Origin of the sequence: Myroides odoratus (genome assembly GCF_001549985.1) — a bacterium.
Lineage (GTDB): Bacteria > Bacteroidota > Bacteroidia > Flavobacteriales > Flavobacteriaceae > Flavobacterium > Flavobacterium odoratum_A.
Genome location: NZ_LROZ01000008.1, coordinates 1 through 115,343 on the forward strand (window position 1 = coordinate 1; position 115,343 = coordinate 115,343).

Annotated in this window: 90 protein-coding genes and 2 tRNA genes; 34 read left to right on the forward strand and 58 right to left on the reverse strand. The window is 36.7% G+C overall.

What is annotated here, in order from left to right; all coding sequences use genetic code 11:
• Positions 1-1,070: 1,070 nt before the first annotated feature.
• The 13 genes from AWV75_RS10005 to AWV75_RS10065 form a co-directional block, all read right to left on the reverse strand.
• A complete protein-coding gene (locus AWV75_RS10005; RefSeq protein ID WP_060874230.1) occupies positions 1,071-2,243 on the reverse strand; it encodes a porin in 1,173 nt (390 codons plus the stop codon).
• 28 nt (positions 2,244-2,271) lie between these two features.
• Positions 2,272-3,624 carry an anaerobic C4-dicarboxylate transporter family protein gene (locus AWV75_RS10010; RefSeq protein WP_060874231.1) on the reverse strand — a complete coding sequence of 451 codons (1,353 nt, stop codon included), beginning with the start codon at positions 3,622-3,624 and terminating at the stop codon, positions 2,272-2,274.
• A gap of 118 nt (positions 3,625-3,742) precedes the next feature.
• On the reverse strand, positions 3,743-4,813 hold the full coding sequence (locus AWV75_RS10015; protein ID WP_060874232.1) for a type II asparaginase: 1,071 nt from the start codon (positions 4,811-4,813) through the stop codon (positions 3,743-3,745).
• Between the two features lie 17 nt (positions 4,814-4,830).
• Positions 4,831-6,240: an aspartate ammonia-lyase gene (aspA, locus tag AWV75_RS10020; protein ID WP_060874233.1), complete on the reverse strand. Its 1,410-nt coding sequence runs from the start codon at positions 6,238-6,240 to the stop codon at positions 4,831-4,833.
• A 498-nt stretch (positions 6,241-6,738) separates the two neighbouring features.
• Complete coding sequence (gene dnaG / locus AWV75_RS10025; RefSeq protein WP_060874234.1) at positions 6,739-8,715, reverse strand: DNA primase; 1,977 nt, start codon at positions 8,713-8,715, stop codon at positions 6,739-6,741.
• Positions 8,716-8,791: 76 nt separating this feature from the next.
• Complete coding sequence (locus tag AWV75_RS10030; protein ID WP_060874235.1) at positions 8,792-9,991, reverse strand: hypothetical protein; 1,200 nt, start codon at positions 9,989-9,991, stop codon at positions 8,792-8,794.
• A gap of 12 nt (positions 9,992-10,003) precedes the next feature.
• Entirely contained in the window at positions 10,004-11,158 is a 1,155-nt protein-coding gene (locus AWV75_RS10035) for a hypothetical protein (RefSeq protein WP_060874236.1), read from the reverse strand.
• Positions 11,148-11,768 (reverse strand): hypothetical protein, encoded by a 621-nt coding sequence (locus AWV75_RS10040; protein WP_060874237.1) that lies wholly within the window; start codon positions 11,766-11,768, stop codon positions 11,148-11,150. The genes AWV75_RS10035 and AWV75_RS10040 overlap by 11 nt, the downstream gene beginning before the upstream one ends.
• A complete protein-coding gene (locus tag AWV75_RS10045; protein ID WP_060874238.1) occupies positions 11,750-12,322 on the reverse strand; it encodes an RNA polymerase sigma factor in 573 nt (190 codons plus the stop codon). The genes AWV75_RS10040 and AWV75_RS10045 overlap by 19 nt, the downstream gene beginning before the upstream one ends.
• Positions 12,323-12,833: 511 nt before the next feature.
• Positions 12,834-13,811 (reverse strand): polyprenyl synthetase family protein, encoded by a 978-nt coding sequence (locus AWV75_RS10050; RefSeq protein ID WP_060874239.1) that lies wholly within the window; start codon positions 13,809-13,811, stop codon positions 12,834-12,836.
• Positions 13,812-13,906: 95 nt separating this feature from the next.
• Positions 13,907-14,947 carry a 23S rRNA (adenine(2503)-C(2))-methyltransferase RlmN gene (rlmN, locus tag AWV75_RS10055; RefSeq protein WP_060874240.1) on the reverse strand — a complete coding sequence of 347 codons (1,041 nt, stop codon included), beginning with the start codon at positions 14,945-14,947 and terminating at the stop codon, positions 13,907-13,909.
• 97 nt (positions 14,948-15,044) lie between these two features.
• On the reverse strand, positions 15,045-15,785 hold the full coding sequence (locus AWV75_RS10060) for an SDR family NAD(P)-dependent oxidoreductase (protein WP_082711065.1): 741 nt from the start codon (positions 15,783-15,785) through the stop codon (positions 15,045-15,047).
• 148 nt (positions 15,786-15,933) lie between these two features.
• Positions 15,934-17,535, reverse strand: coding sequence for a fumarate hydratase (locus AWV75_RS10065; protein ID WP_060874241.1), 1,602 nt, complete (start codon positions 17,533-17,535; stop codon positions 15,934-15,936).
• 270 nt (positions 17,536-17,805) lie between these two features.
• On the opposite strand from AWV75_RS10065, the gene AWV75_RS10070 reads away from it, so the two are divergent.
• The gene (locus AWV75_RS10070) at positions 17,806-18,654 is read left to right on the forward strand and encodes an alpha/beta hydrolase (protein ID WP_060874339.1); all 849 of its coding nucleotides are present in this window, start codon (positions 17,806-17,808) and stop codon (positions 18,652-18,654) included.
• A 93-nt stretch (positions 18,655-18,747) separates the two neighbouring features.
• Here the strand turns inward: AWV75_RS10070 and AWV75_RS10075 are convergent, their stop codons facing one another.
• The 8 genes from AWV75_RS10075 to hemA form a co-directional block, all read right to left on the reverse strand.
• Positions 18,748-19,161 (reverse strand): c-type cytochrome, encoded by a 414-nt coding sequence (locus tag AWV75_RS10075; RefSeq protein WP_060874242.1) that lies wholly within the window; start codon positions 19,159-19,161, stop codon positions 18,748-18,750.
• Positions 19,162-19,329: 168 nt separating this feature from the next.
• Positions 19,330-20,322, reverse strand: coding sequence for a porphobilinogen synthase (hemB, locus tag AWV75_RS10080; protein ID WP_060874243.1), 993 nt, complete (start codon positions 20,320-20,322; stop codon positions 19,330-19,332).
• A 131-nt stretch (positions 20,323-20,453) separates the two neighbouring features.
• Complete coding sequence (gene hemF / locus AWV75_RS10085) at positions 20,454-21,359, reverse strand: oxygen-dependent coproporphyrinogen oxidase (RefSeq protein ID WP_060874244.1); 906 nt, start codon at positions 21,357-21,359, stop codon at positions 20,454-20,456.
• 38 nt (positions 21,360-21,397) lie between these two features.
• The gene (locus AWV75_RS10090) at positions 21,398-21,757 is read right to left on the reverse strand and encodes a hypothetical protein (RefSeq protein ID WP_060874245.1); all 360 of its coding nucleotides are present in this window, start codon (positions 21,755-21,757) and stop codon (positions 21,398-21,400) included.
• 61 nt (positions 21,758-21,818) lie between these two features.
• Positions 21,819-22,847, reverse strand: a complete 1,029-nt coding sequence (gene hemE / locus AWV75_RS10095) for a uroporphyrinogen decarboxylase (protein WP_060874246.1) — start codon at positions 22,845-22,847, stop codon at positions 21,819-21,821.
• 36 nt (positions 22,848-22,883) lie between these two features.
• The gene (locus AWV75_RS10100; protein ID WP_060874247.1) at positions 22,884-23,540 is read right to left on the reverse strand and encodes a uroporphyrinogen-III synthase; all 657 of its coding nucleotides are present in this window, start codon (positions 23,538-23,540) and stop codon (positions 22,884-22,886) included.
• Positions 23,541-23,543: 3 nt separating this feature from the next.
• Positions 23,544-24,476, reverse strand: a complete 933-nt coding sequence (hemC, locus tag AWV75_RS10105; RefSeq protein ID WP_060874248.1) for a hydroxymethylbilane synthase — start codon at positions 24,474-24,476, stop codon at positions 23,544-23,546.
• Positions 24,469-25,728: a glutamyl-tRNA reductase gene (gene hemA / locus AWV75_RS10110; RefSeq protein WP_060874249.1), complete on the reverse strand. Its 1,260-nt coding sequence runs from the start codon at positions 25,726-25,728 to the stop codon at positions 24,469-24,471. The genes hemC and hemA overlap by 8 nt, the downstream gene beginning before the upstream one ends.
• A 227-nt stretch (positions 25,729-25,955) precedes the next feature.
• On the opposite strand from hemA, the gene AWV75_RS10115 reads away from it, so the two are divergent.
• Genes AWV75_RS10115 through AWV75_RS10135 form a run of 5 tightly spaced genes read left to right on the forward strand, consistent with a single transcriptional unit; the run spans position 25,956 to position 30,664 of the window.
• Entirely contained in the window at positions 25,956-26,831 is an 876-nt protein-coding gene (locus tag AWV75_RS10115) for an AraC family transcriptional regulator (protein ID WP_060874250.1), read from the forward strand.
• Positions 26,831-27,850 (forward strand): ferrochelatase, encoded by a 1,020-nt coding sequence (hemH, locus tag AWV75_RS10120; RefSeq protein WP_060874251.1) that lies wholly within the window; start codon positions 26,831-26,833, stop codon positions 27,848-27,850. The genes AWV75_RS10115 and hemH overlap by 1 nt, the downstream gene beginning before the upstream one ends.
• A gap of 8 nt (positions 27,851-27,858) precedes the next feature.
• Positions 27,859-28,404, forward strand: coding sequence for a CopD family protein (locus tag AWV75_RS10125; RefSeq protein WP_060874252.1), 546 nt, complete (start codon positions 27,859-27,861; stop codon positions 28,402-28,404).
• Complete coding sequence (locus tag AWV75_RS10130) at positions 28,401-29,870, forward strand: sensor histidine kinase (protein WP_060874253.1); 1,470 nt, start codon at positions 28,401-28,403, stop codon at positions 29,868-29,870. The genes AWV75_RS10125 and AWV75_RS10130 overlap by 4 nt, the downstream gene beginning before the upstream one ends.
• 14 nt (positions 29,871-29,884) lie before the next feature.
• A complete protein-coding gene (locus tag AWV75_RS10135; protein WP_060874254.1) occupies positions 29,885-30,664 on the forward strand; it encodes an enoyl-CoA hydratase/isomerase family protein in 780 nt (259 codons plus the stop codon).
• A gap of 86 nt (positions 30,665-30,750) precedes the next feature.
• Here the strand turns inward: AWV75_RS10135 and AWV75_RS10140 are convergent.
• Positions 30,751-30,821, reverse strand: a tRNA-Gln gene (locus AWV75_RS10140).
• A gap of 432 nt (positions 30,822-31,253) precedes the next feature.
• Positions 31,254-31,324, reverse strand: a tRNA-Gln gene (locus AWV75_RS10145).
• A gap of 177 nt (positions 31,325-31,501) precedes the next feature.
• On the opposite strand from AWV75_RS10145, the gene AWV75_RS10150 reads away from it, so the two are divergent.
• From AWV75_RS10150 to AWV75_RS10195, 10 genes are all read left to right on the forward strand, one after another.
• The gene (locus AWV75_RS10150) at positions 31,502-34,741 is read left to right on the forward strand and encodes a glycosyltransferase family 117 protein (RefSeq protein WP_060874255.1); all 3,240 of its coding nucleotides are present in this window, start codon (positions 31,502-31,504) and stop codon (positions 34,739-34,741) included.
• 143 nt (positions 34,742-34,884) lie between these two features.
• A complete protein-coding gene (gene thiL, locus AWV75_RS10155; protein WP_060874256.1) occupies positions 34,885-35,928 on the forward strand; it encodes a thiamine-phosphate kinase in 1,044 nt (347 codons plus the stop codon).
• A 144-nt stretch (positions 35,929-36,072) separates the two neighbouring features.
• On the forward strand, positions 36,073-36,441 hold the full coding sequence (locus AWV75_RS10160; protein ID WP_060874257.1) for a hypothetical protein: 369 nt from the start codon (positions 36,073-36,075) through the stop codon (positions 36,439-36,441).
• Positions 36,442-36,622: 181 nt separating this feature from the next.
• Positions 36,623-37,009, forward strand: coding sequence for a hypothetical protein (locus tag AWV75_RS10165; protein WP_082711066.1), 387 nt, complete (start codon positions 36,623-36,625; stop codon positions 37,007-37,009).
• 214 nt (positions 37,010-37,223) lie between these two features.
• Complete coding sequence (locus AWV75_RS10170) at positions 37,224-41,582, forward strand: CusA/CzcA family heavy metal efflux RND transporter (protein WP_060874259.1); 4,359 nt, start codon at positions 37,224-37,226, stop codon at positions 41,580-41,582.
• Between the two features lie 4 nt (positions 41,583-41,586).
• Entirely contained in the window at positions 41,587-42,750 is a 1,164-nt protein-coding gene (locus AWV75_RS10175; RefSeq protein WP_060874260.1) for an efflux RND transporter periplasmic adaptor subunit, read from the forward strand.
• Positions 42,751-42,992: 242 nt separating this feature from the next.
• A complete protein-coding gene (locus tag AWV75_RS10180) occupies positions 42,993-43,658 on the forward strand; it encodes a CDGSH iron-sulfur domain-containing protein (RefSeq protein WP_060874261.1) in 666 nt (221 codons plus the stop codon).
• Between the two features lie 239 nt (positions 43,659-43,897).
• Positions 43,898-44,644, forward strand: coding sequence for a subclass B1 metallo-beta-lactamase MOC-1 (locus AWV75_RS10185; protein WP_060874262.1), 747 nt, complete (start codon positions 43,898-43,900; stop codon positions 44,642-44,644).
• An 86-nt stretch (positions 44,645-44,730) separates the two neighbouring features.
• A complete protein-coding gene (locus tag AWV75_RS10190; RefSeq protein WP_060874263.1) occupies positions 44,731-46,275 on the forward strand; it encodes a glycine--tRNA ligase in 1,545 nt (514 codons plus the stop codon).
• 591 nt (positions 46,276-46,866) lie between these two features.
• The gene (locus AWV75_RS10195; RefSeq protein WP_060874264.1) at positions 46,867-47,442 is read left to right on the forward strand and encodes a YceI family protein; all 576 of its coding nucleotides are present in this window, start codon (positions 46,867-46,869) and stop codon (positions 47,440-47,442) included.
• 53 nt (positions 47,443-47,495) lie between these two features.
• On the opposite strand, the gene AWV75_RS10200 is transcribed toward AWV75_RS10195, so the two are convergent.
• From AWV75_RS10200 to AWV75_RS10215, 4 genes are read right to left on the reverse strand one after another with little or no spacing between them, the layout of a single operon-like run.
• A complete protein-coding gene (locus tag AWV75_RS10200) occupies positions 47,496-48,128 on the reverse strand; it encodes an NAD(P)H-binding protein (RefSeq protein ID WP_060874265.1) in 633 nt (210 codons plus the stop codon).
• 57 nt (positions 48,129-48,185) lie between these two features.
• Complete coding sequence (aspA, locus tag AWV75_RS10205; RefSeq protein ID WP_060874266.1) at positions 48,186-49,592, reverse strand: aspartate ammonia-lyase; 1,407 nt, start codon at positions 49,590-49,592, stop codon at positions 48,186-48,188.
• Between the two features lie 59 nt (positions 49,593-49,651).
• On the reverse strand, positions 49,652-50,026 hold the full coding sequence (locus AWV75_RS10210; protein ID WP_060874267.1) for a YchJ family protein: 375 nt from the start codon (positions 50,024-50,026) through the stop codon (positions 49,652-49,654).
• A gap of 4 nt (positions 50,027-50,030) precedes the next feature.
• Entirely contained in the window at positions 50,031-50,222 is a 192-nt protein-coding gene (locus AWV75_RS10215) for a hypothetical protein (RefSeq protein WP_060874268.1), read from the reverse strand.
• Between the two features lie 108 nt (positions 50,223-50,330).
• Here AWV75_RS10215 and AWV75_RS10220 point away from each other — a divergent pair, with 108 nt between their 5' ends.
• Both AWV75_RS10220 and AWV75_RS10225 read left to right on the forward strand, forming a co-directional pair.
• Positions 50,331-51,011, forward strand: coding sequence for a ComF family protein (locus AWV75_RS10220; protein WP_060874269.1), 681 nt, complete (start codon positions 50,331-50,333; stop codon positions 51,009-51,011).
• A gap of 167 nt (positions 51,012-51,178) precedes the next feature.
• Complete coding sequence (locus AWV75_RS10225; RefSeq protein WP_231738086.1) at positions 51,179-52,750, forward strand: Ig-like domain-containing protein; 1,572 nt, start codon at positions 51,179-51,181, stop codon at positions 52,748-52,750.
• A gap of 63 nt (positions 52,751-52,813) precedes the next feature.
• Here the strand turns inward: AWV75_RS10225 and AWV75_RS10230 are convergent, their stop codons facing one another.
• Positions 52,814-54,046 (reverse strand): hypothetical protein, encoded by a 1,233-nt coding sequence (locus AWV75_RS10230; RefSeq protein ID WP_060874271.1) that lies wholly within the window; start codon positions 54,044-54,046, stop codon positions 52,814-52,816.
• 35 nt (positions 54,047-54,081) lie between these two features.
• A complete protein-coding gene (locus AWV75_RS10235; RefSeq protein WP_060874272.1) occupies positions 54,082-56,595 on the reverse strand; it encodes a DUF2339 domain-containing protein in 2,514 nt (837 codons plus the stop codon).
• A 396-nt stretch (positions 56,596-56,991) separates the two neighbouring features.
• Between AWV75_RS10235 and AWV75_RS10240 the strand changes: the two genes are divergently transcribed.
• Together AWV75_RS10240 and AWV75_RS10245 are read left to right on the forward strand one after the other, a co-directional pair.
• Positions 56,992-57,414 (forward strand): lipocalin family protein, encoded by a 423-nt coding sequence (locus AWV75_RS10240; RefSeq protein ID WP_060874273.1) that lies wholly within the window; start codon positions 56,992-56,994, stop codon positions 57,412-57,414.
• Positions 57,415-57,433: 19 nt separating this feature from the next.
• Positions 57,434-57,850, forward strand: coding sequence for a lipocalin family protein (locus tag AWV75_RS10245; RefSeq protein ID WP_060874274.1), 417 nt, complete (start codon positions 57,434-57,436; stop codon positions 57,848-57,850).
• A 91-nt stretch (positions 57,851-57,941) separates the two neighbouring features.
• On the opposite strand, the gene AWV75_RS10250 is transcribed toward AWV75_RS10245, so the two are convergent.
• The 6 genes from AWV75_RS10250 to AWV75_RS10275 all read right to left on the reverse strand — a co-directional run bounded on the left by AWV75_RS10250 (position 57,942) and on the right by AWV75_RS10275 (position 64,429).
• Positions 57,942-58,709, reverse strand: a complete 768-nt coding sequence (locus AWV75_RS10250; RefSeq protein WP_060874275.1) for a nitrilase family protein — start codon at positions 58,707-58,709, stop codon at positions 57,942-57,944.
• Positions 58,710-58,841: 132 nt separating this feature from the next.
• Positions 58,842-59,627, reverse strand: a complete 786-nt coding sequence (locus AWV75_RS10255; protein ID WP_060874276.1) for a hypothetical protein — start codon at positions 59,625-59,627, stop codon at positions 58,842-58,844.
• 127 nt (positions 59,628-59,754) lie between these two features.
• Positions 59,755-60,495: a succinate dehydrogenase/fumarate reductase iron-sulfur subunit gene (locus AWV75_RS10260; RefSeq protein ID WP_002988095.1), complete on the reverse strand. Its 741-nt coding sequence runs from the start codon at positions 60,493-60,495 to the stop codon at positions 59,755-59,757.
• A gap of 51 nt (positions 60,496-60,546) precedes the next feature.
• Complete coding sequence (locus tag AWV75_RS10265) at positions 60,547-62,547, reverse strand: fumarate reductase/succinate dehydrogenase flavoprotein subunit (protein WP_060874277.1); 2,001 nt, start codon at positions 62,545-62,547, stop codon at positions 60,547-60,549.
• 17 nt (positions 62,548-62,564) lie between these two features.
• A complete protein-coding gene (locus AWV75_RS10270) occupies positions 62,565-63,392 on the reverse strand; it encodes a succinate dehydrogenase cytochrome b subunit (RefSeq protein ID WP_060874278.1) in 828 nt (275 codons plus the stop codon).
• Between the two features lie 182 nt (positions 63,393-63,574).
• Positions 63,575-64,429, reverse strand: a complete 855-nt coding sequence (locus AWV75_RS10275; RefSeq protein WP_060874279.1) for a ChaN family lipoprotein — start codon at positions 64,427-64,429, stop codon at positions 63,575-63,577.
• A gap of 156 nt (positions 64,430-64,585) precedes the next feature.
• On the opposite strand from AWV75_RS10275, the gene AWV75_RS10280 reads away from it, so the two are divergent.
• Entirely contained in the window at positions 64,586-65,368 is a 783-nt protein-coding gene (locus AWV75_RS10280) for an alpha/beta fold hydrolase (RefSeq protein ID WP_060874280.1), read from the forward strand.
• 54 nt (positions 65,369-65,422) lie between these two features.
• Here the strand turns inward: AWV75_RS10280 and AWV75_RS10285 are convergent, their stop codons facing one another.
• The 4 genes from AWV75_RS10285 to AWV75_RS10300 all read right to left on the reverse strand — a co-directional run bounded on the left by AWV75_RS10285 (position 65,423) and on the right by AWV75_RS10300 (position 74,131).
• A complete protein-coding gene (locus AWV75_RS10285) occupies positions 65,423-68,182 on the reverse strand; it encodes a PD-(D/E)XK nuclease family protein (protein ID WP_060874281.1) in 2,760 nt (919 codons plus the stop codon).
• Between the two features lie 69 nt (positions 68,183-68,251).
• Positions 68,252-69,643, reverse strand: a complete 1,392-nt coding sequence (locus AWV75_RS10290) for a thrombospondin type 3 repeat-containing protein (protein ID WP_060874282.1) — start codon at positions 69,641-69,643, stop codon at positions 68,252-68,254.
• Positions 69,644-69,752: 109 nt separating this feature from the next.
• Positions 69,753-70,946 (reverse strand): glycine C-acetyltransferase, encoded by a 1,194-nt coding sequence (gene kbl / locus AWV75_RS10295; RefSeq protein ID WP_060874283.1) that lies wholly within the window; start codon positions 70,944-70,946, stop codon positions 69,753-69,755.
• A 32-nt stretch (positions 70,947-70,978) separates the two neighbouring features.
• Entirely contained in the window at positions 70,979-74,131 is a 3,153-nt protein-coding gene (locus tag AWV75_RS10300) for a UvrD-helicase domain-containing protein (RefSeq protein ID WP_060874284.1), read from the reverse strand.
• Positions 74,132-74,234: 103 nt separating this feature from the next.
• Between AWV75_RS10300 and AWV75_RS10305 the strand changes: the two genes are divergently transcribed.
• Both AWV75_RS10305 and AWV75_RS10310 read left to right on the forward strand, forming a co-directional pair.
• Positions 74,235-74,840, forward strand: coding sequence for a superoxide dismutase (locus tag AWV75_RS10305; protein WP_060874285.1), 606 nt, complete (start codon positions 74,235-74,237; stop codon positions 74,838-74,840).
• Positions 74,841-75,015: 175 nt separating this feature from the next.
• Positions 75,016-76,416: an SLC13 family permease gene (locus AWV75_RS10310; protein WP_060874286.1), complete on the forward strand. Its 1,401-nt coding sequence runs from the start codon at positions 75,016-75,018 to the stop codon at positions 76,414-76,416.
• Positions 76,417-76,469: 53 nt separating this feature from the next.
• Here AWV75_RS10310 and AWV75_RS10315 read toward each other — a convergent pair whose 3' ends face one another.
• From AWV75_RS10315 to purN, 4 genes are all read right to left on the reverse strand, one after another.
• Complete coding sequence (locus AWV75_RS10315) at positions 76,470-78,368, reverse strand: hypothetical protein (protein ID WP_060874287.1); 1,899 nt, start codon at positions 78,366-78,368, stop codon at positions 76,470-76,472.
• Positions 78,369-78,432: 64 nt separating this feature from the next.
• On the reverse strand, positions 78,433-79,359 hold the full coding sequence (locus tag AWV75_RS10320; RefSeq protein WP_060874288.1) for a PfkB family carbohydrate kinase: 927 nt from the start codon (positions 79,357-79,359) through the stop codon (positions 78,433-78,435).
• A gap of 641 nt (positions 79,360-80,000) precedes the next feature.
• Positions 80,001-80,477 (reverse strand): ribonuclease HI, encoded by a 477-nt coding sequence (gene rnhA / locus AWV75_RS10325; protein ID WP_060874289.1) that lies wholly within the window; start codon positions 80,475-80,477, stop codon positions 80,001-80,003.
• A 3-nt stretch (positions 80,478-80,480) separates the two neighbouring features.
• On the reverse strand, positions 80,481-81,047 hold the full coding sequence (gene purN, locus AWV75_RS10330) for a phosphoribosylglycinamide formyltransferase (RefSeq protein WP_060874290.1): 567 nt from the start codon (positions 81,045-81,047) through the stop codon (positions 80,481-80,483).
• Between the two features lie 198 nt (positions 81,048-81,245).
• On the opposite strand from purN, the gene AWV75_RS10335 reads away from it, so the two are divergent.
• The 5 genes from AWV75_RS10335 (at position 81,246) to pyk (ending at position 85,713) form a co-directional block, all read left to right on the forward strand.
• Entirely contained in the window at positions 81,246-81,482 is a 237-nt protein-coding gene (locus tag AWV75_RS10335) for an acyl carrier protein (RefSeq protein ID WP_002988156.1), read from the forward strand.
• 195 nt (positions 81,483-81,677) lie between these two features.
• On the forward strand, positions 81,678-82,931 hold the full coding sequence (fabF, locus tag AWV75_RS10340; protein ID WP_060874291.1) for a beta-ketoacyl-ACP synthase II: 1,254 nt from the start codon (positions 81,678-81,680) through the stop codon (positions 82,929-82,931).
• A gap of 13 nt (positions 82,932-82,944) precedes the next feature.
• Positions 82,945-83,691, forward strand: a complete 747-nt coding sequence (gene rnc / locus AWV75_RS10345; RefSeq protein WP_060874292.1) for a ribonuclease III — start codon at positions 82,945-82,947, stop codon at positions 83,689-83,691.
• Between the two features lie 98 nt (positions 83,692-83,789).
• On the forward strand, positions 83,790-84,278 hold the full coding sequence (locus AWV75_RS10350; protein ID WP_002988166.1) for an IPExxxVDY family protein: 489 nt from the start codon (positions 83,790-83,792) through the stop codon (positions 84,276-84,278).
• 4 nt (positions 84,279-84,282) lie between these two features.
• Positions 84,283-85,713, forward strand: a complete 1,431-nt coding sequence (gene pyk / locus AWV75_RS10355; protein WP_060874293.1) for a pyruvate kinase — start codon at positions 84,283-84,285, stop codon at positions 85,711-85,713.
• A gap of 295 nt (positions 85,714-86,008) precedes the next feature.
• On the opposite strand, the gene AWV75_RS10360 is transcribed toward pyk, so the two are convergent.
• The 9 genes from AWV75_RS10360 to dinB form a co-directional block, all read right to left on the reverse strand.
• A complete protein-coding gene (locus tag AWV75_RS10360) occupies positions 86,009-86,659 on the reverse strand; it encodes an HD domain-containing protein (protein ID WP_060874294.1) in 651 nt (216 codons plus the stop codon).
• Positions 86,660-86,664: 5 nt separating this feature from the next.
• Complete coding sequence (locus AWV75_RS10365; protein WP_060874295.1) at positions 86,665-87,663, reverse strand: acyl-ACP desaturase; 999 nt, start codon at positions 87,661-87,663, stop codon at positions 86,665-86,667.
• Positions 87,664-87,740: 77 nt separating this feature from the next.
• Positions 87,741-88,472 carry a lysophospholipid acyltransferase family protein gene (locus tag AWV75_RS10370; RefSeq protein ID WP_060874296.1) on the reverse strand — a complete coding sequence of 244 codons (732 nt, stop codon included), beginning with the start codon at positions 88,470-88,472 and terminating at the stop codon, positions 87,741-87,743.
• Between the two features lie 69 nt (positions 88,473-88,541).
• On the reverse strand, positions 88,542-88,952 hold the full coding sequence (locus AWV75_RS10375) for a BrxA/BrxB family bacilliredoxin (protein WP_002988179.1): 411 nt from the start codon (positions 88,950-88,952) through the stop codon (positions 88,542-88,544).
• Positions 88,953-89,043: 91 nt separating this feature from the next.
• Positions 89,044-90,195 (reverse strand): PepSY-associated TM helix domain-containing protein, encoded by a 1,152-nt coding sequence (locus tag AWV75_RS10380; RefSeq protein WP_060874297.1) that lies wholly within the window; start codon positions 90,193-90,195, stop codon positions 89,044-89,046.
• A gap of 98 nt (positions 90,196-90,293) precedes the next feature.
• Positions 90,294-92,732: a TonB-dependent receptor gene (locus AWV75_RS10385; RefSeq protein ID WP_060874298.1), complete on the reverse strand. Its 2,439-nt coding sequence runs from the start codon at positions 92,730-92,732 to the stop codon at positions 90,294-90,296.
• Positions 92,733-92,907: 175 nt separating this feature from the next.
• Entirely contained in the window at positions 92,908-93,267 is a 360-nt protein-coding gene (locus AWV75_RS10390) for a YraN family protein (RefSeq protein ID WP_060874299.1), read from the reverse strand.
• 9 nt (positions 93,268-93,276) lie between these two features.
• Entirely contained in the window at positions 93,277-94,179 is a 903-nt protein-coding gene (locus AWV75_RS10395; RefSeq protein ID WP_060874300.1) for a S66 peptidase family protein, read from the reverse strand.
• 18 nt (positions 94,180-94,197) lie between these two features.
• On the reverse strand, positions 94,198-95,271 hold the full coding sequence (gene dinB / locus AWV75_RS10400; RefSeq protein WP_060874301.1) for a DNA polymerase IV: 1,074 nt from the start codon (positions 95,269-95,271) through the stop codon (positions 94,198-94,200).
• A gap of 213 nt (positions 95,272-95,484) precedes the next feature.
• Here dinB and AWV75_RS10405 point away from each other — a divergent pair, with 213 nt between their 5' ends.
• Complete coding sequence (locus tag AWV75_RS10405; protein WP_060874302.1) at positions 95,485-97,344, forward strand: monovalent cation:proton antiporter-2 (CPA2) family protein; 1,860 nt, start codon at positions 95,485-95,487, stop codon at positions 97,342-97,344.
• 53 nt (positions 97,345-97,397) lie between these two features.
• On the opposite strand, the gene AWV75_RS10410 is transcribed toward AWV75_RS10405, so the two are convergent.
• Positions 97,398-99,470 carry a site-specific recombinase gene (locus tag AWV75_RS10410; protein ID WP_060874303.1) on the reverse strand — a complete coding sequence of 691 codons (2,073 nt, stop codon included), beginning with the start codon at positions 99,468-99,470 and terminating at the stop codon, positions 97,398-97,400.
• 80 nt (positions 99,471-99,550) lie between these two features.
• Between AWV75_RS10410 and AWV75_RS10415 the strand changes: the two genes are divergently transcribed.
• Positions 99,551-100,021: a CYTH domain-containing protein gene (locus AWV75_RS10415; RefSeq protein ID WP_060874304.1), complete on the forward strand. Its 471-nt coding sequence runs from the start codon at positions 99,551-99,553 to the stop codon at positions 100,019-100,021.
• A gap of 118 nt (positions 100,022-100,139) precedes the next feature.
• On the opposite strand, the gene AWV75_RS10420 is transcribed toward AWV75_RS10415, so the two are convergent.
• From AWV75_RS10420 to AWV75_RS10430, 3 genes are all read right to left on the reverse strand, one after another.
• Positions 100,140-108,314, reverse strand: coding sequence for a fibronectin type III domain-containing protein (locus tag AWV75_RS10420; protein WP_060874305.1), 8,175 nt, complete (start codon positions 108,312-108,314; stop codon positions 100,140-100,142).
• Positions 108,315-109,011: 697 nt separating this feature from the next.
• Positions 109,012-109,521, reverse strand: a complete 510-nt coding sequence (locus tag AWV75_RS10425; protein WP_060874306.1) for a septal ring lytic transglycosylase RlpA family protein — start codon at positions 109,519-109,521, stop codon at positions 109,012-109,014.
• 98 nt (positions 109,522-109,619) lie between these two features.
• The gene (locus tag AWV75_RS10430) at positions 109,620-110,045 is read right to left on the reverse strand and encodes a hypothetical protein (RefSeq protein ID WP_002988209.1); all 426 of its coding nucleotides are present in this window, start codon (positions 110,043-110,045) and stop codon (positions 109,620-109,622) included.
• 516 nt (positions 110,046-110,561) lie between these two features.
• Between AWV75_RS10430 and AWV75_RS10440 the strand changes: the two genes are divergently transcribed.
• From AWV75_RS10440 to AWV75_RS19240, 4 genes are all read left to right on the forward strand, one after another.
• Positions 110,562-111,152 (forward strand): ATP-binding cassette domain-containing protein, encoded by a 591-nt coding sequence (locus tag AWV75_RS10440; protein ID WP_060874308.1) that lies wholly within the window; start codon positions 110,562-110,564, stop codon positions 111,150-111,152.
• A 180-nt stretch (positions 111,153-111,332) separates the two neighbouring features.
• Positions 111,333-111,869 (forward strand): hypothetical protein, encoded by a 537-nt coding sequence (locus tag AWV75_RS10445; RefSeq protein ID WP_231738088.1) that lies wholly within the window; start codon positions 111,333-111,335, stop codon positions 111,867-111,869.
• 59 nt (positions 111,870-111,928) lie between these two features.
• A complete protein-coding gene (locus AWV75_RS10450; RefSeq protein ID WP_060874309.1) occupies positions 111,929-112,678 on the forward strand; it encodes a hypothetical protein in 750 nt (249 codons plus the stop codon).
• 42 nt (positions 112,679-112,720) lie between these two features.
• The gene (locus tag AWV75_RS19240; RefSeq protein ID WP_262491989.1) at positions 112,721-112,852 is read left to right on the forward strand and encodes a hypothetical protein; all 132 of its coding nucleotides are present in this window, start codon (positions 112,721-112,723) and stop codon (positions 112,850-112,852) included.
• A gap of 124 nt (positions 112,853-112,976) precedes the next feature.
• On the opposite strand, the gene AWV75_RS10455 is transcribed toward AWV75_RS19240, so the two are convergent.
• On the reverse strand, positions 112,977-114,947 hold the full coding sequence (locus AWV75_RS10455; protein WP_060874310.1) for a M56 family metallopeptidase: 1,971 nt from the start codon (positions 114,945-114,947) through the stop codon (positions 112,977-112,979).
• Between the two features lie 21 nt (positions 114,948-114,968).
• Entirely contained in the window at positions 114,969-115,334 is a 366-nt protein-coding gene (locus AWV75_RS10460; RefSeq protein WP_060874311.1) for a BlaI/MecI/CopY family transcriptional regulator, read from the reverse strand.
• Positions 115,335-115,343: the final 9 nt, after the last annotated feature.

Here is a 115,343-nt window from a genome sequence, read left to right on the forward strand (position 1 = left end):
TCTTCTACTTGTTTTTCGAAGCGAGTGCAAAAGTAAACAACTTTTTTGATTTGACAAAAAAAAATTTAGAATTTTTTTCTTCCCTTTTTCTTGTCATCACCTGTTTACCAAAGCGAGTGCAAAAGTAAAAACTTTATTTGAATTGGCAAAACTTTTTTTGAAAAATATTTTCTCTAATTTCTCTCCAACCCTCAGCTTTTACTGAAGCGGACTGCAAAGATAAGACCCTTTTTTTCGATTATCCAAATTTATTTTTAAAAATATTTCTGAACTAATCTTAAGTCTTTTTCTTGTGCTTTTCTATGAACGTCTGCTTGTTTAATGCGGATGCAAAAGTAGACACTTTTTAGCCACTTCCAAACTTTATTCATCCTTTTTTTTAAAGTATTTTCGATTTAAATCGCAACTACCTATTATAACGCCTCTTACAGCCAAAAGTTTTTTAAGCTTTTTTCAAGGAGTACGGGAACAGTTCGCGTTTTTGCGATTTTGTAAGTCGCCTTTTTGTACAATACAGCAAATAAAACAAGATTTTTCCCTAGATATAAAACAGATTGTTTAGGTTTGAACCTGGTTTTGTAGTTTAAAACGGTAGTTTTTTCTGCAATACACCAGGTAAAAAAAGATGATCATTTAAAAAAATGGTCCAATACGGCAATAAATGACACCTTGCTCCTACCTATATATAAGGAGAAAGTCAAACAACTGCGCGAAAAAGCAAAAAAAGCATTCGACAAAAAAAAAACTCCTAAATATAAGGAGAGCATCAAACAACTGCACAAAAAACAAAAAAACATCCCACAAAAAAAAACTCCTATATATAAAGAGAGAATCTAACAACTTTACAAAAAACAAAAAAGCGAAAAATCATCCCACAAAAAAACACTCCTATATATAAGGAGAGAATCTAACAACTTTACAAAAAAACAAAAAAGCGAAAAAACATCCCACAAAAAATCCCTCCTATATATAAGGAAAGAATCTAACAACTTTACAAAAAAGCAAAAAAACATACTACAAAAAAAAGCCCCCCGAAGGAAGCTTTCTCTATAAACGAAGTGCAATAATTTTTAAAAAATCAATAATGGTGCAATAAATCCAACGCTTAATCGGCCGGTATTATAATTTTCTTGGCCTAAGTGTTCTTTTGCATAGCTGGAATAATTGTAATATCTACCTACATAAGAAGCATAGAAACGAATATTCATATTTTTAAATGGCAAATATTCGACCGTTGGAATAAAACCATAGCTTGAACGAATATGACTTACTCCACTATTTTCTGCAACTAAATTTTTAGCATACGCATTACTATTCATCAAAGTCAGGGTTACATTCAATTTAGGAGTTATTAAATATTCAGCCTTGATCCAATTTTCCAAATACGAAACATCTTGTTGTGCTGTAACATCATCTCCAGGCATCATACCTGTAATAATCCCTTTACGATCGATCCCTTCATTACTGTATTTTAAATCATACATTAAGGTAAATTTCCCATCGTGGTATTTATTACCAATCGAATAATAGTTCATTCCACGATTTTTAGCTTCTTGGAAATAGCTGTAACTATATATTGTTTCAAATTTTCCATCAAAGAAGCTTCCTCTCCAATTGGTCACGATAGCCATAGGGGCTTTTGCTTTTTCGATTCCCTCAGGCATTTTTCCGCGATATACATCTTCAAAATCAGATACGCGAGAATTTAAAACCTGTAAACCGAAACTGTGGTTACTTGAAACTTGATGTGTAATTCCAACCCCAGTTAAGAAATTATCTGCATTTTCAATAATATCATTGTACTCCAAGATATCAATTGGATTTAAATCAAATTCATATCCTCCCCAGTCTGCACTCATTTTCCCAAGGTTCAATTGCGTTTTAGGCGTCAGTAAAACACCGATATATGCCATATCTGTAGCTCTACTAATATTATCCTTGCTTCCTGGATCTGTACTCTTCGTATAGCGATCTCTAAATCTGAAATATACTTTTTCGTGAATCTTCCCTTTTATTTCTAATCGAAATTGGTTGTTACTAAAGGATGATTCTTGAAACTTACCATCTTGGAACATATTATCATTAGCGAAACGCATATTAAAAATCATATCTACGTTTTTCAACAAATCGATTTTTTCTACTGGTAATAAGGGTTTCGAGATTGTATCTATACTAGTTTGTGTTTCTTGTGCAACTAAACTGACCTGCACAACTAACGCGAGAAATAATAAAATTTTTTTCATAGCTTCATTTTATTAAAGTGAGTGTTCCTTAGAGTAAAAAAGATCCGAGTAAGAAGCCCGCTGCAATAGCAACCGTAATGGCGACTAAACCGGGGATCATAAAACTATGGTTCACTACGAATTTTCCAATTTTTGTACTTCCTGTACGATCAAAGTTGATTGCGGCTAGTAACGTTGGATAACCTGGCAATACAAAATCTGCATTTACAGCAGGGAATATTGCGATTAAAGCAGGGTTAGAAACCCCTAAAGCCATTCCAAGTGGCATCATTGTTTTGGTAGTTGCCGCCTGACTAAACATCAGGGCGCCTAATACAAATACAGCAATGGCAAAAGTCCAAGGATATAATGTCACCACATCACTTAAAAAGCCTTTGATCGCTACCTCATTGTGAGACATAAAAGTAGCACTCATCCAAACCACACCAAAAACAGATACTACAGCAGTTGCCATGGAAGAGAACAAGCTCACTTTGGTTACGCTAATCGCACTTGTTTTTGTGATTAGCATCATCAACGCAGAAGCTGAAAGTGTAATCATACTAATCACACTGACCATTTGCAATTCTCCATTGGCTTTTACAACTAAACTTGCAGCGCCTGGTTCAAATTGTGGCAATAGTTGTGGAAACGCTCCTGCAATTACAATTAATAAAACTGCGATAGCAAAAATCACCACAGAGGTTTTAGCTCCTTTTTTTAATGGTTTTTTATTTCCTGAAGCATCTTCATCCGCATCTAAGCTTTTAGCAAACTCAGGATCTTTCATTTTTTCAATGAAAATAGGATCATCTTTTAATTCTTTTCCTTTGCGCAGTACCACTAAGCACGTAATTAATATTCCGATTAAACAAGCGGGAATACACACTTTCATGATATCTATTAAAGCCCCAGGATAAGCGAGAATACTTGCTCCAGCAAATGCTGCAGTTGCGGCACTCATCGGGCTTCCCGTAATAGCTAAGTGAGAAGCGATTACAGAAACACTCAACGGTCGTTCTGGTCGGATTCTCTTTTTCGTAGCTACCTCAGCAATAATAGGCAATAACGAATACAGCAAATGCGCTGTTCCTGCGAAAAGACAGAAAAAATACACTGTAAATGGTGCAATAAACACAATGTTAGATGGGTTGCTACGAATCACTCGTTCAGCTAATCGAACGAGGTAATCTAATCCACCACATGCCTGTAAAGTAGCCGCGGTAGAAACAATAGCCATAATGACTAACATTACATCGATAGGAGGGTCTCCAGGTTTCATCTGAAAAATGAAAACGAATATCAATAACCCAACCATTCCCATTACACCTAATCCAATTCCCTTCATTTGGGAACCGATTAATATCATAGCAATTAAAATTGCAAACTGAATCAATAACATAACCTTCAATTTAGAGAGATCAAGTTCATCAATAGGTACAAAAAAGGGAGCGAACAACGACTAGTGTTCTGTACGCTCCCCCCTTTCCATGATTCCCTTCTGATGTACTCAACGGGATTTAGTATGCAAAGAAAATATCTTGTAATTCTTTTTGATTGTTAGTTTTAGTCAACGCTAACATCAATAAAACACGGGCTTTTTGTGGATTTAAATCATCCGCAACTACGAATCCTAATGCTTGATCATCTACTTCATTAAATAGCGTGACTCTTCCAGCACCTGCACGAGCTGATCTACAAACTGCAATTCCACTTTTTGCTGCTCTTTCTAAAGCTTCTCCAACAGGAGCATTAAAGTTACCATTTCCCATTCCGGCATAAACGATTCCTTTTACTCCTTCTTCGATTGCTGCATTTACAGCTCTTGGACTAGCATCTGCATATCCATATACAATTTCCACTTGAGGTAATTTTTTCAAGCCCTTTACATCGAATTTTTGTTCCGGTGAACGAAGTGTTTTATAATAGTAACTCACTTTCCCGTCATAAATTAAACCAATTGGTCCAAAATTTCTAGATTTGAATGTAGCCATATTGGTCGTTACTGTTTTTGTAACATCTCTAGCGGCATATACTTCTTCGTTCATTGCTGTTACCACACCTACTTCTTTACTATTAGGAGAAGCAGCTACCATAACCGCATCTAATAAATTGCGGTTTCCATCCTGACTCATTGCTGTTGAAGGTCTCATGGCCCCAACTAAAACAACAGGCTTTGATGATTTCACTGTTAATTCTAAAAAGTAAGCTGTTTCTTCTTGTGTATCTGTTCCATGCGTAACCACAATACCATCTGCTTCATTTTTCTCAAAAATCTCATTGATACGGTTACTCAACTTCAACCAAGTATCCACATTCATATCTTGACTTCCGATTTGGGCAACCTGCTCTCCTTTAATTTTAGCAATATTGTGCATTTCTGGCACAGCATTCAACAAATCATCGATAGGCACTTTTCCCGCAGTATAAGCAGCCTTCGTAGAAGACTCCCCTGCACCGGCAATAGTTCCTCCAGTGGCTAAAATAATTACACGAGGTAATTCTTTTGTCGCTTGATTGTGTTTCTTAGGTTGTGCCTGTACTTGAAAAACAAGTAATACAACAAATAATACGTTGATGATCTTTTTCATATGAGGTTTGATTTAGTTTAGGATACAATTAATTTGGGGTGAATTAAATTTTCCAATGAATATACTTCATCCCATTTGGCTTGTGTAATCAATTTTCTTTCTTCTACTACGATTTGATGCACACTTTTTCCAGATAGCAAGGCCTCTCCTGCTACACTTGCGCATATTTCATATCCTAAAATTGGGTTTAATTGTGTTACAATTCCGATACTGTTCATTACTAGATCAGCACAATGTGCTTCATTCGCAGTAATACCAACAATACATTTATCAATTAATGTCGTTAAACTATTTCCTAAATATTCAAGAGACGTAAATAAGGCAAATCCGATAACGGGTTCCATTACGTTTAATTGGAGTTGTCCTGCTTCAGCAGCCATAGTAACCGTTAAATCTTGGCCGATTACATAGAAACACGTTTGATTAACAACTTCTGGAATAACTGGATTTACTTTACCTGGCATAATGGATGATCCTGGTTGACGAGCAGGAAGATTAATTTCATTTAATCCTGTACGAGGTCCTGAGCTCAATAAACGCAAGTCATTACATATTTTTGATATTTTAATTGCCGCACGTTTAATTGTTCCCATGATTTGTACATACGCTCCAGTATCGCTCGTAGCTTCAATTAAATCTGGTGATAATACTAAAGGCAAACCTGTTTCTTTAGCTAAATACTCCACACATAGTTCTGGATAAGCTTCTGGTGCATTTACTTTTGTTCCAATAGCTGTAGCTCCCATATTTACCTCTAAGATTAGGCGTTGAGCCTCGCGTAAACGCAATAAATCTTCTCCAACTGTAGTAGCAAATGCGTGGAATTCTTGTCCTAAAGTCATAGGAACCGCATCTTGTAATTGTGTACGTCCCATTTTAAGGACATTTTTGAATTGCTCTCCTTTGGCAGCAAATGCTTTTTCTAAGTTTGCAATTACTTGACAGAATCCATCTAATTTATAATATAAAGCCAATCGGAAGGCTGTTGGATAAGCATCATTTGTAGATTGTGAACAATTTACATGATTATTAGGGTGTACATATTGGTACTCACCTTTTTTATGACCTAAGTGTTCTAATGCGATATTAGCAATTACTTCATTGGCATTCATGTTTACCGAAGTACCCGCTCCCCCTTGAATCAAATCACTCACAAACTGGTCGTCGTATTTTCCTGCAATTACTTGATCACAAGCATAGCAAATCGCATCTGCAATTTTTGGATCTAATACACCACAATCTTTATTAGCCAATGCCGCCGCTTTTTTAACTTCGCCTAAAGCTTTGATTAACCCTTTTTCATGATTTAAGGTTATACCTGTAATGTTAAAATTCTCAACTGCGCGGAATGTTTGAACACCATAGTATTTGTCATTAGGAATATCTAATTCACCTAAAAAGTCGTGTTCTCTTCTAGTATCTTTCATATGCTTAAATTTTTTTGTTCTATATATAGCATTTGATGGTACAAATGCGTTTCATTTTATTTTACACTTCAAAAATAATGCTAGAATAAAAATTAGGATATGACAAAAACACAGGAATTATTTTATTTTTTTTACGTATATTAATGAGACTACCAACTATGTATTAATAAAATCACAAGAAAAGAGTGGTGTCCTAGGTAACAAATCGAAAAATATTCAAAAACAATCCAAAATTCATTCATCATATAATCCAAACTCTTAAAAAACATAAAAATAACTAAACAAATATATAAAAAAATAGCATTCATATCTTAATACAGCACTAAAATCTTAAAAAAGAAAAAAACGCGAATTTTGAAATAAAATGGAATTTATTATTCATTTTTTTATTTACCTCTGAAGAGATTCAAACGTCATATATCTTTTTTTACCCCTAGCGGTTCAGCAATAGTAAAAAATAGCGCCAAAAAAACCTCATTAAAAAATGAGGTTTATCTTTTATAATCGAAATCGAGTAGTTACTTGTCCTAATCTTTTAGAAAACGTATTCATTAACGTAGAATAATCGATGATAATACCGAGTATTTCAAAAGCGCGATCTTGTTCTACGCCTCCTAATTTACTCTTGTATTTTTCAATGATAGAATTCACTAAGTGCATGCGAAGAGTCAAGATGGTTTCTGTCGTATATTGAGCAATTCCATCTTTCTTTTGCTTGACAAAAATATTTTGACTTTCCCAATTGTGAAGATTTTCTTTTTCTTCTTCCATGAGAATTGTGGTGACCTGCCCCGATAGCTCACCGTCTAATCGCTTGAGGTATCCCTCTAAACTCCACGCATTATTGTGATAGTAATCCATCACGTCATTGTACAATCGCTTAAAAATCGGATTGGTCAATTGTACTTCATCCTCTTGTAAGCTCAAGTAAATTCGTTCGTAAACTTTTTGTACTATTTTGTGCTCTACCTCAACAATTTCATCCTCCTCATTGGTTTCAAAAACCAATTCCACGAATTGTTCTTCTTCATTTCCGTACAACAACAAAATCTCAATAATGCGTTGCTCTAGTAAGTAAAGGGCGTCAACAGCAACCGTTTCTTGTTGTTTTTCCGCATGCACCACTTCCATTTGCTTGCGTTCCTGTCCAAACTTTTTATTCGCATCCGCAATTTCTTTCTTGCTAATCTGAGCCAGTGAGCTAAAAATCACTTCTTCCGAGATGTCCATGATGCGAGAGCACTCTTGGATATAGATTTCGCGTTTGATTGGATCAGGTATTTTAGAAATACTCGCGACCATATCGCGAATAATCTCTGCTTTTTTGATTGGATCTCCCTTGGCATCTTCCATCAGTGCATTCGCTTTAAAGCGAATAAAATCTGTCGAATTCGCTTCGAAATAAGCTTCTAAATCCTCTAAGGTGTGTTTGCGAGCAAAACTATCAGGATCTTCTCCATCGGGCAAAGGACAGATGCGCACATTCATCCCCGCTTCCAAGATTAAATCTACTCCGCGAAAAGACGCTCGTATTCCTGCTGCATCCCCATCAAAAAGCATGGTGATATTCTGCGTCAGGCGACTGATGAGGCGAATTTGATCTGGCGTTAATGCCGTACCAGAAGAAGCCACTACGTTTTTCACTCCAGTTTGATGCATTTGAATCACATCAGTATACCCTTCTACTAAATAGCAGTTATCTTTTTTGGCAATTTCCTGTTTTGCATGAGAAATCCCATAAAGCACTTTACTCTTGTGGTAAATATCACTTTCGGGAGAGTTTAGGTACTTCGCTGCTTTTTTATCATTGGTTAAAATACGTCCACCAAATCCTAAAACACGACCAGACATGCTTTGAATCGGAAACATGACGCGCCCTTTAAAACGGTCAAATCGCTTGTCCTCTTTGACAATTGTCAATCCTGTTTTCTCTAAATAATCTAAGGAATATCCTTTTTTCAAGGCTTCTTCAGTAAACGCATCCCATTTATCCGGTGAATATCCTAGTCCAAAGGCCTTAATTGTATCGGGCGTAAATCCTCTTTCTTTAAAATAAGATAATCCTATAGCTCGTCCTTCTTCTGAATTCAATAGGATATCTTCAAAGTAATTCTTGGCGAATTCTGAAACGATGAACATACTCTCCTTTACGTTCAGTTGTTCTTTCTCTGCATCCGTCTGCTCCGTTTCTTCTATTTCAATTCCGTACTTTCTCGCTAAGTAGCGAATGGCTTCAGGATACGAAAAATGCTCGTGTTCCATGAGAAACGTAATGGCATTTCCTCCTTTTCCAGAACTAAAGTCTTTCCAAATTTGCTTGACTGGAGAGACCATAAAAGAAGGGGTCTTTTCGTTGACGAATGGACTCAATCCTCTATAGTTCGCACCTGCTTTTTTTAAATTGACAAAATCGCCAATCACCTCCTCTACACGAGCAGTATCAAAAACGGTATCAATAGTATTTTTGGAAATCATAATTTACATTTGTCCCACAAAGATAAAAAAAGAAGTTGCTTTATCGTAAAGCAACTTCTTTTCTATTGGTAAATGATTATTTGAATTCTTCTTCTAAGTTTTCCAAAGCCTTTTGCTCTCTTGATGTAAGCAATCGGATATTTCGATTCTTCCAAAATTCTGTTTGATAATTACTGCTAATCGTAAAGAGTGAGTTTCTCTTCTTTGCTATACTAGTAAGAGTTGGTGCATCTTTTATTATAGTATCTACTACAACTTCTCGCAAAGAAACCACTCGATGATTTCCTATTTTCGTACTGATTACATCCAAATCTGTTCGAATCGAAAGATAAGATAGTTGGTATTCATCAGCTTGTTTGCGATACAAAGCTTGATATCCTAAATCATTTAAAAACATTTTCACGTAAATCAATGGAACTGCCCTTCTATTTTTCTCATAGCTTTTAGATAGCCCGTAATTATAACCTATTAGGTGTTGTTGATCTGCCGTAAACACTGCGTATCCCTCATAATATTTCCATCCCTTTAAATTTTCTTTAGGACTAAACTCCACCACGCAGGTTTCCTCTCCTAATGCCCCTTCTCGTTTTTTTACTACATAATCATAGTTTTTTTCGTTTTTAAGGATCGATTGAATATTTGTAATATTGTCAGTATTTACAATGAGTTTACTCATATCTTTCATATCAACTACCCCAAATAGCTCTTCCGTTTCACTTTCATCACTAACATCTTCCTTAGACATCAATACTCTATTTTGTTTAATCTCAATAATTGGACGTCTATTTGGGCGTTCAATATAAAAATCAACAAGACCATCTGCCACATTACTTAAATCGTTATTGACTAAATTAAATGCTCTTACATACGTTTGATATAAATCTCCTTTTGTAAGCGATTTTGTTGCTCTTTCTAACGCTGGTCCAAATACAGTGTTCAGCGGTCTAGTAAAAACAAGAATTTCTTCTAATTCTTTGCTAATTAGTTCCAATTCAATCAACATGGCTGCCTTGGTGCTCACTTCTTTAACCAGGTAATTGATTTGACTAAACCAAAGAGATTCAACCTGTTCATCAATCGAAATCACGAAATCACCTTCACTATTGGTTATCGTATAGCTATTTCCCTCAGCGGTACTCACCATTACCCCTTCAATCCCTATTTTTGATTGATGGTCCATTACTGTTCCTTTTAATACTTTGTTCTGTGCTTGAAGCCCAAACACTCCCCATAGGAAAACAAGAAATACGCTACAAATTTGTGTTGTTTTACTCATCTTTTACACTTTTTATATATCACTGCGTATTCCCAAAGACCACATGTTTTGGTTGGTACTATTATTTTTAAATAGCGGAGTTACATCATATTGGAATTGTAATGACCAAGTGCGATATCCAACATAAGCTCCTACTCCATATCTGACTTTATTAATCCCTAAATCTCCTTTTTCATCTACTCGGTATTGTTTACCTTCTTCTCTATAGCGGTATACTTGATGTCCTTTACTATTTTTATTTGCAAAACTCACATATCCTCCTATTCCGCCTCGCCAAGTTTGTTCACTTCTGAAGTATTTCTTTCCTGTTTTTTCATCAATTTTGGGTTTTGTAAAATCAAATTCTAAATAAACGGGCACTTGTAAACTAGCCACACTCAATCTTGACTTTCGCAGGTTTTTTTCGTGATTCACTAAAATCGTTTCCCCATCTTGTACGGTAAAATAACGATGCCCTGTAGATTTTAAGTTATTAAAACTACCTACAATACCATAACGCAGATACAATAAACTTTTATCCTTCACTAAACGCGTTTTTAGGTAAAATCCTCCTTGGAATAAATTAGATGGCATATAGCGGATATCAGAATTAGCAAATGCGCCTTCCGTTGCAAGATTACTTATCCCGTATACGAGAGACATGCGAAAAGAGGTTCTTTTTTCACCCCAGTATTTCTCTCCTAATCTATCCCTGTATTCTTTCTGTGGCTTCCCAATCATAATCGTAGCCATTCGTTTAGTTGTATCCGAAACTTTCAGAAATTCGCCATTCTTCATGGCGTAGTTCACTTGACTTTGCACTACATTAGTCAAACTATCTTGCATGCGAACTACTTCTTTTTCAATGCGATCAGAAGCTTCTTTTGCAAATTTTGATTTGAATTCTTGTCCCACTTCCTCCGTCATAGCCTTTGTATCAATAAGATTATTGATCGAATCTACTCGAATGCGCAAATGTTCTTTTTCTTTTACGGTTGCATTCTGAATATTCACCGCAATTTGACTGACTTTATAATCAAAGGTTTTTAAGGATTGATCGGTCTTTTTGGATATTTTTTCTTCTTCTTCCAAGTTTTGTCCTTCTCGCACTATTCTGACTTGTGCATAACTCGTCGTTAAGCCTAAAAACAGGAACAAAGCAACACCATATTTTATTTTATTTTTCATATCTACTCTCTGATATATCTACTACTGCTTTCTTTGTAGTATCAATAATTTTCTTCAATTTCGTTTCTCTGTATTCTACTTCAATTTCACCCTCTACTTGTTTCAGCAAATGATTGCTATCCACCATTACTTTGCGTTGGGGTTTGTTCACCCAGATTTCATCAATAGTTAAAGAGTCCATCTTTTCTCTTTTTGGGGTAGGTGTGATTTGAATACTATGTTCAACTTGAACCAGTTGTTCTAGGTGTCCCTTTTTCATCACTTCTTTTTGATGCACAACTGAATTTTGACGAATCGGCTCTACTTGGGTTCGTTGTTCCAAAGTTTCTTCTGTTCCTGTATCCTCTACCACCATATACTGTTCTGTTGCAGGGCTATCGGTTGGGTTAGCTGGTATCCTCTGCTCTGTTTTCCAAAAAATCAAGCCCATAATACCACTTACAACCAAACAAGCAGCAATTCCAATCCCTAGGGTCAATGCACTTCTTTTCTTCTTCTTGTCACGGTCATCCAATTGCTTGGTTAATTGATCCCAAGCTCTAGCTGAAGGAGCAATGGATCGTTCATCCAATTGCTTTTTCCATTCTTGATCTATTTTACTCCATTCCATAACCCACGATTTTTTAAATGCTCTAATTGTTGTTGTAATAACTTGCGTGCTTGTGCAAGTTGTGATTTTGACGTTCCTTCGCTAATCTGAAGTATTCTTGCAATTTCTTGATGCTTATATTCCTCTACGACATAGAGATTAAATATCGTTTTACATCCCGCTGGTAATTGGTCAATTAAACGTTGTAGTTCTTCCAAAGAAAGGTCTCCCTCATAATCATCTGACATTTCCTCTTGATGTCCAACCTCTTCCTCTAAATAAGCAAAAGGTCGCTGTGCACGTAAAAATGAAATGGATTCATTGACCATGATACGTCTAATCCAACCTTCAAAACTCCCTTTATCCTCGTATTTATGCATCTGTGTAAATACCTTCATAAAGGCGCTGACCATCACATCCTCTGCATACTGAACATCTGCAATATATTGCCGACAGACACTCAACATTTTTCCTGACAACAATTGATAGACCTCATGCTGTGCGTTTCGTTTTTCACGCCGCAAATCCTCAATATAATCTTCTATTTTTTTGGGATATAATCGTATCAATTTCATTCTTATTTAGTGCTGCTAAATTTATTATATAAAAAATTGTTCCCCCTCTCAATTAGGCTAAAAATTGATGCACAAAAGAGAGAATTGCATCGACTAAGCTCATAATAAGTAGTAATAATCCTTTCATCGTGTGTTGTTTTATTGGTTGATCTATTACATAGACGCAACAACTGCTAAAAAGGTTGGGAAGAAAACTGATTTTTTTATTTTTATTTTTTAAGCATCCTTAATTTTTGATCCTTAACGGAAGGGTATAAAAACAAACAAGCCCCAAAATTGGGGCTTGTTGTACAATTTAAAATACGTTTGCTTGCTTAGAAAGGGTAAGAAACAAAACATGTGGTTTATTCTTTTATTTTTGGTAAATCGCAGTGAGAAATAAGATTCTTACACTACATAATGCTATCATTTGTAAGATACGCCAATTTTATCAATAATAATACAATTAAATCACAATTTTTTATTCTTCCAATCTCGTTTTAGCTTATTTGGTCAACGATTTAGATTTATTTTATTTTTTTCGTTCAATTACATAATTCACCATGGTAATCAAAGCCTCTTTGAATGGTGAATGCGGAAAAGCTTCAACCAACTGCAATGCTTCTTGTTGATACGCCACCATTTTCTCCGTAGCATAGGTTAATCCCCCTGCTTCTTTGACATAATCAATGACTTCTTTTACCCTGCGTTTGTCTTCGTTGTGATTTTTTACCGAATTAATCAGCCATTTTCGCTTTTCTTTGGTAGCCGTATTCAGTGCATAAATTAAAGGCAAGGTCATTTTTTGCTCTTTAATATCAATTCCTGTTGGTTTTCCAATAGGTCCATCCGTATAATCAAATAAATCATCTTTGATTTGGAACGCCATTCCGATAACTTCCCCAAATTTACGCATCCTCTCAATGAGTTCAGCATTATCTGGCTCAACGGATGCCGCACCTAAAGCACAACAAGCAGCAATTAGCGTAGCTGTTTTTTGGCGGATGATTTCGTAATAAACATCTTCTGTGATATCTAAGCGACGTGCTTTTTCAATTTGAAGTAATTCCCCCTCGCTCATTTCGCGTACAGCAACCGAAATGATGCGCAATAAATCAAAATCACCATGGTCAATAGACAGTAAGAGTCCTTTAGAAAGTAAATAATCCCCAACTAAAACGGCAATTTTATTTTTCCAAAGTGCATTTAAAGAAAAGAAACCTCGGCGTTTATTACTATCATCTACGACATCATCATGCACCAACGTTGCTGTGTGAATTAATTCAATCACAGACGCCCCTCTATAGGTACGCTCATTTACTTCTCCCTGTACCATTTTGGCAACGAGAAAAACAAACATTGGTCGCATTTGTTTTCCTTTTCGATTGACAATGTAGTAGGTGATTCTATTTAATAAAGCAACTTTTGTTGCCATGGATTTGTGGAACTTCTTTTCAAAGAGTTCCATTTCAACCTTAATTGGTTCCTGTATTTGCTGTACAATATTCATTATAAACAAATTTATGACTTTTTATGTCATAGTATACTATTCAAATAAATATCTGGACCATAAAAAGAACGATTCCTTTCCTTTCAGTGTCTATCTTATGATTTATTCGCCAATTGTCCACAAGCAGCATCAATATCTTTTCCGCGACTTCTTCTTACAACTACCGTAATATCATTGCTTTCCAACGCTTTGATATAATTATTTATCGCTTGATTATCTGCTTGTTGAAATTCGCCATCGTCAATAGGATTGTATTCAATTAAATTGACTTTACTCGGCATTTGCTTACAGAATTTCACTAAAGCATCAATCGAAGCTTTATCATCATTAATTCCTTTCCACACCACATATTCAAACGTAATTCTGCTTTTTGTTTTACTATACCAGTATTGCAAAGCATCACGCAAATCCGTTAAAGGAAAACTTTTGGAAAATGGCATGATTCGATTGCGTGTTTCTTCAATGGCAGAATGCAATGAAACAGCTAACTTGAATTTTACCTGATCATCCGCTAATTTTCGAATCATTTTAGGAATACCCGAAGTAGAAACGGTAATGCGTTTTGGTGACATGCCCAATCCTTCATCAGAGGTGATTTTATCAATCGCTGCTTGTACGTTGTTGTAGTTCATCAACGGCTCTCCCATTCCCATAAATACAATATTAGACAATGGACGTCCGTGATTCTGGCGACTTTGTTGATCGATCGTCAAAACTTGATCGTATATTTCATCTGGATTTAGATTGCGCATACGCTTTAATTTTGCTGTTGCACAAAACTCACAATCTAAACTGCAACCTACTTGAGAAGAAACACAAGCGGTAGTCCTTGTTTCTGTTGGAATCAAAACAGATTCCACGATTAATCCATCGTGTAATTTTACTCCGTTTTTGATTGTTCCATCCGAACTAATTTGCATATTATCTACGCGAATGTGATTAATCACAAAATGATCTTCTAACATTTGACGAGTAGCTTTAGAAAGATTGCTCATATCTTCAAAAGAATGAGCTCCTTTACTCCATAACCACTCATACACCTGATTACCTCTAAATGATTTATCCCCTTGAGAAACGAAAAAATCTCTCAATTGTTCTTTCGATAAACTACGTATGTCTTTTTTCTCTAATTGCATGCTGCAAATTTACTTTTTTTAGTCGAATAATTGACATCCCAATTGTAGATATCAAAAAAGGGTATCGTTTCGAGAACTACACCCTTTTTCTATTTTGTTACTTGGCCAGATATCCTCCTTCAATTGGGTAATACCCTCCTGTTGCAAAGGATGCCTTATCTGAGGCTAACCAAGCGACTATTTCTGCTACTTCTTCTGGAGTTCCTAAACGTTGCATGGCATGTTGAGACTCTAAAAAGTGTTTTACCTTGGGATCCATAGCACTCAATAAAGGGGTTTCAATAAAACCTGGTCCTACAGCATTTACGCGTATCCCTTGCGTACCATACTCCCATCCTGCCGATTTAGTCAATCCTACAACGCCGTGTTTTGCTGCCACATAGGCTGGAGAACCTGCAAATCCAACTTGTCCTAAGATGGAGGCAATATTGATGATACTTCCACTGCCATTCTTTAACATCGCTGGAATTTGATAGCGCATACCATAGAATACTCCATCTAAATTAATAGAAGTTACTTTTTTCCATTCTTCTATATCGTATTCACCTGTCGGTGCACTTGCTCCTCCAATTCCTGCATTATTAACCGCAATATCAAGTTTTCCAAATTTTTTCAAGGTCTCTGCAACCAACGCTTCATTATCAGTAGGTGAAGCAGCATTTGATTTTACAAAATGTGCATTCGCTCCAATACTAACTGCTAATTTTTGTCCTAACGCTTCATTCAAATCAGCGATTACTACTTTTGCTCCTTCTTTGCTAAAAAGTTCAACAACGGCCTTCCCAATTCCAGAAGCTCCTCCTGTAACAATAGCAACTTTATTTTCTAACATTTTCATATTTTATGGTTTTTTAATTTCTCTTAAGTTACACATTAAAAAAGCCAAAAGCAGTTTATGACTATTTTATTAACACGGTTTTAAACAAAAAAAAAGCTGCCTTACCGAAGTAAGACAGCTTTTTCATCGTATTGAGTTCTTGTCTATTTTACAAATTTTGGAAGAAATCATTTCCTTTATCATCTGTAATAATAAAGGCAGGGAAATCTTTTACTACAATCTTGCGGACTGCTTCCATTCCCAATTCTGGGAAATCCACAACCTCAACGCTTAAGATATTTTCTTTTGCTAAAATTGCTGCTGGTCCACCGATTGATCCTAAATAGAACCCTCCGTGTTTCTTACAAGCATCGGTTACCGCTTGAGAACGGTTTCCTTTTGCTAACATAATCATACTTCCCCCTACTGCTTGGAAAGCATCTACATAAGGATCCATACGTCCTGCTGTAGTAGGTCCAAAACTTCCTGAAGGCATTCCCTCTGGTGTTTTAGCCGGTCCAGCGTAATAGATAGGATGGTTTTTGAAATATTCAGGCATTTCTTGTCCATTGTCTAACATCTCTTGAATCTTCGCGTGTGCAATATCACGAGCAACAATTACTGTTCCGTTCAACATCAAACGCGTTTTGATTGGATGTTTTGTCAATTCCGCCAATTGCTCTTGCATTGGTTTATCTAGATCAATAACAATAGGATCCTCTAAATGAGGAGCTACTGCGGGTAATAAACGTGCTGGATTTTCCTCTAATTGCTCAATGAATAATCCTTCCGCCGTAATTTTAGCTTTGATGTTACGGTCAGCAGAACAAGAAACTCCTAATCCTACTGGACAAGAAGCAGCGTGACGTGGTAATCGAATTACGCGAACGTCATGCGTGAAATACTTTCCACCGAATTGTGCTCCAATATGAGATTCTTGGCAAATTAATTGTAATTTTTTCTCCCATTCTAAATCACGGAACGCTTGGCCTCCCATATTCCCGGAAGTAGGTAAGTTATCATAGTAGCCTGCAGATGCTTTTTTCACTGCAGCTAAATTAGCTTCTGCAGATGTACCACCAATCACTAAAGCTAAGTGATACGGAGGACAGGCAGCAGTTCCTAAATCCATGATTTTATCTTTGATAAACTCCGTCAAATTCTTGTCATTCAACAGCGATTTTGTTTTTTGGTACAAGAATGTCTTATTTGCTGACCCTCCTCCTTTTGCTAAAAACAAAAACTCATATTTCTGACCTTGTGTAGCGTAAATATCAATTTGCGCTGGTAAATTTGATCCTGAGTTTTTTTCTTCAAACATACTGATTGGCACAATTTGAGAGTATCTCAAATTCTTCTTTTGGTAAGTATTGAAGATCCCTTTGGATAAACTTTCTGCATCATTTGATCCTGTATAAACGTTTTCTCCTTTTTTACCTACTACAATAGCAGTTCCTGTATCTTGACAAGAAGGCAATTGTCCTTCTACCGCTACTACCGCATTTTGCAATAAGTTATAGGCAACGAAACGATCATTATCTGTTGCTTCTGGATCATCTAAGATTGCTTTTAAGCTTTCTAAGTGAGCCGTTCTCAACATAAATGAAACATCAGTCATTGCTGCTTCAGATAAAACTTCTAAAGCCTTTGAATCCACAACTAAGATTTCACGATCACCTAATTTTTCGATTTTTACAAAATCAGAAGAGATTTTTTTATACTTCGTATCGTCTTTTTGAATTGGATACGGATCTTGATATATAAAGTCCATGGGATTATTCGTTTATTTTTGTTGGATAAAATTACAAAATATACCAATGGGAAAATCGTAGAACGTTTCTAAATAACCTGTGTTTACTGGGGTTTCTACGAAATACTTTTTTTATCTCACCCTCAATTGAACAAATAGATACTCAGCCAATTGGAGTGAAATATATCCTCTTCCGTCTCCATTACATAGTTCTAGCTTTTCATTTTTATGGGGCAAATTGCCATTCCCTACAGCATTTTATTTACATTTGAATTTATTAATTTACAACCTATGACATTTTTAAACAAAATACTAGCTCCTGTTTTTTGTCTCGCGGCTTTTGTTGCATTTGGGCAAAAAGAAGCACAAAAAATAACGATTGGCGAATCGATTACCTTGGAATCCAATATTCTAAATGAAACGAGAACCATCAATATCTATTTACCCCCCTACTACCAACCGAATGACACCATTAAATACCCTGTGGTGTATATTTTAGATGGGGGTGTAGAAGAGGACTTTATCCATTTGGCAGGTATTTTCCGCGTGAATGCTCAACCGTGGATCAATCGTTTCCCAGAGGCTATTGTTGTGGGAATTGAAAACGTTAATCGCAGAAGGGATTTTACGTTTGCCGTACCCAATATTGATTTCTTAGATAAGCTAAAATACAGCAAGGATTTTTTTCCTCAATACGGTGGTGCTGAGCCCTATGCTGCTTTCTTGGAAGGTGAATTGATTCCTTATATTGATCAACACTATAACACTACGAGTGAACGTACGGTTGTTGGTGAATCTTTAGCTGGATTGATGTCTTCTTATCTCTTAATCAAACACCCTCTTGTATTCACTAATTACATAATCGTAAGCCCAAGTTTTTGGTGGGGAGAAGAAAAATTATTGGACGAGACTACGGTGTGCTTGTTGAACAAGATTAAACACCCAGTCAATGTGTATGTTGGTCTTCCAAGCAAAGAAGAAGATGAAATGATGTATGAAGTGGGGACGCGCTTCTATTCGTTCTTACAAAAAAAACCCATGATTCACGCTACTTTTGATTATATGCCCGATGAAGTACATGCAACGGTATTACACCAAGCCGTACACAATGCGTTGAAAAAAGGATTTCACAAAAAATAAATTATAGAACTGTACCAATTAAAAAAAGCTTGAGTGACGAATCTTCACTCAAGCTTTTTTATTTAGATGACAATAACTGTAAAAAAGGATGTATTACATGCTGCGCATATAAGCTTCTAAAGCTTCTAATTCAATATCACTCAATTTCTTGGTGATTTCTAAATTAGCCTGCATGATAATAAATTGTGCAGGATCAACAATGGCTTCTTCTTGTCCTTTCAGGAAGGAAATTAGACTCACATCGTGTTTATCGTAAATTTCAATAATCTCTCTAATACTAGGTCCAATTACTTTTTTATCTGCCATGTGGCAAGATGCACAAGTACCTTTTCCTTCAAAAATTTGTTTTCCTAAAGCAATTTTTTCTGCGTTAGTCATTTCTGTCGCCCCACCACGTTCAGATTCATATACGGGTTCTGGCATTTGTTGTTTTTCTTCTTTTTTACCACAAGAAATCAATAGAATTGCAGCAAAAAAAGGTATCGCTTTGATGAGATAGTTACGCATAGAGTTGTTTGTTTATTTGTTGTATCAAATGTACAAAAACAATTTTGGTTCACTCTTTCACAAATCACGCCTTTTCATGTAAAAAAACGACATCTAGCCCCAATCACCTCAACGAAATATCCAAACAAGGACAACAAAAAAGCCCAGATAAATCTGAGCTTACTATTTTTATTTATTCAGCAAGATGGCTGCTTCTTTTGCAAAATACGTAGAGATGATACTTGCTCCTGCGCGTTTGATACAAGTCAATTGTTCCATCATGATTAAATCGTGATCCAACCAACCTTTTTCAGCTGCAGCTTTCACCATTGCATATTCTCCTGATACGTGATACACGGATACGGGTACATTTACCGCATCTTTTACTTCACGTACAATATCCAAATAAGCAATTCCGGGTTTTACCATCACAATATCCGCTCCTTCTTCAACATCATACAACGCTTCTTTGATTGCCTCTATGCGATTCGCATAATCCATCTGATACGTTTTTTTATCTGTCGGAATTTCAACATCTGCTCTCGGAGCACTATCTAGCGCATCTCTAAAAGGACCATAAAAAGCAGATGCATACTTGGCAGAATAACTCATAATACCCACATCAGTATAACCTGATTGATCTAATGCTTCACGCATGCGCAATACACGACCATCCATCATATCACTTGGTGCTACGAAATCCGCACCTGCCTGAGCATGTGATACACTCATTCGCATCAAAGCATCCACAGTTGCATCATTTACAACCTTTCCATTTTCAATAATTCCATCATGTCCATAAATTGAATAGGGATCCAATGCTACATCAGGCATCACAATCATTCCTGGACAAGCATCTTTAATCGCTTTAATTGCCGTTTGCATCAGTCCATTAGCATTCCACGCTTCTGTACCAGCATTGTCTTTTAAATGATCACTTACCTTAACATAGATATTGACTGCACGAATACCTAATGCATAGAGCTCTTTTACCTCTTTTACCGTTAAATCTACAGATCTTCTGTAAATCCCTGGCATCGATAAAATAGGTTCTTCTACATTTGTTCCCTCTGCAATAAACATGGGAAACATAAAATCTTGTGGTGTTACAATCGTCTCTCTTACTAGACTACGAATGGACTCACTTGTTCTTAATCTTCTACCTCTTTGTAATGGGAACATATTATTTGGTTTACAGTTGACGGTGAACGGTTTACAGTGCGTGTCAACTAATTATTCATTTATTTTAGTAAAACAATTTTTGTTTATCAAGGATAGTGTATGGTTTACAGTTTACGGTGTACTGTTAACCGTTACGTTAACCAATCCACTGGATGAGCTAATACCTCTAACAGTTTAGCTTCTTCGCTTCCTGCTTCTGGTTGATGGTCATACACCCACTGTACATGGGGAGGTAAACTCATCAAAATAGATTCGATACGCCCATTGGTTTTTAGTCCAAACAAAGTTCCTTTGTCGTGAACGAGATTAAATTCTACATAACGTCCTCTTCTAATTTCTTGCCAAGTGCGTTGTTCTGCAGTATAATCAAGGTTTTTCCTTCTTTCTACAATCGGCACATAAGCATCTAAAAAGCTATTTCCTATTGTCGTAACAAAGTCATACCACTGTTGGGTTGATTTTGCTGTTGTTTCTTCCAATCGATCAAAAAACAAACCACCAATACCACGAGCTTCTTCGCGATGTGCGTTCCAAAAATACGCATCACATTGTTTTTTATACAACGGATAGAAAGCAGCATCGTGTTGATCACAAGCTGTTTTACATACCTGATGAAAATGAATAGCATCATCTTCAAAGAGATAATAGGGCGTCAAATCTTGTCCTCCTCCAAACCAAGAGCGCACTACTGCTCCTTGTTTATCATACATTTCAAAATAACGCCAATTGGCGTGAACTGTTGGTACCATTGGGTTTTTAGGATGAATCACTAAACTCAATCCACAAGCGTAAAAATCTACATCCCCTACATTGAAATACTTTTGCATCGCAGCAGGCAGTTCCCCATGCACAGCAGAAATATTCACTCCTCCTTTTTCAAAAACACGTCCATGTTCAATAACACGCGTTCTTCCACCTCCACCTCCGGGACGTTCCCATAAGTCTTGTTGGAATTTCGCTTCTCCATCCACTTCTTCTAATCTAGTTGTGATTTGGTCTTGAAGCTGTTGTATATATTGATAAAATTTTTCTTTCATAGTTAACCTGAACCAGCGTATAGGTATCGTTTATTCTATTATAGTTGAGCTATTTTAGCCATTATTTCGAATGAAAAAGCTTTGCTTTCATTTTGAATGAATGTATATAAACTTTTAGCTTTGGCTTTGAATTGATTTTCTTGCTTTGACCAATTGACCAATACATCGGCGAACTGCTCCATGCGATCCCATCCGAAATTGAATTGAAGCAAATGCGCATTTAATGCCGTTGCTTCCATTTCCAATAGATCAGCATAAGTTAACCCCATTTTGGCTAATTCAACATCAATTTCTTCCTTTACCTTTAGATCATCGGGAACAAATCCAATCGATGAAAGTTTTACGACAATCGATTCTATTCGTCTGTCTTCTTCGCTTTTAACTCCTTTGTTTAACATAAGCCTTTCTATAAAAAGCAAAAAAGTTTACGCCATTTCGTAAACCTTTTTGCGGTATTTTTTACTTGTGTTCGTATTCTTTTACAGCTTCAATAAAAGCTTTTGCGTGATCTACTGGAATATGTGGTAAGATACCATGTCCTAAATTCACGATATATTTATCTTTTCCGAAAGCATCAATCATTTCATGTACCATTTTTTTAATGGTTGGAATTGGCGACATCAATCGACTTGGATCAAAATTTCCTTGTAGTGTAATTTCTCCACCTGTAAATAAACGTGCATTCTGTGGGCTACATGTCCAGTCTACGCCTAGAGCAGATGCTTTCGATTGTGCCATTTCAGGCAAAGCAAACCAACATCCTTTACCAAATACAATAACTGGAGTAATCGGTGCTAATGCCTCAACGATTTGATTGATGTATTTCCAAGAAAATTCTTGATAATCTACTGGAGAAAGCATGCCTCCCCAAGAATCAAAAATCTGAACGGCATTTACCCCTGCTTTTACTTTTTCTTTTAAGTATAGAATCGTGGTATCTGTAATTTTTTGCAATAATGTATGAGCAGCAACAGGATCTGAAAAACAGAATCCTTTAGCTAAATCAAAGCTTTTTGAACCTTTTCCTTCTACCGCATAACAGAAGATGGTCCACGGAGAACCTGCAAAACCAATCAAAGGCACCTCATCGTTCAACATTTCTTTCGTTACTTTGATGGCATCCATCACATAACCTAACGTTTCTTCGATGTTGGGAATGATTACTTGTTCAACATCTTTTGCTGAACGAATTGGATTAGGTACCCATGGTCCTACTCCAGGTCTCATTTCCACATCGATATTCATCGCTTGTGGAACAACTAAAATATCAGAAAATAGAATGGCTGCATCTGGTTTTACAATACGAATAGGCTGTACAGTAATCTCAGCTGCTATTTCAGGCATTCTACAACGGGTAAAAAAATCGTATTTATCTCGTAAAGCACGGAATTCTGGTAGGTATCTACCTGCTTGACGCATCATCCAAACGGGTGGTCTTTCCACCGTTTCTCCTTTTAAAGCTCTTAAGAATAAATCATTTTTAATCATTTCTAAACCATTTAATTACGTCAATTTTAGCTGACACTATTTATAATATGCTAAACAAGCTAATACAGTAGCTTCTATTGTCGGTTGACTTGCTACCACCACCTGTGTTGTAATCTCTTTAAGTGCATCTGCTGTTGTATCACCAATACAAAAGCAAACTTCAGTTGTAATTGAATTTTTTTGTAAAAAACTCTCAATACCCGATGGGCTATAAAAACAGATTCCATCTATTTTTTGCTGTATTTGATGGGGTTGTTTGACCGTTTGATAGGCTTCATACTCATCAAAAACAAGGTTGTGTTGTCTAAAAAACGCAGGCAATACCTCACGTCGAATATTTCCACAGCAAAAAGAAAAACTTTTATTTTTAAAATCTCGTTCGATTACTGTTATTAATTCTTTGGCATAATGTGTCCAAGCGAGTACTTCCCATCCTTCTTGTTCTAATAGCGCTTTGGTTTTAACTCCAACACAAATTGCTGGTTTTGTTTTCAACCCTACTGCTTTCGCGTTATTCAAGACGCTTTTTACTGCATTTTGACTGGTAAACACGACAATATCACGCACAGTTTCAACGGCGAATTCTTGAGGAATTATAGCGATAAAGTCCTCTTCCAACCACTGCACATCGGCTGTTTGCAAGAGTTGATGATGCGCATCACTCAATAGGCGTGTTGATAACACTGTAGGCATCTCTTATCGTTTTAATTCTTGACGCAGTTTGTCCATCAACGCTTGTCCTCCATTAGTCAACAGTTCTTGTGCGGCAAAGAATCCTAGTTTCTTCCACTCTTGAATAGGCACCGTTTTGTTGATTTCAAACTTTTCTTTTCCATCTAAAGACAAAAGAACGCCTGTAAAGTCAATCGTTTCTTCCTTTTGATTATAGGTCGCAATAGCCCCAATTGGCGCTGTACATCCACCTTCTAATGTGCGCAAGAATTGACGTTCAATATGAGTCGTCATTTCTGCTTCGTAATCATTTAATTGACGTAAAGCATCCAAAGCAAAAGAGTCATCCGCCATGGCTACCACCACCATTGCTCCTTGGGCAGGTGCTGGAATCATCCAATCTAAGTTAATAAATCCTTTGGGTTTCTTTTTGATGCGATCAAGGCCTGCAGACGCAAAAATTGCTCCTTTCCAAGCTGCATTATCTGTCAATTTCTGCATTCTCGTATTGACATTCCCTCTTAAATCTACAAGTGTATGTTTTGGAAAACGATTCAGCCACTGTGCTTTTCTTCTTAAGCTTCCCGTAGCTACAATCGCTTCTTCTGCTGGATCTAAAAAAGAAGTATCTCCTTTGTGTAGTAAAATATCCACTGTATTCGCTCGTTGTAATACAGCTGCTTGTACAATCCCTTGTGGTAAAGCAGTGGGTACATCTTTCATGGAATGTACGGCAATGTCAACTTGTTTATTGATCATCGCTACATCCAAGGTTTTGGTAAAAATACCCGTAATCCCCATTTCATATAAAGGCTTGTCTAAAACCAAATCCCCTTCGGATTTTACTGGAACTAATTCCGTTTGATATCCTAAAGCATTTAATGCCTTCTCCACTGTTGTTGCTTGCCACATAGCAAGCTCGCTATCGCGTGTACCGATACGAATAACTCTATCCATTTTGTCTTGTATCTAATTGAAAAACTTTTTCTATCCATTCAATGCTATCATCTACAACTGTTTCCTCTTGTCGAAGATGATTGGCAAAGTGGGTGGTGATCTTCTGAATAATACGCATTGTCAGTACTTCAGCTTGTTCACTATCAAAGTTCTCATATTTTTTTCGATGGTAGTCAATTTCCCCATCTTTTATTTGTTCTAATCGCGTTTTTAAGGCATGAATCGTCGGAGCAAACTTCCTCATCTTCGTCCAGGCAACAAATTCCGACATCACTTCATCAATAATTTCTTCCGCTTGAGGAATAAATTCTTTTCTTCTTTCAATCGTCTTATCTGTCATCTTTGACAAATCATCCATGTGGATTAACTCTACCATGGGATGAGAAATAACGGCAGGGTCTACGTTTTTAGGAATAGACAAATCCAGTATCGTTAGCGGTTTATCTAGCTGTAGTTTCGTCAAATCAACCGTAGGTTGTTGCGCACCTGTTGCAACGACCAATACATCCGATTTACTGATTTCCTCTTCTAAATGATCATAATCTTTAACAACCAAATTAAATTTTCCCGCAACTTCTAGCGCGCGTTCTTTGGTTCTATTGATTAAGACAATATGATCATTATGGGTATGCTTCACTAAGTTTTCACACGTATTACGTCCAATTTTACCTGTTCCAAACAACAAGATGTTCTTTTCGGAAATAGTTGGAACATGGTCCATAATATATTGTACAGCTGCAAAAGATACAGAAGTAGCTCCTGAACTTAGTTCGGTTTCGTTCTTGATGCGTTTACTTGCTTGAATTACCGCATTGACAAGGCGCTCAAAGTAATTAGTCGTTAGCCCTTGTTCTTTGGCGAGTATAAAGCCATTTTTAATTTGGCTGATAATTTCGAAATCGCCGAGAATTTGACTGTCCAATCCCGTACCTACGCGAAATAAGTGACGAATTGCCTCATTGTTTTTACAAACATAGGCTACTCGTTGAAAATCGTCAACCGTGCCCTTACTATTATCACACAATAGCTTGATCAATTCAAAAGGATGTTGAGCAAAACCATAAATCTCCGTTCGGTTACACGTAGAGATTACGATTAAACTTTCTATTCCTTCTTCTTTCGCTTGACATAATAGATTTTCTTTGGCCGTCTCACTCAAACTAAACTTTCCTCTCATCTCGGCATCCGCTTTTTTGTAGCTTAACCCAACTGCATAAAAAGTAGTTGATTTGACCTTATCTATTTTTTCCATACCTATTTCAATTTCAAAAGTAAGCAAATTTAACGCTAATGATTCGATAAAAATAACGCCAGAAGGACTATTAATAACGCTGAAAGAAAAAGAAAAACATTTGGCAATATTTCATTATAATACAGTACATTTGCAGTATTAGCAAGGGTTACAAAAGAGTTTATATAGAATGATTCTAAATAAAAAATACAAGATTACGTTTCCTTGCCTTTCAAAAAAATAACGCTATGAGTCCCATAGAAGAAATTAATATAGATCCCGAATTTTCGGTTTATAAAATAGACAATACTAGTCCGCAACCCTACAGTTTCCACAAGGAGATCGGTACGGATATTATTCAGTTTTACTTCTGTTTAAAAGGCAGCGGGCAGTTTATTTACAACCACGGAGCCTATACCTTGGATTTACCTGAAGAGAAGTCATTGCTTCTATATAATCCTCAAAAACAGTTACCCGTACACTTAGAAGTAAAAAGTCAATCAGCGATTATTTGCTTGATGATTTCCATTAAAAAATTCCACTCGTTATTTTCATCAGAGGCTGAATTTATCGGCTTTCTAACGGAAGAAAACAAAGAGAAGAAGTACTATACGGAAGAAAAAATCACACCTGCCATTGCCATTGTACTCACACAAATGCTCAATGCATCCATGCATCCTTCAGTAAAGAATTTATTTTACAAAGGGAAAACGTATGAATTACTCAGCCTTGTTTTCAATTATAACGAGGAACAGAACATAGATAACTGTCCTTTCTTATCGGATGAAGAAGATGTACTCAAAATCAAACAAGCCAAAGACATCATCATTCAACAAATGACAGAACCACCAACGTTACAAGAGCTAGCGGATCAAATTGGATTAAACATCAAAAAACTCAAAATCGGATTCAAACAGATTTATGGTGATTCCGTATTCAGCTTTTTATTTGATTACAAAATGGAATACGCGCGAAAATTACTGGATGAAGGAAATTACAATGTAAACGAAGTTGGTTTAAAGATTGGCTATAGTTCAGCCAGTCATTTTATCTCTGCTTTTAAAAAGAAATATGGCATCACGCCTAAAAAATATTTAATGTCAATTAATTCAAACAATCAATAATGAAAGGGATATTACTTGTAAATTTAGGTTCGCCAAAATCACCAACGCCCGAGGATGTAAAACCTTATTTGGATGAGTTTTTAATGGACAAAAGAGTCATCGATATGCCTTATTTACTGAGAGCTTTCTTAGTAAAGGGAATTATCCTCAATACAAGACCTAAGAAATCGGCAGCAGCATATCAAAAAGTATGGTTACCTGAAGGGTCACCATTAATTGTTATTTCGCAACGTCAGCAAAAAAAATTACAACAAAAGATTGACTTACCTATTGCCCTAGCGATGCGATATGGAGAGCCATCAATCAAAACAGGCTTACAAGAATTAAAAGACAAAGGAGTTACTGAGGTATTTATGATTCCTTTATATCCTCAATTTGCTATGGCAACAACCGAAACCATTGAGGTTTTAGCCGAAGAATTACGCAAGAAATACTTTGCAAATATGACGATCACCAGTATGCCTGCGTTTTACAACAAACAGGAATACATTGATGCTTTAGCAGCTTCCATTCAAACGCATTTAGATGAAAACGAATGGGACCACGTCCTTTTCTCTTATCACGGCGTACCTGAACGACATATCTATAAATCGGACACAACAAAATCACACTGTAAAATTGACGGTTCTTGTTGTAATACTCCTTCCGTGGCTCACCAACATTGTTATAGACACCAATGTTTAGAAACAACCAAACAAGTAGTTGAAAAACTCAATATTCCCGAAGGGAAATACACCAATACTTTTCAGTCTAGACTAGGTCCTGATAAATGGTTACAACCACCTACGGATAAAACGGTAAATCAACTTGCAGAAAGTGGGATTAAGCACTTAGCTGTGGTTACACCAGCCTTTGTTGCTGATTGTTTAGAGACCTTGGAAGAAATTGGAATGGAGGCGCATGATGAGTTCTTACATCACGGCGGAACTTCTTTCAAAACAATTCCTTGTTTAAATGACAACGATGCCTTTATTGATGCCTTAGCCACTTGGATTACCACTTGGGAACAAACTAAATAACAGCACCTATGGCCTACCTCTATTTAAAAGCACTTCACGTTATCTTTGTTGTCTGCTGGTTTGCTGGGTTGTTTTATATCGTTCGCCTCTTTGTATACTATGTAGAAGCAAATGAAAAACCACTACTAGAGCAAGACATCCTCAAGAAGCAATATCGCATCATGACGAATCGCCTGTGGAATATCATCACGTGGCCCGCAGCTGTTTTGACCTTGATTTTTGGTATCTCTCTCTTTGTTGTCAATCCTTATTTACTACAACAACCCTGGATGCATGTCAAGTTACTATTTGTCGTTCTCTTGATTGCCTATCATTTAAAATGTCATCAATTCGTCAAGCAAATCAACAACAATACCCTAACCAAAACCTCTTCTTTCTTTCGCATTTGGAATGAAGGAGCAACAATTATTTTATTCTCTGTTGTTTTTTTAGTATTTTTAAAGAATGCTTTCAACTGGATATTTGGTGTAGTCGGACTATTAGGTTTGGCTATAGTATTAATGATAGGTATTAAGCTTTATAAACAAATTCGTCAACGCAAAGGAAATGAATGAAAGACAAGTTTTTTTTAAAAAGTTTCTCCCTTCAAAATAGAATATTTTTTTCTCTAATTTTTTTAAGTATCATATCCTCCATATTGATATCGGCTGTTTCAGTGTATCAATTTAAGGAGGAGGCACGTACCTATCACCAGTACCGATTAGAGCGAAAAGAGGGTTCAATTACGGAAAACATCAATTACATTTTGACGACAACTCCTTATGAATTGAATACAGAGAACCTTCCTCTTATTTTTAAAGACAAGATTCACGAACTTGCTTCCATTCACAATACGGAATTACACATACACGACCTTGAGGGTAAATTACTCCTCTCTTCTAAGGGGAGTTTTTCTATTGATGGCGAGCAATCGAATATTCCGATTATCATTTTAAAAACCATTAAATCCACTCCAAACAAGCGCTTTGTCGATATCGAAGAAGTGGATCAAACGCGTATTCGAACTGCTTATCGCTACCTCAAGGATCAAAAATTCAAGCCTTTGGGAATCATTAAAATTCCCTATGCAGAGGAGACGGAATTTTATGAAAATGAAGTGCGTAACTTCATGTATAAATTTGGACAGGTTTACATCATTATGTTAATCATGTCCATCGCTATTTCTTACTTTTTGTCCAATTATATTACGCAAAGTTTGAATAAACTGAGCATCAAAATGACCAGTACCAAACTAGGACAGAAAAACGAGAAGATTGAAGACATCTCGACAAGTAAAGAAATCTCTAACCTAATCAATGCCTATAACGACATGGTGGAAAAACTAGATGAAACCTATCAGCGATTGGCACAGAATGAAAGAGAACAAGCCTGGCGAGAAATGGCAAAACAAGTGGCGCATGAGATTAAGAACCCATTAACCCCTATGCGCTTAACGGTTCAGAGTTTCGAGCGAAAATTTGATCCGAACGATCCCGATATTATCAGTAAACTCAAAGACTACTCCGCTGTTCTCATTGGGCAAATTGATACGATGTCTTCAGTTGCAACCGCATTCTCCAGCTTTGCTTCAATGCCTGCACAGCAAAACGAAACCCTCGATGTCATTAAGACAATTCGCATATCTTTGGATATCTTTACGGAAGACTTCATCTACTTTGAACACGAAGACAAAGAAATCATCGCTATTATTGATCAGACACAACTGATCCGTATTATTACTAATTTAGTAAAAAATGCAATTCAGGCGATTCCAGATAGCAATCCTAGTCCGATTGTTGTAGTAAAAGCCTACCAAGATGACCACAACATCATTATTTCCGTTACAGATAATGGAACAGGAGTTGCTATTGCGGATAAAACGAAGATATTCGAACCGAAATTTACCACCAAAACAAGTGGAATGGGACTTGGACTGGGGATTATCAAAAATATTGTAGAAAATTATCAAGGAACCATTACCTTTGAAACTGAAGCTGGTAAGGGAACGACTTTTACCGTAACTTTACCACTGACCAAATAAAAAATTTGAGAAATATGGAATATGAAAATATTTTAATTGAAACGGATGATCATATATCGGTTATCACGATTAACAGACCAACGAAATTAAACGCCTTAAACAAGCCAACCATTGAAGAATTACACCGCGCACTCATCCAATTAGAGGAAGATAAAGCCGTTCGCGTTGTGATTATCACAGGAAGTGGAGAAAAAGCTTTTGTTGCAGGTGCAGATATTAAAGAATTTTCAAGCTTTAACGTGAGCGAAGGCTCTCAATTAGCAGCAAAAGGACAAGAATTATTATTTGATTACGCACAAAATTACTCTAAACCTATCATCGCCGCAGTCAATGGATTTGCTTTAGGAGGTGGATTGGAATTAGCCATGGCTTGCCATTTTAGAGTTGCTTCTACAAATGCCAAAATGGGATTGCCCGAAGTAACCTTAGGTTTAATTCCAGGATACGGAGGAACACAGCGTTTACCGCAATTAATCGGTAAAGGACGTGCCATGGAGTTAATTATGACAGCGGACATGATTAACGCAGAGAAAGCGTTGGATTATGGCTTAGTCAACCATGTAGTAGAACAAGCGGAGTTATTGTCTTTCACAAAAACAATTGCACAAAAGATTTCAAATAATTCATCTTCTGCTATTTCTAAAGCAATCAAATCAATTAATGCAAACTTCAAAGACGGTACGAATGGATACCACGAAGAAATTAAGCATTTTGGCGAGTGTTTCAATACACAAGATTTTACAGAAGGTACAACAGCTTTCCTAGAAAAGAGAAAGCCGAATTTTAAAGGATAAAAAAAAGGTTGGAATTCACATTCCAACCTTTTTTGTTTACACACAAGGTCATAAAAAAAGCTCCTTGAAATTCAAGGAGCTTTTTGTTGGCCTACTAGGACTCGAACCTAGAACGACTGAACCAAAATCAGCTGTGTTACCATTACACCATAGGCCAGTACCACGTTGCATTGAAAAGTAAATTACTTCTGTAATGCGGATGCAAAAGTAGCATTATTTCTATATATACCAAAGAATTTTGAAAGAATAATATCAGCTCAAGTTCGACTCCTACTACAATCCATTAATAATCAATCGAAAGCGAAATAAATTTTAACATATTTATTTTACGCGTGAAGATGAGAGGGTGTGGTGGTGAGACGATGAGGTGGTGAGATGATGAGAGGGTGAGATGATGAGAGGGTGAGAGGGTGAGAGGGTGTGGTGGTGTGGTGATGAGGGGGTGTGATTGAGACGGTGTGGTGGTGAGACGATGAGACGATGAGAGGGTGAGGTGGTTAGACGATGAGGTGGTTAGACAATAACTCATAACCGACAATCATTTCCCATAACAAAAAAAAAGCTCCTTGATTTCTCAAGGAGCTTTCTGTTGGCCTACTAGGACTCGAACCTAGAACGACTGAACCAAAATCAGCTGTGTTACCATTACACCATAGGCCAGTACCACGTTGCAACTCAAAAGTAGCATCTACTTCTGCATTGCGGAGGCAAAAGTAACACTTTTTTTATATTATCCAAAAACAAAATGCAAAATTATTTTTTTTTAATGTGACACGTATCTAACAAAAAAAGACTTTCTTTGTATATATTGATTAAAAATACCAAGAATATTCTTATATGTTAACATTCAACTACAAAAAGTGGAATATAATCGGTGGATGGCTGTGCTTCCTCGTTGCATTAATCACTTACACTTTGACGGTAGAACCTACAGTTAGTTTCTGGGATCCAGGTGAATACATTGCCACTTCTGCTAAACTTCAGGTAGGACACCCTCCAGGGGCTCCTTTTTATCAGATGCTAGGAGCATTATTTTCTCTATTTGCTATCTCTCCCCAACATATTGCATTAGCGGTGAACATGGTAGCTGTATTTTCAAGTGCTTTCACCATTCTTTTTATGTTCTGGTCGATGACCAATATCTTAAAAAAGATTGTAACCAAAACATCTGAATGGAACACGTCTAACGCCATTGCGGTTTTAGGTAGTGCTGCGATTGGATCATTAGCCTTTAGTTTTACAGATAGTTTCTGGTTTAATGCTGTTGAATCTGAAGTATATGCCTCTGCTATGGTACTTACTGCAATTCTTCTTTATTTAGGATTGAGATGGGTAGATGATATGGATCAGCCACGTGGAAATCGCTGGTTATTATTGATTGGACTTGTGGCAGGATGCTCATTTGGAGTTCACTTAATGGCTTTGTTAACGATTCCTTCTATTGGACTACTTTACTTCTTCAAAAAATACGAAAAAGTTACCGTTAAGAATTTTATTATTGGAAATATCACAGCTGTTGCTGCCCTATTCTTTTTGTTTGCATTTTTCTTTCCTAAACTTTTAGCTTTCTTTGGAAAAACAGAAATCTTCGCAATCAATACACTAGGGCTCCCTTTCAACAGTGGAACTATACTTGCTTTCTTACTCTTAATCGGAATTACGGTATTCGGTTTATACTATACGCGTAAAAAAGGATATGCAATGATCAATACGTTGATTCTGACGCTAGTATTTGTTTGTGTAGGATTAACCGCTTGGTTGATGTTGCCTATTCGCGCAAATGCCAACGTTACAATCAACGAAAATACTCCTTCCGATGCGGCAGAGTTATTAGCCTACTACCAACGTGAACAATATGGGGATGAGAGTATTTACTACGATTCATACTTCACAAAAGCTTATGTCGGTTTAGATAAAAACAACCCTTGGAAAGATGACAAGCCCAACTACGAGAGAGATTATAAAACAGGGAAATATGTAGTAGTTAACGAATGGAAAAATGCGGGACAAAACTTCGATGAAAAGCACAAAGGCTTTTTACCTCGTATGTGGAGTACAGATAAAAACCACCGCATCAACTACATGCGTTATTCTAAACCTTTAAGTTTCAATATCGCTCAAGGTTATACCAACAATGAACAATTAATTTACCTTGACCAAGGCGTTAAACAAAAGCTAGCAAGTGGTGAATTTGGTGTAGAAGAATTAGATAATTTCTTTAGCCAATATGGTCAAGCATTAGATATAGAAGTTCCTTCTTTCGCTGATAATATGTCGTATATGTTTACCTATCAATTTGGGTATATGTACTGGAGATATTTGATGTGGAATTTCGTTGGACGTCAAGATGACATCCAAGGACAAGGAGATTTAGAACACGGAAACTGGTTAAGTGGAGTAAAATTCTTAGATGAAATCCGTTTAGGATCTCAAGATAATCTCCCTTCAGATGTATTAAATAACAAAGGAAGAAACACCTATTTCTTCTTGCCTTTTATCTTGGGAATTGTGGGAATTGTATTCAATTACCGCAAAGATCCAAAAATGTTCTGGGTGCTATTGGTGCTGTTCTTATTTACAAGTCTAGCCTTAAAAGTATTCTTGAATGAACGTCCTTTTGAACCAAGAGAACGTGATTATGCTGTTGTTCCTTCGTTCTATGTTTTTGCTATGTGGTTAGGTTTTGGTGTTTACTCGATCTATGAAGGAGTAAAAAGATACCTTTCTCCTAAACTAGCTAGTGCAATTGTACTAACAGGTTGTACACTTGCTGCTCCAGTATTATTAGCACAACAAAACTGGGATGATCACGATCGTTCAAATCGCTATACTGCTTTAGCTAATGCAAGGGCGTATTTAGATTCTTGTGATCCGAATGCTATTATTTTCACCATTGGAGATAATGATACCTTCCCACTTTGGTACTTACAAGAAATTGAAGGCTATCGTACGGATGTTCGCGTGGTATGTACGAGTTTACTAACGCAAGACTGGTATATTGATCAGATGAAAGCCAAAGCTTATGATTCTGAGCCATTGCCTATTAAATTTACTCATGATCAATATGTAGGGAATAAGCGAGATGCGATTCTCATCGACCCTCAAACAGATCAACGTTTTGACTTATCCTTATTGTTAGACGTAATTCGCTCTGACGATCAACGAACAAAACGAATCACTGAAGCAGGGACAACCCTTCACTTCATCCCGACAAATAAATTTAGTCTTCCTGTAGATGCTGCAGTGATTGCAAAAAATAATATTGTTTCACCATATTTAAGAGATCAAATCGTACCTTCTCTTGATATTGACATTACAGATCAAGCGATTTATAAACACCGTTTAATCATGTTGGATATTATCGCGAATAACAAATGGGAAAGACCAGTTTATTTCTCTGGAGGTAGCTTTAACAATGATGATTTCGCTTGGATGAAAGACTACTTACAGTTACAAGGATTGATTTACAAACTAGTACCGATTAAATCACCTGGTCAAAATGCACATCCATTAGATATGGGTATCATTGATTCAGATCGCATGTACGAAACGGTGAAGAAATGGTACTGGGGAAATATGGGAAGTGATAAGATTTACCACGATCCTCAAACACGCAGAAATGCTTTGAGCTACCGCATTAATTTAAGTCGTCTTGCCGAACAATTAATTGAAGAAGGCAAGAATGCCAAAGCAAAAGATATTCTAGATATGGCAATGACGAATATGCCAATTCAGTACTACGGCTATTACCAATTAGTTATCCCATTTGTTGAATGCTATTACAAAATTGGAGAAACAAAACTAGCACAAGAATACGCTAAACAGTTAGCAGAAAAATCGAAGGAGAAATTATTTTACTACAAAAATCTTCCTTTAGAGGATCAGAACTATTATGCGTATGAGATTTTATCTGAACTAGAGATTTGGAGAAATTTAGTGGCTATTGTGGATGAAGAAGATAAACAAGCGGATTTCGTGAATCAATTCAAAAACGATTTCAACGAATACTTCACGCATTTCAACTATTTATTCAAACGATACCAAGGAGAAGAAGCAGAAGGGCAACCAGGAGCGTAATTCTCATAAAAAATAATGTAAACAAAAGCCTTTATTCATTGATAATAAAGGCTTTTGTATTTTCTATGCAACAGCAAAAATTAAATCTTATAGGCCTAGTTGAGTTTTCTTCTTAACTTTGCCTTTCAAAAGGAACCACAATTATGATTGAAAATAAAAATCAAAGTAAAACACAAGTAGAACAATTGGGTGAGTTTGGCTTAATCAAGCATTTAACCCAAAACTTCTCTACTACACAACCTTCTACCTTAAAAGGAGTTGGAGACGATGGAGCTGTTCTTGACTTTTCAGGAGATAAAGTTGTTGTTTCAACCGATTTACTCATTGAAGGGGTGCATTTCGATTTAGCCTATGCTCCATTGAAACACTTAGGTTATAAAGCTATTGTTGTCAATCTATCTGATATTTGCGCGATGAATGCGGTTCCTACTCAAGTAACTGTTTCCATTGCCGTTTCTAATCGCTTTCCGTTGGAAGCATTAGAAGAACTCTATGAAGGAATTGCATTAGCGTGCAATTACTACAAAGTAGATTTAATTGGAGGGGATACCACTTCTTCTCAAAAAGGATTAATCATCAGTGTAACTGCTTTAGGAAAAGCCCAAGAAGAAGATTTAGTATACAGAACTAACGCACAAGACAACGACTTATTAGTCCTTACAGGGGATATTGGAGGTGCTTATATGGGATTACAGGTTTTAGAACGTGAGAAACAAGTATACCTTGTCAATCCAAACAACCAACCCGATCTATCTCCTTACGATTATATTATCGAAAGACAACTTAAACCAGAAGCTCGTACAGATATCAAACAATTATTGGCAGAACTTGATGTAAAACCAACTAGTATGATTGATGTTTCTGATGGATTATCTTCTGAAATCATGCATTTATGTACCGAATCAAAAGTAGGTTGTAACTTGTTTGAAGAAAAACTTCCATTGGATCCACAGTTCATCAATACTTGTGAGGAATTCAATATTGACTCAACAACTATCGCCATTAATGGTGGAGAAGATTATGAATTGTTATTTACCGTAAAGATGGAGGATTATGACAAAATTAAAGGAAACCCGAACTTAACGGTTATTGGACATATGACACAAGAAAGTGAAGGAGTACACCTCATCACAAGAGACAATACGAAAATTCCAATCAAAGCAAAAGGTTGGAATGCTTTACAGTAAACTATAAAACTGGCGGAATGCCAGTTTTTTTATGCCTTTCTTTTCCAACCCAACTCATCGCAACACCTCAACTTAAATAAAATATTAACTGTTTTTTACATTTTTTTGATAAAATGTTTTACATTTGAGTAAAAACACCTTATTATGGATACAAATTATCAAGAAGACAATCAAGAACACCCAGTTGAAATTCAACAAGTAGAACCTGTTGCAACTCCAACAGACAATGGATATCAAAACATACCTCCTCCACTATATCAACCCCGAGCCGAGACCAATTCTATCGGATTAACTGGATTTATCTTATCCATCGTTGCCATTGTTTTCTCTTGGCTACCCTTTATTGGATGGTTGTGTTGGTTAGTTGGATTAGTCCTTTCTATTGTTGGTCTTTTCAGAAGACCCAAAGGATTCGCTATTGCAGGTTTAGTGATCTCCCTCATTGGTTTCGTGGTCATGTTCATTTTACTAGGTCTTTTAGGACTAGCCTTTACAGCTGCTGCCCTATCCTAGCTATAAAAATAAACATAAAAAGCAAGGCATGAAGCCTTGCTTTTTATGTTAAGTAATTATTAGATTTTTATTAGAATTAAGCTTAGCCTTATTTTGAATTTGAACAAATTACTACCTTGCGTCAGTCAAATCGAAAAGATTGCGTAATTTTGTTTTATCTAATAAACTCATAACAAGCGTCGTGAAAAGAAAAATAGCCGTATTTTTTATGCTTATGTTTCTGATTTCAACAACTGAATTTGGTCAGCTGTTGAAGTTTCCATTGCTTGTAGAACATTATATCGAACACAAGGGATTAAATCCCGATTTGAGTATTTGGGGATTTTTACAAATCCACTATGACAATAACCACAAAGAAGATGGGGATCCTACGGATGAGAAACTTCCATTTGTTTCTCACGCTCCCATTATTCATCTTGTCGCAACAACCCCTCCGACTATGCTTAAAATCGATCGTGTCAAAATTCCAACGAACAATACACCAGTGGAAAGTTTTCACGATACCGTTTTTGAAAGTAGTTTCTTATCCTCTATTTGGCAACCGCCAAAACACTGTTTATACATCTAGACCCTTACCTCGTACATCTCTTTCCTTTAGATGACGTGGTTGTATCGTATTTATGTATCAACTCAATAGCAGTATCTATCCAATAGTGCCGTGATTGCACATGAACCTTAGTCCTTCTTTCCTAACACACGTTGTTTAAGGAACGATGATGCTGTGGTATGTATTCAATTTCGCCACTAGATAGCCCCTTGTTCTTGAGTACAACAGTCGTATTATGTTAAATAAAATAATTGAATATTCTGTCAAGAATAAATTGATCATAGGCTTAATGGTACTCGGCCTAATCGGTGTTGGTATTTTTCAAATGACCAAATTACCTATCGATGCTGTACCAGATATCACGGACAATCAAGTCCAAGTGATTACTGTAGCACCTAATTATGGTGCAACAGATATTGAACGCTTAGTTACCTTCCCCATAGAGCAAGCAAATAGCAACATCCCAGGGATGAAAAGCATTCGAAGCTTTTCTCGCTTCGGCTTATCTTTAATTACCATTGTATTTGAAGAAGATGTTGATATTTATTGGGCTAGACAACAAGTAGGAGAACGTTTACAGCAAGTGCAAAACGACATCCCTAAAGAAGTAGGTCAACCAGAATTAGGACCTATTTCTACCGGTTTAGGAGAAATCTACCAATATGTTGTTCGCCCTGAAAAAGGATATGAGAAACAATTTGATTTAACGGAATTGCGATCCATTCAAGATTGGATCGTTCGCCGTCAATTGATTGCGGTAAAAGGAGTGGCTGAAGTGAGCAGCTTTGGAGGAAAATTAAAGCAATATGAGATTGCTATCAATCCAAATCAACTTGATGCCAATGGATTGACCATCAAAGATGTTTTTGAAGCCCTCAACCAAAACAACGAGAATACAGGAGGTGCCTATATTGAAAAAGGACCTACGGTATTGTACATTCGCTCTGAAGGATTAATCGGAACAGTAGAAGATATTGAGAATATAGCGATTACTTCAAAAGACAAGGAGTTCCCTATTCTCATTCGCGATATTGCCAAAGTACAAATTGGACATGCTACCCGTTATGGAGCAATGACTTACAATGACCAAGGAGAAGTTGCAGGTGGAATCGTCATGATGTTAAAAGGCGAAAATAGCAACAACGTAATTCAAGATGTCAAAGCAAGAGTAGTTGAAATTCAAAAATCACTGCCCAAAGGAGTTGTTATTGAACCTTTCTTAGATAGAACCAAGATGGTGAATAACGCCATTGGAACAGTAAAAACCAACCTATTAGAAGGGGCCTTAATTGTCGTATTAGTACTAGTTTTATTCTTAGGTAATTTCCGTGCGGGATTATTAGTTGCTTCTATTATCCCTCTAGCCATGTTATTTGCCATCTCAATGATGAATTTATTTGGCGTCAGTGGAAACCTCATGAGTTTAGGTGCTTTGGACTTTGGTTTAATCATCGATGGAGCCGTCATCATTGTAGAAGCCGTCCTCCATCAATTCAGTCACAACAATAAATTCAAAGAAAAAGTCTTACTTGCACAAGAAGAAATGAATCAAACCGTCGTACAATCTGCATCAAAAATGATGAATAGTGCGGTATTTGGACAAATCATTATTCTTATTGTTTATATTCCAATTTTAACTTTACAAGGTATTGAAGGAAAAATGTTTAAACCCATGGCACAAACCGTAGCTTTTGCCTTATTGGGTGCATTTTTACTCTCACTGACCTATGTTCCCATGATGAGTTCCTTGATTTTGAGTAGAAAGGTAAGCACGAAACCGAATTTTGCAGATCGTTTCATGGCAAAATTGGAAAAAGTATATCAAAATGCCTTGGTGAAAGTACTGGAGATTCCCAAAACCATCTATGCAATTGTTGGTTTACTGTTTGTAAGTGCGATTTATATCCTATCTACCTTAGGGGGTGAATTTATCCCATCCTTGGAAGAAGGGGATTTTGCTGTAGATACCAAAGTCTTAAACGGAAGTAATCTTACGACAACCATAGAAAGTACGCAAAAGGCAGTTCATATTTTAGTAAATCAATTTCCAGAAGTAGAAAAAGTAGTGACCAAAATTGGAAACAGTGAAGTACCAACAGATCCCATGCCGATGGAAGCTGGAGATATGATGATTATCCTGAAAGATAAAAAAGAATGGACTTCAGCTTCTTCTTTCCCCGAATTAGCAGAAAAGATGACACATGCATTGGAAGAAGTTCCCGGAATTACCGTGGGGTTCCAATTTCCTGTGCAAATGCGCTTCAATGAGCTTATGACAGGAGCTCGACAAGATGTTGTAGTCAAAGTATTTGGAGATAATTTAGACACCTTAGCGACAACAGCCAATCAAATTGGCCAAATCATCAATACTATTTCAGGTGCAACAAACTTATATGTAGAGCCAATCACAGGAATGCCACAGTTACTGATTGAATATGATCGTGCTGCTATTGCTCGTCATCGCTTGTCTATTAGTGATATCAATCGCATTGTCAATACTTCCTTAGCTGGTCAAAGTACAGGTATGGTATACGAAGGAGAAAAGCGATTTGACATTGTAGTGCGTATGAATGAAAAAAGTAAAAAAGACATACAACAAATCCGCAATATCTTAATTCCTACTCCATCTGGAGCACAGATTCCGTTAAATCAATTGGCCACTGTTGACATCAAAGAAGGACCAAATCAGATTCAACGCGAAAATGCACAACGCCGTATTTTTGTTGGTTTCAACGTAAAAGGTCGTGATGTTCAGAGTATTGTTGAAGAATTGCAACAAAAAGTAGAAGCAAAAATTACGATTCCTACAGGTTATCGCATTACCTATGGTGGACAATTTGAAAATCTAAACGAAGCTAAAGAACGCTTAGCTATTGCCGTTCCTTTGGCCTTAGTACTCATCTTTGTCTTGCTGTTCTTTGCTTTCCGCGATATCAAAGAATGTCTGATGATTTTCACTGCCATTCCACTCTCTATCATTGGAGGTGTTTTTCTTCTTGCCTTAAGAGGAATGCCCTTTAGTATCAGTGCCGGTGTTGGTTTTATTGCCTTATTTGGTGTTGCCGTATTAAACGGTATTGTATTAATTGCAGAATTCAACCGATTACAAAAATCGGGGATTACCAATATTGTGTATGTTGTTGTTCGCGGAGCAAAAAGTCGTTTGCGTCCTGTATTAATGACCGCTTCTGTGGCATCCTTTGGATTCCTTCCTATGGCACTGAGCAATGGTGCTGGAGCAGAAGTACAACGCCCTTTAGCAACCGTAGTAATTGGAGGATTAATTCTCGCTACTTTCTTAACTTTATTTATTTTGCCTTTATTATATATCACTTTTGAACAAAAGCTGAACTTTTCTTTCTTCAAAAAGAAAAAAGTAAGCACCTTAGTAGTAACAATTGGCTTGTTACTCTTAACAGCGAACCAATCCTTCGCTCAAACCCCAATTGGTTTAGACGATGCGATTGAACGCGCAATGGCAAACAATCATGCCATTCGCACAGAACAGTTGCGTACCACCTTTGCCAAAGCATTTATCCATACAGCCACTGACCTTCCTCAAACAACAGTTGCAGGTGAATTTGGCCAGATTAATGGCCCTTATACAGACAACAAATTTAGTATCAGTCAAGATATTGCCTTTCCAACGATTTACAACAAGCAGAAGAAAGTCTATCAAAAGACATGGCAAAAGAGCATTTTCGATTTAGAGCTCAAAACGGTGGAAATCAAAAAAGAAGTTACACAAAGCTTTTTCGATTATTTCTATTGGAATGAAAAAGAACAACTGTTACATCAAGCAGATAGCATGTATACCTCTTTTTACAACAAGGCTACATTGCGCTTTCAAAAAGGAGAAAGTACAATATTAGAACAAACCACAGCCAAAAATCAATTGATTAAAATTCAGATGCAACTAGCTGAAGTAGCACAAGCCAAGAGTCTAGCTCAATTGCAATTGAACTATTTACTCAACACAGAAGAAGAGTTGCTTCCTGTATTGGAAAACAACAAAGCAGAATTATTGGGATTAGAACAAGACCTCGATTACAACCCACAGCTCAAAATAGCAGAGCAAAACAGCGTAATTGCACAGGCACAAACCCAGTTAGAGCGATCTAAACTATTACCTACGATTCAATTGGTTTACAACAACAGCAGTTTTATGGGATTAGCAGCCAATGATGTGTATTATAATCGCCAGCATCGTTTTCACGCATTTCAGGTTGGTTTAACCCTATCGCTTTTTGACTTTGGCCAAAAAGGAAGAATACGCGCTTCTAAAGAAGCCGAAAAAGTAGCAGAAGCAGAATTAACGATGACCAAACAAAATATCGTCAATCGTTATCAACAATTGTTGATAAACCTCACCAGTAGTCAACAAATACTAGCAAGTTATGAACAACAAGCCCCAAAAGGCGCTGATGTAATTATGAAAACAGCAGAATTGCAATTCATCAATGGAGAGATTAACTACCTTGAATATGTCTTATTGACCAATCAAGCCTTAGAATTGTTAAGTAACTACTTTGACTCGCTGAAAGCGTACAATGACACAGTCATCCAAATCAATTATCTAACTTCAAATAATTAGCCTTATGTCTATCTTATATAAAACTATTCGTCGATTTTCTATTGTCATGGTAAGTCTTTCCTTGTCTACAATGTTTATGCAATGCAAAGGCAAAGAAACGACTCCAGAAGAACTAAACATACAAGAAGAAACGGATATCGTACAGTTAACGGATGCTCAACTCAAGCATGTTAATCTAGAAACCACTCAAATTCAAGAACACACCATTGCTACAGTATTGAAATTAAATGGAAAAATTGATGTTCCTCCACAAAATTTAATTTCCGTGACTAATCCACTAGGCGGTTACATCAAGCAAACCAAGTTAATGCCCGGTATGCAAATCAAAAAAGGCGAGCAGATTGCCATTATGGAGGATCCGCGTTATATTGAATTGCAACAAAATTACCTTATCGCTAAAGACAAGTATGAATTTGCCAAGTTGGATTATCAACGTCAGAAAGATCTAAATGCAAGTCAAGCCAGCAGCGACAAAGTCATGCAACAAGCCCAAGCCGAGATGAATACACAGCGTATTGCCATGAATGCTCTAGGACAACAGTTGAGTTTGATTAATATCAATCCCTCAACCTTGACCTATAATTCGATTAGTCGATCTATTGCTATTTACAGCCCAATTAATGGTTTCGTAAGTAATACGTATGTGAACATTGGAAAATATGTTACCCCTTCCGATGTGATGTTTGAATTAATTGATCCTACAGATATTCATTTAAATCTAAAAGTCTATGAAAAAGATTTAGATAAACTAGAAGTAGGACAACGTGTAGTGAGTTTTACCAACAATAACCCAACAAAGAAATACGAAGGAGAGATTGTACTCATTAGCATGGATGTCAACACAGAAGGAACTTCTGAAGTACATTGTCATTTTGAGCATTTTGAAAAAAATCTTCTACCAGGAATGTATATGAATGCAGAAATTGACACCCATTCTTCTTTAACCAAAGCTTTACCCGAAGAGAGTGTCGTTTATTTTGAAGGAAAACACTTTATTTTTGTGGAAACAGGGAAACAAACCTATCAACTAACTGCGGTTGAAATTGGAGAAACTGAAAATGGATTCACGGCTATTCTCAATGCAGAAGCATTAACCCATAAAACCATTGTTTCAAAAGGAGCTTATACCTTGCTCATGAAATTGAGAAATACAGAAGATGAGGAATAGATATTCCTAATCAAAAAAGTTCAAAACATCGTATTTTCTGAAAAAACAGATTCATCAATTAGGAAAAAAACAGGCTTTCTTATTGGGTCAAACCAATTTGATACCTAGGCATTAAACAATCCTAGAGCCTCACTAATTAGAATCAATAAAATAAACAGATAAAACACAAAGTTCACTCATAATTAACTAATAAAAACACATATAATCCTTAACTTATCATAAACCAACTAAAAAATACAAATATGTTTAAGATAAAGATTCTACCCAATGGACCTTATGTCGTTCAAGGATTAAAAAAAATTATAGAGGAAACTTCTAAACGAAAAAACGGAGTATTGGCAGCTATAGAAACCAATGAGTTTCAAGAAGACAGTGAATATCGCTTGTGTAGATGTGGAGCATCCTCAAATAAACCTTTTTGTGATGGAACACATACTAAGATTAAGTTCAATGGAACAGAAACAGCAGATCGAAGTAACTACTTAGATCGAGTTTCACTACAAAAAGGTCCTGCAATGAGCCTGCTTGATGATGAACGTTGTGCTTTTGCACGATATTGCCATCGTGAACGAGCTGAAGTTTGGACATTAACCTCTCGATCAGAAGAGCCAGAAAATAAGCGAGAAGCAATTGAAGGAGCTAGTGCATGCCCAGCAGGACGTTTAACCGCAGTTGCAGACAACAAACTGATTGAGAACACATACGAGGCGAGTATATCTGTCGTACAAGATCCAGAAAAAAAAGTAAGTGCAGGGCTCTATGTCCGAGGAGATTTTGAACTTCAAGCAGCTGATGGAACCACCTATGAAAAAAGAAATAGAGTTGCTTTATGTCGTTGTGGAGCATCGAGAAACAAACCCTTTTGTGATGCGACCCATGTGAGCATAGGTTTCAATGATAAAATGTAAATCGAAACAACAAACAGAGTAAAATGCCTAGACTTTAATTTAATTCTAGGCATTTTTTTATTACAGCATCTCTTATCACATTCTTTCAATCTATTTTATTTTTTTTTTCGCATCTTTGTATAAATAAAAAATACGTTTTAAAAAATCATTTTTTATACCCTGCATTTCCTTTGGATATCTTAGAAAATTCAACGGAGATTTGCACCTATTTTTCTTCATTTTTTTATACAAAATCTACTATGTACAAATTTTTAAGCAGTATTTTACTACTTGCATCTACGACTTTCGTATTCGCTCAATCCAAACCCTTAAAGGTTGAAAAACTACAGGATAACATCTATGTTTACATTACGTATCAAATGTATAACGGTGTGGAATATTCGTCCAATGCCTTATATATAGTAACAGATGAGGGAGCGATTCTAATCGATACGCCTTGGGATAAAGAGCAAAATGACCCTTTAGTAGAACATATCAGAAAACAACACAACAAAGAGGTAAAATGGGTGATTACGACACACTTTCATGAAGATCGCTCAGGAGGATTGGACTATTTCAGAAAAGCAGGGGCTGAAACCTATACTTATGCATTAACGAATGAAATTCTCAAAAACAGAAATGAACCCCAAGCAGAATTTACTTTTGGCAAGGAAAAACATTTCACTTTTGGCAAAGAAGAGATCGTAGTTTATTTTTTAGGAGAAGGGCATAGCAAGGATAATACAGTAGTATGGTTTCCAAAAGAAAAAGTTTTATACGGAGGTTGTTTGATTAAAAGTGCTGAAGCAACAGACATTGGTTATATTGGAGATGGTAATACTGATGCATGGCCTGCAACAATCAAAGCAGTTAAAAGCAAGTTTAAACAAGCGAAAACAGTAATTCCAGGGCATGATAATTGGAATCAATCCGGTCATATCGAGAATACAGAACGCATTTTATCAGCTTACAATGCACAAAAAGTAAAAAACAACAAGCAAATATAATAGTAACCCAATAAACTTAAGATTATTAACAGCAAATAGCTTGTGGTGAAGTTTTTAATCTTAAAGTCTTTTATTACTTTTGCAGTATGGCAAAACAAGAAGATATTTTTAAGAATGTTATTTCGCATGCAAAGGAGTATGGATATATTTTTCCATCTAGCGAAATATACGATGGTTTGAGTGCAGTTTATGACTATGCTCAAAACGGTGTAGAGTTAAAAAGAAATATTAGAGAGTACTGGTGGAAATCCATGGTACAAATGCACGAAAATATTGTAGGAATAGATGCCTCAATCTTTATGCATCCAACCACTTGGAAAGCTTCAGGTCACGTTGATGCATTCAATGACCCTTTAATTGACAATAAAGACAGTAAAAAAAGATATAGAGCAGACGTTTTAATTGAAGACTACTGTGAAAAATTACACCAAAAAGCATTAAAAGAGATTGAAAAAGCGAAAAAACGCTTTGGAGAAGCTTTTGATGAGGAGCAATTTATTGCGACTAATCCACGTGTGGTAGAATACTACGCAAAGAAAAAAGAAATTTTAGAGCGCATGGCTCGCGGTTTAGATACAGGAGATTTGGCTGATGTAAAAGCACTTATCGAAGAGTTAGAAATCGCTGATCCTGAAACAGGTTCTAAAAACTGGACGGAAGTACGTCAATTTAACTTGATGTTTGGTACAAAATTAGGAGCTTCTGCAGATACGGCAATGGATTTATATCTACGCCCTGAAACGGCTCAAGGTATTTTTGTTAACTTCTTAAACGTTCAAAAAACGGGACGTATGAAAATTCCTTTTGGTATTGCCCAAACAGGAAAAGCATTCCGTAACGAAATTGTAGCACGCCAATTCATTTTCCGTATGCGTGAATTTGAACAAATGGAAATGCAATTCTTCGTAAAACCAGGAGAGGAAATGAAATATTACGAGTATTGGAAAGATACGCGTTTAAAATGGCATTTATCTTTAGGTATGGGAGCAGAAAACTACCGTTACCACGATCACGAAAAATTAGCACATTATGCCAATGCTGCAACCGATATTGAATTCAACTTCCCATTCGGATTTAAAGAATTAGAAGGAATTCACTCGCGTACAGACTTTGACTTAAAAGCACATGAGCAATTCTCAGGTAAAAAATTACAGTTCTTTGATAACGAAACCAATTCTTCGTATGTTCCATACGTGGTAGAAACCTCAGTAGGATTGGATCGTATGTTCTTATCTATCTTCTCTAAATCGCTACAAGAAGAAACGTTAGAAGATGGAACTACAAGAACGGTATTGAAATTACCTGCAGTATTAGCGCCAACAAAAGCAGCAATCTTCCCTCTAGTGAAAAAAGATGGTTTACCAGAAATTGCACAAGAGATTATCGAAGACTTGAAATGGGATTTCAACGTCGCTTATGATGAAAAAGATGCTGTAGGACGTCGTTACCGTCGTGCGGATGCTTTGGGAACTCCGTTCTGTATTACAGTGGATCACCAAACGCTAGAAGATAAAACCGTTACGATTCGCCACAGAGATACAATGAAACAAGATCGCGTTGCAATTGCAGATTTACGTTCGATTATCAACGAAGAAGTATCCATGAAAAATTGGTTAAAGAAAATGATGTAACCCATCATTATTATTCCATATACAAGGTTCCTCAACAGATGTTGAGGAACCTTTTTTTATTCTTTTGCTTATCGCCTCTTCACTTTCAAATCCTTTACTTACTTTATACACTTCAACCTTAGAACGGATATAACCAAATCCCATTCCATACTTACTTGTTGTTGTAAGCGTTTCAACTTGTGAATCCGTTCATTAGGTAGGTATTCATCATGGTCGTTCATTATTATGGCTGCTAAAGTAACCCTCCCAATATATGAGGAAGGTGTGCTATTTTTCAATTGAAAGTAACCCTATTCATAAACTAAATCATCCAATTGAGAACCCTTTGTAATCTCATAAACAAAAGTCAAATAATCAACTACTCTTATTTAGAAAATACATTTTCACATAATTAATGTGGTTTACATCTAAAAAAATATTAATTTTAATACATTATCACGACCAAAAATCAAAAATAACACCATTATTTTATTGTACACCTTTTTTAATTTGATTCTTTGGAAGTGTGTATGTTTCTTAATGTAGGTTAAGTCGCTATTAATCAGAACACGTCTAACTTTGTATTATTGATAATCACAAAATATAACAGATATGAAAAAAATAGCTTTATTCGTTGTAGCAGCCTTATTCTCAGTTACTTCATTTGCACAAACAAAATGGAATGTTGACCCAATGCACTCGTTCCTAAACTTTTCAGTAAAACACTTAGGCATTTCTTTTGTTGATGGTAAATTCGAAAAATATGAAGGAACATTTGTAGGAAATCCTGAAGATTTAACGAAAGGTACTTTCAGCTTTACTGTAGATGCAAACAGCATCGATACAGGTGTTGAAATGCGCGATAATCACTTAAAATCGGCAGATTTTTTTGATACAGCAAAATTTGCTTCCATAAAATTTGACACAAAATCAATCAAAAAAACAGGGAAAGATAAATATGAGTTAGCAGGAAACCTAACAATTAAGAATATCACCAAACCTGTAACTTTTAAATTAACCTATGGTGGTTTATTAGCAGATGATGGAAATGGGAATACTAAACTTGGTTTTCAAGCAACAACGACAATCAACCGTTTTGACTTTGATGTAGCCTATGACCCAACAGGACAAGCTATTGGGAAAGAGATTGATATTACCGTGAATTTAGAATTCAGTAAGGCTAACTAATCCTTTATATATCTTTAAATGAAAAGGGCTCGCTATGAATAGCGAGCCCTTTTTTATATTTCATCATTTTCAATCACAACCAAATTATAGGTAACGTGATCTACAGCTCCATTGCGAATGCGATCGGCTACTTTAGAAACAGCCACAGGGCTATACGATTTAAACAACCCTATTCGATTGAGAAGCTGCAACACTTTTACGCCTATTTTCTCACCGCCTCGATCGGAATTCGGTCGAATTAGCGAACTTGGTCGGATGATAATCGTACGGCTAAAATGCAATTGGGCAATCGCTTGCTCTATTCTTCCTTTTAGGTAAAGATAAAAGACTTTACTGCGATAATCTGCTCCTTTAGAGGAAACCAAAACGAACGTTTCTACGGATTTAACCTTGCAATACTTCGCAAATTGAATTACATAATCATAGTCGATATGCCATTGTGCTGCTTTTCCGCCTGCTTGCTTCTTCGTCGTTCCTAAACAACTAAAAGCAACATCCCCTTCAATGAGATGATGCCATTGTCCCATTTGTTCAAAATCAACGACATGACAAATCAGCTTAGGATGCTGAATATCCCAAGGGCTTCGCACAAAAATCTCAACAAAATGATAGCGCTCATCACACAATAGTTGACGGACTAATACTTTTCCAACGGCTCCTGTTGCGCCAATAATTACAGCTCTCATATTAGTAATTTACAAAAAAAACTAAAACGATTGATTTCTTTTTACATTTTCTTAGGCTTACTTGGCTACTCCATGTGGCGCAAGCATGTGTTTAGGATCTAGTAATTCATCCAATTGCTCTTTAGTCATCAACTGATGAGCGAGGATTAAATCATATACTCCTTTTCCTGTTTCTAGTGCTTCTTTGGCAATTTTTGTACTTGCTTTATACCCAATATAAGGGTTTAATGCAGTTACAATTCCAATACTCTGTAACACTTGCTCTTTAGTATGATCAGCATTTGCTTGAATTCCTTTGATGCACTTCTCGTTTAATGTATCCATGGCTTGAATCATCCATTCCATAGATTCCATCAAACTATGTACCAAAACAGGTTCCATTACATTCAACTGCAACTGTGCAGCTTCTGAAGCCATAGTAATCGTCATATCATTTCCGATTACTTTAAAACACACCTGATTCACAACCTCCGGAATCACTGGATTTACTTTTCCAGGCATAATAGAAGAACCTGGTTGCATGGCAGGCAACTGAATTTCAGCTAATCCTGTACGCGGACCAGAAGACAGTAAACGCAAGTCATTACACATCTTTGATAACTTAATAGCAACCTTTTTCAAGGTATTAGAATAAGCCACCAATCCACTCGTATCCGATGTTGCTTCGATTAAATTTGCCGCTGAAACTACAGGTTGCTGCATGAGCTTCCCTAAATGTTGAGCACATAAAGTAGCATATCCAGGAACTGCATTTAATCCTGTTCCAATAGCGGTAGCCCCCATATTAATTTCCAAAAATGCTTGACTCGCTTCTTCTAATTTGTTTATTTCACGCGCTAACGTAAAAGCAAAAGCTCCAAACTCCTGTCCTAAAGTCATCGGAACAGCATCTTGCAATTGCGTACGTCCCATTTTAAGGATATCTTGAAATGCAATCTCTTTTTCTTCTAATGCTTGAACTAACGAAGTTAAGGCGAGTACAACACGTTGATTCATCTCAAATAACGCCACTTTAAATGCGGTTGGATAGGCATCATTTGTTGATTGAGATAAATTCACATGATCATTCGGTGAACAATACTGATATTCTCCTTTAGCATGACCTAAAATTTCCAAGGCGCGATTAGCAATCACTTCATTGGCATTCATATTCGTTGAAGTCCCCGCTCCTCCTTGAATCATATCAATAGGAAAATCCTGATGAAATTGACCCGCTACTAGTTCTTTACATGCAGTTTCAATGGCTTGATATATTGTTGAATCTAAGAGTTGAAGTTCATAATTGGTTTTAGCAGCTGCCCATTTTACTAACGCTAATCCTTTAATAAAAGCAGGATAATCTGCCAACTTTTGCTTCGAAATAGCAAAATTAGCAATCGCTCTTTGGGTTTGCACCCCATAATACGCATCAATAGGAACTTCGATTTCTCCTAATAAATCGCTTTCAATTCTCGTTTTTTTCATCACTTTTTTTTGCTTATACTACTTTCATTTATTCTTTTACATCCTAAACTAGGAATGCACTACGCTTCAAAAGTACCAGACACATAGTACAGTTTTTCACCTAACAATTCAAAGGTTGAATTTTCATAATGTTGATGGTCCTGTCCATTTGCATCTTTGAAATAGGCACGAAATACAACTTGTAAAGCTGAGGCCGCTTCAATTTCTAATCGTACCCATTGATTTTCACTAGCCCATTGTAAAATTGATTTTTTACTATACAAATGACGCGTTCGCGGATGTGTTGTATCAATCAGATACTTCGCATTGGCTAATACATAAGCTGTATATCTAGAACGCATCAAGGCTTCTGCTGTTGTTGGATACGCCGCTCCTTGGAGAAAAGGCATACAACAATCCGCTAATTGATGTTCACTACCACAAGGACATTCCATATCATTAAGCTTCTATTTGTTGTTGTAAATCTCCTACAATCTTTTGCATCTTGGCAAAACGCACCAATTCTTCATCTGTCTCAGCACAATCAATCATCGCCTTTAATCGGAGTTGTATCTCCTCTGCTAATCTTCGAGCTTCTACCTGTTTTCCTTGTTCCACCATTTGCTTTAAAATGATTATTAACTTTTCCATGCCGTTTTACTTTTTGCTTATACATTACAAAGATATTGGTTGCTTTCATTTAATGTGGTTTTTTATTCCCTCGATTTCTGTTATTTTTAAGTAAACAAAACCCCTTTTATGCTCAAAGACCTCCTCAATCTCTTTTTTCCGAAAAGCTGTTCGGGCTGTTCTCGTATCCTCCTTGCGCAAGAAGAATTGCTATGTACTGCTTGTCGAGCAGCCTTGCCCTTTACGAACCAACATTTGCATCCTTCCAATGAAGCCATGGGAAAATTTTATGGCAAAGTCAACATACAACAAGCAAGTTGCTTGTTGTACTACGTCAAAAATGGTATTGTCTCTAATCTTCTTCATCAGCTGAAATACAACAACCAACCCGAAATTAGTTTTACTCTTGGTATTTTATACGCAGAATTTCTCGCGGAGACTCAGGCGTTTCCACTAGTCGATTTCATAGTTCCCGTCCCATTGCATCGCAAAAAACTTCGTCAACGCGGTTACAATCAAGTGGATGGATTTGCAAAAGCTTTGAGTCAACGGTTTCACGTTCCACTCCATCCTTCCGTTCTAATCAAAGTAGAACAAACCGCTTCACAAACAACAAAAAGCTTTCAAGAACGCATACAAGCAAAACCTACTGTTTTTCAGTTACAAGCTACATCTGACTTAACGGGCAAACACTTTTTGCTATTGGATGACATTCTAACAACAGGAAGCACCTTGGAAACGTGTGCAAGGCTTTTATTACAAATCCCTGATAGCAAGGTGAGTATTTTGTGTTTAGCCTACACAAAATAAAGTTTTTAGGGGCTGATATTTTCTAAGTAAAAAATATAATTGTTACTTTGCCTTTTCAAAACAAAACTATGTCGAAGTTTCGTCTTTATTTTTTTACTTGTTTACTCATTTTATGTGTAACCTGTTTCTCTAATTGTGCTAAAAGAGGCTATATTTCTGGTGGTCCTATGGATACACTACCTCCTGTCGTATTAAAAAGTTATCCTGAAAATTATTCGATTAACTTTGATAAGGATGAGATTAGAATTGAATTTGATGAATTCATCAAAATAAAAAATGCCAATCAGAATTTAATTGTTTCTCCACCGTTGAAGAACAATCCTGAAATTTCCCCTATGGGAAGTCCTAAAAAGACAATGACGATTAAGCTTAGGGATACGCTACACCCCAATACAACCTATAGTTTCAATTTTGGAGATGCCATAACAGATAATAACGAAGGAAACGTATTACCTCAATTTAAATATATTTTCTCCACAGGAAGTTATATTGATTCACTAAAGCTTCAAGGAACCATACAATCAGCGCATCAGCTAAAAACGGACAACTTTGTCAATGTTATGTTATATGATGCTACGACCTTCAAAGACTCAACCATTTACAAAGAGAAACCCTTGTATATCACCAATACACTTGATTCTCTAACTACCTTCTCTATTGAGAATATCAAAGCAGGAACGTATTATGCTGTTGCGTTAAAGCAAAAAACGAATACGTATATGTTTAAGCCTGATCAAGATAAGGTTGCTTTTATCTTGGACACTATTGTGATCCCTACCGATAAAAAATACAATCTAGTCTTATTCAAATCAGAAGAAAAGTTTACGGCTAAACGTCCCGCTCAAATTTCGGAGAACAAATGGTATTTGCCTTATAAGGGTAATAAAGAAGGAGTAAAAATTAAAGTATCTAAAAATGACAGTATAATCCAAAGTGTATATACACCATTGGAAGGAAAAGACTCCCTTCAGGCTTGGTTCCCTAAGGTCATTGCAGATTCGCTTCATATTGCCGTTAGCAAAGAGGATTATTTAGAGACATTTACCGTACGTCCTCGTGCAAAAATGAAGGAAATTGATACCTTGAGTGTGACAGCAAAGAATAACAACATCGATTTCAAAGAGAATTTTACCTTAAAAACAACAACACCTATTGCTACAGTAAATAAAAATTTGATTCAAATTATCAACAAGGACTCGCTCCCTGTTTCCTTTGAAGTTCAAGAAATATTGGATGAGCAAAAAATAGCGTTACTATTTGAGAAAAATCAAGAAGAATTATATGCCATTCAACTGTTGCCTCAAGCCTTAACAGATATTTTTGGCCATGCTAACGATACTTTAAGCTATGCGTTGAAAACAACAAAGCACAGTGATTATGGGAATTTAAACCTCAGTTTAAATTCTGTTAAACGCTATCCAATTATTGTTGAACTGATTGACGAACAAGAAAAAGTATATGCAACACAAATCATCAAAGAACCGCAAACTGTCGTTTTTGATTTATTACCCCCGCGTAAATACTATGTGCGTATCGTTTATGACGACAATCAAAATGGCAAATGGGATACAGGCTATTATTGGGATAAACGCCAACCGGAAGAAACCTTTTACACTGATGAGCCCATTGATGTTCGCGCAAACTGGGACATCAATCAAGATATAGATGTATTGGCTATTCCGAAGAAGAAAACGTCAACAAATCCTACGAAACCAGCGAAAAAACCAGCAAAGAGATAAAACAAAAAGCAGCAGCCAACTAAAATGGACTGCTGCTTTTTGTTTCTATCATTTTTATCTTTTTTACTTCTCTAATTTCTGGAAGGTTTTATAACAGATATACGCAATAAATAATCCTACAACAATCAAGACACCCCATAGGATCATATTTAATCGATCTCGATTGCTTTGTTCTTCATTCGCGTCTTCTTTTACCACGGTTTGATAGTTGAAATCCTGCGTTTGAACGAGAGGCAAATTCACAGGGATATCATTTTTAAAATAAGTAATATCATATTCTGGTACGCCTTGCGTTGAGCTATTAACTTCTACCTCATACTTTTCATTTGCCTCAAGATACGCTGTTGCAAAGCGAGTTAACGCATAAAGCTGAACGGATTGAATTGTAAGTGGTCTATTATTTCCATTCTCAATTTCTATATAAGGATTGCGAACCAATACATCATCTAACATCCACTCATTTTGCTGTTTAGAAGAAATAATAAACGGAACCACTACGTTTGTTATTGAATCTTTTAAAACAGCCTTGCGATAGTAATCTGTTGGCGATGCTATCTCTAGCACTAGTTTATTTAATTTATAACTCAACTCCTGTGGAACAAAGGACACCCACGTTTTTTTATCTTTCGAATGGGTGGTACTCTTATCATATTGCAGCTGAATTGGACTAAATTGACCATAGGTCTTTGTTCCAACTACCGTAGTTACTTTGTTTACTTTCAGGGGAGTTGATTGATTGTTAATCAGCTCCATTTCATAATACGGATAACGTCCTTCGGGAATAGAAACAAACAAGGTTTCTTCTTCTCGTTCGGAAGAGGCATAGGTATAAATAGGTGTTTTTTGTTTGACAATAAACCAGTCTTTTTTGTTCATACTTCCTCTTACAGATGCCGTAATTGCAACGTCTGCTTTATTTATCGTAACATAAAAATCCGCAATCTTTTTTTCTTCTGGATTGTGAATAACGAAGCGATTGATGCTATCTCGCTCTACGCGATCCATTAAGGGATGTTCAACAACCTTCGTTTCTTTAGACGTTGGCTGTACGGCTCGAATAAAATAAGGCACTTCAATCGCTTGTCCTTGTTCTTGTTTAAGAATACGAAGATTAGATAAGTCCGCTTTAGCATTCCCTATTAATCGATTATCCAATTCAATCGAATAATATCCACGCGCTGCCACAGGAGGAAGACTTGCCTTATAAATTTTAGTTTGAGCATATCCAGATGATGTACTCAGCAAACAAGTTCCCCCTACCATCCAGACTACCGCCATCTGATATATTTTCTTCATGTGTAATGCTTTTAATTGCAATAAAAATAAGCGGTTTATTCTATTGTATCGCGATGCTGCTCTTCCTTGTCTTTTAGCAATAATTTAATGCGTTCTAAAAGGAAAGATACCACTAAAAGGATAACCCCTAACACGACAAAAGAGGCAATCTTTCCGCCTTGATTCATACGCCAAACATCATATAAATAGAATTTCAATACAATAATCCCAAAACTGATTAAGGATAGTTTTCTCAATTCTGCTTTTTCTTTATTCATTCCAATAATCATGAGCAACATAGCCATCAAGCCCCAAAGGATTGGATAACCATAGGCATGCACATCTGATAAAACAGCTTTATACGTCTCTTCTGTACTAACCATCCACACAACGAGGTTGTCAAGTTCTACTGACGAAAGCAGTACTAGCGAAGCAAATAACAGCGCATGCACCCATTTATAACTTTGGTCTGAAAGCAACTGAATGTTGCGATATAACCTAAAGTAGAAATACGCAAAAGCTCCCACTGCCAAGAGATGCAAGGTGAAATAACTAGGGGTATACTCACCAAAATAGAAGATATCTTTTCTCAAGGAACTGACAGCAATGGTAAAAAGCAAAAGTAATAAACCCGATACCGCAATATGGATGGAATAAAATAGCTTAGTCATCTTCTTTTTATACCAAACCAAATACATCGCCGCATATACTACGGTATACGTAACTAAACTAAAAAACTTATAAATACCAGCTGTGCCACCTAGATAAGGATATTCTATTCGGGCACCTACTTGATAAGAGATCTCCAAGAATCCGATTCCATAAGCTAATACCAATAATAAACTAGTTAAAACGTTGTGTATTTCGCCAGATGTTGGTTGCTGCATGCCTTTCAAACCTATTGTGTCCTCCTCAACTACTGGTTTTTTTCCTGTAATATAATAGATAAAGAAAAACGACAACAGGATGACAATCCCCGTTAAGGTATACTGATTTATTGCAATAGGTAGTATCTCAACAATACTAGTTTTATCTGCTTCAATATCATAGATTAACGTTGGATTAAAACTTCGGATATCCATTAAGTAGGAAACGAGTGTAAGTACTCCGAGTAGCATTGAACCAATTCTAAACAGATTTGCTTTTGAACGGGTCCAAATCCAAAATAAGACGCTCATTTCTACTGCCCATACAATCGTAATATAGACCTTACTTAATTGAACAGGTATCGCCAAAGACACCAACCCGATGGTAATCGCTAATAAAGTATACGAAAAGTTTTTATCAATCGGCGCTGTTTTGCTTCTCATTGTCAACACAATAAATAAAGCATTAATTAAGGCCATCCCCACAATAATTACACCTAGATAATTAGTTCCCATGCTATTCGCTTGTATCATGAAGAAACAAATCAAAGAAGTAAAATTCACCAATGTGATGTATAATAGCTGCCAAACATCTGATTTTTCTTTTGAATTCTTAATGTAACGCAACACCAACAAGACCATAAACTGCAAGAAAAATAAAGCGGTAAAGAAGATTGCATCTGCCTGGTATTCTTTATTCACTTTTAGTACAATCCAAGCAAATAAATACAGGTAGGTCAATATATAGCTAAACTTATCAATCAACAACCATTTTTGGCGAATAGCCACAATAAGTACACCCGTATTTAAAAGGAAGATATACGAAAATAACACCCAATGATTACCATTACCTGTACTGATTAAGAGTGGTGCTAACATCCCTCCAATAAAGGCAAAAATAGCGAGTTCTTGTCTCTTATAGGCAATAGATAAACATACAGCTAGTACCGTAATTATACTTAAAATAATAAACGTAACTGTTTGATTAAAGAGTTGATATTCTCTAAAGGCCAAGGTAATCGTTGTATACAATATTGCTAAACTTCCCCCCATTAGCACAGAGGAAAAAACAGTGTACTTGGTGCTTAATTTATGGGCAATACCCGCAATGATTCCACCAACTGCAACTCCTAAAGCCACACGGCCAATCTCGTTAATCCAATCTTGATCTATCGCATACTTTACAAAGAATCCAATTCCCAAGACCAACGTGATTATACCAATAGCATTTAACCAATTTAACTCTTTCAATGCTTTGACAAACTTGCTATCCTCTGCTTCTTTGACTATAGTATTCGCCCTAGGATGTTCTTTATGCTCCACTTGGTGCAGCTGTGCCATACTAGGTATTGGTGGAGGTAGAATTTCTTCTTTTGGCTCAGCTACTTGCTGTATCGGTTCTGGTATCACAACCTCTTCTTCTACTGGAGGAAGTATTGTTTCTGCTGGATGCTCAATAGGAATCGGCGGTGGCACTACCGTGTGCTCTGCTTCCACTTTTTGCTCTACAATTGTAGGCATTGAACCTATCTCCTTCTCTTTGAGACCATCGATATCCCCTTGCAGTTTTTTTAGCATGTGTGACAAACCATCTATCATTCGATTGGATTGTTCCAGCTGCGTATTGACTTTATCAAATTTATTAGTCATCCTAATAAGCAATATCATGGCGATGACTAGTATAAGTAAAATTAAAAATTCCATATCGTTTCTGCTTTAGTTGAGAATAGCAATCCCTGAACAATCTAAGTTAGGCAAGTACCTTTTTGGTTAATTACCAAAATTAACCAAAAAAACAAACACTTTTACTCCCTAATGATAGTGAATATGAACATCCTTTTACACAATCTGCGAATAAATAGGATTCATGCATTCAATCCCACTATTTTTTTTCACCTTTTCACCTTTTTAGCCCTGTGTAAGAATCTTTTGAAAAGCACATTGTAAATATTTAACTAAAAACAGGTGATTCATTAGAAAACAAGAACATAACAAACTGTAATAGTGCTAATTACAAACATAGTTAAATTAATATTAAAATGATTTTTTCACACTTTCCTGCTATACATTTGATATATCAAAATTAAAATTTAATCCACGATGAGATTAACAAAAATGACTTTAGCTATTGCATTTGTAGCTATCGCTTTCGCTTCTTGTAAAGACCAAAAAGAAGCTCCTGTGACTGAAGAAACAACAACTACTGAAGTAGTAGAAGAAGTTGCAGCACCTGCTGTAGACACCAAAGTATTAGTTGGTTCTTGGACACAACCTAACCCTATTAATGACAAAGAAGTACAAGGTTTCGAATTAAAAGAAGACGGAACAGCTGCTTCAATTAATAGGGCTACACTTCAAACTAAAAAGTGGTGGGTAGAAGGAGATAAATTATTCTTGGAACAAGAAAGCATCGGTAATGGTACATCAAGTATTGATACTGTATCTTACCCATTTGAAGTAGTTGATGGTAACACATTAAACCTACTTAATGGTGAGTCAAAAGACTCTTTCACTAGAAAATAATCTGTTTTAGATTTAGTAGATGAAAACAAAACAAACTGTACTTGCTTTAGCTTTTGTAGCTCTTGCATTCGCTTCTTGTAAAGATCAAAAAGAGGCAACTGTAGTTGAAGAAACCCCAACAGTAACAGAGCAGCCTACACCAGAAGTGGCTCCTGCAACTGCCTTAATCGGTAGTTGGACACAACCCAATCAGGCAAATCCTAATATCCTACAAGGTTTTGAATTAAAAGAGGATGGTACGATGGTTGCAGTAAATGATCCAGCCATGATCTTTACCAAATGGAAACTTGTAGATAACACGCTTGTTTTTGAGAGTGAAGTTGCTAACAATGATCCTGCTTCAGTGAAAATTAGTACATATAAATACGAATTAGTAGCGGATAAAACCCTTAAACTAGACGTTGAGGGAACAATCGAAACGTTTACAAAACAATAAAAGACATTTCTTTTTATAGGAAGAGCTACCCATAGGGTAGCTCTTTTTTTTTGATACTATGGAACCATCATCTAGTCATTCCTATACGTATTTATTTTATTTCAATCTCATCTGCGTCTTTCAGAAAAGCAAATCGATTTCTCGCTTTATCCTGTATCGCTTTATCTAGTGTACAATAGCGCACTACTTCCCCTTCTTGTGGCTCAATGAGGTATTGTCCCATATAATCAATCACCTGAGAATGTCCTGTATAGCGGTTGTCATTTTGGTCTTCCCCACATCGATTAACACCCACTACATAGCTCATATTCTCAATAGCTCGCGCTTTTAGAAGCGAATCCCAAGCATAAATGCGCTGATCAGGCCAGCTCGCAACATACAACAACAAATCATATGCCTCACCTACATTACGGGCAAAAGCTGGAAAACGCAAATCATAACATACCAAAGGGCATATATTCCACCCTTTGTATGCAACAACTAAACGAGCAGCCCCTGGGGCATATACCTTTTCTTCGCCTGCAAGTGAAAATAAATGTCGCTTATCGTAAGTTTTAAATTCACCCGTTGGCCAAATAAAGAACAAACGATTGTAGAAATGATTTCCTTCCTTGATCACCATACTCCCCGTTAAAGCAAAATCAAGCGATTTACAGCACGATTGTAATTCTTCGATAAACTTGTCTTGCATCGTCATAAAAACGCGCTCAGGATTCATTGTAAAGCCTGAAGTAAACATTTCTGGCAATACAACTAAATCTGTTCCTGGTTCAATTTGGTGTAATTGATTTTTAAAGTAGGCTGTATTCTGTTCTACATCCTCCCAAACTAGGGGAGCCTGAATTAAAGCTATTTTCATCCTGGTCATTTTAATCACTCAAAAATACAAAATATTCTTAGGATGTTATTTTCGCATCAAAGAGAAACCTCCCCTTTACGTTAGTCTTAAAAAATAAAAAAGGAGAAACAGTTAGTTCTCCTTTTTATCTTTTTAATGATTTTCATGGGTACAAAGTTCACTGTATTTGGCTAATATTTGTCTAAAAAAGACGAAATCTACTTCGCTTTTATATTCCAATTTAGCCAATTTCTTCGAAGATCCATTGGCTATTCTGTCAGCAATAAATTCCTTTTTAGTTGCTTTAAAATCTGCCAAAGCCTGTTTATACTCGTCTTTATAGTTCTTTGAGTCAATATAATTTTCTTGTAAATACGTCTGAAAAGCTTTGCAATTTTTATCCATTAGCATCATAAACTGAGCAGTCTCGCGATCTGTCCTGCGATAAGCGGCATGAAAAAAGAAAAAGTAATCGGTATTGGCTACTGGAAAATAAAAATGGGTAAAAATTAATCTCCCATTATCTAAAAATAACAGTTTAGCATACGGAACATCTTTATATGTATTCAATGGAAAGAAATCGACAACATACTTATCTGAAAACTCATATTTTTTATCAAATTTTCGAATGCGAACAGGATAATATACGGTAGAGTGCTTCTCATCCTTTTTATCGTAAACCTCTACTGAAATTACATCTCTAGATGAAACAGGACGATAGTCCTTTGCTCCATCGCTCTTAAACTTAAATTCGTAAGGATCGGTATATTGAGAACCAAAAGCGGTGAATTTCTCTCTAATTTTCCCTGTTTCTTTTGAACCGTTTTTAAAGGTGAGGACTGTTTTTCCACGATTTACATCCGTAGCTGCGAAACCGAGCTGTCCATAGGAAATAAGAGAAGAGAATAACAATAAAATGCTAAGTAGTAAGGTTTTCATTAAATGTTGAAATTTGTGTTAATAAAAAGCAAATATATGTTAACGAAACCAAAATGCAAATTACGCTAATAAAAAAAGCAGCACAAATGTGCTGCTTTTTCCTTTTTCAAAAAAATATTAAAATCAATTATAAGGCTGCTTTTAAGTATTCTCTGTTCATACGAGCAATATTCTCTAGAGAAATACCTTTTGGACATTCTACCTCACAAGCACCTGTATTTGTACAGTTACCGAAGCCTAAAGCGTCCATTTCAGCTACCATGTTCATTACACGGTCTGCAGCTTCTACTTTACCTTGTGGCAACAAAGCAAATTGAGAAACTTTTGCAGATACGAATAACATAGCTGAAGAGTTTTTACACGTAGCCACACATGCCCCACAACCAATACAAGTAGCAGCGTCAAATGACTTATCTGCATCGTGCTTTGGAATTGGAATAGCATTCGCATCTTGTGTATTACCAGAAGTATTTACCGAAATAAATCCTCCTGCGTGTTGAATTTTATCAAAAGCGGTACGGTCAACTACTAAGTCTTTGATTACTGGGAAAGCTTTTGCTCTAAATGGTTCAATATAAATAGTATCACCATTTTTGAACTTTCTCATGTGTAACTGACAAGTAGTAACTCCTCTATCTGGTCCGTGTGCTTGTCCATTAATAAATAACGAACACATTCCACAAATACCTTCACGACAGTCGTGGTCAAATGCTACGGGATCATCCCCTTTCTCGATTAGCTCATTGTTTAAAACATCAAGCATTTCTAAGAAAGACATATCAGGAGAAACATCATTGATTTTATATTCAACTATTTTTCCTTGTTCTTTAGCGTTTTTTTGACGCCATATTTTTAATGTAAGATTCATCTGCATCGAATTTTTACAACAAGATATGATTCAAGAATCAATACCTCAATATTATTTATAACTACGAGTTACCAACTTAATATTTTCATACACCAAGTCTTCTTTGTGTAGAACAGCGTCTCTAGGATTTCCTTTGTACTCCCATGCAGCAGCATAAGCAAAGTTCGCATCATCACGTTGTGCTTCTCCATCTTCTGTTTGGTGTTCTTCACGGAAGTGACCTCCACAAGATTCTTCACGGTGTAAAGCATCTTTCGCGAATAATTCTCCTAACTCTAAGAAGTCAGCAACTCTAAGCGCTTTTTCTAGTTCTTGGTTAAAGCTATCTGCAGTTCCAGATACTTTCACGTCTTTGTAGAATTCCTCTCTTAATACAGCAATTTCATCCATTGCTTCATTTAAACCTTGTGCATTACGAGCCATACCTACTTTATCCCACATGATTTTACCTAATTTTTTGTGGAAGTAATCTACTGAATGTGATCCTTTATTGTTCATTAAGTGATCAATCATATCTTGTACATTTTTCTCCGCAGCATCAAATTCTGGTAAATCTGTTGGAATCGCACCTGTACGAATATCATCAGCTAAGTAATCACCGATTGTATAAGGTAATACGAAATATCCGTCTGCTAATCCTTGCATCAATGCAGAAGCCCCTAAACGGTTTGCTCCGTGATCAGAGAAGTTTGCTTCACCAATTACATAACATCCTTCAATTGTTGACATTAAGTTGTAATCAACCCAAACTCCACCCATTGTATAGTGAACTGCAGGGTAAATCATCATTGGTGTAGTGTATGGATCCTCATCAACGATTTTCTCATACATTTGGAATAAGTTTCCGTATTTGTTCTCTACAACGTCTCTACCTAGTTTGTAAACCAATTTAGCATCGTTTTCATCTAAGTGGTGAATACGCGCTTGTTCTTTACCGTAACGCTCAATAGCAGAAGCGAAGTCTAAGTAAACTGCCTCACCTGTTGCGTTAACACCATATCCAGCATCACATCTTTCTTTCGCTGCACGAGAAGCAACGTCACGTGGTACTAAGTTTCCGAATGATGGATATCTTCTTTCTAAGTAGTAATCTCTATCTTCTTCTGCAATTTGTGTTGGTTTTAATTTACCTTCTCTAATTGCAACAGCATCTTCAATTTTCTTTGGAACCCAAATACGTCCATCATTACGTAAAGACTCAGACATCAACGTTAATTTTGATTGGTGGTCTCCTGTAACAGGAATACAAGTTGGGTGAATTTGTGTAAAACAAGGGTTAGCGAAGAATGCTCCACGTTTATGCGCTTTCCAAGCAGCAGTAACGTTTGAACCCATTGCATTTGTTGATAAGAAGAATACGTTTCCGTAACCACCTGTAGCAATAACTACTGCGTGTCCAGAATGACGCTCAATCTCACCATTGATTAAGTTACGAGCGATAATTCCTCTTGCTTTTCCATCAACTAGTACTAAGTCAAGCATCTCATGACGGTTGTACATTTTGATTTTTCCACGACCGATTTGACGGTTCATTGCAGAGTATGCCCCTAATAATAATTGTTGACCTGTTTGTCCTTTTGCGTAGAATGTACGAGAAACTTGAGTTCCCCCGAAAGAACGGTTGTCTAATAAACCACCGTACTCACGTGCTAATGGCACACCTTGAGCCACACATTGGTCAATAATATTCGCTGAAACTTCCGACAAACGGTGTACGTTTGCTTCACGTGCACGGTAATCTCCTCCTTTTACAGTATCATAGAATAATCTGTAGATAGAGTCACCATCTCCTTGGTAGTTTTTAGCAGCGTTAATCCCTCCTTGTGCAGCAATTGAGTGTGCACGACGAGGTGAATCTTGATAACAAAATGCTTTTACATTATAACCAAGCTCTGCTAAAGTTGCAGCAGCTGATCCACCAGCTAATCCTGTTCCTACAACAATAACATCAATGTTACGTTTATTTGCAGGGTTAACTAATTTAATGTGGTTTTTATAATCAGACCATTTCTTATCGATTGGTCCTTGAGGTATCTTTGAATCTAATTTCATAATCAATTTCTTTAGGACTATTTAATAAAGTGAATGTATAATGGAATGATCGCAAATAAAGCTGGTACTAAGTATGCAAATGCATAACCTAATCCTTTAATCAAACAGTTATACTTTGGATTATTTATCCCTAAAGATTGGAATGCACTTGCAAAACCATGAGATAAATGGAATCCAAGAACAATCATTGCGATTACATATAAAATTGTGCTAATCAACCCTGTAGAAGGATCTTTAAAAAACTCAATTGTAATTTTATGTAAATCTTTGTAACCATCTGCAATTTTTAAGTCCATGCCTTTTTGATAAAAAGCAGTTCCTTTAATTTCCAATTGTCCCATCTCAACCGCTCTAACGTCGATTGGTTGCTCTTGAACAGTTTTGTAAATTGTAATTGGTTCCTCTTGACCTTCAACCTTAACTTCTATTGTTTGCAAAGGCATAGCCGTAAAGTGCATTTTCGCCCAGAAGTTAACCATGTGCGTCACAATAAAAACTAATAATAAAGTTCCTAAAACCGCCATATTACGAGAAGCCCATTTACTGTTTGCACCAGCATTGTTCTTCGCGTATCCGATAGGACGAGCTTTTTTGTTTTGAACCGTAAGAACTATACCATCAATCGCGTGGAAAAGGATTGAGATATACGTAACATAAGATAATACTTTTACAGCTGGATTAGTTGTCATGAATAAGGCATACTCATTGAATTTTGACGCATCCCCAAAAATCAACTGAAGATTCCCTATCAAGTGACCAACTAAAAACAAGCATAAAAATAACCCAGTAAGAGACATCCAATATTTCTTTGCAATGGATGACTTTAAAAGTGCAGATTTTGCCATAATGTAATTTTAATTGTTTTTCTTGAAAAAATCTCTCAAAAATACACCTAATTAACGTTATCCACAATGTGTGAGCGTTTATTTATATTGAATATAAACAAAGTTTTTTACCTTATTTTACTTAAAAAAAAATTAGAATGAGACTAGATTTAAGACCAAATAGTATATTTTCCTAAAAGATTCTAAAACGACTTTAAAATATTCGCATCTATAACAAGAATAAAGTCGGCTAAACCAAGATTGAGTTTTTCGAAATTCCCCACCTGATCTGCTTCAACCATCGTAATTGTGGCTACTTTCAGCTGTGGAGCATAATTTTTCAAATACCAAAAAATGCCTTCATAGTTGTTACTATGGTATGATCCATTATAGTGTATAAACAACTTATTTGGAGTACTATTTGACTGAATAAAGTGTGCCATTGTAGCATCCTTAATTGCTTGTGCTTTAGGTAAATTCTCGTTTACGTGATCTGCATCAAACATCGTCAACATCTCTTTATATCCAGGTAATTCCGGATCATAAGGAAAAGGAAGAGGTGCAATCCATGCTTTTTCTTCTACTTTCAAGGTATCTAAAGCTTCCATTCCTCCTTTAAACAACAAACTTGCATATCGACGTGGTACATTAGTCGCAATAAAAGGAAAACGCTGTTGCTTTGCATATTCAACCAATGGTCGATAATCCCCTTTATAATTATTCCACAAACGCACCTCTTTTGCAAAATCCTCTTCTGAGCTTTGTCCTGCTACATAATTTGACAACCCTTCTTGATTGTCTGCTTCGAACATCTCAGCACCTAATACTAGTTCGTGTTTAGCACCTAAACTTTCTGTTACCTTCAATTGCAACCAATGCCCCAAAGAATTATTGTGGTATTCCCCAAACAACACGACATCAGATTTTCCTAATGTTTTGATCATTTGTTTATAGGTCACTTTTTTTCCTTTCGCATTGTAAATTTGGTACGGTTGCCCTTCGCTTGCAAAAACGGTTCCAACTAGTAGAGCGAATAATACGCTATAGATATATTTCATGTTTACGCTGTTTTATAAGTCCCAAAGATAATTCTATTTGAATAATTTAGAATAAATAAAAATAAAAATACCTGTTAACAAAAAGCAATTCTAGGGTAGAAAGTTTTTTTTTCGTTTTGCAACCTTTACTTTTGCTTGCTCAACAAAACACATCTAATGATTCCAAAATCGTTACTATACAAGAACATTCAGATCAATTACTACGATAGTGGCAAAGGTCATGCCTTAATTTTCTTACATGGCTTTTTAGAAAATGCCACCATGTGGAGGGATTATACAACCTATTTCTCAACGAAGCACCGCGTAATCAGCATCGACTTATTGGGGCATGGTGATACGGGTTGTATAGGTTATATTCACAGCATGGAAGATATGGCTGATGCCGTTCATGCTGTAATTACACACTTGAAACTTAAAAGAGTAACTTTAATTGGACACTCCATGGGTGGGTATGTTTCTTTGGCATTTGCGGAACTCTATCCTGATTATGTCAAAAATATCATATTAATTAATTCTACTGCTCGTGCTGACAGTCCTGAACGAGTACAAAACAGAGGTCGAGCGATTGAACTCATCAAGAAAAATGCCCCCATGTTTATCACTATGGCCATCAATAACTTATTTGCAGATGCAATTAGACCATTACATGAAGCAGAAATTAGCCATACCCGAGAAGAAGCACTAAAAACATCTACTCAAGGTGTTATTGCGGCTTTAGAAGGAATGAAAACGCGAATTGACAGAGAAGTCCTCTTGCACTTTGCTCCTTACCCAATTGCTCTTATTCTAGGTCAAGATGATCCTGTTATGCCTTATCAAGACACCTTGGATCAAACCTTAGGAACCAAAGTTAAGGTGACTACACTGAAAGGAGGACATATGCTTCATATTGAACAAAAAGAAGAACTAAAGCAAACACTCAACGAGCTAGTAAAATAGCTGATCCACAATAAGACAACAAAAAAGCGAGAATAGCTATTATTCTCGCTTTTTTTATAAGGTCTCCACAAATGGAGTTTCTCGATCTAATATAACCAAAATAAGCTTGATCAATTCTTCTTTGAAAGCCGCTAAAATTACAGGGGTGATATCGTGATCAACGGCCCTTCCTTCACGAACTCCAAAGAATAAAAATCCTTCTCTACGGTTTTTAAAGGAGTAGATTCCCGCTTCTAATGAAGCTATATGCTCTTTTTCAGCATACATTAATGCATAACACAACAGCTGAATAATTTTATCGTTCTTTAAGTGCTCCGTTAAGCCTTCCCATTGGGACAATTTTACTTGATTGGATTCCACTTTTCCCGTTTTGTAATCAATAACGCGAATTTTTCCATTTCGATTTTCAATGCGATCTACAAACCCAAATAATTTAATAGGATAAGGTAAACGAGGATCTTCCAACACATGCTCCAAACGCGTTTCCAACGCCAATAGCTCTACTTGATCTCCTTGCTCCAATCCCTTGAGTTCTTCACGCAAGAAATGATACACATTTCGCTTAGCCACTTCAAAAGCCAATAGGTTTTTCCCCATTTTCTCCTTGTCGCTATTATAAATTTCTTCGAACTGATCCTGAACCTCTTGATCTGCTTTGAGTTGAATTTCTTTAATCATCGAAACGGTTAGTACCTTTCCAACATAAGGTTGATACAAGTTTTCTAACGCATTGTGAATAATGGTTCCCAAAGTATTCAATGCTACACTTTCCTCAACCTCATCCACTTCTCGAATGCGCAACACCTGTTGAATATAAAATTGCAACGGATTGCGCAAATAAGCAGTTAAAGCAGAAGGCGAAAACCCCTTAACTGTTGCAATAGCTTTGAGTTTTTCCATCAATTCGGCTGACTTTTCAATTGCAATAGGCGCATAGGCCTTGTCAGGTAAATAGGCTGAATAGGTAACGTTGGCTAAATGATGTTTAGGTTGTGTTTCCATTTCCAATTGCGCTAAAAATCGACTTTTCTCTCCAGCATCCATTCCCTCGGCTTGGGAATTATAAATTAAATACACCTGTTTCGCACGCAAAAGTAAATGGTAGAAGTGAAAGCTATAAATGGCATCCTTTTCCTTATATGTTGGGAGCCCTAATTCTCTTTTTACATCATAGGGAATAAAGGAATTTTGACTTTTACCCGATGGAAATTTACCTTCATTTACAGAGGTAAGAATCACCGTTTCAAAATCCAACACCCTACTTTCTAAGATTCCCATGATTTGAAGTCCTTCCAGCGGATCTCCTTCAAAAGATACCTCACTCATATCCATGATTTGCTTATACAATACCTGAAGTAATTCAATCGAATGAATAAACGGGTATTTTTCACAATAAGACAACAAGCGATTCAATAAGTTGTAAGTCGTAAACAAAAAGGTTTTCATCAAACGATTTTGTTGACTATCGGTAGCAAGTTTATTTTTAACCTGAATAATCAAAGCAATTAAACGCTTTAATATAGCTGCAGGATTTTGATCCTTCCAAGAATCAAAAACAAGTCGTTTCGTTTCTTCATCAGAAGCGGTAATCCACGATTCAAAACGATCAAATGAGAAAAAAGTTAAGTTTTTTTTCTGTATTTCGGACACTACATCGCCTACATCAAATAACCCTTCCATCACAGGACTAGTCAATACTTCTAAAACATCACGGTAGTAGTATACATATTGTTTTCCCCCTCGACGAACTGCGGCTAAATGCATTTTGAATATCTTATTCAAAAACAGCTGAACAGGGCTACTATTCCCGCTGTACCCCATCGTAATATTTAAACTACTCACCGTATTAGGCAACCCATATAACACAGGTTGTAGCAAATTTTCATCCCCCAAAACAACGGCAATCTCATCCAAAGAAGTACCTTTTGCCAACTCCTGATCAATAATTGCTCCTACAATCTTTGCTTGTCCTACACTTTTGGGCGTTTGAATAATTTCAATATTTTTCTCTTCACTAAAAGATGTGGTAATCCATTCGAAAGGATGATTTTGATAATAAGGCCATTTTTGTTTGATTCGTCTTAGGAATAAACCCGCATCATGATAGACATCATGAAGGAAAACCTCATCAATATCCCAAAAAACGCGAGCTCTCCCTTCAATCAAAAAATGCTGAATAATTACTTCTTCTGCGGCATTTAACGCATTAAATCCTGCAAAATAATATTGTTTATTATTGGACTTTACAAAATCTTGGTGGACGGCAACTGCTTCGCGATAAATCATCCCTTGATAGCCAATTTTCTTGGCTTTGAGGTGCTGATATAAAGCGGAGTAATATCCTGGTATTTGCTCCCAAAACTGAAGGTAATTCTTCACGATATCCGTCTGTTGATTGACATCTACAGCCCAGTGATTGATATCTTCTATATCTTTTAAATAGCTAAAAACATGTTGAGGATTCAACAAATAACGATCGACTTCATTAAAATCTTGAAGCAACATTCTTGCCCAATTGACAAAATAGTCGAAATCCTCAGCTTTATCTTGTAACAGTTGTTTATAAACCAGATAAAATTCAAACAAGAGCTCAATGGAGTCAATTCCTCTTAATTGAGCAATATCCTGTACCAATTCTTCAACACTGATAATGGTTGGAGCAAAAACACGGCTATCATAAAATGACTTCAGCTGTTCCAACAAGAAGACTTTCGCGCGTTTATTGGGTAATACGACCACTAAGTCGTCCATAGACGAGGGAAAATCCTTCTTTATTTCCGCGCAGAATTGATTTAAAAAACGTTGTTGACTCATGTGAATAAAGGTAATAAAAAAAGGGCTTCGAATACTCGAAGCCCTTTTCTATCTTAGGATAGATCCTAATTATTTTTGTAATTGAATTTCAACACGTCTGTTCAACTCACGTCCTTTAACAGTTTTGTTAGAAGCGATTGGTTCAGCAGATCCGTAACCTTTAGAAGTTAAACGGCTAGCATCAATACCTTTCTCTACTAAGTAAACTTTTACTGCGTTAGCTCTGTTATCAGATAACGGAACGTTGATTTTGTCAGATCCAGTACTATCAGTATATCCAGCGATGTGGAATTTAGCAGTAGGGTATTCTTTCATGATTTTCACGATGTTATCTAAAACAGCGTAAGAAGCATCTTGGAATGTAAATTTACCTGTATGGAATAAAATTGTTTTTCCATAGTCGTTCAATTGTTTTACTTGCTCTTCTTTGATTTCTGGACATCCTCTGTTTGAAGCAGGACCAGGAACATCTGGACACTCATCTAAATGATCAGGCACTCCGTCTCCGTCTCTATCTGGCCAAGGACAACCTTTGTTTTCTTTTGGACCAGGAACTTCAGGACACTCATCTTTATGATCTGGCACACCGTCACCGTCTGTATCAGGACATCCGTTGAATTCTGGTAAACCTGGAACGTCTGGACACTCATCTAAATGATCTGGAATACCATCACCGTCTGTATCAGGACATCCGTTGAATTCTGGTAAACCTGGAACATCTGGACACTCATCTAAATGATCTGGAATACCATCACCGTCTGTATCAGGGCATCCGTTGAATTCTGCTAAACCAGGAACATCTGGACACTCGTCATATTTGTCTAAGATTCCATCTCCATCAGTATCTTTTCCTCCAAATTGGAAGCGAATCCCCATGAAGTGTTGCATATGTGATGCCACATCTACATTTGGATCTCTTGTATCGTCAAATGAATGTTTGTAAGTCGATTGAACTGTTAAAGCGATGTTTTGAGTAAACCAAAAGTTTAACCCTAAACCTCCATTCACAGTACCTGTACTTGCATCACCCATAAAAGTATAACCTCCACCTAATAATAAGAATGGGTCAACCACTTTAGTGTTCAATAATTCTTTGAAGCTATATTTAACTTCTGCGTCAATACCATAGTATGACAAATCTCCAGGGTTGTACTTTAAGTATCCTTCAGATTCTTTAGAAATAAATTTTTCAATTTTATTCACAGATCCTACTACTCCCAATGAAAATCCATCACCTAGATATCTAGATACGTTCAAATAAGAGATTGATGGCAAAATATTCCAATCCGAAGTTTGGAAATAACCTCCCATTTTGTGTGAAAACCCTTTAGCCGAACTAACTTTAGTGTTTACAGCATTCGCACCAATAGTTACAGCCCACGGATGGTCGGCATCTTGTGCTTGAGTCGAAAGCCCCGCACATAGTATTGCCGCTGCAATTAATTTGTTGAGATGTTTCATAACTTTATTTTTCTATTTATTGTAATGTTAAAACAAAAATACAATTATATGTGTAGTTAACAAATTTTATTCTTAACAATTATTATGATTTGCTAAAAAAACTTAATATTTAGATTACATTTAGTTCTTTTCCTACTTCAATAAAGGCTTGAATGGCTTTATCTAGGTGTTCTTGAGTATGTGCTGCGGATAATTGAACTCTAATTCTCGCTTTTCCCTGTGGCACAACTGGATAGAAGAATCCAATTACATAAACGCCTTTTGCTAATAGACGATCTGCCATTTCTTGGGATAATTTTGCATCATACAACATCACGGGAACAATAGCAGCGTCTCCATCGATAAAATCAAATCCCGCTTTTTTCATTCCTGCTTTGAAATAATTAGTATTCCACTCTAATTGATCACGTAGTTTAGTGTCTTTTTTCAATAGTTCAAACACCTTCAATGATGCTCCTACAATCATTGGAGCCAATGAATTGGAGAATAAATAAGGACGAGAACGTTGTCTCAACAACTCGATAATTTCTTTTTTACCTGTTGTATATCCTCCCATTGCCCCACCTAATGCCTTTCCTAATGTACCTGTAATGATATCTACGCGTCCCATTGCGTTTTTCGCTTCCATCGTACCTTTTCCTGTAGCTCCAATAAATCCAGCAGCATGGCACTCATCTACCATAACTAAAGCATCATATTTATCAGCTAAGTCACAGATTTTATCTAATGGTGCTACTAATCCATCCATAGAGAATACACCATCCGTAACGATAATCTTGAAACGGTGTCCTGCTTCATTTGCTTTAATCAACTGTTGCTCTAAATCAGCCATATCGTTATTTTCATAACGGTAACGCGCTGCTTTACACAAGCGAACCCCATCAATAATAGACGCATGGTTTAAACTATCTGAGATAATTGCATCTTCTGCTCCTAATAAAGGTTCGAAAACTCCACCATTTGCATCAAAAGCTGCTGCATATAAAATAGTGTCTTCTGTACCGTAGAAATCAGCAATTGTTGCTTCTAATTGTTTGTGAATATCTTGTGTCCCACAGATGAAACGCACAGATGACATCCCAAAACCGTGGGTATCCAAAGCTTCTTTTGCCGCTTGTACAACTTCTGGATGTGAGGATAATCCTAAATAGTTATTCGCACAAAAATTCAATACTTTTTCTCCTGTAGAAACTGTAATCTCTGCTCCTTGTGGCGAAGTAATAATTCTTTCTCTTTTAAATAAACCATTGTCTTCAATCGACTTCAACTCTTGTTGTAAATGGTCTTTAATTTTTCCGTACATACTTACTCTTTTTAAGCGTTAACTATACTCTGTTACAAATGTATTATATTTAAATCATCCACTCCCATATATAAAATAACTTTTTTAGCCACTTCATACCCCATCTCTTGGAGTGATTCCTCATATTGAGCCAATTGTTTGATATACTTTTCTTCTGGTTTTCCGGTTTTGTAATCCAACAAATACGCTTTCTTTTCTCGAATCAATACGCGGTCGGGAATTAGATTGTTCTTTTGCTTACCAATCATCATGCGCTCATTGTACACTGTTCCTTCTGAGAAGAACACCTGTAAATCAGGATGCGTAACAATTTGCTCAACGGCATGTGTAAAACTCGCTCGATCACTCGCTACAATTAATCCTTCTTCAAGTGCACGTTCAATTGCAGGTTCAATATCTTGATCCGTCTGAATAAACGACATAATCTTATGGGTGATATTTCCGTAGGCAATCGCTTCTCCTACTTGCGTATCCCACATCAATGCCTCGCGTTCAGCAATTTTGATATCATTGAAATTAAAAAGCGACTCCACACTTTGAATTAATTTATTTTGATCTAACGCAGTTTCACTTACCTTCGATAACCGTTGAGGACTTCCAAACTCATACTCATTCACCTCTTCTTGATACAGTCCTTGCTGACGTAAATAGTGAATAAAGAAACGCGACATATTGTTCTTGTATTCACCATCCGTTTTCATATCTCGTGTAGTAATAATGTGTAGTTGTTCTTCTGCTCTGGTCAGCGCCACATACAATACATTAATATTATCTAATAATTCTTCTTGCTCTTTCTCCGCATATAGCTTTTCGGCATAAGCGCCGTATTCCTTCACCTCTTTTTTGGCATCAACTAGCGCTTTTGGCAATTCAATCCCTTCATCTAGTTCATCAAATTCCACCCATAACTTATCCCGATTGGATCGATCATAATCCTCTTCGGCGAATGGAAAAATGACAATGGGAAATTCTAACCCTTTCGATTTGTGGATAGTCATCAATTGCACAGCATCCTTTCCTTCTGGTGTGGGAATACTAAATTTATGGTTGTTCTCCTCCCAATACAGAATGAAATCTCCAATTCCGTATTGATTCTTAATGGTACGCTCTAAGACAATATCCAAGAAATACAATACATAGGAACTCGTTGCTTTGGTTGGAAAAAAAGCGCGGACAATAATTTCCACTGCTTCATAGAGTGATTTCTTTCTACATTGATCAAAGGAAATCACCACCTCTTTACTTAACAGCCAAGCTTCAAACTCCGCGTCAGCAGTGAAGGCCAATCCTTCTTCAATAAAATCATGAACCGCTTCTTGCTGTCTTTTATTGGCAATATAATACAACAACATGGTTTTAGATTCCTTGTCTTCTTTATTGCGGATATAACGCAACACATCCATGATCAATCGCACTTCTGTAGCATGACTAATCAACAGGGAGTCGGAAGACAAAATCGGTATTTCTTGTTCGGTCAAATAATTCGCTAACGCAATACCATGCGCTCGTTTTCGCGTCAAGACCACCATATCACTATATTGAAAACCTTGCGCCTTACAACTTTGAATAGTTGCTAAGGTCGCTTGTAAATACAGCTGTTCTTTATCTATTTCATTTTCTTTGTCGACCAAGCGCTCATCGAGAAATTGCAAGTTGACATAACCGCCAACTTTACTATTTATCTCTTGATAACTCTGGTGTTCATAAATATGTTTATAATCTTCTTGGGTAAAAAAGGAAGAAACTCCATTAAAAAAGGTGTTATTAAACTGAATGACTTCCGAATAACTGCGGTAATTCTTTCCTAAAACCACGACTTCTTTATCGGGATTAGAAAAGGGGTTAACCTCTTTACTCAATGCGATAAACTGCTCTGCTTTTCCTCCACGCCAACGGTAGATGGATTGTTTAGGATCTCCCACTAACATTAAGGTTCCTTTTACACCAAAATCTTCTCCTGCTAGGGCATTGTCAATCAAAGGAACAAGATTATCCCATTGCATCACGGAAGTATCTTGAAACTCATCAATAAAGAAATGACGGTAACGCTCTCCTAGCCTTTCATAAATAAAAGGAGCCGGTTGGTGCTGAATCTCATTGTGAATAATCGCATTAAACTGACTGATAGACAGCATATTTTTTTCGTCTTGAATATGTTGCATTTCAATACCTAAAATATTCAAGAGCGATAGCGGGGTAATATTTTTTAAAAACGCTTGATAAAATAAACGCTTGGCAAATAATTGATAAATCACAGCCAACTGTCGAAGTACGTCTGGCAAGAGCGCCTCAATCGTATCTCGATCTTTCGCAGCCTTTAATAACGTCACCTCTTCAAATTCCACATATTTGCGCTGGGTACTTTTGTCTGTATCGTTGATAATGGCCAACAGGTGATTGGGAAACGTTCCTCTAGAAAAGGATTTCATATCTACGCCTTTATCAATCAACAAATCCCAAATTGCTTGTCCTTTTTGTTTCGTTTCGCTGGTTATCTCCTCGATTTTTTTACGCAAATAGTCGCGCGTTACAACGAAATCTTTTAGGGTTTTCTCATCGAATAACGCAATTTCCTCTCGGTTGTTCTCATTCAACAACAACGCCCCCATTTCTTTCAATTCACGGGTAATGTCCCAACTCTTATCATTGTCGGCTTTGTCAATAGAGAAATCAATCAATACTTTTGTTAACTCTTCATCTGTTCCTGCTTTGGCAATGACCGAATCCACTGCCTCCTGTAGCAATTCATCCGAATCCAAGGATACTTCAAAACTCATGGGCAGATTCAAGTCAAAAGCAAAGGAGCGAATAACCTTATGGGTAAATTTATCAATCGTCGAAATATCAAAGGAAGCATAGTTGTGAATAATATGCTTCATAATGCGTTCCGACTTTTTCTTGATTTCCTCTTCTTTCAGTCCAGTTTCTGCTACAAGCTGATCCAGCATCGACTGAAATTTCTTTCCTGTTTCCTTCTGCGAGAAAGCATATAGACAGGATAGAATTCGATTTTTCATTTCCGCTACTGCTTTATTCGTAAAGGTAATGGCTAGAATTTTTCGATACGCATCATCTGATCGATCAACCAAGACGATTTTTAAATATTCTTTTACTAACGTATGTGTTTTTCCTGAACCCGCAGAGGCATTATATACTGAAAATGAGGCTTTTTCCGCTCTAATCATTGAATTATCCCTTAACTTTTATTAACCCTTAAGATTTTTTATATTCCATAGAAAATCCCTAAATTTGAATAAAAATAACACTAATCTTTAAATAATACGAATTATGGCTTTCGAATTACCACAATTACCTTATGCGTATGACGCATTAGAACCACATATTGACGCACGTACAATGGAAATCCACCATACGAAACACCACAATGCTTATACTACTAATTTAAATGCTGCTATTGCTGGTACTGAATTAGAAGGAAAAACAATCGAGGAGATTTTAGAGAACCTTGATATGACTAATGGTGCAGTTCGCAACAACGGTGGAGGTTTCTACAACCACAACTTATTCTGGACAGTAATGAGCCCGAATGGTGGTGGAGAGCCAACAGGAGAATTAGCAGATGCAATTGCTAAGGATTTTGGTTCATTTGCAAACTTCAAAGAAGCTTTCGCAAAAGCAGGTGCTACTCAATTTGGTTCAGGTTGGGCTTGGTTATGCGTTAAAAATGGTAAATTAGAAGTATGTGGTACACCAAACCAAGACAACCCGCTTATGCCAGGTGTTGCTTGTGGTGGAACTCCAATCTTAGGAATGGACGTTTGGGAACATGCATACTACTTAAACTACCAAAACAGACGCCCTGACTATATTTCTGCTTTCTTCAGCGTAATCAACTGGACTGAAGTTGCGAAGAGATATGCAGCAGCAAAATAAGACATAAAGAGAGTACTCTTTAGATAGCAAAAGGGAAGTATCAGTGATACTTCCCTTTTTTTATTTGAAAAATGCATGAAATCATTCGTTTTCCTTCTAATCTTCTCCGTTTTTTTCCCACTACACTACGCTAATTTTTTGTACTTTTCCTTTCGATCACATTTATCTCTAGCTCATGCAATTAGATTACGAACCAGGAAACGCAAGACACAAATCCAAACGAAATTACTTCATTATTGGTTTAAACACCGTAATGTTATTTACGCTGATTCATTTTTTACCTTATGAACCTCAAGTGAACAAAGGACTTGCCTTGCTTGCCTTTGTGGCTGTGCTATGGTTGACTGAAGCCTTACACGTGACAACCACCGCCGTTTTTGTTCCAGTTCTCGCCATTGGATTAGGACTGACTGATGTTCAGCCTGCACTCGTTTCTTTTGCAGATCCCAATATCTTCCTTTTCTTAGGTGGATTCGTACTCGCTGGAGCTTTACACGTACAAAAACTAGACTTGATTATTGCCAGCAAAATTATGTACTTGGCCAAAGGGCGATTATCTCATGCCATCTTTTACTTGTTTCTGGCAACCGCTATACTCTCCATGTGGATTAGCAATACCGCTACGGTAGCCATGATGCTTCCGCTAGTTATGGGGATATTGAGTCAATTGGATAAAATCAAACATCACAATACTTATGTGTTTGTGCTCTTGGGAATTGCCTATAGTGCCAGTATTGGAGGTATGGGAACTATTGTTGGAAGTCCGCCCAATGCAATTGTTGCTTCTCAATTAAACCTCTCTTTTGCGGAATGGCTGAAAATGGGATTTCCCATGGTTATTATCTTATTGCCTTTGATGATTGCCATCATCTATTTTGTCTTCAAACCTAAACTCAACCTGCGATTCGAACATCAAATGGATGTGATTCCCATGAATACAGACCGCTGGATTACCTTAGGAATTTTCTTACTCACCGCCATCTGTTGGATTTTAAGCAACCAAATCAATCCGTTATTTGCTGCTTTAGTTGGATTTGAAGGTAGCTTCAAAAATTTTGACACCTTCATTGCTTTAGGTGCGTTTATTTTAATCTGTGTCAGTCAAGTATCCCGCTGGAAAGAATTGCAACACAACGTGGATTGGGGTGTTCTATTATTGTTTGGTGGGGGCTTAACGTTGAGTATGGTTCTCAAAGAATCAGGAGCAAGCAAGGTTATGGCTGATTTATTGGTTGCCGTGATTCACGATAGTTCGTTTTTTGTCATCAGCTTAATTGTAGCCTTCTTTATTGTCTTCTTAACGGAATTTACCTCCAATACTGCTAGTGCAGCACTACTAGTTCCTATTTTCTTCTCGATCTCTCAGGAATTAGGTATGCATCCGCTCGGGCTATCCATGATTATCGGACTCGGTGCTTCCTGTGCCTTTATGCTCCCGGTAGCCACACCACCCAATGCCATTGTATTCGGCACGGGTGATATTCAACAAAAAGAAATGATGAAAGCTGGATTTATTTTGAATATTTTCTGCGCCATTATTATTGCTACAGTTGCTTACTTTTTCTGGTTGGGGTAATAAAAAAAGCACCAATCTCTCGATCAGTGCTTTTATATGAAAATTATTTTCTATTAATACGGTTTTTCATCTCTACCTTCGTAGTAGTTGATGAAGGCGCGGTTGACTACGCGGTTTCCTCCTTTTGTAGGATAATCTCCAGTAAAGTACCAATCCCCTAAGTTTTTCGGACACGCTTTGTGTAAGTTCTCGATTGATTGGAATACGATTTTGATTTCTGATTTAGTTCCTTCTTCTGTTACCATCTCTGCAATCTTAGCTGAAACTTCCTCATCTGTAAATGGCGCATAAATCTCTTTTACGTAGTTGACAACCTCGTCATCTTTTAAGCCTACTTGTGCTTTTGATTTTTGGTATACTTCTTCTACAATGTGGTACATATTGCGTTCTTTCAGCATTTCAATTACCGCTTGGAAAGCAATTAACCCTTCTAATTTTGCCATATCGATTCCGTAGCAATCGGGGTAACGCACTTGAGGTGCTGCAGAAACAACTACAATACGCTTCGGATTTAAACGATCCAACATGCGGATGATACTTTTCTTCAGTGTCGTTCCACGCACAATACTATCATCGATAATCACCAAGTTGTCCGTTGGTTTGATCACGCCATAGGTTACATCGTATACGTGTGCTACTAAATCATCACGACTGCTATCATCCGTAATAAACGTACGCAATTTTGCATCTTTAATTGCAATTTTCTCCGTGCGTAATTTTACAGATAAAATCTCTTGTAATTTCTCCTCTGTCAAAGCTTCCTTGTTCTTCAAGATATCCGAAATCTTGCGTTGATTCAAGAAATCTTGTGCTCCTTCAATCATTCCGAAGAACGATGTTTCTGATGTATTAGGAATATAAGAGAATACTGAATTATCGGTATCGTTTTCAATAATATCTAATACTTGAGGGAAGATAAACTTTCCTAAGTCTTTGCGTTCTTGGTAAATATCGGCATCATTTCCTCTTGAGAAATATACGCGTTCGAATGAACATGCTTTCAATGGAAGTGGTTCTAAGATTTGCTCAAAGTGTACACTTGCATCTTTCTTCACGATGATTGCTTGACCTGGAGTCAATTCTTTAATATCTTCGAAAGGCACATTCAAAGCCGTTTGAATCACAGGGCGCTCACTTGCAACAACAACGATTTCGTCATTTTCATAGTAGAATGCAGGGCGAATACCCGCTGGATCACGAAATACAAAAGCATCTCCATGACCTAACATTCCTGCCATAGTGAATCCGCCGTCCCAGTTTTTAGAAGCTCTTCTCAAGATACGAGCAATATCCAAACGCTCTCCAATAATTGGTGAAGCTGTTTTTTTCGAGAATCCTTCTTGTTTTATTTTGTAGTATAAATCATCGATTTCATCATCTAAGAAATGACCTATTTTCTCCATTACGGTAATGGTATCTGACATCTCTTTTGGATGTTGACCTAAGCGAACTAAATCGTCAAACAACTCTCTAACATTCGTTAAATTGAAGTTTCCAGCTACGATTAAGTTTCTGTGCATCCAATTGTTTTGACGTAAAAAAGGATGAACGCTTTCGATGCTATTTTTTCCAAAAGTTCCATAACGCACGTGACCTAAAAACACTTCTCCTAAATAAGGAATGTGTTTTTTTTGCAATTCAGCACTATCCGCATATTCTGGGTGTTCTTCCATTTCTGCATTAATGCGTCCATTGATTTGGGCAAAAATATCTTGAATCGGCTGTGCTTTATTTGAACGCACACGACTAATATAGCGTTCTCCTGGTTCCATATCGAGTTTAATACTCGCCAAACCAGCTCCATCTTGTCCTCTATTATGTTGTTTTTCTAATAACAAGTACATTTTTTGAATCGGGTAAAATGCACTCCCATATTTTTCTTTATAATAGGATAGAGGCTTTTTTAATCGTAAAAAAGCAATTCCACATTCGTGTTGTAGTGCGTCGCTCATAGTTAGTTGTGTTGTGTGTTATCATTAAAAAAAGCCCCACGACGAGGCTTAGTATGTTGCATGTTTATTTGAGTTCAATGTCGAACTGGGTTAACATTTTAAATTGCATTAATCTTTTTTTCATTTCGGCTTCTTCTAACTGCTCCATGCGCTGTGTTCCGAATTCTTCGACACAAAAGGAGGCTAAATTAGATCCAAAAATAATTGCGTTCTTCATACATTGAAAGGATATATTTCCTCTTTCTGTTAAGTACCCTGCAAATCCTCCTGCGAAAGTATCCCCTGCTCCGGTTGGATCGAATACTTCTTTTAGGGGTAATGCTGGAGCAAAGAAAACATCTTTCCCTGAAAACAACAAGGCGCCATGTTCTCCTTTTTTAATTACGACATACTGAGGTCCCATTTCATGAATCACTTCAGCCGCCTTTACCAAAGAATACTCTCCAGAAAGTTGACGTGCCTCTTCATCGTTAATTGTAATGACGTCGACGTGTTTCAAAACGGATTTGAGCTCATCTAACGCACAATTCATCCAAAAATTCATGGTATCTAACACCACTAGTTTCGGTTTTTGTTCCAATTGATCCAATACAGATTGCTGAATAGCGGGATGTAAATTCCCCAACATCACAACATCAGCATTTTTAAAATCAGAAGGAACGACAGGATTGAAATTCTCCAACACATTAAGCTGTGTGTCTAATGTATCTCTTGCGTTCAAATCGTTGTGGTATCTACCACTCCAAAAGAAGGTTTTACCGCCTGGAACTACTTCAATACCTGTTGTATTGATATTCTTACTTTCTAGTAATGCTATGTATTCTTTAGGAAAGTCATCCCCTACAACAGAAACGATAGCTGTTTCAACATCAAAATGCGAAGCAGATAGTCCTATATATGTAGCTGCACCTCCTAATACTTTGTCCGTTTTCCCGAATGGTGTTTCTATACTGTCAAACGCCACCGTTCCGACGATCAATAACTTGTTCATATTTTTGGAAAAGAAATAAGATGCAAATATATATCTTTCCTGATTTTAGACCAAAAATTAATCTTCTTTATTCTAAAATTAACTTATAGTCAATGCATTACAATTCAACCCTAGCTTATTTTCCATTCATACAAGAAGTAAAAACCGCCTTATTTTTCTAATAGTGAAGCACATATCCTTTCTTTCTCTGCGGGGATAAGCAACCAACCCAACAACAGATCGATGCCAATTATCTCAAGTACTTCAACCCTTTTAAACCGCTTTCACGCTATTTTTAATCCATCTTCAACCCAACCTATTCTCAACCTATTCCTAGCATACCCTAACATACTCCTAAGTATAGTATAAGAATATAGGGAGTTACCTTTGACATTCCTTCGGGTTTCCTTCGACATTCCTTCGACAAAAACCTCTTTTTCCGAAGGAATGTCGAAGGAAACTCAAAGGAAGGTCGAAGAAAAGAGAATAAACACGCAATGCTAAAGGGACTATTATTCCATTCAGAACACCTATTTCGCTTACATCTAACTACGAATAATGCCCTTACTAAAGTTTGTTTCAAGGGAAAAATCCGTGCCCTATCCCCATAAAAAAGGTTCAGCTGTTCTGCTAAACCTTTTTCTATCTTCATATTGTATGTTTTACTCTCTATTTTGCTCATAATATTCATCGATGAGCAACTCTTTTTGTTTGCCTGCTTGTACGGCTAAAAAATCGCAGCGCTCATTCATGGGGTGATTATTATGTCCTTTTACCCATTGAAAAGAAACCTGATGGCGTCTATAGATACGCAGAAAACGCATCCATAGGTCTGGGTTTTTCTTGTCTTTGAAATTTTTCTTCTCCCAACCAAATACCCATCCTTTGGTCACGGCATCTACTACATATTTAGAATCTGAAACCACCAACACACGTGTTTGTGGATTTTTCAGCTTTTCTAACCCAACAATTACCGCGAGTAATTCCATGCGGTTATTCGTTGTTAGTCGATACCCTTGTGCAAATTCCTTAAATACTTGATGTCCGGCCCATTCCAGCACCAAACCATATCCACCTGGTCCAGGATTTCCTTGTGCAGATCCATCGGTATATAAAATAACTTGAAAAGACTGACTCATTTATTATTTTTTAGCTAACAACTGTTCAATGACAATTGGAAAGTGTTTGTATTCTAAGGTTTGTACTGCTTTTGCGATATCTTCAGCTGTATAATGTGCTTCTACGGGAGTTGTTTCTTGTAAAATGATTGCGCCTTCGTCATAATTTTCATTGACAAAGTGAATCGTAATTCCCGTTTCTGGTTCTTTATTTGCCAAAACAGCTTCGTGAACAAAGTGTCCATACATCCCTTTGCCGCCATATTTAGGTAATAAGGCTGGATGAATGTTAATAACTTGATTGTGATATTTTTTTACTAAATCCTCAGGGAACTTCCACAAGAAGCCCGCCAAAACGATTAAATCTGGCTCGAAAGTTGCCAGTTTTTCTGCTAACTCGCCGTTATTCAGCTTATTTTTATCAAAAATATAAACTGGAACATTTCTTTTTTCAGCTTTTTCTATTACTTTAGCATGAGGGTTATTGACCAAAACGAGGTATTGGTTGACAATTGAATTATTCTCAAAGTAATTGATAATATTCTCCACGTTAGTCCCTGAACCAGAAGCGAATAGCGCTATTTTTTTCATGTTATAAGCAGTATTTAAGTTTTTAAAACACTTTATTTAAGTACAAAAAAAAGAATAATTACTGACAATAAACAGAAAAATAGTATTAAGTATTAATTATTTTTATAATTTCGCACTGACAATTAACATGTATAATCAGGATATAAAATAAAGTTTTTTATTTTTGCCCTAGGAAATTAAATTTTAAAATTAAAGATTATGTCAGACATTGCATCAAGAGTAAAAGCGATTATCGTTGACAAATTAGGAGTTGACGAGAACGAAGTTGTAGCAGAAGCAAGCTTCACTAATGATTTAGGAGCTGATTCACTAGACACTGTTGAGCTTATCATGGAGTTCGAAAAAGAATTCGATATTCAAATTCCAGATGATCAAGCTGAAAACATCGCTACAGTTGGTCAAGCTATCTCTTACATCGAAGAAGCTAAGAAGTAATAACTAATAACCCACGTGTTGTTAACAACACGTGGGCGTTATTATTTTCGGACATACCTGCTTATTTTAGAATAGAAAAAAGGACAGATTTACTAGTAAGTAATCTGATAAACAAATATAAAGCTACCCAATGTTTCCTTTTACAAAAGTGAAAAATTGGGTTTTTTTAACTTATTAAACCATAATATTTACTTTATGAAATTAAGGCGAGTTGTTGTAACAGGTTTAGGTGCTCTTACCCCAATCGGGAATAATATCCAAGAGTATTGGAACAGTCTTATTAATGGCGTAAGTGGAGCAGCTCCGATTACACATTTTGATGCTACCAATTTCAAAACCCAATTTGCGTGCGAAGTAAAGAATTTCAATGTAGAAGATTTTATTGATCGTAAAGAGGCACGTAAAATGGATCGATACGCTCAATTAGCCATGGTTAGTGCTGATGAAGCAGTTGTAGATTCTAAATTAGACTTAGAGAATATAGATAAAGATAGAGCTGGAGTTATTTGGGGTTCTGGAATCGGTGGATTAGAAACCTTCCAAAACGAGGTGACTGACTTCGTAAACGGAAATGGAACACCGAGATTCAATCCTTTCTTTATTCCAAAAATGATTGCAGATATTGCAGGAGGACATATTTCAATTAAATATGGCTTACGAGGACCAAACTTTACTACGGTATCGGCTTGTGCTTCGTCTACCAATGCAATTATCGATGCCTTCAACTACATTCGTTTAGGTATGGCGGACATCATGGTAACAGGAGGTTCTGAAGCAGCTGTAACGATTGCAGGAGTGGGTGGATTCAACGCAATGCACGCTTTATCAACAAGAAATGACAGCCCAGAAACAGCTTCTAGACCGATGGACAAAGACCGTGATGGTTTTGTATTGGGAGAAGGTGCTGGAGCATTAGTATTAGAAGAATACGAACACGCTGTTGCGCGTGGAGCGAAAATATACTGTGAAATTGGCGGTGGCGGAATGTCAGCAGATGCACATCACTTAACTGCACCACATCCAGAAGGATTAGGAGCAACAAACGTGATGAAAAACTGTTTGAGAGATGCAGGCCTTGAGCCAAAAGATGTTGATGTAGTAAACTTACACGGAACATCAACTCCACTAGGGGATATTGCTGAATCAAAAGCTATTTTAAACGTTTTTGGTGATCACGCTTATTCCATGAACCTAAACTCTACCAAATCTATGACAGGTCACCTTTTGGGAGCTGCAGGAGTGATAGAGGCAATCTCAGTAATCTTATCCATCGAGCATGGAATTGTACCTCCAACAATCAATCACTTTACAGATGATGATCAAGTGGATGCTAAATTAAACTTTACCTTCAACAAAGCGCAGAAAAGAGACGTGAAAGTAGGTATGAGTAATACATTTGGCTTCGGAGGACACAACGCTTGTGTATTAGTAAAAAAATTAGATATTTAAGCACGACAACGTAATGTTGAGTAACGTACTAAATAAGATATTTAAAAATTCCCGTTCAAATCAAAAGGACGGGAATTTTTGTCGTAAGATATCTCAAATCACCCTGACTAAGCCTTTGGATATCGCCTACTATAAACTAGCATTTACCCATCGTTCGATGAACATCGTTGATACTCAAGGAAATCCAATTAATTACGAACGATTAGAGTTTTTGGGTGATGCTATGCTCAATGCGGTAATTGCCTCGCATTTATATTTAGAGGTTCCCAGTGGAGACGAAGGGTATTTAACGAAAATGCGCTCTAAAATAGTAAGTAGAGAGAACTTAAACACAATTGGCAAAAGCTTGGGATTAATTGATATTGTTGAAAGCAAAATGGGCAATCAACAGTTCGGAGAAAACATCCATGGTAATATTTTAGAAGCCTTAATTGGGGCCATATACCTGGATCAAGGTTATCCTGCTTGTGAGAAATTTATCCATCAACGCTTAATTTCTACCATCACCGATATCCATGTCTTAGAAACGAAGATTACGAGCTATAAAAGTTTACTCATTGAATGGTGTCAGAAGACAAAACACACGTTTAAGTTTGATGCCTATGAGGAAACTACGAATGAAGATGTCAAGTATTTTGGTGTTAAACTATTCATTGACAATAAATTAATATCAAAAGGAAGAGCTACATCAAAGAAGAAAGCAGAAGAAAAAGCTTCGCAACGTGCGTATTTTGCGTTGCAAGAAAAAATAAACCATTAAATTGGGGAATCAATTAACATTTACTTAATCTTTCTTCTAAATATCTACATATTATTTGCATTATAAAAGTTGTATCTTTGTAACTAACGAATAAACAAATGGGACCAGTAGTTCTAAGATTAGAAGATTTTGAAGCTGAAAACTATAGTCTGATAGCGATTCACTCTTCGCGCAAAGAAGATTTTAAAGTTACCTATCTTATTAACACTATTCTAGGCCTTTATTTAGAACGCACATCGTATGATGTTGAAGTTGAAACGGATCAAGGCTTAGCTTCCTTCTCTTTATTTGAATACGACGATCCAGATTACCATGTATTGTGGAAATTGGTATCAAATAAAGCTTTTATACTTCCAGAGTCACAGATGGCTTCTCCCCTCTTTCAATATGTTGTTTCAACCATTAGCAAGCAAGGTTATCTCTTACCGGAACACAAAACGGTGGATTACTTTCTCAAAGTTGAAAATACAGATGAGCAGTTTGAGATTGGCACAGTCATTGAAAAATTAAAATCAATAAAAGTAATTTCTACAGCATACGAAATCCGAGTAGAAGCGATCAAATCGAAAAACAACCTAATTTTTTAAAAATATGGTAGCAAAAAAAAGAACAAAAATTGTAGCAACGTTAGGTCCTGCATCAGGAACAAAAGAAGTGTTGCACAACATGATTAAAGCAGGTGTAAATGTATTTAGAATTAATTTCTCCCATGCAGATTACGCCGATGTACAAGAGAAAATCGACATCATTCGAGAATTAAATAAAGAATACGGTTACACCACGTCAATTTTAGGAGACTTACAAGGCCCTAAATTGCGTGTGGGAATTATGGCAGAAGATGTAGTGGTTCACCCTGGTGATATGATTACATTTTCAACAAAAGAAGAGTTCAAAGGAGACGCAAAACGCGTTTACATGAACTACAAGCAATTCCCTAATGATGTAAACAAAGGAGAAACTATTTTATTAGACGATGGTAAATTGATCTTTGAAGTAGTATCGACAAACAATACAGATGAAGTTGTTGCCAAAGTAATCCAAGGAGGTCCTTTGAAATCGAAAAAAGGAGTAAACCTTCCGATGACCAAGGTTTCATTACCTGCCTTAACGGAAAAAGACATCAATGACGCTATTTTTGCAATTAAAGCACAAGTGGATTGGTTGGCGTTATCTTTCGTTAGAACACCTGAGGATTTATTGGATTTACAAGAAATTGTAAAACAACATTCAGAGCACAAAATTCCAATTGTTGCGAAAATTGAAAAACCGGAAGCGGTTAAAAACATCAATAAATTAGTTGCTTATTGTGATGGATTGATGGTGGCTCGTGGAGATTTAGGTGTTGAAATTCCAGCTCAAGAAGTTCCACTTATTCAAAAACAATTAGTACAAATCGCTAAAAATGCTAGAATCCCAGTAATCATCGCAACACAGATGATGGAAACGATGATTTCTAGTTTAACACCGACAAGAGCGGAGGTAAACGACGTAGCAAACTCGGTCATGGATGGTGCAGATGCTGTAATGTTATCAGGAGAAACTTCTGTAGGTAGTTACCCAGTACAAGTAATTGAGAAAATGACACAAATTATTCAAAGTGTTGAAAATTCTCCATTAATCAATGTACCGCAAAGTCCACCGACAATTAAGACCAATCGTTATATCACGAAAAACATTTGTTATCACGCTGCATTAATGGCGAATGACATTGAGGCAAAAGCTATTTGTACGTTGACAAACAGTGGATACACTGCTTTCCAGATTTCTGCTTGGAGACCTAACAGTGACATTCTTGTTTTCACGTCAAATAAACGCATTTTAACGCAGTTAAACCTATTATGGGGAGTCCAGGCTTACTACTACGACAAATACGTAAGCACAGACGAAACAATTGAAGATATCAACAATATGGTGGTGGAAAAGAAACACGCTGCAAAAGGAGATATGGTGATCAACCTAGCTGCAATGCCAATCATCGATAAAGGAATGGTAAATACCTTGAGAATATCTGAGATTAAGTAATTGAAGGGTTATGAGTGAAGGGTTATCAGATATGAGTGAAATCGAAACGCATTGTTTTTCTAAATAGTCTAGATTTTCCTTTCATCACTAAATCGTACAACTTCACAAACAAAATGAAAGTGAATTGCACTTTTCTCTTATAAGAAGAATAAATCGAAAGGCACGTTAATGCCGATTAGCTATAAAAAAAGCGGAATCCAAAAGGATTCCGCTTTTTTATTTATTTTTTATAAGCTGGGGATTGGTTACTAGTTAACGGTGAACCGTAAACTGTAAACCGTGAGCCATCTAACCCCTACTTCTCCCCTTGCCACTCTGCGTAAAAACGAGCTAAGAAATCTTCCATATAACGGTGTCGATCCTCTGCCATTTTCTTTCCTGCTTCGGTGTGCATAAGATCTTTCAACAACAGCAATTTCTCATAGAAATGATTAATTGACGTTCCTTTATGTGCTTTATATTCTTCTTTGGTCATGCCAAATCGAGGGGCTTGCTCTGGATCGTGAATCGGATTATTTTGAAATCCTCCATAATTAAAAACACGTGTTATCCCAATTGCGCCAATCGCATCTAATCGATCCGCATCTTGTACAATTTGCAATTCCTTCGACGTGAACTTTTGATCAAAATTTCCACCTTTGAACGAGATGTTTTCAATACCCTTGACAACATGATCAACCACTTCGGGTACATAGTCTAGCGATTCCAACCATTCTTTGGCTTTACGAGGTCCGATGGTTTCATCTCCCTTGTGGAACTTACTATCAGCAATATCGTGAAGTAAAGCAATTAATTGCACCACTTCGACCTGAGCTTCAGGTTCGAATTTTAAAATATTGATCGCATTATTGTATACGCGTTCGATATGGAACCAATCATGTCCGCCTTCGGCATGCTTCAGCTCCTCTTTAACATAGGCAATAGTTGCTTCAATCTTCTTACTCATTCAATTTATTTAATTAGAGCGGGTTGTACCCATTTAAAGATATGTGGATCTTTTCCAATACTCATTCGTTCTGCTACACGTAACATACGAGCCGGTAACTTCATCAGGTATTCTCTCGATTTTTCTGCTTCATCCGTCAACCCTGTTAAGTTTGCAATTTGCCAACGGTTAATTAATTTCTGCATGATTTCCACATAATCAATCGCTGTATATACACCAATACGCTGTGCTGAATCAGAGAATAATTCAAATGCATCCCCCATTTTTCCTCCTGATTCTCTGATAAGGTTTGCAGGCATAGTGATTTTTCGTTTCATCATGTCTACAAATGCCAATAGCATTTCACTTGGGTCTACTTTAAAAATTCGATCTACGAATTCAGAATAAGCATGGTGGTGACGCATTTCATCTCCAGCAATTAAACGACAGATCTTCGATAATTTATGATCTCCATACTGTTTAGCTAATTTCGCTACACGATTGTGTGAAATGTACGTAGCTAACTCTTGGAAACTTGTAAATACGAAGTTTTTATAGGGGTCTCTATCTGTTCCAGGATCAAACCCATCATTTAATAAATATTGCGTTGTAATTTCAACCTCGCGCATATTCACACGTCCAGATAGATAAAGGTATTTATTCAATAAATCTCCATGGCGATTCTCTTCTCCCGTCCAATGGCGAATCCATTTTGCCCATCCATTTCCGTTCTCACCTTCTTTTTGATTTACTCCTTCTACATCCATTAACCAAGATTCATATGTAGGTAATGCTTCTTCTGTAATGGTATCACCAACCAAAACTACCCAAAAATCATACGGTAATTCTTTGGCATATTCTCTCAATTCTTTGACATCCTCTAAAAATGTTTCACTTTCCGAATTCGGCAGTAAATCAGAAGGTTGCCAAATTTTCTCCACAGGTATTAGATAATCATCAACGAAGCTATCTATATTTTTTTCCAAGAAGTGCATCACTTCTAAACGAACATTGTGTGTTGACATTTCAATTAGTTTTTACATCGCAACTAGCTCTTCGGTTTGGTTTAGTTTGTTTGGGAGTAACTGCGAGAATTAGTATTTTATTCTATTTTAGACTTTACGGCTGCCTCTGTTTTAGCGAAGAGTTCTTCAAAAGAATAATCGCTAATTTTCATTGGTTTGTGTGCATAAAGGCTAATTTTGGCTCCTAATCCTAAGGGAAATTTTCCAAATCGAAACAATTTCCATGAATTATTAATAGTCAAGGGGACAAGATAAGCATCTGGTGAAAACTTACATAACATTTTAACCCCATTTTCTGAAAAACGTTTGGGGTGTCCGTCACGGCTTCTTGTTCCTTCAGGAAAGATAACAGCAGCCCGGTTGTATTTTGAAATATATTGACCTAATCCGCGAATAACGGTTAGGGCTTGTTTAGCATCTTTTCGATCAATTAATACCGATCCTCCATGTTTTAAGTTATACGATACACTCGGGATTCCTTGTCCCAATTCTTTTTTACTAACGAATTTGGGATGATTTTGTTTAAAGAACCAAATAATCATCGGGATATCAAACATACTCTGATGATTTGAAACGAAGACAATGGGTTTATCGGTAGGAAGTTCTTCTTCCTTTGATACGCGATAAGTAGTACCTAAAATACCTGTACACAGCATAATCCACCACACCATAGCATCCACCACTTTCTTGTGGGCTTTATAACCAAAAAGGTTAAATGCTAGCCATTGTAGTCCATGAAAAAAAAGGAGTACAAGTAGTAAACAGATAACGAATAGTACAGATAACGGATATGAAATTATTTTTTGCATTAGCTCAATGTATATCTTGAGCAAATATACACTTTAAAAAAAAACCACCTTATAGAAGGTGGTCTCTTTTTAGCAATATTCTTTGTATGCGTCGATTAAATTTTCAGCAATCAACTCTGCAGGATTACCTTCAATATGGTGTCTCTCTAACATGTGAACTAATTCTCCGTCTTTAAACAAAGCCATAGAAGGCGAAGATGGCGGGAAAGGGAACATGTGTTGACGTGCTGCATCAACAGCATCTTTATCAACTCCAGCAAATACAGTTACGATTTGCGCTGGTTTCTTTTCTCCATTTAAACTCATGATTGCTCCTGGACGTGCATTACGCGCCGCACAACCACAAACTGAGTTTACCACTACTAATGTAGTTCCTTCTTTACTTAAAGCAGCTTCTACTTCGTCTGCTGTATATAATGCTGAAAATCCTGCATCAACTAACTCTTGACGCATTGGTTTTACTATTTCTTCTGGATACATACTATTACCTTTAATTAAAAATTGTAATAACAAAGTTACACTTTTTCTCTTATTTTGCCCAAATTCAATGCTAAAGTATTCCCAACATGCACTAGGTTGCTTTTTTGGGTTTCTTTTTCATTTTATTCAACCAAATAAAAATTCCTGTAATCGGCAATGAAGTTGCTATTAAACAGGTTATGAAGTAGATGACCTTAGAGAACAATCCGTAAATATCTCCAAAGTGTAACGCTCGAATTGAGCCTGCTACTTTCTCTCCAATCGTTTTATCTGCAAAGATTTCTTTTTTGATTACCGCTCCAGAATACTGATCGATAAACACGCGGTCATTCACCGTTTCATTCCATCTTGCCAATTCATTTTTATTTACCTCATACGCGCCAACTTCATCTTTTGGCAAGTTTATCGCAAGCGTACGGTAGTCATACTCCATTTCTTTATTTGCAATGGCCAGTGCCTCTTCTAAACTAATCGTCTGCTTGTCTTGTACAACAGACTCTGGTTTTACTTCATCGCGTCCACCAAAAACCTTAGTCCCCAATACAGCACTCAACCCATTTCTATACCATTCAAATGACCAACACAAGCCCGTTAACGACATAATCAAAACAATCAATAACGTATAAAACCCGAGGGTGTTGTGTAAATCGTGGTTGATGCGCTTCCAATTGGCATTGAATTTAATTTTGAATCCAGGTTTAATGCTTTTCCACCCTTTAATTTTCTTTGGAAACCACAAGATTAATCCTGAGATTGAAAGAAAACAAAAGATAATGGTTGCAATTCCAACGATTGGTCTTCCAATTGACGAATCAAGTAGTAACCAACGGTGCAATTTGAAAACAGTCATAAAAAATTCATCTCCAGGTCCTTTTCCTTTCCCCAAGACTTCTCCTGTATACGGATTTACATGAACCGCATCTGGGCGTTTTCCCTCTTCACCAGTGCTTACTGAAAACACATAAGGTTTGCTTTCATTACTCACCATAGTGACGCGTTGTACTTTCCCTTGGGTAGCGGTTTCCACTAGCTGCACTAATTCCGCTACTGGTTTACTTTGTCCGGTGCCTTTATCTGTAACTTGATAACGTGCAGGCTCCATCCAATCCTGGATTTCAGTCTTGAACGTATAGATCGTACCGGTTAAACAAACAACAAACAATACAAGCGAACTTGCGATACCCAACCACAAGTGTAGGTCATTCATCAATTTGCGAAAAGGAGAGGTCTTCTTTGTTTTCATATGGACATTCAAAAACGAACAAACACGATTTTATATCATAAAACCGTGTTTGTACTTATTATTATTTCAATTATAATGACACTAATTAAAGGGAAATTCTAGAATCTATACGTCAATTGTGCTGCAAAATTTCGAGGTGAAATTTCGTTGATATAGCCTCCTCTGAAATAAGACGTGTATCCTCTTTCGTTGAAAAGGTTATTCATAAACACACTTAAAGTCGCGTTTTTGTAAGTATAAGCTGCTTGTGCATTCACTGTAGTGTAGCTAGGCATATCAAATGGTCTTACGTTTACGTTTGTATTGTGGCTATTATCTAAAGTTCTGCTGTATTCATTAACTGGACGTTTTCCAACAAAGTAAACTCCAGCACTCAATGATAATCCGTTTAATGTACCTTGATCAAATTTATAGCTTACCCATCCGTTTGCTGTATGCTCTGGTGCATTCATTGGCGCAGAACCATCAACATATTGTGGGCTATCTTGGTATCTTGCATATAAGTTAGCATATCCTAACATTACCTCTAAGTTGTTGGTAATTTTACCGTTGATTTCCAACTCAAATCCATTGCGTTTTAAATCTCCAGCTAAGATGCTTTCCGTTTTTGATTGCTCATTTGTTACTGGATCAATATAAGGCGCAACTAAATTACTTTGGTTGATGAAGAAGTAAGTAAAGTTCACTCCTAAATGGTCATTATACCAATTTGATTTGAAACCAAACTCAAATTGTTTGATATCTGATGCTCCTGCATATCCACCACCGTGTAATAATTTATTGGATTGTCTCAAACTACTTGTTGTCGTATAAGAGGCAAATGTGCTAATATTTTCTTGTGGTTTGAAGATTAATCCCAACATTGGGTTCCAACGATCTACCGTAGCATTTTCTGTTGTATTACCATTCAAACGGCTGTAACGCAATCCTAACATTGCACTTAATTTATCACCAATAGCGATATAATCTTGTGCCATGAATCCGATTGTTGGTGACATTGTTCTTGTTGTAGCAATATCTCCGTAGATGATGTTATCTGGCAATGTATTGTCAATTGGACCTAATACGTTGATATCACTTCTGAAATCAACTAAAGCATCGTTTCCTTGTTTGTCTTTCCCCCAAACTTTTCCTACTGCAGAACCCGCGATTGTTTTCGTTTGTCTGTAGTCAAATCCAATTTGGAAGGTATGTTTTAAAATACCCGTGAAGATATCTTTTCCGATTAAATCGGCTTGGAATACTGAGTTATAATCGTCTGATTGTCCTTGAGAAACTGTGCGTTTAATATCGCCATATTTACTCCAATCGTCTCCAATTTCTTTTTTCGGTAAAACAGTTGTTACGTTTGTCGAACGACCATTTTCATTGTAAATAGAAGCCGTGTAAGATGTTCTGAAGCTCAATTTCTCTGTTAATTGTCTTTCGAAACGAGCAACATAGTTTTGCATGGTAATTTTCTTAGAGTCTCCTTTGAAACCTAAGAATTTATTATGTGGCATTTTGTATAACTCATTTGCATAATCTGGACCTAAGTTTACAGTTCCTTTGTCTGTCACATAATCTCCATTTAAGTAATCCATTTCAACCGTTAACTTAGTTTTGCTATCGATTTTCCATGTTAGGGATGGGTTGATGTAAAAATGTTCGTTATTTACATACGTTCTCCATCCGTCATTTCTTTCGTATGCTCCGTTGAAGCGGAAAGAAACAGTTTCTTTTTTATCTAATACTTGTTCGAAGTCAACTGTTGGTCTCACTTGACCATAGCTTCCAACTCTGAAACCTACTTCTCTGTGATTTTTGAAGTTTGGCGTTTTAGTGACCATATTGATCACTCCACCTGCAGCACCTAAACCGTTTCCGATTCCTTGTAATACAGCAGCTGAACCTTTAATAACCTCAACACTTTCAATTCCTTGCATATCCGCAATCGCTGAAGCGGTTCTAAAGTCAGAATCCATTCCAACCCCATTTCTCAATACAGGTGTTCCTCTGAATCCGCGGATTGACATACTCTCTGCAGGTCCACCATATGTAGAGAACTGAGTTACCCCTGCTACGTTACGTGCTGCATCTGTAATAGTCAAAGCTCCTTGTTCTTTAATTACGTGTTCAGAAACAATGCTAATAGATTGTACTTGATCTTGTAATCCCAGTGGTAAACGCGTGATATACTGAAGATTTTTTACGTTTTTGTTGCTTCTACCATACACTGTGATATTCTCTAATTGGCTATCAGCCACTAAAAGGAAATTCACAATTTCTTCGTTTTTAGCTAGGGTGATTTCTCTTTGAGAAGTTGAATATCCCACAAAAGAAGCTTTCATTGTGTGCTTTCCTTTTTGAATATTATTCAATTTGAACTCCCCGTTCTCATTGGTTTGAACAGCTGTTTGCCCATCTCCCAATACAACTGTTGCGAAAGGTAATGGTTTATTAACCTCATCTACAACTCTTCCTTTGATTGTGATGTTTTGAGCGAAACTTACCATTACTCCACAAATGGTAACTAACAATGTAGTATACGTCTTCATTCTGAATCTGTGTTATTTAGACTTATTAAAAACGCCACAAATGTAAAGTGATTCTAAATAATCCGCAAATTTTATTTAGACTTTTTTTACATAAGAATTTTGAAGGAAAATCATCAAATAGACTTCCTTTTTAAAAAATCGATAAAACATCAACTAAAATTTGGGCTTTTTCTGCTCAAAACCAATAAAAAGCTTGCTCAATATGCTCAATTTCAGGAACAGACTTTTTTATACTAATAGCTACTATATCGAAGCGAACCTCTTCTTTTCGCTTAAATTGTGTGGTAAAAGCATCTGCTGCAGTGATTAATCGTTGGATCTGTGGGTTCTTTAAAAACTCTTGAGGCAAACCAAAATCAGTAGTGCTTCTGGTTTTAACTTCAACAAAAACCAAAAAAGAATCTATCTCTGCAATGATATCTACTTCTGCTCTTCTATACTTCCAGTTCCTAGCAATGATTTCATACCCTTTATCTTGTAAAAAGTCAACCGCTAAATCCTCTCCTAACTTGCCTAATTCATTTGTTTTGCTCATATTTTCTGTTTAACTAAAAGCGACAGTCACCTGATTGTCTTGTGCTTCTAGTTCAACAATAGTGCCCAATTTTAATGCCCAATTGGAAGCACCATGTCCTGCTGGGAAATTAAATACCACAGGATAATTATAGTCTTTCACAGCATCTAGAATAATTTCTTGTGCATTGTAGCCAAACGGAATCGAATTATCGTGCATATCTGTCATTCCTCCTACAATAAGCCCTGCTAAATCCCGTAGCATTCCATTTCGTTTGAGGTTGTGCATCATGCGATCTACATGATATAAATACTCATCCAAATCTTCAATAAATAAAATTTTACCTTTGGTTTCTATACTAGAAACAGAACCCAGTACACTATAGAGAATAGAAAGATTACCGCCTACGATTTCCGCTTTCGCTTTTCCGTTTCTATTTCCAACAGCGGCAGAAATGCTATAGGATAAAGGCAAACCAAATAGCGCCTTATACAAAGATGTTTTAGATTCTTCTTTCGCTAAGGGAACACTGAACGCCATAATACCGTGAATTGTAGCTACCCCCAAGTTGTGCACATGGCTGTGTAAAGTAGTAACATCACTGAATCCAACAATCCACTTCGGCTGTTGAGCGAATGATGAAAAATCAATTGAATCAATAATACGCACCGTCCCATATCCTCCTCTTGCACACCAGATCGCTTTAATTTCGGGATCTTTCAATTGCGCATTAAAATCCGCAATTCGCTCAGCATCTGTTCCACCTAATTGAAAATTATCTAAGCCGATTGTTTGTCCTAAAACCACTTGCAATCCCCAAGACTCTAAAAGAGCCACAGCGGGTTTTGCTTCTTCGATTGAAAATTTTCTAGCGGTGCAGACGATTGCCACTTTATCACCTTTTTGCAAATAGGGAGGTATAGTATAACTCATGGTTGAATATATTCAGATTTAAAAATCAAATCGCAGCTGTACAGCTACGGGTTTCTTCGCTACTTTTCTATTGTTTAAATTACTCAAAGATACGCCAATCAGACGCACTGAATTTTGTAATTTTTCTTGGTAGAGCAATTCTTTAGCACAATCCAGGATAATTCCCGCATCGGCAATAAAATAGGGAAACGTTGTACTTCGCGTTTGCTGTACAAAGTCGGCATACTTTATCTTCAAGGTAATTGTTTTACCTGCCAAACCTTGTTTTCTCAAGCGCAGACTCAACTCTTCTACAATGTGATTAAGCTTATTTTCCAAGTACACTTCTGAGCTCAAATTTTCATCAAATGTACGTTCGGTTCCAACGGATTTGATTAATCGATCTGGACTAACAGGAGAATTGTGAATCCCGCGAACAATATAATAATATGCCTTTCCAGCTTTACCAAAATTTTCTTCGAGAAAGTCTATGGATTTTGCCTTCAAATCACGTCCTGTAAAAATACCGAAATGATACATGCGATCTGCGGTCTTCTTACCGATACCAAAAAACTTTTTTATCTCTAGAGCCTCTAGGAATGCTTCTACTTCTTCAGGGTTAATCGTCTTTTGCCCATTGGGCTTATTGTAATCACTCGCCACCTTAGCCAAAAATTTATTAATCGAAATTCCTGCAGAAGCTGTTAATTGGGTGCGTTCAAAAATTTTTTGCCGAATCTCCTGTGCAATTAAGGTGGCACTAGGACAACCGATTTTATTTTCAGTTACATCCAAAAAAGCTTCATCTAACGCGAGAGGCTCGACTAAGTCGGTATATTCGTGGAATACCATCCGAATCTGCCTTGAAATCTCCTTGTAGCGATCAAAACGAGGTGGTACAAAAATCAGGTGTGGACATTTCTTTTTCGCCAATATCCCACTCATTGCACTTCTAACGCCATACTGACGTGCTTCGTAGCTCGCTGCTGCAACCACTCCTCTTTCGCTACTTCCCCCCACGACAATAGCCTTCCCTCTTAATTCGGGATTATCTAATTGTTCTACCGAGGCGTAAAACGCATCCATATCAATATGTATGATTTTTCGATTCATCTTAAGGCTAGTTGGGTCAAAATTAATTGAAAAAATTCAGTTTATATTCCTAAAAAAAATATCGTTTTTTTTTAACTTTTCCATGCAAATCAAAGCTGTATTACGTAAATTTGTATGTATTTCAAATACTTTTTGAGTAAGTATGCATTATTTGTAACAAACAAACGTTATAGTTATCATACTGTTATTTAATTCAAAAAATACAATCATAAAATGAATGATTTTTTAGCACAGGCCTTTATTTTTTTATTTGCCGCAGTAATTTGTGTTCTCATTTCTAAGAAATTAGGAATGGGGTCTGTCTTAGGCTATTTATTTGCCGGAGTTTTAATTGGGCCTTTTGTTTTAGGTTTTGTTGGGAAAGATGGAGCTGATATTATGCATGCAACCGAGTTTGGAGTTGTCATGATGTTATTTCTTGTTGGGCTCGAACTTGATCCCAAAGAGTTTTGGAAAATCCGGAAAGAAATTATCGGGCTGGGAACCGCCCAAGCATTAGGTACTACCCTTATAACCACAGCCGTCTGTTACTTTGCCCTCCACCTTGGGATTGGAACCTCTATTACTATTGGATTTGTGGTAACCATGTCCTCTACGGCTATTATTTTACAAACCATTTCTGAAAAGGGACTTAATAAATCGAATGTAGGAAAATCGAGTTTTGCTGTATTACTCTTCCAGGATATTATGGTAATTCCAGTTATGGCGTTGATTCCGCTATTGGCTGTTTCTAAAAAAATACCAATCTCAACTACACATAGCAGTATGCTTGATGGTCAACCTGTACTCATGAAAACCATGGCTATATTGGGGGCTATTACTGTTATTTTCTTGGTTGGAAACTATATTGTCAATCCGCTGTTTAAATCCGTAGGGCGTTTACAAATACGCGAAATTTATACTGCTTCTGCTTTATTACTTGTGATTGGTGTATCCTTATTAATGCAACAAGTAGGACTGAGTCCTGCCTTAGGTGCATTTATTGCAGGTGTAGTTTTAGCAAATAACCCTTATAAACATCAATTAGAAAGTGATATTGAGCCATTCAAGGCTCTCTTGCTCGGTATCTTCTTTATTGCGGTAGGATCAACCATTAATTTTGGGATTATCGCTGCTGAACCGCTTATTATTCTTTCGTTATTAGTAGGCTCTATGGCAATCAAAGCGATTGTTTTATTTGCTATTGGTAAATGGAAGAAATTCCCTAAAGATCAATCATTCCTATTTGCTATTTTACTCTCTCAGATTGGAGAATTTGCCTTTGTAATTTTAGCCTTAGGAAAAACCATTAATATCATTGACCAAACGTGGTATGATTACCTCTTGGCAACAACGGCATTATCCATGGTCGTAACACCTATTTTAATGTTGCTCAACGAAAAGTGGATTAGTCCTTATTTAGGCTTAACCGCTTCGCCTAAGAATGATCAACCTTATGATGATTTATCTCACATCAGTGCGGATAAAAAAATCATCATTGCTGGATTTGGAGACTTTGGAAATACGATTGGACGTTTATTACAAGCAAATGACATTCCTACTTTAGTATTGGACAACGATGCTGAGCGCGTGGATCACTTGCGCAAATTAGGATTTAATGTCTACTATGGGGATGCTACTTCCATCAATATTTTAAAATCTATTGGGGTAGAAAAGGCTGATTATGTTATTGCAGCCATGGATCCACCTGATGTGAACCAACACTTAGTTGAAATATTACACAAAAACTTCCCTAATGTTGAAGTTATCATTCGCGCTAAGAACAGAAAGAATGCGTACGAATATTTACAAGATGGCTTTACGGAAGTCTATAGAGAAAACTTCTTTACGGCTGTTTATGTTGGATCAGTGATGCTAGAGAAATTGGGATTAAGCCATGAGGATGCGAGAACACAAAGTGAATTATTCATCCGAAGTGACCGTGCTTCCTTGAGAAAATTGGCAAAGAACATTCACAATTTAGAAGACTACATCACGGTATCTCGACTCGAGTTTGAGCAACAATCTGAATTATTAAAAGAAAGTTTGCGTCACAAAAGAGAAACTAAAGACACTGCAGATGCTACTGATTAAATACAAAAAGGGAGCGGTCAATGACCACTCCCTTTTTTATTTCATCGTTGTGATTACTTTTTATCTGGAGTTTTTTCCGTTGTTACTTCAGCCGTATTTCCTGTTGGAATAAAGAATTCCATTGGAAAGCTTTTAAAGTATTTCAACACAGCCAAAGCAAGTTCTCTCGTCTCTTTAAATGGAATATTTCGAGAGCGGAAAGCCAATAGAATGGATAAACCAAAACTCACAATAAAGTTCATGAATCCAATCAACCACATTCCGATAAATGCCCACACTAAAAGTGAGGTTGGCGCTTCAAATCCTGATCCATAGAATCCAATGGCGATATTTCCACTGACAAAGGTAATGTGTCGAATATCGATATCTAGACCAATGAAGGTTCCAATCGCTCCACATGTACCCATAAATAGACCAAAGCAAATATTCGAGGCAATACCCGGCCATTTGGTATCTACCCAATTGGCGATTTTTGTCGAACGTTGAAGCCCAAAATTATATTTCAACCAAGGATGTTCTTGTATACGGTAAAAAACGCGGTTGTGCTTATTTCTGTTGGATACATTACCCGAGATAATACCAGACAAGAATAAGAAAATACCAGCAATACCTGCATGAAACAACGCTTTTGATTCGATTGGATCGGCGTCAATAAGCATGCCTCTCCATTCTTTTTGAGCTAGGTTTACCTCAAATACCGAATCAAATCCCCACATCAATAACAAAGCAATCGGAAAAGCTAAAATTACGTTTCCGATAAAGGCAATAAACTGAGAGCGCACTAATCGCGCAAATAATTTAGCAAAGCCAATGTGCTTATTCGCACTGTCTACGTGTTGTTTTTGTCCATCTTCAATGGCTTTAATAATCGCAGCAGCCGTCATCGCGGGTTGCTTCGTTGCTAAAGTAAAGCCGAGCAGATAGATTAAACAGAATCCTAAGGCATAATTCAAGCTATACAGCATGGCATGGCCAAAAATACTAGCATCCAGCTTATGTGCTAATAACTTGAGAATACACATAAAACCAACAATGATACCTGCTCCCATGGATCCTCTAAACATATGCCAATACTCTCCTGCGGTTTTGGTTATGTAATGTTCTCCTGTTTTGGCGGTATGTTGTGTAATTTCGTAGGAAATCAACTGGGTACTTTCCTTAATTAATCCTGATACGTTGTATTTATAACAGTTGTATCCGATTAATTTACGTGCCAATTCAATGGTGTTTTTTTTCTTTTCTAAGGCAGTGTCTTCTCCTTCAATAATGATGAGTGAAAGCAAAACGTCAACTCGCTGCAATTGCTGTCTTAGGCGTAATAAACTTTGGTTCACCTTAATCGAGATTCCATATTTAGAACTGTTCTTAAAGGCTTGGTTGACAAAATCCAAACATTGTTTGTGAAAGATTTTAATTTGCTTGCAATTGATATCGCTAAGTGTCAAATAACTGATATTTCCTTTTAGTATACTGGAAGCCACTTCCATAAACTCTTTTTCTAAAGCCAAAAACGGGCTTTCAAAGTGAGAATACTCTGGTACCATGCTAATAATCGAACTTTCCATCGCTCTACCACTCATGCGTTGCGTAATTAGCCCAATAGAGTTCAACAACTCGCCCATAACAGACTCGTCAGAAATATTAGTAAAGATGTCCATGAAGTTCAACTGTTCAAATAGTTCTAACAGCTGTTCTTCTGGGATCAAATCAACCCATGCCGCATCGGTATGTTTGTAAAACACTTGGTTTAATACATACTCATAGGTATCTTTTTCGGGTTGATATGGTAAAACTTTCGCCCATAAACGCTTTTTAACTTCATAGAAGAAATCAGAATCTTGTAAAATTCCTGCATCTGAAATCATACGGCTGAAACGTCTATTAGAAAGGATTTCTTTCAAATATTCAATCAGGGCTAATCGTTCGACTTCGTGGGTTTTTAAATAAGATGTAAAAGAATCTATGGAAACTCGATTTGTTTTTTTTATATTTCGCGGTCGAAAAATATGTACAAGATCGACTAAAAATGAAATATCTTCACTTGTATATATTTTACCATCAACTACATATTTATTAAAAAGCTCCTCAATTCCTTGAGGTGATTGCAATATGTATCTTAATTTCATTTAAAAATATATTTTTTTCTTAACAGTTGAATAGAAATGACTAAAACTTGGCATAAATTTACGCCTTTATTTTATATCCTATGATTGAAATCGAAAGAAAATTTCTTACTAAACGTACAAATTTTGAAACTTTAGCGCATTCGAAAAATACAATTGCGCAAGGATACCTCAATAGTGATGCGGAACGCACGGTTCGCATTCGCTTAAAGAATGACAAGGGTTATATTACCATCAAGGGAAAAAGTAACGCTGCGGGAACCTCGCGTTTTGAATGGGAAAAAGAAATCGACTTCAAAGAAGCAGAAGCTTTATTAGCCTTATGTGAAGACCATGTTATTTCGAAAACGCGCTACCTTATTCCTGTAGGATCTCACACCTTTGAGGTGGATGTCTTTCACGGCAAAAACGAAGGGCTAATTGTAGCTGAAGTGGAACTTCAGGATGAAAATGAACGTTTTGAAAAACCAGATTGGCTAGGCGAAGAGGTTACAGGGCAATTGGAATATTACAATTCCTATTTATCCAAGCATCCTTTTTCTACTTGGAAATAAAAGGCGATAAATCCTCGTCTTACCTATAAAAAAGTAAGCCCCTATTGATTGAGTATCAATAGGGGCTTCTTCACTTAGAAATCAACAATTTAAAAGAAACAACACGAAGTCATCTAGTTTATCTACTTATTTGAATCCATCCTGTACGCATTTTAGCATTGGTTACTACCACATAGTAATACGTACCTGAAGGCAAATTATTTCCTCTTTTATCTTTTCCTGAAAACTCATCAGTATAATATCCATTGAAGTTAAATACTTCAATTCCGTTTCTATTGTAAATTTTTAGATTCGTTACTCCATAGTTTGACAGATCTAAACGATCATTAATACCATCCCCATTAGGAGAAAATCCTTTCGGCAATGGACATTCTTCATACGTTACACGGAAACTAGATTGATCCGTACAATCTACCTTACCTTTACTTGATTTTGAATAGATATAGATTACCTGATCAACTAAAATCTGTTCTCCAGGTTGTAATTCACGTCCCTGTCCGTCCGGTTCCGTAAAATACTTGTTTCCTCTTGGCAACAATGGCAAGCTATAAAGTTCACAGTACATCACTTGATCTTCTATTTCAAAAGCAGGAATAAACTCCAGAATTTCGATCGTCATTTTACTTTGATACGCACATCCTTCTTTCACCCCATAAACATACAATTGATGCTTGCCTACGTTCTCAAATACATCGCCACCTTCCCAACGCTCTCCTTTTCCATAAGGCTCTGTATAATATGCTTCTCCTTCTGCTAATTCAGGCAATACGTAACTTTGACAAGCAAGAATAGGCTGAACGTTTGTTGCAGTCAATATTTTATTGACAATTAAAGAAAAACTACTGTAGGTAAAACAATGCGTGTTTTTATTCTCTAGTTTCACGTATATTTCTGTCGGTTCTACCGCTGTTGTCGTATACGTAGTAGGCAGGCTATTGATATTGGCTAATAAATCTTCCTCCGAAGCAAAATAGGTAACCAATAAATCTTTCGCTTGTAAAGACCCTACGACCTGTTTATCATTTTGAGCCAAATCATACGTATAGGCAAATCCAGGCTCTCTATGACAAGCATATAAATTCGCTGGTTTAGTTATCTGGGGCTTCTCTTTGATAAAGCGGAATTCTTTATCAATAATTTGCTCATTCCCATTACAATGTAGATATGTAATACGCCCTGTATAGGTTACCGATTGATCAATGGTTACTTGAATATCTTGCTCTTCCGTTAGGAATTCACCATCTTTCAACCAACTAAAATGGGCAATGGATTCTCCACTTGGTACAAAACGCCAAGCCTCATTCGCAGCCGTCCATGTTCCCACATTTCGATTTGGAGGAACCACAGCTGCAGTTCCCGTAGCATTTTGAATTCCAACAACACCCAATCCGCCATTGAAATTGGCACAACTCGGTCTATTTTTAATATACACTTCAATAATATTTGTGCCTTCATAAAGTACAATTTGAGACGTTTGCGTTGTTCCGTCTACATCATTGACATCATATGGGCATCGAGTCGCATCAAATAATCCTAAATGATAAATATTAAAAACCAAAGCTCGACAAGGAAAGGTTCCCAACACTTGGTAATTAACCGAATAATCTGCGGGTGAATTATTAGGGAACAAATCTTGCATCACCCCAAAAATGGTATTGACATACGGAATAGTGTTGCTATTTGCACTATTTGTTGGTAATTGTACGTTTGGGTTCATCGAATATCCCGAAGAAGAATCAGGCGTGTATAACCCATTTTCAGCATGTCCGCGAACGCTAAATGTAATCATCCCATTGGTTCCGATTAACACTTTATCATAGGACTTACCATAGAAACAAAAATCAAAACCTAAATCAATCACTTCAGACCAATGGTCATCTTTGGTTAATGGAATCAAATCTCCTCCAACAAAAGGGAAAGGCGGTTTATATTCAATGGCTTCTACAGTATAATCAGAGGTATCTTTGATATCAAAGAAGCTTGCCTTTAAATCAAGGTTTACGCTTTCATCGTCACAAATCACATAACTTCCGTCTTCTGTTTGTGGTAAATCAATAGGTTCTACTTCAATATTTGCACATCCGGGAGGATTGAAGAGGTTAAACAGGACAGCAGGACTCCAAGCACCTTGATCTGTATCCGAACAAATGGCTCGTACATACACGTGATAGAAAGCGCCTTCAACGGCATCCCTGAATACGTATCTCGGTGTATGCTCTACCCTAATCCCTACATTTAATGGCGTTGGGTCAGGTTGATTTGATTCTACAATATAAACCTCCCATTGTTGTTCTTGACCCAGAGGTGTCCACGTAATTTCAATATTGGATGAATTTGAAATTCTTACTGCTTGGACGTCGATCACATCTTTACAAGTAAAAGGTTTAATCCATAAATTATCAATAGCAGCAGGTGGTTGTTCTCCACTGCGATTATCTTGTTTCCATTCAAACACAATGCGAACATCTTGTCCTGCAAAAGCACGAATATCCATTCGGGTTTGGAATCGCTGAAATGTTCGACTATTAAAGAAGCCTTGTTCATCGATAGCAACTGCTTGATTTGAGCTAGCAACACTTACCCCAGCTTCTGGGATATATGATAATGGTACAATCCAAGCCTTTACAAAATCCACCCCCACATTTTCTCTTGCCCTACTATCATATTGCTGTTCTCCTTGAGAACGCCAATCAAAACTAATTTCCAATTGCTCGAGGTTGGTAGGAATATGAATGTTTTTATACGCATGTACAATTTGTGCCTTATTCATGGTGTATTGGTTGTTTACTCCATTATTATTTGAAATATACAGTGCTTTTTGTCCACCATTATTTATGGCATTTCCTACTACCCATTGGTTTGGCAACGCATGCGTTACTCCAATTTTATGTGTTCCTTCGAAATCTTCATAATATGGTAAAGGATTCACCGAAACTAAAGGCGTTGTAGCAATAAAAGGTCCCGTCCATAAACTTGATTCCCCTTGACTACAAGCGGATCGTATCCAGACATAATACATCGTCCCTTCTTCTAAATTTGCAAACGTATAATTCGTTTCAGTAGTTGTATGGGTTGGGACTGTTGCTTCATTAACCCCTATATTCTGATCCGTGGTCAAGAATAAGTCATATCCATTTTGTCCACTTTGTCCCGTCCAACTCACATCAAATCCTTGGTCTCGTATTTCCCCAATAGTTACGTCTGTTGGCGGTAAACAACTCTTGATAAAGAATTCAATATTGTCAATTGCAGCAGCTGGATTATTTCCCGTGCTTTCATCTTGGGTCCACTCAAAAATAATACGCATCGTACGTCCTAAATACTCTTGAGCGGGAATGATAATTTGTTCCGGTGCAAAATCTTGACTTCCGGAATAATATTCTCTTCCCAATCGCACCGCACTGCGGTTATCACTTTGTACAAGAACACCCGCACGCGGAGTATAATCCGCAGAAACAAACCAAACGCGGAAGTTATCATAACTTCCTTCTCCGACATTGCGCCAGTCAAAATTCAACATCAATTCCATACCTGAAGCAGGGATGGCAAAATCTTTATACACATGAGAGGCTTGCCTTCTTCCAGGCACTGTATGCAAATAATGATTGCTAATTCCATTGTCATTCGAGATATACAAAGCCTTTGTTCCGCCATTATTCACTGCATTTCCAACAATCCACTTATTATGGGTGTCATTTTGGTATGCAAAACTTGGATTTTGTTCAAAATCTTCTGTATAAGGCAACGTTGCAGGGGTTAAGGTGGTTTGTACAACAAGAGGACCTACCCAAAAACTTTTATCGCGTCCACAAACAGCGCGAACCCAAAGGGTATAGTAAGTTCCTTCTGCTAAATCTGGAAATACAAAGTTGGTATTTATCGAACGATAGTTTCCTGGTGTCTCTGCTGTTGGAATATCATTCGTTGTCGTTAAATATAAATCATACGAACGCGCGCCATCTCCTTCCCATGTTGTAGCAATGGTACGGCTTGTTACCACACCTGCAGCAAAATTTCTTGGTGGACTACAAGTCACTACTTCTATATTCAGATTATCAAGGGCAGCAGCAGGTTGATATCCGCCACTATTATCTTGTTGCCATTGAAAAACGAGACGATACACTTGTCCTTGAATGCTACCTACCTCAACGACGAAGTTTTCTCTCTTAAATTCTGTTTGTTCCCCAAACATTTCATGTCCTACCGGTATAGCTCCAGCCACATTTGTTGATATCAATGTACCTCCTACTGGTGTATAGGACGCTGGTACTAACCAAACGCGGAAGAAATCATAGTTTATTTCTCCTAAACAACGCCAGTCAAATCCAATAGACAATTCGGTAGCATCTGTAGGAATTCTAAAATCTTTATAAGCGTGTACCACTTGATCATACGCTGTATAATAGGTATTATTTGCACCTTGATCTTCACTGATGTATAATCCTTTTGTTCCTGATGCTTGTACAGCAGTACCAATATACCAACGATTAGTTCTATTTGTCGTAAAATCAAAGGTAGGATTCGATTCAAAATCTTCTACATAAGGTAAATCAACAGGTGTATTTGCTAAGGTTACCTCTTGTGGTCCAACCCAATCGCTTTGATTAGTATTAGAGCAAGCAGATCTCACCCATACCCAATACGTTTGACCTGGTGTTAAACCTTCAAAGGTATACGTTGTTGGTGTCGACTGATGTGTCGGTGTCGTCGTATCCTCTGGACTAGTCGTGGCTATCTCACTTAAAAATAGTTCATAGCCTGTCGTTGTTGCTTCCCATTGTGCCTGAAACCCATGATCTGACACATTGCTAATACTCAATGCCGTTGGAGCCCCGCAGAATGTCGTAGCTAGTTTTAAGTTATCTATAACCGCAGGAGGATTACTTCCGCCGGATTGATCGTTGATCCACTCAAAAATCAATCGCATGGTTTGCCCCTCATACAGCTGTCCATCAAGATTAATCAACTCCGTGGTAAACGCACGTACATTGGAAAAATTCACTCTTCCCACTTGTACTCCTCCACTAGCTGCTACCGTTATCTTCACACCTGCTCGAGGCGTATACGTTACCGGAACCCACCATACGCTTAGCTTGTCATATTCGTTTTCTCCTACACCCATCCAATCAAAGATAAGCGTCATGTCGATCGCTCCTATTGGAATAGTGAAATCCTTAAAAATATGAGAAGCGATATTCTGAGATAAATAATTCGTATAGGCGTGCGTTTGTCCTCCATCATTGGAAATATACAACGCCTTTGTTCCACCGTGATTCACGGCTTGTCCAACAAACCATTGATTGATGGTATCATTGCTAATTCCGTACGATTGCTCTGTTTCAAAGTCATCTGTAAAAGGTAAATTCACTGGAATTAAGGTAGTCTGCACCGCTAATGGACCAATCCATCTTGAAGCTTCTGTACCACAGGTTGAACGAACCCAAACATAATAATTCGTTGCCTGATTTAAATTTTCAAATGTAAATGTGGACGTATCTGAGGTAAAAGAAGCAACAGTTGATGCAGTAGGCGCTTCATTCGCTGTAGCCAAATACAATTCATAGCCTTGCACATTCGCTCGCTCTTGCCATGAAACCGCAAAGGTATGAGCCGTAAGACCATCCAATTGAAATGCCGTTGGTTCACTACACAAAATCGGCTGAATTGCTAGATTGTCAATCGCCGCTGGATTTTGATTTCCATTGCGATCATCTTGTTGCCATTCGAAGACAAATCGAACCGTTTGTCCTTGAAAAGAACGCACATCTACATTCTTGGAAAATGAGGTAAAATCATTGTTTTGATACAAGGCTTCTGCATTAATTGCAAGTGCTTGTGGGTTATTGTTCAATGTTTCTCCTGCTTGTGGAACATAGGACTGCGGAACTATCCACACGTTTAAAAAATCCACTGGATTGTACCCATTGCTACTGTAATCATAGCTCCTTTCTCCTTGTGCACGCCAATCGAAACTCACTGCTAACATATCGACTCCTTGTGGGATGTCGATATTTTTATAGGCATGAATAATTTGACTTGTATTATATTTATAAGTATTGCTTACTCCTTGGTCTTGGGTGATATACAGAGATTGTTGTCCACCATGGTTCACCGCTTGTCCCACATGCCATTGGTTGGGTTGAGCATGGGTAAAGCCGAAGATTGGATTGGATTCAAAATCTTCTGTATAAGGTAAACTAACACTGGAAACCAAAGGCGTTTCTACAAAATAAGGGCCAACCCAATTACTTTTATCACTTGTACTACAGCTAGATCGTAGCCAAGCATGATATTTCGTCGCTTCATTTAAATTCAAAAAGGAATAAGAAGTTTCACTAGTAGAAGCTAACGGAGTTGTTGTATCCGTCGGAATTAAGTTTAAATCTGTTGTAATAAAAACGTCATACGCTGTGGTGTTCGTTGAAGCTGTCCAAGTCAGATCAAAAGCACCCGCTCTTAAATTGCTTGTACGCACCGCTGTTGGCGCTACACAATTGATCGCCGTAACGTTTAAATTATCAATTGCTGCTGCGGGATTATTTCCTGCGCTTTCATCCTGAGACCATTCGATTAGCAAACGCATCGTTTGGCCTGCAAAAGAAGCAGCGTCTAAAAGTACTTGTTCACGTTGAAAATTTGCAGCGTTAGCATAGGCATTTTGCCCCACACGAATCATAGCTTGATCTCTTTCATTTATCTTCATCCCAGCCTGAGGAACGAAGGTAATCGGCACTAACCAAACTTTAAAGTTGTCATAGGAACCTTCCCCCACACATCGCCAATCAAAAGCTATGGCTAATTTTAAAGCATCCGAAGGAACAATAAAGTCTTGGTATAGGTGCGAAACTTCTCTTCTACCTGTATTAGGGTTATATTCATTCGATTGTCCTCCATCTTTGGAAATATACAACGATTTACTTCCCCCATGATTTACTGCTGCTCCCACCACCCATTTGTTCACCGCACCATTGACGAAAACAAAAGAAGGAGCTCCTTCAAAATCTTCGCTATAGGGAAGGGTCTTCGCAATTAGCTGCGTTTCTACTTCTAGAGGCCCCATCCAAATACTGGTTTCATCTGCACAAAGGGAACGCGCCCAAATAAAATAAGTTGTTGCGGGCTGTAATTGATCAATGATCAAATTATTCGTTGTCGCAGTATAGGTTCTCGCATTAGCACTAGAAAGAGAAGCCTCTGTACTGATGAGGACTTCATATTGTTGATTGCTACTAGCAATCCATTCTAATTTCATGGATTCAGCTCCAATCGTGTTTAGCTTAAAATCCATGGGAGGAGCACAAGACACTTCTTCCAATTTCAAATTGTCAATAGCAGCGGCTGGTTGAGCACCACCACCACTTTCTTGTTTCCATTGAAAAACTAGGCGATAGACTTGTCCTCCCTGTCCTTCTGTAGGAACGATAATGGTTTCATTCTTAAACACTGCATTTTCATGATAGTATCGCAAACCGATTTGTCTAACACCCGCTCTATTGGGATCAATTGGAGTGTGAGCTGTTGGTATATAGTCCTGAGGAACCAACCAAACACTCAAATAGTCCTCTTCAAGCTCCCCAACTGAACGCCAATCAAAAGAAATGGCAATATTTTCAGCATGTTGTGGAAATACAAAATCTTTATAAACATGGGAAACTTGATTCGAATACAGCGCATATTCATTTGTTCTCCCCTCATCTTTACTGATATATAAGGCGTAATCGGTATTGCTTTTTGCCCCACCTCCAATATACCACTGATTTGTTCTATCATTGCTAAATCCCACTAAGGGAGTCTGCTGAAAGTCTTCAAAATAAGGCAAAGAAACGGGAGTCATAGGTAAGTGAATAGCAAAGGGGCCTGCCCAATTGCTTTGCTCATTAAAGCTATTTTCACAAGTAGCTCTTATCCAGACATACACGTTGACTTGATTGTGGGGTAAATCCAAAGTTAGTGTAGCATCTGTGGTTGTATGCGTTGGATTCATGAGTCCTGCTCCCGGAACATTCGTCGGACTCACAAATAAGTCATAAGAAATAGCATTTGATCTTGCTTCCCATCCTAACGTATAGGAATCTGCAGAAACATTTAGCAATTGAATGCTTTCTGGTGGATAACAAAAAGCAAATATAGCAGCTTCTTTGTGTTCCTTTTGTTTGGATAGTACTTCGACATTCGCTGTCTCAAGCGTTACTTTATCCTTACTTACTTCTATATTGGCCCGTAGGGCATGGCCCCACAAAACAAGAAAAAGTAGCGTGACTAAAAAGGTATTTCTTACCTTTACCTTGTTCATACTTTCAGTGTTTTAATTTAGACCAAATATAAATAGCAATTAAAACATTACAAATTGAGAAGTATAGGTTCCTTTTAGCAGAGTAGTGTAAGATTTAAACTAAAAAAAATAAAAGCACAAAAAAACAAGGGATTATCGCCTTACTTTTTAACTTAAAACTCCTTTTATAAGCATAAACAGCAAAGTTGTTAACGTTTTACTTTTATTTATAAAGCAAGTAAACACCACAGATTACATCTAAAAAAACAGTATTTATCTTAAAACAACCCTCAAATAAGCAAAAAATAAAATACTCGATTTAGGGATTAGATCCCCTTCTATTAATCAGTATCCCTGATTCAAGCTTAGAAATAGCCTGGAGCAAGCCTTGACACTCTAGAGGCACCAAGTTGTATCATCATATGAGCATCCTAATTACGCTCCTTTTCGTTCGTATTTATCTCATTCGAAATCAGCAGCTATCTTTTTTAAAAAAAAATTTCTTCCCTAAAATTTGGGAATGGCGCAAAAAAAAAGATGTGCGGTGCACATCCTCGACTTGTGGAATTTTTCCACATTTTCATTACCCACTTTTTAGTAATTGAATCCCAATATCTTAGATTGATTTCTATACAAAAAGTTGATTTTTAGTTATATTTTATCTTTTTATCAGGTCTAATAGCAAGTAAAATAAGCTCCTTTCAGATCAAATAAACGATTACTGAATATCTTCAATCATACGTTCTACCTTAACGTCTAAAACTCCACGTCCTAGATTGTCTGTCAAATCCATAAACGCACGTTTAGAAATATCAACGGATCTCCCTTTTGTAAAAGGCCCACGATCGGTTACAGTCAATACAACTGAACGTTTATTTCTCAAGTTCGTTACTTTGATTTTAGTTCCAAAAGGCAGTGTTTTATGGGCTGCCGTGTATTTTGAATTGTCAAAAACCTCTCCGCTTGCCGTTTTTTTACCAGAGAATTTATCGTGGTAATACGAAGCTTTTGTTTCATCGCTAACTACTTCAAAAGAGTCATCCTCTACTTCAGCCATCACGATAGAATCTTCTTCTATACTCGGTAAATCTAATGTTGCAACAGTATCCAAAACCTGTTCCATACGAACAGCAGCAGGCTTGTTTTTTTCTTTTAATTTACCAGCCTCTTCAAAACTTGATAAAGTGAAGATGGCTAAAGCAAAAATTATATATTGAAAATATTTCATATCTCTTGTTTCAAAAAATAGATACTATTTCAAAACAAGAAGTATACCAAAATAAAAAAGAGAGCTTGAAGCTCTCTTTATTTATCTTTTATATGTTATTATGCAAACCAAGCAGTCCAAGGAATTCTAGATAAGATTAAAACTAATCCAATCGTATAGAAAATAGCGAACATTTTAAATTTCTTGTTGCTATCTGTGGTCTTTTTGTGTTTTGACCATCCAATTGTAATCAACGCAATTGCAATGATATTAATTAGTGGGTGCTCTAAAGCGTACAATCTTAAAGTAGAGTCTTTCATCGCTACACCAAAACCTTGTACTAAAGGTGAAACGAAATACAAGATAATCCCTAACAATAATTGAATGTGACAGAAGATTAACCCTATCAAACCTAATTTGCGATCTTTCTCTGTAAACTCTTTTTTAGAGCTTAATCCTACAAAAGCATTAATTACTACGATTACCAAAAAAATCAATGCTAAATATGCAACGCCTGAATGCGCTGGCTGTAACATTTTATCCATATTGTTGTTATTAGTTTACTGACAAATATAAATAAAACAATTGAAACTAAACGCTTTGCTATTTGATTTACATTCTACCATTTCGAATGCTTTAATCCGTACGAATACCTCAATATAATCCGTTAATCTCGAGAAAAATATGCAAAAATAAAGGTTCGCTCGTTTTGATACCCTCAATCAAAGTTTTAACCCCATCAAGCCATTATATCCGCAAAAACAAATATCTTAGGTCTTTGTAATTTGTTTTCACATGATCAAAACGCTTCGTATTCTTTATCCTTACTATCTCCTTTCTTGTGGGATAACGTTACTTCTTGGACTGACGACTGCGCTATGGTGGGGCATTCCTCCACTCCTTGCTACTTTACTTTCGATGATGTATTTTAGGACTTTTCGCTCCTACGAACTCTATTTTTTCAAGAACAAAGGATGGCAACCCCTTCACCTCGTACTCACTTTATTCGGTAGTATGATGGTTCTTTCACTTATTCTCTCCACGTTTAAAACAACCTAATCATGTCTACCTTATACTTGGATAGCCTTGTGTATCAAGTGCAGCACAAAAACATACTCAACAATATCTATTTTCAACTGCAAACGGGCGAACTTATTGAACTCATTGGATCAAATGGAGCAGGAAAATCTACCTTTCTTGAGGTATTATTTGGCACAAAAAAAGCGCAGCATTTGCACCTTCGAGTTGATCAAAAATTAATCCGAAAAACACGTGATCTACAACGCTATTTTGCGTTGAAACCTCAGTTTTCATTTTTTCCAAAACAACTTCGACTCCAAGAGGTACTACCAAAGAGGTATTGGCATTGGTCTGAATTTGAACAGCAACTTCATTCCCCTATTTCAAGCTTTTCCATGGGTATTCAGCAATTGATTCAAACGTTGTTTGTACTTGAATTACCTCAACCCTTTATTCTTTTAGATGAGCCTTTTGCTGGTCTTTCTCCAATTCTTCAGGAACAACTTCTTGTTATACTTCAAGAAAAGAAACAAACCAAGGGGATACTCATCGTCAACCATATTCTAGGTCTATTATCCTCCATTCGCACCAAACAATTGCAACTACATAACGGTAGTATCCAATCTACTTAACAAGGCTTTCAACGTATATTGAAAGCCTTTTTTATATCAAACAAAACCATTCAAACACCTATTACCGAATGCATTAAACATTCAAATACACCTTATGATTTCTCCTTTTTGGGTTTTATATTCACGTTATAATCAAACAAAAACCGGGAACAGGGGAGAGCATACTGAACAACAAAAAATATGAAAAGATTATTACTCTTATTGTGTACCTCTTTATTTATTTCTTGTTCATCAGACAATACTGAATTAAATAGAACTGAATTAGATACTAAAGACTTGTATCTACAATCTAATCTTCCAAAAATTCTTGAATTAAACCAGTCAGAAATAAACCATTTTAAAAAACACATGGTACTTAATGAAAGAGGCGTTTTGGCATCTTGGGACGGAGATTTTTTAGAAAAAGTATATGGAAGCGGAGAAGAATATAAATCAATCATTGTAAAAATATACAATGATCTAGATATAAATCCTACTCAAATCATTATTGTTGATACAAATAATAACGAAAGAATAATTAATCTAAGGGAGCCTACAGTATCGGGAAGCAAATACCCAACATTTAAGAGAGAAGATCCCTATGTACGTGAAATAAGAGGCGCGTCAAATAGACAAAATAATGATGATGGATGCTTTAAACAAGAAAATAGTACATGTATCATCGTAGTTAAAGAAATAAAACCTGTTGCCAAATTTCCTATTGATAGCGTTCAATAAAACCAATTCTCAACTTAAAACTAAGCAGTTGCAATTCAAAATTTCACAAACAATCCAATATGATTAAAAAAATATGTTTATTCTTATTCTCTCTTTCACTACTAGCTTGTAAAAAAGAATCTTCTGAAGAAATTTATATTAAAACTTATCTCCCAAAGATCTTAAACTTAGTGCCCACAGACATAGACCGTTTCAAGAAAAATATGGTTATTAATCAAGAAGGTAATCTAACCTCTTGGGATGGAGAAATATTGGAAAAAGCATATCACACAGACGATGATTATATGTTTGCATCCTTAGGGATCTACAACAAACTAGGCATCTATCCTGCGCAAATAATTATTGTGAATAAAGATAACAGCGAAAGAATTCTATATCCTGGTTTTTTTGATATCAATAACACGAGAGTAGCTTTATCTGAAATTCAAGATTGGGATGCGCTATTCTATATCACTTCAACCAATTGCGGAACATGTATGCAAGACTATCAAAGAATGAATCAACTTACCACTAAATACGCAGGTAAAAAGATAAAGTTTGTCGCTATTTTTGACAAAGTCAAAAACATAGAAAATTACAAAAAAGGTGAAATCTACAAGACAGATGGTTTTCTTAATGAAAATTGGATTATTTTACAAAAAAACAATCTACTACCTTTACTAACAGAAAAATATCATGATAGTTTAGGCGTGCCCTTTATCTTTTTCAGAAAAGACAAGGTAGATTTAAAAAAATATTTCACCTCCTCTCGTAACAGTGAAATTGATGAATATATATCCAATAACTTTGAGAGTAAAACTGAAGATTAATCTCTTTCTTAAAACCTCTAATCTTTGATGTATTTATCTTAAATGAATACCCAATATATTCCATTAATCAAACCGACCAAGGGGATACTCATCGTCAATCCTATTTCAGGTCTGTTATCCTCCATTCGCACCAAACAATTGCAACTACATAACGGTAGTATTCAATCTACTTAACAAGGCTTTCAACGTATATTGAAAGCCTTTTAAATGAGTCCAACATCATATCATAAACAACAAAGACCCTCAACGAAGTTGAAGGCCTTTGCTAACTAACATATCTAATTCAAAAAGTAATAATCTATTTCTTGGTACTAATTTCAATCACACCACTTTCACCTTCTTTTCCATATTTTTCTTTTGCCATCTCTCCTTTTAAAACATGCATGCTTTCTATATCTTCCGATTTAATTGCACTTATTTCAGTAGGCTTTACTGCTTTTCCATTTAATACATACAAAAAAGGAGTGTTCGTATCATCTTGTGTTGAAGTAAAAGAAAATGAACTAGATGCCTGTCCTTTTCCATTCGCAGTTCTCACTTGTTTTGTTTCAGCATTCACAACGATAACTCCATTTTTTCCTTTTTCTCCAAATTTATCCATGCTCTGTTGCGTGCTATACACATTGATACTTCCATTCCCAAGACCCGCTGGATTTAATTCCTTTAATTCTTCCAAGGAAACTTCTTTTCCATTGTAAATAATTAATTTATCCTTCATTCGCTCTAAATCCTGCTTTATCGATTTCTCCATTTTTTTTCTCGACTTTTCCATATCCTTTCGAGAAGCTTCCATGTCTTTTCTCGACTTTTCCATTTCTTTACGAGCAACTTCCATTTCCTTTCTTGCCTCCTCCCTTTCTTTGGTAAGTTGTTCTTTATTCTTATTCCATTTTTCCTTCGTTCTTTGAGCATCATTCAGGAGTGTCTCTTTATCTAAATTATACGAATAAGAGATTCCATCTTCATTGGCTTCCTTTCCTAATTTCGAAAATTCTTCCATAGTATACTCTTTCCCATTGATAATAATACGAGTATTGGAATCAACAGCCCCAGAGGTATTAAAACTATAGGTTTGGGTTTTGCCCTCTGCCATTCGTTGTACTGTGTGCAAACGGTGCTCCTCTTCCGTCAGCTCTTTGCCATTTCGAGTTAATTTTATTTTGCCTGATGGATCATTGGTTGTAATATAAATTATCCCATCTTTTACCTGACTATCGTCAGCTGCTTCTTTCGCTGATGTTCTTTCTGTAGCCTCCTTTACAGCCGCATCAAGTTCATCTTTCGCTATTGAAGTTAATTCTTCTCCACTGCTATTATGGGAAACTACTGCATGCTGTTCTTGTTTTTTTTCAGGTTCCTGTTCGATAGCATTTGATTCTTGATCAATAAATCGAACTTCTGCTTGGGTTTTGATTTGAAAAAGCAAAAAGAATCCCACCGCTAAAGGAAGGCATAAAACAAATTTTGATTTTCTCATATTTTTAGATTTTGGTTGGTTTAACATCATGATTCTCTTTTTTAAATCTGAAGATCCAAAAGAGTTAACTAAAGAAAATGAAGGTGTCTTAGCTTCTTCAAACTGCACCAAAGTCATTTGATACTCGTAACTATTTTGCTTGGCCGTTACCTTTTGATCTACGATATACTCTAAATTGAGGCGAACCACTCGCTCCAAGATCACTAACAGGGGATTGAACCAAAAAATTCGACGTAAAAAGTGCACTAGTAGCAAATCAACAGTATGCTTCTGTTGCACATGGATATGTTCATGCTGGATGATGGTTTCTAATGCTGCTATATCCTTATAATTGGAGGGTAATACAATCCAGTTCCAAAACGAATAAGCTTCTTTAGTATTCGTATCCACTTTGATATTCGATTGTGATTTCCAAAATTGCAATTGTTTAATATGGCGAATCAATCGCAACACTTTACCACAAAAGAAAAGGCCTATAATCAGGGTAATTCCTCCAAATAATACGGGTATCAATGCCTCTACATTCAGCTGTTCGAAGAAACTTTGTTGTTCTTCTATTCTAGGTACCTCCTTGGTTTCGTGAAGCAACATAGACCAATCAAAACGCTGTTCAATGTATACTGTTTTTGTGAAACTCAGCAGTGGTAATAAGAAACTACATGCAATTCCGATAAGAAAATAATAGCGAATAGCAGCAAAAAAAGTTTCCTTTTTCAAAAACAAAAAATAAAAACCTAAGACCAGTAACAACAAGCCGTTTGCTTTTAGTACATATAAGATAAAAGGAGTCATACGCTTTTCTATTTTAATGGTTTACACCTGTTTATTTTTTTCAATGATAGAAAGAATCTCATTCAATTCTTTTTGTGATACTTGCTTATCTTTAACAAAGAAGTTAACCAAGTTACTGAATGAATTATCGAAATACTTTTGCATGGTTTCTTCCATGAACATCGAACGATAAGCCTCCATTGTCACCACCGGATAATATTGATGTGATTTACCAAAAGCGCGATAAGCAACCACTCCCTTTTCTTCCAAGATGCGCACTAAAGTTGATAAGGTATTGTAATGTGGTTTCGGTTCTGGCATTTCTGCCAATATATCATTAATGAATCCTTTTTCCAGCTTCCAAAGGATGTGCATGATTTCTTCTTCTTTGTTCGTTAATTTTTCCATTTGTGTTTC

Bases quoted from the DNA above. Each gene is read 5' to 3' on its own strand.
- AWV75_RS10005 (WP_060874230.1), bottom strand. From the start codon at position 2,243: ATGAAAAAAATTTTATTATTTCTCGCGTTAGTTGTGCAGGTCAGTTTA.
- AWV75_RS10010 (WP_060874231.1), bottom strand. From the start codon at position 3,624: ATGTTATTGATTCAGTTTGCAATTTTAATTGCTATGATATTAATCGGT.
- AWV75_RS10015 (WP_060874232.1), bottom strand. From the start codon at position 4,813: ATGAAAAAGATCATCAACGTATTATTTGTTGTATTACTTGTTTTTCAA.
- aspA (WP_060874233.1), bottom strand. From the start codon at position 6,240: ATGAAAGATACTAGAAGAGAACACGACTTTTTAGGTGAATTAGATATT.
- dnaG (WP_060874234.1), bottom strand. From the start codon at position 8,715: ATGATTTCCAAAAATACTATTGATACCGTTTTTGATACTGCTCGTGTA.
- AWV75_RS10030 (WP_060874235.1), bottom strand. From the start codon at position 9,991: ATGAGTAAAACAACACAAATTTGTAGCGTATTTCTTGTTTTCCTATGG.
- AWV75_RS10035 (WP_060874236.1), bottom strand. From the start codon at position 11,158: ATGAAAAATAAAATAAAATATGGTGTTGCTTTGTTCCTGTTTTTAGGC.
- AWV75_RS10040 (WP_060874237.1), bottom strand. From the start codon at position 11,768: ATGGAATGGAGTAAAATAGATCAAGAATGGAAAAAGCAATTGGATGAA.
- AWV75_RS10045 (WP_060874238.1), bottom strand. From the start codon at position 12,322: ATGAAATTGATACGATTATATCCCAAAAAAATAGAAGATTATATTGAG.
- AWV75_RS10050 (WP_060874239.1), bottom strand. From the start codon at position 13,811: ATGAATATTGTACAGCAAATACAGGAACCAATTAAGGTTGAAATGGAA.
- rlmN (WP_060874240.1), bottom strand. From the start codon at position 14,947: ATGCAATTAGAGAAAAAAGACATACGTAGTTTATCGAAAGAACAATTG.
- AWV75_RS10060 (WP_082711065.1), bottom strand. From the start codon at position 15,785: ATGAAAATGTTAGAAAATAAAGTTGCTATTGTTACAGGAGGAGCTTCT.
- AWV75_RS10065 (WP_060874241.1), bottom strand. From the start codon at position 17,535: ATGGACTTTATATATCAAGATCCGTATCCAATTCAAAAAGACGATACG.
- AWV75_RS10070 (WP_060874339.1), top strand. From the start codon at position 17,806: ATGACATTTTTAAACAAAATACTAGCTCCTGTTTTTTGTCTCGCGGCT.
- AWV75_RS10075 (WP_060874242.1), bottom strand. From the start codon at position 19,161: ATGCGTAACTATCTCATCAAAGCGATACCTTTTTTTGCTGCAATTCTA.
- hemB (WP_060874243.1), bottom strand. From the start codon at position 20,322: ATGTTCCCATTACAAAGAGGTAGAAGATTAAGAACAAGTGAGTCCATT.
- hemF (WP_060874244.1), bottom strand. From the start codon at position 21,359: ATGAAAGAAAAATTTTATCAATATATACAACAGCTTCAAGACCAAATC.
- AWV75_RS10090 (WP_060874245.1), bottom strand. From the start codon at position 21,757: ATGTTAAACAAAGGAGTTAAAAGCGAAGAAGACAGACGAATAGAATCG.
- hemE (WP_060874246.1), bottom strand. From the start codon at position 22,847: ATGATTAAAAATGATTTATTCTTAAGAGCTTTAAAAGGAGAAACGGTG.
- AWV75_RS10100 (WP_060874247.1), bottom strand. From the start codon at position 23,540: ATGCCTACAGTGTTATCAACACGCCTATTGAGTGATGCGCATCATCAA.
- hemC (WP_060874248.1), bottom strand. From the start codon at position 24,476: ATGGATAGAGTTATTCGTATCGGTACACGCGATAGCGAGCTTGCTATG.
- hemA (WP_060874249.1), bottom strand. From the start codon at position 25,728: ATGGAAAAAATAGATAAGGTCAAATCAACTACTTTTTATGCAGTTGGG.
- AWV75_RS10115 (WP_060874250.1), top strand. From the start codon at position 25,956: ATGAGTCCCATAGAAGAAATTAATATAGATCCCGAATTTTCGGTTTAT.
- hemH (WP_060874251.1), top strand. From the start codon at position 26,831: ATGAAAGGGATATTACTTGTAAATTTAGGTTCGCCAAAATCACCAACG.
- AWV75_RS10125 (WP_060874252.1), top strand. From the start codon at position 27,859: ATGGCCTACCTCTATTTAAAAGCACTTCACGTTATCTTTGTTGTCTGC.
- AWV75_RS10130 (WP_060874253.1), top strand. From the start codon at position 28,401: ATGAAAGACAAGTTTTTTTTAAAAAGTTTCTCCCTTCAAAATAGAATA.
- AWV75_RS10135 (WP_060874254.1), top strand. From the start codon at position 29,885: ATGGAATATGAAAATATTTTAATTGAAACGGATGATCATATATCGGTT.
- AWV75_RS10150 (WP_060874255.1), top strand. From the start codon at position 31,502: ATGTTAACATTCAACTACAAAAAGTGGAATATAATCGGTGGATGGCTG.
- thiL (WP_060874256.1), top strand. From the start codon at position 34,885: ATGATTGAAAATAAAAATCAAAGTAAAACACAAGTAGAACAATTGGGT.
- AWV75_RS10160 (WP_060874257.1), top strand. From the start codon at position 36,073: ATGGATACAAATTATCAAGAAGACAATCAAGAACACCCAGTTGAAATT.
- AWV75_RS10170 (WP_060874259.1), top strand. From the start codon at position 37,224: ATGTTAAATAAAATAATTGAATATTCTGTCAAGAATAAATTGATCATA.
- AWV75_RS10175 (WP_060874260.1), top strand. From the start codon at position 41,587: ATGTCTATCTTATATAAAACTATTCGTCGATTTTCTATTGTCATGGTA.
- AWV75_RS10180 (WP_060874261.1), top strand. From the start codon at position 42,993: ATGTTTAAGATAAAGATTCTACCCAATGGACCTTATGTCGTTCAAGGA.
- AWV75_RS10185 (WP_060874262.1), top strand. From the start codon at position 43,898: ATGTACAAATTTTTAAGCAGTATTTTACTACTTGCATCTACGACTTTC.
- AWV75_RS10190 (WP_060874263.1), top strand. From the start codon at position 44,731: ATGGCAAAACAAGAAGATATTTTTAAGAATGTTATTTCGCATGCAAAG.
- AWV75_RS10195 (WP_060874264.1), top strand. From the start codon at position 46,867: ATGAAAAAAATAGCTTTATTCGTTGTAGCAGCCTTATTCTCAGTTACT.
- AWV75_RS10200 (WP_060874265.1), bottom strand. From the start codon at position 48,128: ATGAGAGCTGTAATTATTGGCGCAACAGGAGCCGTTGGAAAAGTATTA.
- aspA (WP_060874266.1), bottom strand. From the start codon at position 49,592: ATGAAAAAAACGAGAATTGAAAGCGATTTATTAGGAGAAATCGAAGTT.
- AWV75_RS10210 (WP_060874267.1), bottom strand. From the start codon at position 50,026: ATGGAATGTCCTTGTGGTAGTGAACATCAATTAGCGGATTGTTGTATG.
- AWV75_RS10215 (WP_060874268.1), bottom strand. From the start codon at position 50,222: ATGGAAAAGTTAATAATCATTTTAAAGCAAATGGTGGAACAAGGAAAA.
- AWV75_RS10220 (WP_060874269.1), top strand. From the start codon at position 50,331: ATGCTCAAAGACCTCCTCAATCTCTTTTTTCCGAAAAGCTGTTCGGGC.
- AWV75_RS10225 (WP_231738086.1), top strand. From the start codon at position 51,179: ATGGATACACTACCTCCTGTCGTATTAAAAAGTTATCCTGAAAATTAT.
- AWV75_RS10230 (WP_060874271.1), bottom strand. From the start codon at position 54,046: ATGAAGAAAATATATCAGATGGCGGTAGTCTGGATGGTAGGGGGAACT.
- AWV75_RS10235 (WP_060874272.1), bottom strand. From the start codon at position 56,595: ATGGAATTTTTAATTTTACTTATACTAGTCATCGCCATGATATTGCTT.
- AWV75_RS10240 (WP_060874273.1), top strand. From the start codon at position 56,992: ATGAGATTAACAAAAATGACTTTAGCTATTGCATTTGTAGCTATCGCT.
- AWV75_RS10245 (WP_060874274.1), top strand. From the start codon at position 57,434: ATGAAAACAAAACAAACTGTACTTGCTTTAGCTTTTGTAGCTCTTGCA.
- AWV75_RS10250 (WP_060874275.1), bottom strand. From the start codon at position 58,709: ATGAAAATAGCTTTAATTCAGGCTCCCCTAGTTTGGGAGGATGTAGAA.
- AWV75_RS10255 (WP_060874276.1), bottom strand. From the start codon at position 59,627: ATGAAAACCTTACTACTTAGCATTTTATTGTTATTCTCTTCTCTTATT.
- AWV75_RS10260 (WP_002988095.1), bottom strand. From the start codon at position 60,495: ATGAATCTTACATTAAAAATATGGCGTCAAAAAAACGCTAAAGAACAA.
- AWV75_RS10265 (WP_060874277.1), bottom strand. From the start codon at position 62,547: ATGAAATTAGATTCAAAGATACCTCAAGGACCAATCGATAAGAAATGG.
- AWV75_RS10270 (WP_060874278.1), bottom strand. From the start codon at position 63,392: ATGGCAAAATCTGCACTTTTAAAGTCATCCATTGCAAAGAAATATTGG.
- AWV75_RS10275 (WP_060874279.1), bottom strand. From the start codon at position 64,429: ATGAAATATATCTATAGCGTATTATTCGCTCTACTAGTTGGAACCGTT.
- AWV75_RS10280 (WP_060874280.1), top strand. From the start codon at position 64,586: ATGATTCCAAAATCGTTACTATACAAGAACATTCAGATCAATTACTAC.
- AWV75_RS10285 (WP_060874281.1), bottom strand. From the start codon at position 68,182: ATGAGTCAACAACGTTTTTTAAATCAATTCTGCGCGGAAATAAAGAAG.
- AWV75_RS10290 (WP_060874282.1), bottom strand. From the start codon at position 69,643: ATGAAACATCTCAACAAATTAATTGCAGCGGCAATACTATGTGCGGGG.
- kbl (WP_060874283.1), bottom strand. From the start codon at position 70,946: ATGTACGGAAAAATTAAAGACCATTTACAACAAGAGTTGAAGTCGATT.
- AWV75_RS10300 (WP_060874284.1), bottom strand. From the start codon at position 74,131: ATGATTAGAGCGGAAAAAGCCTCATTTTCAGTATATAATGCCTCTGCG.
- AWV75_RS10305 (WP_060874285.1), top strand. From the start codon at position 74,235: ATGGCTTTCGAATTACCACAATTACCTTATGCGTATGACGCATTAGAA.
- AWV75_RS10310 (WP_060874286.1), top strand. From the start codon at position 75,016: ATGCAATTAGATTACGAACCAGGAAACGCAAGACACAAATCCAAACGA.
- AWV75_RS10315 (WP_060874287.1), bottom strand. From the start codon at position 78,368: ATGAGCGACGCACTACAACACGAATGTGGAATTGCTTTTTTACGATTA.
- AWV75_RS10320 (WP_060874288.1), bottom strand. From the start codon at position 79,359: ATGAACAAGTTATTGATCGTCGGAACGGTGGCGTTTGACAGTATAGAA.
- rnhA (WP_060874289.1), bottom strand. From the start codon at position 80,477: ATGAGTCAGTCTTTTCAAGTTATTTTATATACCGATGGATCTGCACAA.
- purN (WP_060874290.1), bottom strand. From the start codon at position 81,047: ATGAAAAAAATAGCGCTATTCGCTTCTGGTTCAGGGACTAACGTGGAG.
- AWV75_RS10335 (WP_002988156.1), top strand. From the start codon at position 81,246: ATGTCAGACATTGCATCAAGAGTAAAAGCGATTATCGTTGACAAATTA.
- fabF (WP_060874291.1), top strand. From the start codon at position 81,678: ATGAAATTAAGGCGAGTTGTTGTAACAGGTTTAGGTGCTCTTACCCCA.
- rnc (WP_060874292.1), top strand. From the start codon at position 82,945: ATGTTGAGTAACGTACTAAATAAGATATTTAAAAATTCCCGTTCAAAT.
- AWV75_RS10350 (WP_002988166.1), top strand. From the start codon at position 83,790: ATGGGACCAGTAGTTCTAAGATTAGAAGATTTTGAAGCTGAAAACTAT.
- pyk (WP_060874293.1), top strand. From the start codon at position 84,283: ATGGTAGCAAAAAAAAGAACAAAAATTGTAGCAACGTTAGGTCCTGCA.
- AWV75_RS10360 (WP_060874294.1), bottom strand. From the start codon at position 86,659: ATGAGTAAGAAGATTGAAGCAACTATTGCCTATGTTAAAGAGGAGCTG.
- AWV75_RS10365 (WP_060874295.1), bottom strand. From the start codon at position 87,663: ATGTCAACACACAATGTTCGTTTAGAAGTGATGCACTTCTTGGAAAAA.
- AWV75_RS10370 (WP_060874296.1), bottom strand. From the start codon at position 88,472: ATGCAAAAAATAATTTCATATCCGTTATCTGTACTATTCGTTATCTGT.
- AWV75_RS10375 (WP_002988179.1), bottom strand. From the start codon at position 88,952: ATGTATCCAGAAGAAATAGTAAAACCAATGCGTCAAGAGTTAGTTGAT.
- AWV75_RS10380 (WP_060874297.1), bottom strand. From the start codon at position 90,195: ATGAAAACAAAGAAGACCTCTCCTTTTCGCAAATTGATGAATGACCTA.
- AWV75_RS10385 (WP_060874298.1), bottom strand. From the start codon at position 92,732: ATGAAGACGTATACTACATTGTTAGTTACCATTTGTGGAGTAATGGTA.
- AWV75_RS10390 (WP_060874299.1), bottom strand. From the start codon at position 93,267: ATGAGCAAAACAAATGAATTAGGCAAGTTAGGAGAGGATTTAGCGGTT.
- AWV75_RS10395 (WP_060874300.1), bottom strand. From the start codon at position 94,179: ATGAGTTATACTATACCTCCCTATTTGCAAAAAGGTGATAAAGTGGCA.
- dinB (WP_060874301.1), bottom strand. From the start codon at position 95,271: ATGAATCGAAAAATCATACATATTGATATGGATGCGTTTTACGCCTCG.
- AWV75_RS10405 (WP_060874302.1), top strand. From the start codon at position 95,485: ATGAATGATTTTTTAGCACAGGCCTTTATTTTTTTATTTGCCGCAGTA.
- AWV75_RS10410 (WP_060874303.1), bottom strand. From the start codon at position 99,470: ATGAAATTAAGATACATATTGCAATCACCTCAAGGAATTGAGGAGCTT.
- AWV75_RS10415 (WP_060874304.1), top strand. From the start codon at position 99,551: ATGATTGAAATCGAAAGAAAATTTCTTACTAAACGTACAAATTTTGAA.
- AWV75_RS10420 (WP_060874305.1), bottom strand. From the start codon at position 108,314: ATGAACAAGGTAAAGGTAAGAAATACCTTTTTAGTCACGCTACTTTTT.
- AWV75_RS10425 (WP_060874306.1), bottom strand. From the start codon at position 109,521: ATGAAATATTTTCAATATATAATTTTTGCTTTAGCCATCTTCACTTTA.
- AWV75_RS10430 (WP_002988209.1), bottom strand. From the start codon at position 110,045: ATGGATAAAATGTTACAGCCAGCGCATTCAGGCGTTGCATATTTAGCA.
- AWV75_RS10440 (WP_060874308.1), top strand. From the start codon at position 110,562: ATGTCTACCTTATACTTGGATAGCCTTGTGTATCAAGTGCAGCACAAA.
- AWV75_RS10445 (WP_231738088.1), top strand. From the start codon at position 111,333: ATGAAAAGATTATTACTCTTATTGTGTACCTCTTTATTTATTTCTTGT.
- AWV75_RS10450 (WP_060874309.1), top strand. From the start codon at position 111,929: ATGATTAAAAAAATATGTTTATTCTTATTCTCTCTTTCACTACTAGCT.
- AWV75_RS19240 (WP_262491989.1), top strand. From the start codon at position 112,721: ATGAATACCCAATATATTCCATTAATCAAACCGACCAAGGGGATACTC.
- AWV75_RS10455 (WP_060874310.1), bottom strand. From the start codon at position 114,947: ATGACTCCTTTTATCTTATATGTACTAAAAGCAAACGGCTTGTTGTTA.
- AWV75_RS10460 (WP_060874311.1), bottom strand. From the start codon at position 115,334: ATGGAAAAATTAACGAACAAAGAAGAAGAAATCATGCACATCCTTTGG.